The sequence below is a fragment of the Streptomyces sp. NPDC053432 genome (assembly GCF_055585365.1).
In genome coordinates, this window is sequence record NZ_JBVJKF010000004.1 from 57,672 (window position 1) to 166,236 (window position 108,565).

107 protein-coding genes (2 of these 107 only partly in view) are annotated in these 108,565 nt (G+C 72.6%); 59 read left to right on the top strand and 48 right to left on the bottom strand.

Annotation, left to right across the window (positions count from 1 at the left end):
• The 4 genes in view from ACZ6Y1_RS08525 to ACZ6Y1_RS08540 are tightly spaced (at most 54 nt apart) and all read left to right on the top strand, a layout consistent with a single transcriptional unit that may run on beyond the window.
• Window positions 1-701, top strand: the final stretch of a protein-coding gene (locus ACZ6Y1_RS08525; RefSeq protein WP_469624997.1) for a lasso peptide isopeptide bond-forming cyclase. It extends 1,156 nt beyond the left edge of the window; the window shows 701 of its 1,857 coding nt (coding positions 1,157-1,857); the start codon falls outside the window, past its left edge; the stop codon is at window positions 699-701.
• A 54-nt stretch (window positions 702-755) separates the two neighbouring features.
• Window positions 756-1,010 (top strand): lasso peptide biosynthesis PqqD family chaperone, encoded by a 255-nt coding sequence (locus ACZ6Y1_RS08530; RefSeq protein WP_469624999.1) that lies wholly within the window; start codon window positions 756-758, stop codon window positions 1,008-1,010.
• Window positions 1,007-1,441, top strand: a complete 435-nt coding sequence (locus ACZ6Y1_RS08535) for a lasso peptide biosynthesis B2 protein (RefSeq protein WP_469625001.1) — start codon at window positions 1,007-1,009, stop codon at window positions 1,439-1,441. The genes ACZ6Y1_RS08530 and ACZ6Y1_RS08535 overlap by 4 nt, the downstream gene beginning before the upstream one ends.
• Window positions 1,438-3,345 carry an ABC transporter ATP-binding protein gene (locus ACZ6Y1_RS08540; RefSeq protein WP_469625003.1) on the top strand — a complete coding sequence of 636 codons (1,908 nt, stop codon included), beginning with the start codon at window positions 1,438-1,440 and terminating at the stop codon, window positions 3,343-3,345. Before ACZ6Y1_RS08535 ends, ACZ6Y1_RS08540 begins: the two co-directional genes overlap by 4 nt.
• A gap of 95 nt (window positions 3,346-3,440) precedes the next feature.
• Here the strand turns inward: ACZ6Y1_RS08540 and ACZ6Y1_RS08545 are convergent, their stop codons facing one another.
• Entirely contained in the window at window positions 3,441-3,764 is a 324-nt protein-coding gene (locus tag ACZ6Y1_RS08545) for a putative quinol monooxygenase (RefSeq protein ID WP_469625006.1), read from the bottom strand.
• A gap of 135 nt (window positions 3,765-3,899) precedes the next feature.
• Here ACZ6Y1_RS08545 and ACZ6Y1_RS08550 point away from each other — a divergent pair, with 135 nt between their 5' ends.
• Window positions 3,900-4,877 (top strand): GlxA family transcriptional regulator, encoded by a 978-nt coding sequence (locus tag ACZ6Y1_RS08550; protein WP_469625009.1) that lies wholly within the window; start codon window positions 3,900-3,902, stop codon window positions 4,875-4,877.
• On the opposite strand, the gene ACZ6Y1_RS08555 is transcribed toward ACZ6Y1_RS08550, so the two are convergent.
• The 4 genes from ACZ6Y1_RS08555 to ACZ6Y1_RS08570 form a co-directional block, all read right to left on the bottom strand.
• Window positions 4,870-5,472, bottom strand: coding sequence for a hypothetical protein (locus ACZ6Y1_RS08555; protein ID WP_469625011.1), 603 nt, complete (start codon window positions 5,470-5,472; stop codon window positions 4,870-4,872). The two genes, ACZ6Y1_RS08550 and ACZ6Y1_RS08555, sit on opposite strands and share 8 nt — an antisense overlap.
• Window positions 5,469-6,719, bottom strand: a complete 1,251-nt coding sequence (locus tag ACZ6Y1_RS08560; RefSeq protein WP_469625014.1) for an MAB_1171c family putative transporter — start codon at window positions 6,717-6,719, stop codon at window positions 5,469-5,471. Before ACZ6Y1_RS08560 ends, ACZ6Y1_RS08555 begins: the two co-directional genes overlap by 4 nt.
• 49 nt (window positions 6,720-6,768) lie before the next feature.
• Complete coding sequence (locus tag ACZ6Y1_RS08565; RefSeq protein WP_469625713.1) at window positions 6,769-7,311, bottom strand: toxin; 543 nt, start codon at window positions 7,309-7,311, stop codon at window positions 6,769-6,771.
• 103 nt (window positions 7,312-7,414) lie between these two features.
• Complete coding sequence (locus tag ACZ6Y1_RS08570; protein ID WP_469625017.1) at window positions 7,415-7,858, bottom strand: hypothetical protein; 444 nt, start codon at window positions 7,856-7,858, stop codon at window positions 7,415-7,417.
• A 398-nt stretch (window positions 7,859-8,256) separates the two neighbouring features.
• Here ACZ6Y1_RS08570 and ACZ6Y1_RS08575 point away from each other — a divergent pair, with 398 nt between their 5' ends.
• On the top strand, window positions 8,257-8,460 hold the full coding sequence (locus tag ACZ6Y1_RS08575; RefSeq protein WP_469625019.1) for a hypothetical protein: 204 nt from the start codon (window positions 8,257-8,259) through the stop codon (window positions 8,458-8,460).
• Window positions 8,461-8,756: 296 nt separating this feature from the next.
• A complete protein-coding gene (locus ACZ6Y1_RS08580; RefSeq protein ID WP_469625021.1) occupies window positions 8,757-10,175 on the top strand; it encodes a DUF2252 domain-containing protein in 1,419 nt (472 codons plus the stop codon).
• 177 nt (window positions 10,176-10,352) lie between these two features.
• On the opposite strand, the gene ACZ6Y1_RS08585 is transcribed toward ACZ6Y1_RS08580, so the two are convergent.
• On the bottom strand, window positions 10,353-10,910 hold the full coding sequence (locus ACZ6Y1_RS08585; protein ID WP_469625022.1) for a hypothetical protein: 558 nt from the start codon (window positions 10,908-10,910) through the stop codon (window positions 10,353-10,355).
• A 140-nt stretch (window positions 10,911-11,050) separates the two neighbouring features.
• Window positions 11,051-11,674 (bottom strand): TetR/AcrR family transcriptional regulator, encoded by a 624-nt coding sequence (locus ACZ6Y1_RS08590; RefSeq protein WP_469625024.1) that lies wholly within the window; start codon window positions 11,672-11,674, stop codon window positions 11,051-11,053.
• A gap of 119 nt (window positions 11,675-11,793) precedes the next feature.
• Between ACZ6Y1_RS08590 and ACZ6Y1_RS08595 the strand changes: the two genes are divergently transcribed.
• Complete coding sequence (locus ACZ6Y1_RS08595; RefSeq protein WP_469625715.1) at window positions 11,794-12,732, top strand: alpha/beta fold hydrolase; 939 nt, start codon at window positions 11,794-11,796, stop codon at window positions 12,730-12,732.
• A gap of 6 nt (window positions 12,733-12,738) precedes the next feature.
• Here the strand turns inward: ACZ6Y1_RS08595 and ACZ6Y1_RS08600 are convergent, their stop codons facing one another.
• The gene (locus ACZ6Y1_RS08600; RefSeq protein ID WP_469625026.1) at window positions 12,739-13,662 is read right to left on the bottom strand and encodes a LysR family transcriptional regulator; all 924 of its coding nucleotides are present in this window, start codon (window positions 13,660-13,662) and stop codon (window positions 12,739-12,741) included.
• A gap of 71 nt (window positions 13,663-13,733) precedes the next feature.
• Between ACZ6Y1_RS08600 and ACZ6Y1_RS08605 the strand changes: the two genes are divergently transcribed.
• From ACZ6Y1_RS08605 to ACZ6Y1_RS08630, 6 genes are all read left to right on the top strand, one after another.
• A complete protein-coding gene (locus ACZ6Y1_RS08605) occupies window positions 13,734-14,366 on the top strand; it encodes a maleylpyruvate isomerase family mycothiol-dependent enzyme (protein WP_469625028.1) in 633 nt (210 codons plus the stop codon).
• A 14-nt stretch (window positions 14,367-14,380) separates the two neighbouring features.
• On the top strand, window positions 14,381-14,875 hold the full coding sequence (locus ACZ6Y1_RS08610) for an anthrone oxygenase family protein (protein ID WP_469625030.1): 495 nt from the start codon (window positions 14,381-14,383) through the stop codon (window positions 14,873-14,875).
• A gap of 90 nt (window positions 14,876-14,965) precedes the next feature.
• A complete protein-coding gene (locus tag ACZ6Y1_RS08615) occupies window positions 14,966-16,615 on the top strand; it encodes a sensor histidine kinase (protein ID WP_469625032.1) in 1,650 nt (549 codons plus the stop codon).
• On the top strand, window positions 16,612-17,289 hold the full coding sequence (locus ACZ6Y1_RS08620) for a response regulator (RefSeq protein ID WP_469625034.1): 678 nt from the start codon (window positions 16,612-16,614) through the stop codon (window positions 17,287-17,289). Before ACZ6Y1_RS08615 ends, ACZ6Y1_RS08620 begins: the two co-directional genes overlap by 4 nt.
• A gap of 427 nt (window positions 17,290-17,716) precedes the next feature.
• Window positions 17,717-18,541, top strand: a complete 825-nt coding sequence (locus ACZ6Y1_RS08625; RefSeq protein WP_469625037.1) for an ABC transporter ATP-binding protein — start codon at window positions 17,717-17,719, stop codon at window positions 18,539-18,541.
• A 43-nt stretch (window positions 18,542-18,584) separates the two neighbouring features.
• On the top strand, window positions 18,585-21,146 hold the full coding sequence (locus ACZ6Y1_RS08630) for an ABC transporter permease (protein ID WP_469625039.1): 2,562 nt from the start codon (window positions 18,585-18,587) through the stop codon (window positions 21,144-21,146).
• Window positions 21,147-21,247: 101 nt separating this feature from the next.
• Here ACZ6Y1_RS08630 and ACZ6Y1_RS08635 read toward each other — a convergent pair whose 3' ends face one another.
• Window positions 21,248-21,547 (bottom strand): hypothetical protein, encoded by a 300-nt coding sequence (locus ACZ6Y1_RS08635; protein ID WP_469625041.1) that lies wholly within the window; start codon window positions 21,545-21,547, stop codon window positions 21,248-21,250.
• Between the two features lie 142 nt (window positions 21,548-21,689).
• Here ACZ6Y1_RS08635 and ACZ6Y1_RS08640 point away from each other — a divergent pair, with 142 nt between their 5' ends.
• Window positions 21,690-22,430: a PP2C family protein-serine/threonine phosphatase gene (locus ACZ6Y1_RS08640; protein ID WP_469625717.1), complete on the top strand. Its 741-nt coding sequence runs from the start codon at window positions 21,690-21,692 to the stop codon at window positions 22,428-22,430.
• On the opposite strand, the gene ACZ6Y1_RS08645 is transcribed toward ACZ6Y1_RS08640, so the two are convergent.
• Both ACZ6Y1_RS08645 and ACZ6Y1_RS08650 read right to left on the bottom strand, forming a co-directional pair.
• Window positions 22,420-22,899 carry a hypothetical protein gene (locus tag ACZ6Y1_RS08645; RefSeq protein WP_469625043.1) on the bottom strand — a complete coding sequence of 160 codons (480 nt, stop codon included), beginning with the start codon at window positions 22,897-22,899 and terminating at the stop codon, window positions 22,420-22,422. The two genes, ACZ6Y1_RS08640 and ACZ6Y1_RS08645, sit on opposite strands and share 11 nt — an antisense overlap.
• Window positions 22,899-23,423: an RNA polymerase sigma factor gene (locus ACZ6Y1_RS08650; protein ID WP_469625045.1), complete on the bottom strand. Its 525-nt coding sequence runs from the start codon at window positions 23,421-23,423 to the stop codon at window positions 22,899-22,901. The genes ACZ6Y1_RS08645 and ACZ6Y1_RS08650 overlap by 1 nt, the downstream gene beginning before the upstream one ends.
• A 240-nt stretch (window positions 23,424-23,663) precedes the next feature.
• On the opposite strand from ACZ6Y1_RS08650, the gene ACZ6Y1_RS08655 reads away from it, so the two are divergent.
• The 4 genes from ACZ6Y1_RS08655 to pucL all read left to right on the top strand — a co-directional run bounded on the left by ACZ6Y1_RS08655 (window position 23,664) and on the right by pucL (window position 27,139).
• Window positions 23,664-23,867, top strand: a complete 204-nt coding sequence (locus tag ACZ6Y1_RS08655; RefSeq protein WP_376659720.1) for a cold-shock protein — start codon at window positions 23,664-23,666, stop codon at window positions 23,865-23,867.
• 194 nt (window positions 23,868-24,061) lie between these two features.
• On the top strand, window positions 24,062-24,430 hold the full coding sequence (locus ACZ6Y1_RS08660; protein ID WP_469625048.1) for a hypothetical protein: 369 nt from the start codon (window positions 24,062-24,064) through the stop codon (window positions 24,428-24,430).
• 198 nt (window positions 24,431-24,628) lie between these two features.
• Window positions 24,629-25,990 (top strand): aminotransferase class III-fold pyridoxal phosphate-dependent enzyme, encoded by a 1,362-nt coding sequence (locus ACZ6Y1_RS08665; protein WP_469625051.1) that lies wholly within the window; start codon window positions 24,629-24,631, stop codon window positions 25,988-25,990.
• A 231-nt stretch (window positions 25,991-26,221) separates the two neighbouring features.
• Window positions 26,222-27,139 (top strand): factor-independent urate hydroxylase, encoded by a 918-nt coding sequence (gene pucL / locus ACZ6Y1_RS08670; RefSeq protein ID WP_469625054.1) that lies wholly within the window; start codon window positions 26,222-26,224, stop codon window positions 27,137-27,139.
• 29 nt (window positions 27,140-27,168) lie between these two features.
• Here the strand turns inward: pucL and ACZ6Y1_RS08675 are convergent, their stop codons facing one another.
• On the bottom strand, window positions 27,169-27,663 hold the full coding sequence (locus ACZ6Y1_RS08675; RefSeq protein WP_469625056.1) for a histidine phosphatase family protein: 495 nt from the start codon (window positions 27,661-27,663) through the stop codon (window positions 27,169-27,171).
• Between the two features lie 218 nt (window positions 27,664-27,881).
• Here ACZ6Y1_RS08675 and ACZ6Y1_RS08680 point away from each other — a divergent pair, with 218 nt between their 5' ends.
• The 6 genes from ACZ6Y1_RS08680 (at window position 27,882) to ACZ6Y1_RS08705 (ending at window position 30,728) form a co-directional block, all read left to right on the top strand.
• Complete coding sequence (locus tag ACZ6Y1_RS08680; protein ID WP_469625058.1) at window positions 27,882-28,094, top strand: CbtB domain-containing protein; 213 nt, start codon at window positions 27,882-27,884, stop codon at window positions 28,092-28,094.
• Between the two features lie 44 nt (window positions 28,095-28,138).
• Window positions 28,139-28,900 carry a CbtA family protein gene (locus ACZ6Y1_RS08685; RefSeq protein ID WP_469625060.1) on the top strand — a complete coding sequence of 254 codons (762 nt, stop codon included), beginning with the start codon at window positions 28,139-28,141 and terminating at the stop codon, window positions 28,898-28,900.
• 32 nt (window positions 28,901-28,932) lie between these two features.
• A complete protein-coding gene (locus tag ACZ6Y1_RS08690; RefSeq protein ID WP_469625063.1) occupies window positions 28,933-29,196 on the top strand; it encodes a hypothetical protein in 264 nt (87 codons plus the stop codon).
• 245 nt (window positions 29,197-29,441) lie between these two features.
• The gene (locus ACZ6Y1_RS08695) at window positions 29,442-30,047 is read left to right on the top strand and encodes a class F sortase (RefSeq protein WP_469625065.1); all 606 of its coding nucleotides are present in this window, start codon (window positions 29,442-29,444) and stop codon (window positions 30,045-30,047) included.
• Window positions 30,048-30,125: 78 nt separating this feature from the next.
• Window positions 30,126-30,467: a hypothetical protein gene (locus ACZ6Y1_RS08700; RefSeq protein ID WP_469625068.1), complete on the top strand. Its 342-nt coding sequence runs from the start codon at window positions 30,126-30,128 to the stop codon at window positions 30,465-30,467.
• A gap of 66 nt (window positions 30,468-30,533) precedes the next feature.
• Complete coding sequence (locus ACZ6Y1_RS08705; protein ID WP_469625070.1) at window positions 30,534-30,728, top strand: hypothetical protein; 195 nt, start codon at window positions 30,534-30,536, stop codon at window positions 30,726-30,728.
• A 185-nt stretch (window positions 30,729-30,913) separates the two neighbouring features.
• Here the strand turns inward: ACZ6Y1_RS08705 and ACZ6Y1_RS08710 are convergent, their stop codons facing one another.
• Entirely contained in the window at window positions 30,914-31,318 is a 405-nt protein-coding gene (locus tag ACZ6Y1_RS08710; RefSeq protein WP_469625072.1) for a hypothetical protein, read from the bottom strand.
• Window positions 31,319-31,476: 158 nt separating this feature from the next.
• On the opposite strand from ACZ6Y1_RS08710, the gene ACZ6Y1_RS08715 reads away from it, so the two are divergent.
• The 4 genes from ACZ6Y1_RS08715 (at window position 31,477) to ACZ6Y1_RS08730 (ending at window position 36,773) form a co-directional block, all read left to right on the top strand.
• Complete coding sequence (locus ACZ6Y1_RS08715; RefSeq protein ID WP_469625074.1) at window positions 31,477-32,304, top strand: hypothetical protein; 828 nt, start codon at window positions 31,477-31,479, stop codon at window positions 32,302-32,304.
• Between the two features lie 81 nt (window positions 32,305-32,385).
• Complete coding sequence (locus ACZ6Y1_RS08720; RefSeq protein ID WP_469625076.1) at window positions 32,386-34,380, top strand: FUSC family protein; 1,995 nt, start codon at window positions 32,386-32,388, stop codon at window positions 34,378-34,380.
• Window positions 34,381-34,836: 456 nt separating this feature from the next.
• The gene (locus ACZ6Y1_RS08725) at window positions 34,837-35,526 is read left to right on the top strand and encodes a hypothetical protein (protein WP_469625077.1); all 690 of its coding nucleotides are present in this window, start codon (window positions 34,837-34,839) and stop codon (window positions 35,524-35,526) included.
• Window positions 35,523-36,773, top strand: a complete 1,251-nt coding sequence (locus tag ACZ6Y1_RS08730; protein ID WP_469625079.1) for a sensor histidine kinase — start codon at window positions 35,523-35,525, stop codon at window positions 36,771-36,773. The genes ACZ6Y1_RS08725 and ACZ6Y1_RS08730 overlap by 4 nt, the downstream gene beginning before the upstream one ends.
• A 79-nt stretch (window positions 36,774-36,852) precedes the next feature.
• On the opposite strand, the gene ACZ6Y1_RS08735 is transcribed toward ACZ6Y1_RS08730, so the two are convergent.
• Entirely contained in the window at window positions 36,853-38,967 is a 2,115-nt protein-coding gene (locus tag ACZ6Y1_RS08735) for a PhoX family protein (RefSeq protein WP_469625081.1), read from the bottom strand.
• Between the two features lie 294 nt (window positions 38,968-39,261).
• Here ACZ6Y1_RS08735 and ACZ6Y1_RS08740 point away from each other — a divergent pair, with 294 nt between their 5' ends.
• Window positions 39,262-41,202 (top strand): VWA domain-containing protein, encoded by a 1,941-nt coding sequence (locus tag ACZ6Y1_RS08740; RefSeq protein WP_469625083.1) that lies wholly within the window; start codon window positions 39,262-39,264, stop codon window positions 41,200-41,202.
• Between the two features lie 65 nt (window positions 41,203-41,267).
• Here ACZ6Y1_RS08740 and aspS read toward each other — a convergent pair whose 3' ends face one another.
• On the bottom strand, window positions 41,268-43,085 hold the full coding sequence (aspS, locus tag ACZ6Y1_RS08745) for an aspartate--tRNA ligase (protein ID WP_469625086.1): 1,818 nt from the start codon (window positions 43,083-43,085) through the stop codon (window positions 41,268-41,270).
• A 136-nt stretch (window positions 43,086-43,221) separates the two neighbouring features.
• On the opposite strand from aspS, the gene ACZ6Y1_RS08750 reads away from it, so the two are divergent.
• Both ACZ6Y1_RS08750 and ACZ6Y1_RS08755 read left to right on the top strand, forming a co-directional pair.
• Window positions 43,222-45,438: a SpoIIE family protein phosphatase gene (locus tag ACZ6Y1_RS08750; protein ID WP_469625719.1), complete on the top strand. Its 2,217-nt coding sequence runs from the start codon at window positions 43,222-43,224 to the stop codon at window positions 45,436-45,438.
• Window positions 45,439-45,505: 67 nt separating this feature from the next.
• On the top strand, window positions 45,506-46,573 hold the full coding sequence (locus tag ACZ6Y1_RS08755) for an AI-2E family transporter (protein WP_469625089.1): 1,068 nt from the start codon (window positions 45,506-45,508) through the stop codon (window positions 46,571-46,573).
• A gap of 7 nt (window positions 46,574-46,580) precedes the next feature.
• Here ACZ6Y1_RS08755 and ACZ6Y1_RS08760 read toward each other — a convergent pair whose 3' ends face one another.
• Entirely contained in the window at window positions 46,581-46,952 is a 372-nt protein-coding gene (locus ACZ6Y1_RS08760) for a hypothetical protein (protein ID WP_469625091.1), read from the bottom strand.
• Between the two features lie 94 nt (window positions 46,953-47,046).
• Entirely contained in the window at window positions 47,047-48,048 is a 1,002-nt protein-coding gene (locus ACZ6Y1_RS08765; RefSeq protein ID WP_469625093.1) for a pirin family protein, read from the bottom strand.
• A 166-nt stretch (window positions 48,049-48,214) separates the two neighbouring features.
• Between ACZ6Y1_RS08765 and ACZ6Y1_RS08770 the strand changes: the two genes are divergently transcribed.
• Window positions 48,215-48,649 carry a hypothetical protein gene (locus tag ACZ6Y1_RS08770; RefSeq protein ID WP_469625095.1) on the top strand — a complete coding sequence of 145 codons (435 nt, stop codon included), beginning with the start codon at window positions 48,215-48,217 and terminating at the stop codon, window positions 48,647-48,649.
• Between the two features lie 58 nt (window positions 48,650-48,707).
• Here the strand turns inward: ACZ6Y1_RS08770 and ACZ6Y1_RS08775 are convergent, their stop codons facing one another.
• The 5 genes from ACZ6Y1_RS08775 to ACZ6Y1_RS08795 form a co-directional block, all read right to left on the bottom strand.
• Entirely contained in the window at window positions 48,708-49,082 is a 375-nt protein-coding gene (locus tag ACZ6Y1_RS08775) for a hypothetical protein (protein WP_469625097.1), read from the bottom strand.
• 99 nt (window positions 49,083-49,181) lie between these two features.
• A complete protein-coding gene (locus ACZ6Y1_RS08780) occupies window positions 49,182-50,141 on the bottom strand; it encodes an ArsR/SmtB family transcription factor (protein WP_469625100.1) in 960 nt (319 codons plus the stop codon).
• Between the two features lie 59 nt (window positions 50,142-50,200).
• Window positions 50,201-50,659 carry an SseB family protein gene (locus tag ACZ6Y1_RS08785; RefSeq protein WP_376660314.1) on the bottom strand — a complete coding sequence of 153 codons (459 nt, stop codon included), beginning with the start codon at window positions 50,657-50,659 and terminating at the stop codon, window positions 50,201-50,203.
• Window positions 50,660-50,707: 48 nt separating this feature from the next.
• On the bottom strand, window positions 50,708-50,890 hold the full coding sequence (locus ACZ6Y1_RS08790; RefSeq protein WP_469625103.1) for a DUF397 domain-containing protein: 183 nt from the start codon (window positions 50,888-50,890) through the stop codon (window positions 50,708-50,710).
• A gap of 1 nt (window position 50,891) precedes the next feature.
• Window positions 50,892-51,749: a helix-turn-helix domain-containing protein gene (locus ACZ6Y1_RS08795; RefSeq protein ID WP_469625105.1), complete on the bottom strand. Its 858-nt coding sequence runs from the start codon at window positions 51,747-51,749 to the stop codon at window positions 50,892-50,894.
• Between the two features lie 125 nt (window positions 51,750-51,874).
• Here ACZ6Y1_RS08795 and ACZ6Y1_RS08800 point away from each other — a divergent pair, with 125 nt between their 5' ends.
• Together ACZ6Y1_RS08800 and ACZ6Y1_RS08805 are read left to right on the top strand one after the other, a co-directional pair.
• The gene (locus ACZ6Y1_RS08800; RefSeq protein WP_469625108.1) at window positions 51,875-52,081 is read left to right on the top strand and encodes a hypothetical protein; all 207 of its coding nucleotides are present in this window, start codon (window positions 51,875-51,877) and stop codon (window positions 52,079-52,081) included.
• Entirely contained in the window at window positions 52,078-52,503 is a 426-nt protein-coding gene (locus tag ACZ6Y1_RS08805; RefSeq protein WP_469625111.1) for an ATP-binding protein, read from the top strand. The genes ACZ6Y1_RS08800 and ACZ6Y1_RS08805 overlap by 4 nt, the downstream gene beginning before the upstream one ends.
• On the opposite strand, the gene ACZ6Y1_RS08810 is transcribed toward ACZ6Y1_RS08805, so the two are convergent.
• Window positions 52,455-52,841 carry a winged helix-turn-helix transcriptional regulator gene (locus tag ACZ6Y1_RS08810; protein ID WP_469625113.1) on the bottom strand — a complete coding sequence of 129 codons (387 nt, stop codon included), beginning with the start codon at window positions 52,839-52,841 and terminating at the stop codon, window positions 52,455-52,457. The two genes, ACZ6Y1_RS08805 and ACZ6Y1_RS08810, sit on opposite strands and share 49 nt — an antisense overlap.
• A gap of 100 nt (window positions 52,842-52,941) precedes the next feature.
• Here ACZ6Y1_RS08810 and ACZ6Y1_RS08815 point away from each other — a divergent pair, with 100 nt between their 5' ends.
• From ACZ6Y1_RS08815 to ACZ6Y1_RS08825, 3 genes are all read left to right on the top strand, one after another.
• Complete coding sequence (locus tag ACZ6Y1_RS08815; protein ID WP_469625114.1) at window positions 52,942-53,586, top strand: NADPH-dependent F420 reductase; 645 nt, start codon at window positions 52,942-52,944, stop codon at window positions 53,584-53,586.
• Window positions 53,587-53,804: 218 nt separating this feature from the next.
• Window positions 53,805-55,631 (top strand): acyl-CoA dehydrogenase, encoded by a 1,827-nt coding sequence (locus ACZ6Y1_RS08820; protein WP_469625721.1) that lies wholly within the window; start codon window positions 53,805-53,807, stop codon window positions 55,629-55,631.
• A 434-nt stretch (window positions 55,632-56,065) separates the two neighbouring features.
• Window positions 56,066-56,809: a hypothetical protein gene (locus tag ACZ6Y1_RS08825; protein ID WP_469625117.1), complete on the top strand. Its 744-nt coding sequence runs from the start codon at window positions 56,066-56,068 to the stop codon at window positions 56,807-56,809.
• A 115-nt stretch (window positions 56,810-56,924) separates the two neighbouring features.
• Here ACZ6Y1_RS08825 and ACZ6Y1_RS08830 read toward each other — a convergent pair whose 3' ends face one another.
• Complete coding sequence (locus ACZ6Y1_RS08830; protein WP_469625119.1) at window positions 56,925-58,274, bottom strand: RNA-guided endonuclease InsQ/TnpB family protein; 1,350 nt, start codon at window positions 58,272-58,274, stop codon at window positions 56,925-56,927.
• A 14-nt stretch (window positions 58,275-58,288) separates the two neighbouring features.
• Here ACZ6Y1_RS08830 and ACZ6Y1_RS08835 point away from each other — a divergent pair, with 14 nt between their 5' ends.
• Window positions 58,289-59,581 carry a M18 family aminopeptidase gene (locus tag ACZ6Y1_RS08835; RefSeq protein ID WP_469625121.1) on the top strand — a complete coding sequence of 431 codons (1,293 nt, stop codon included), beginning with the start codon at window positions 58,289-58,291 and terminating at the stop codon, window positions 59,579-59,581.
• A gap of 79 nt (window positions 59,582-59,660) precedes the next feature.
• Here the strand turns inward: ACZ6Y1_RS08835 and ACZ6Y1_RS08840 are convergent, their stop codons facing one another.
• Window positions 59,661-61,505: an NHL domain-containing thioredoxin family protein gene (locus tag ACZ6Y1_RS08840; protein ID WP_469625124.1), complete on the bottom strand. Its 1,845-nt coding sequence runs from the start codon at window positions 61,503-61,505 to the stop codon at window positions 59,661-59,663.
• A gap of 78 nt (window positions 61,506-61,583) precedes the next feature.
• Between ACZ6Y1_RS08840 and ACZ6Y1_RS08845 the strand changes: the two genes are divergently transcribed.
• A complete protein-coding gene (locus ACZ6Y1_RS08845; RefSeq protein WP_469625126.1) occupies window positions 61,584-62,249 on the top strand; it encodes an MSMEG_1061 family FMN-dependent PPOX-type flavoprotein in 666 nt (221 codons plus the stop codon).
• Here ACZ6Y1_RS08845 and ACZ6Y1_RS08850 read toward each other — a convergent pair.
• Together ACZ6Y1_RS08850 and ACZ6Y1_RS08855 are read right to left on the bottom strand one after the other, a co-directional pair.
• Complete coding sequence (locus ACZ6Y1_RS08850) at window positions 62,240-62,779, bottom strand: DUF4240 domain-containing protein (RefSeq protein ID WP_469625129.1); 540 nt, start codon at window positions 62,777-62,779, stop codon at window positions 62,240-62,242. The two genes, ACZ6Y1_RS08845 and ACZ6Y1_RS08850, sit on opposite strands and share 10 nt — an antisense overlap.
• A 28-nt stretch (window positions 62,780-62,807) precedes the next feature.
• Window positions 62,808-63,626, bottom strand: coding sequence for an ATP-grasp domain-containing protein (locus tag ACZ6Y1_RS08855; RefSeq protein ID WP_469625131.1), 819 nt, complete (start codon window positions 63,624-63,626; stop codon window positions 62,808-62,810).
• A gap of 32 nt (window positions 63,627-63,658) precedes the next feature.
• On the opposite strand from ACZ6Y1_RS08855, the gene ACZ6Y1_RS08860 reads away from it, so the two are divergent.
• The gene (locus ACZ6Y1_RS08860) at window positions 63,659-64,144 is read left to right on the top strand and encodes an LURP-one-related/scramblase family protein (protein ID WP_469625133.1); all 486 of its coding nucleotides are present in this window, start codon (window positions 63,659-63,661) and stop codon (window positions 64,142-64,144) included.
• Here ACZ6Y1_RS08860 and ACZ6Y1_RS08865 read toward each other — a convergent pair.
• Both ACZ6Y1_RS08865 and ACZ6Y1_RS08870 read right to left on the bottom strand, forming a co-directional pair.
• Window positions 64,051-65,469 carry a protein kinase domain-containing protein gene (locus ACZ6Y1_RS08865; RefSeq protein ID WP_469625135.1) on the bottom strand — a complete coding sequence of 473 codons (1,419 nt, stop codon included), beginning with the start codon at window positions 65,467-65,469 and terminating at the stop codon, window positions 64,051-64,053. The genes ACZ6Y1_RS08860 and ACZ6Y1_RS08865 overlap by 94 nt on opposite strands.
• 50 nt (window positions 65,470-65,519) lie before the next feature.
• Window positions 65,520-66,311, bottom strand: coding sequence for a carbon-nitrogen family hydrolase (locus ACZ6Y1_RS08870; RefSeq protein WP_469625137.1), 792 nt, complete (start codon window positions 66,309-66,311; stop codon window positions 65,520-65,522).
• 147 nt (window positions 66,312-66,458) lie between these two features.
• Between ACZ6Y1_RS08870 and ACZ6Y1_RS08875 the strand changes: the two genes are divergently transcribed.
• Window positions 66,459-67,289, top strand: coding sequence for a maleylpyruvate isomerase family mycothiol-dependent enzyme (locus ACZ6Y1_RS08875; RefSeq protein ID WP_469625139.1), 831 nt, complete (start codon window positions 66,459-66,461; stop codon window positions 67,287-67,289).
• 58 nt (window positions 67,290-67,347) lie between these two features.
• Here ACZ6Y1_RS08875 and ACZ6Y1_RS08880 read toward each other — a convergent pair whose 3' ends face one another.
• From ACZ6Y1_RS08880 to ACZ6Y1_RS08890, 3 genes are read right to left on the bottom strand one after another with little or no spacing between them, the layout of a single operon-like run.
• The gene (locus ACZ6Y1_RS08880) at window positions 67,348-68,334 is read right to left on the bottom strand and encodes an AraC-like ligand-binding domain-containing protein (RefSeq protein WP_469625141.1); all 987 of its coding nucleotides are present in this window, start codon (window positions 68,332-68,334) and stop codon (window positions 67,348-67,350) included.
• A gap of 17 nt (window positions 68,335-68,351) precedes the next feature.
• Window positions 68,352-69,743, bottom strand: coding sequence for an MFS transporter (locus tag ACZ6Y1_RS08885; RefSeq protein WP_469625724.1), 1,392 nt, complete (start codon window positions 69,741-69,743; stop codon window positions 68,352-68,354).
• A gap of 5 nt (window positions 69,744-69,748) precedes the next feature.
• Window positions 69,749-70,441, bottom strand: a complete 693-nt coding sequence (locus ACZ6Y1_RS08890) for a GntR family transcriptional regulator (RefSeq protein ID WP_469625143.1) — start codon at window positions 70,439-70,441, stop codon at window positions 69,749-69,751.
• Window positions 70,442-70,586: 145 nt separating this feature from the next.
• Here ACZ6Y1_RS08890 and ACZ6Y1_RS08895 point away from each other — a divergent pair, with 145 nt between their 5' ends.
• Window positions 70,587-71,762, top strand: a complete 1,176-nt coding sequence (locus ACZ6Y1_RS08895; RefSeq protein WP_469625145.1) for a DUF418 domain-containing protein — start codon at window positions 70,587-70,589, stop codon at window positions 71,760-71,762.
• On the opposite strand, the gene ACZ6Y1_RS08900 is transcribed toward ACZ6Y1_RS08895, so the two are convergent.
• Window positions 71,749-72,054 (bottom strand): hypothetical protein, encoded by a 306-nt coding sequence (locus ACZ6Y1_RS08900; protein WP_469625147.1) that lies wholly within the window; start codon window positions 72,052-72,054, stop codon window positions 71,749-71,751. The two genes, ACZ6Y1_RS08895 and ACZ6Y1_RS08900, sit on opposite strands and share 14 nt — an antisense overlap.
• Window positions 72,055-72,085: 31 nt before the next feature.
• A complete protein-coding gene (locus ACZ6Y1_RS08905; RefSeq protein WP_469625150.1) occupies window positions 72,086-73,975 on the bottom strand; it encodes a C1 family peptidase in 1,890 nt (629 codons plus the stop codon).
• A 119-nt stretch (window positions 73,976-74,094) separates the two neighbouring features.
• Here ACZ6Y1_RS08905 and ACZ6Y1_RS08910 point away from each other — a divergent pair, with 119 nt between their 5' ends.
• A complete protein-coding gene (locus ACZ6Y1_RS08910; protein WP_469625152.1) occupies window positions 74,095-74,622 on the top strand; it encodes a nucleotidyltransferase domain-containing protein in 528 nt (175 codons plus the stop codon).
• Between the two features lie 15 nt (window positions 74,623-74,637).
• Here the strand turns inward: ACZ6Y1_RS08910 and ACZ6Y1_RS08915 are convergent, their stop codons facing one another.
• Window positions 74,638-75,747 carry an FAD-dependent monooxygenase gene (locus ACZ6Y1_RS08915; RefSeq protein ID WP_469625155.1) on the bottom strand — a complete coding sequence of 370 codons (1,110 nt, stop codon included), beginning with the start codon at window positions 75,745-75,747 and terminating at the stop codon, window positions 74,638-74,640.
• Between the two features lie 186 nt (window positions 75,748-75,933).
• Between ACZ6Y1_RS08915 and ACZ6Y1_RS08920 the strand changes: the two genes are divergently transcribed.
• Window positions 75,934-76,971, top strand: a complete 1,038-nt coding sequence (locus tag ACZ6Y1_RS08920) for a TetR/AcrR family transcriptional regulator C-terminal domain-containing protein (RefSeq protein ID WP_469625157.1) — start codon at window positions 75,934-75,936, stop codon at window positions 76,969-76,971.
• A gap of 64 nt (window positions 76,972-77,035) precedes the next feature.
• Here ACZ6Y1_RS08920 and ACZ6Y1_RS08925 read toward each other — a convergent pair whose 3' ends face one another.
• From ACZ6Y1_RS08925 to pdhA (ACZ6Y1_RS08950), 6 genes are all read right to left on the bottom strand, one after another.
• On the bottom strand, window positions 77,036-79,804 hold the full coding sequence (locus ACZ6Y1_RS08925; RefSeq protein ID WP_469625159.1) for a PKD domain-containing protein: 2,769 nt from the start codon (window positions 79,802-79,804) through the stop codon (window positions 77,036-77,038).
• 169 nt (window positions 79,805-79,973) lie between these two features.
• Window positions 79,974-80,738 carry a hypothetical protein gene (locus ACZ6Y1_RS08930; RefSeq protein ID WP_469625162.1) on the bottom strand — a complete coding sequence of 255 codons (765 nt, stop codon included), beginning with the start codon at window positions 80,736-80,738 and terminating at the stop codon, window positions 79,974-79,976.
• 39 nt (window positions 80,739-80,777) lie between these two features.
• Window positions 80,778-81,716 (bottom strand): GNAT family N-acetyltransferase, encoded by a 939-nt coding sequence (locus tag ACZ6Y1_RS08935; RefSeq protein WP_469625164.1) that lies wholly within the window; start codon window positions 81,714-81,716, stop codon window positions 80,778-80,780.
• Window positions 81,717-81,834: 118 nt separating this feature from the next.
• Entirely contained in the window at window positions 81,835-83,253 is a 1,419-nt protein-coding gene (locus tag ACZ6Y1_RS08940) for a dihydrolipoamide acetyltransferase family protein (protein WP_469625166.1), read from the bottom strand.
• A gap of 12 nt (window positions 83,254-83,265) precedes the next feature.
• On the bottom strand, window positions 83,266-84,246 hold the full coding sequence (locus ACZ6Y1_RS08945) for an alpha-ketoacid dehydrogenase subunit beta (protein WP_376658996.1): 981 nt from the start codon (window positions 84,244-84,246) through the stop codon (window positions 83,266-83,268).
• Window positions 84,246-85,445, bottom strand: coding sequence for a pyruvate dehydrogenase (acetyl-transferring) E1 component subunit alpha (gene pdhA / locus ACZ6Y1_RS08950; RefSeq protein ID WP_469625170.1), 1,200 nt, complete (start codon window positions 85,443-85,445; stop codon window positions 84,246-84,248). The genes ACZ6Y1_RS08945 and pdhA (ACZ6Y1_RS08950) overlap by 1 nt, the downstream gene beginning before the upstream one ends.
• A 326-nt stretch (window positions 85,446-85,771) precedes the next feature.
• Here pdhA (ACZ6Y1_RS08950) and ACZ6Y1_RS08955 point away from each other — a divergent pair, with 326 nt between their 5' ends.
• Together ACZ6Y1_RS08955 and ACZ6Y1_RS08960 are read left to right on the top strand one after the other, a co-directional pair.
• Window positions 85,772-86,434, top strand: coding sequence for a response regulator (locus tag ACZ6Y1_RS08955; protein ID WP_384587384.1), 663 nt, complete (start codon window positions 85,772-85,774; stop codon window positions 86,432-86,434).
• An 83-nt stretch (window positions 86,435-86,517) separates the two neighbouring features.
• Window positions 86,518-86,934, top strand: coding sequence for a pyridoxamine 5'-phosphate oxidase family protein (locus ACZ6Y1_RS08960; RefSeq protein ID WP_469625172.1), 417 nt, complete (start codon window positions 86,518-86,520; stop codon window positions 86,932-86,934).
• A 38-nt stretch (window positions 86,935-86,972) separates the two neighbouring features.
• Here the strand turns inward: ACZ6Y1_RS08960 and ACZ6Y1_RS08965 are convergent, their stop codons facing one another.
• A complete protein-coding gene (locus ACZ6Y1_RS08965) occupies window positions 86,973-88,511 on the bottom strand; it encodes a protein kinase domain-containing protein (protein WP_469625175.1) in 1,539 nt (512 codons plus the stop codon).
• A gap of 240 nt (window positions 88,512-88,751) precedes the next feature.
• On the opposite strand from ACZ6Y1_RS08965, the gene ACZ6Y1_RS08970 reads away from it, so the two are divergent.
• The 9 genes from ACZ6Y1_RS08970 (at window position 88,752) to ACZ6Y1_RS09010 (ending at window position 99,666) form a co-directional block, all read left to right on the top strand.
• On the top strand, window positions 88,752-90,404 hold the full coding sequence (locus ACZ6Y1_RS08970) for a protein kinase domain-containing protein (RefSeq protein ID WP_469625177.1): 1,653 nt from the start codon (window positions 88,752-88,754) through the stop codon (window positions 90,402-90,404).
• A 145-nt stretch (window positions 90,405-90,549) separates the two neighbouring features.
• Window positions 90,550-91,023: a hypothetical protein gene (locus tag ACZ6Y1_RS08975; RefSeq protein WP_469625179.1), complete on the top strand. Its 474-nt coding sequence runs from the start codon at window positions 90,550-90,552 to the stop codon at window positions 91,021-91,023.
• Between the two features lie 73 nt (window positions 91,024-91,096).
• On the top strand, window positions 91,097-91,780 hold the full coding sequence (locus ACZ6Y1_RS08980; protein WP_469625183.1) for a PadR family transcriptional regulator: 684 nt from the start codon (window positions 91,097-91,099) through the stop codon (window positions 91,778-91,780).
• 25 nt (window positions 91,781-91,805) lie between these two features.
• The gene (locus ACZ6Y1_RS08985; protein WP_469625185.1) at window positions 91,806-92,552 is read left to right on the top strand and encodes an ABC transporter ATP-binding protein; all 747 of its coding nucleotides are present in this window, start codon (window positions 91,806-91,808) and stop codon (window positions 92,550-92,552) included.
• A gap of 101 nt (window positions 92,553-92,653) precedes the next feature.
• On the top strand, window positions 92,654-95,413 hold the full coding sequence (locus ACZ6Y1_RS08990; protein ID WP_469625726.1) for an ABC transporter permease: 2,760 nt from the start codon (window positions 92,654-92,656) through the stop codon (window positions 95,411-95,413).
• An 81-nt stretch (window positions 95,414-95,494) separates the two neighbouring features.
• The gene (locus tag ACZ6Y1_RS08995; RefSeq protein ID WP_469625728.1) at window positions 95,495-96,028 is read left to right on the top strand and encodes a bacterial proteasome activator family protein; all 534 of its coding nucleotides are present in this window, start codon (window positions 95,495-95,497) and stop codon (window positions 96,026-96,028) included.
• Window positions 96,029-96,362: 334 nt separating this feature from the next.
• The gene (locus ACZ6Y1_RS09000) at window positions 96,363-97,226 is read left to right on the top strand and encodes an NTP transferase domain-containing protein (RefSeq protein WP_469625188.1); all 864 of its coding nucleotides are present in this window, start codon (window positions 96,363-96,365) and stop codon (window positions 97,224-97,226) included.
• Entirely contained in the window at window positions 97,223-98,587 is a 1,365-nt protein-coding gene (locus tag ACZ6Y1_RS09005; protein ID WP_469625190.1) for a molybdopterin molybdotransferase MoeA, read from the top strand. The genes ACZ6Y1_RS09000 and ACZ6Y1_RS09005 overlap by 4 nt, the downstream gene beginning before the upstream one ends.
• Window positions 98,575-99,666, top strand: a complete 1,092-nt coding sequence (locus ACZ6Y1_RS09010; protein WP_469625192.1) for a potassium channel family protein — start codon at window positions 98,575-98,577, stop codon at window positions 99,664-99,666. Before ACZ6Y1_RS09005 ends, ACZ6Y1_RS09010 begins: the two co-directional genes overlap by 13 nt.
• 28 nt (window positions 99,667-99,694) lie before the next feature.
• Here ACZ6Y1_RS09010 and ACZ6Y1_RS09015 read toward each other — a convergent pair whose 3' ends face one another.
• Complete coding sequence (locus ACZ6Y1_RS09015; RefSeq protein ID WP_469625194.1) at window positions 99,695-100,123, bottom strand: nitroreductase/quinone reductase family protein; 429 nt, start codon at window positions 100,121-100,123, stop codon at window positions 99,695-99,697.
• A gap of 102 nt (window positions 100,124-100,225) precedes the next feature.
• On the opposite strand from ACZ6Y1_RS09015, the gene ACZ6Y1_RS09020 reads away from it, so the two are divergent.
• Window positions 100,226-101,203 (top strand): NAD(P)H-quinone oxidoreductase, encoded by a 978-nt coding sequence (locus tag ACZ6Y1_RS09020; protein ID WP_469625197.1) that lies wholly within the window; start codon window positions 100,226-100,228, stop codon window positions 101,201-101,203.
• Window positions 101,204-101,466: 263 nt separating this feature from the next.
• On the opposite strand, the gene ACZ6Y1_RS09025 is transcribed toward ACZ6Y1_RS09020, so the two are convergent.
• Genes ACZ6Y1_RS09025 through pdhA (ACZ6Y1_RS09035) form a run of 3 tightly spaced genes read right to left on the bottom strand, consistent with a single transcriptional unit; the run spans window position 101,467 to window position 104,974 of the window.
• Window positions 101,467-102,822 carry a dihydrolipoamide acetyltransferase family protein gene (locus ACZ6Y1_RS09025; RefSeq protein WP_469625198.1) on the bottom strand — a complete coding sequence of 452 codons (1,356 nt, stop codon included), beginning with the start codon at window positions 102,820-102,822 and terminating at the stop codon, window positions 101,467-101,469.
• Window positions 102,822-103,790: an alpha-ketoacid dehydrogenase subunit beta gene (locus ACZ6Y1_RS09030; RefSeq protein ID WP_469625730.1), complete on the bottom strand. Its 969-nt coding sequence runs from the start codon at window positions 103,788-103,790 to the stop codon at window positions 102,822-102,824. Before ACZ6Y1_RS09030 ends, ACZ6Y1_RS09025 begins: the two co-directional genes overlap by 1 nt.
• A 47-nt stretch (window positions 103,791-103,837) precedes the next feature.
• On the bottom strand, window positions 103,838-104,974 hold the full coding sequence (pdhA, locus tag ACZ6Y1_RS09035) for a pyruvate dehydrogenase (acetyl-transferring) E1 component subunit alpha (RefSeq protein WP_469625200.1): 1,137 nt from the start codon (window positions 104,972-104,974) through the stop codon (window positions 103,838-103,840).
• 194 nt (window positions 104,975-105,168) lie between these two features.
• On the opposite strand from pdhA (ACZ6Y1_RS09035), the gene ACZ6Y1_RS09040 reads away from it, so the two are divergent.
• Complete coding sequence (locus ACZ6Y1_RS09040) at window positions 105,169-105,702, top strand: Lrp/AsnC family transcriptional regulator (RefSeq protein ID WP_469625732.1); 534 nt, start codon at window positions 105,169-105,171, stop codon at window positions 105,700-105,702.
• A gap of 44 nt (window positions 105,703-105,746) precedes the next feature.
• Here ACZ6Y1_RS09040 and ACZ6Y1_RS09045 read toward each other — a convergent pair whose 3' ends face one another.
• Entirely contained in the window at window positions 105,747-106,334 is a 588-nt protein-coding gene (locus ACZ6Y1_RS09045) for a TetR/AcrR family transcriptional regulator (protein ID WP_469625202.1), read from the bottom strand.
• Window positions 106,331-107,863, bottom strand: coding sequence for a 3-hydroxyacyl-CoA dehydrogenase (locus ACZ6Y1_RS09050; RefSeq protein ID WP_469625204.1), 1,533 nt, complete (start codon window positions 107,861-107,863; stop codon window positions 106,331-106,333). Before ACZ6Y1_RS09050 ends, ACZ6Y1_RS09045 begins: the two co-directional genes overlap by 4 nt.
• A gap of 124 nt (window positions 107,864-107,987) precedes the next feature.
• Between ACZ6Y1_RS09050 and paaN the strand changes: the two genes are divergently transcribed.
• Window positions 107,988-108,565 carry the beginning of a phenylacetic acid degradation protein PaaN gene (paaN, locus tag ACZ6Y1_RS09055; RefSeq protein ID WP_469625206.1) on the top strand. Its footprint extends 1,114 nt past the window's final position, so only the first 578 of its 1,692 coding nucleotides appear in the window; it begins with the start codon at window positions 107,988-107,990; its stop codon lies beyond the right edge, outside the window.

A 108,565-nucleotide genomic window follows, 5' to 3' on the forward strand; every position in this document is an offset into this window, starting at 1 on the left:
GCACCACGGCACGCGCGCTGGCCGACTCACGGCCGTACGGGACGTGGCTGGGCGACGCCGGCCACCGGCTACGGGACCCCCTGCCCGAAACCGTCCGCACCAGCCTCGGCTGGGGCATGCCCCCTCGCCTGTTCGACTGGGTCACCCCGGACGCCGAGCGGATGGCCGTACGGGCGCTGCGCGAGGCCGCCCCGAACGCCGTCCCGCTCCACCCGGACCGTGGCCTGCACGCCGACCTGGACCAGATCCGCTCCTGCGCGCGCATCATCCGCCAGTGGGACCGGATGGCCGCCCGCGCCGGCGTGCCGATGGCGTCGCCGTTCCTCGACGACCGCGTCATCGAGGCATGCCTTGCCGTCCGCCCGAGCGAGCGCGTCACGCCCTGGCAGTACAAACCCCTCCTGACCGCCGCCATGCACGGGATCGTCCCCGACGAGTGCCTGCGGCGCACCAACAAGGCCGCCGCCTCCATGGACGCCTTCAACGGGCTGCGTGAACACCGCGCCGACCTGCTGAAGCTCTGGGAGGACTCGCGGCTGGAACAGCTGGGTCTGGTCGACGGGGAGGCTCTGCGCCGGCTCGCCCAGCGGCCGGCCACGCCCGAACTGCGCGAGGCGATCCTCTACTCGACCATCGCCGCCGAAGTATGGCTGCGCGGCCTCGGCAGAGCCACGGAGGCCACGGCCCGCACCGGTCCCTAGAACCGGCCCTTGGAACCGGCCCCTGCACTCCACCACGGGAAAGGTACGCACACCATGGCATTGCGGTTCGGCGCCAACGTCTCCACGGCGGACACCGACTACGGCACTGTCCTTCTGGACGAACGCGCCGGGGAGTACTGGGAGTTGAACCCCAGCGGCACCCTGGTGATCAAAGCGCTGATGGCGGGCGGTGATGAAGAGGACGCGATTGCCGCGCTCACCGCGGAGTTCGAGATCGACCTTGCCCAGGCGAGCCGGGACGTCAAGGCCCTCGTACAGCAGCTGCGGGCTGCGGGGCTGGCCGAATGACGACCCCCAGTGCCCTGGAGAGGCCCGTCGGAGTCCCCTTCGCGCGGCGCGTGGGCGCCCGGCTGGTCCTGCTCCCCGCCATCGTCCTCTCGCTCCTGCCGCCCCGGCGGATCCGTGCCGTGCTCGACATCGCACGCCGCGGCGCCGTGCCGGCCACCGCCGCGCAGGCCGAGAACGCCCGGGGTGCCATGTGCGCGGTCAGCCTGCGGTGCGCCGGCCCCCAGGGCTGCCTGCCCCGTTCCCTGGGGGCCGCGCTGCTGTGCCGTCTGTCGGGGACATGGCCGACCTGGTGCACGGGAGTCCGCGTGGTGCCGCCGTTCACCGCGCATGCCTGGATCGAGGTGGACGGCCGGCCCGTCGGCGAGGGCGTACCCGACGACTACTTCACCCGGCTCATCTCGGTCGCCCCCAGGAGCCGACCGGGCCGATGACCGACAGCGCCGTGGATCAGACGCAGGCGAGGGCGGGAAGCGACCGCTCCACCCGGGCCGCGGTCGCCGCCATGTACCGGCTGACCGCCGGACACCGGGCGTCCATCGGCGTCGCCACCGTGCTCACCCTGGTGGGCTCCGCTCTGGGCCTGGCCCAGCCGCTCGTCGCCAAGCAGGCTGTCGACGCGAGTGGCCGCGGGCAGGTGCTGTGGCCCCTCCTGCTGGCCCTCGCCGTACTGTTCGTCATCGAAGCGGCGACGGGCGCGGTGGGACGCTTCGTTCTGGAACGCATGGGCGAGGGCGTCGTACGTCAGCTGCGCCACGGCCTGGTCGCGCGGCTGCTCCGGCTGGAGATGAGGGAGTACGGGCGGCACCGCAGCGGTGACCTGATCTCCCGGGTCACCGCCGACACCACCCTGCTGAGGGAAGTGGTCTCCCAGGCACTGGTCGACCTCGTGACGGGAGCCATCGTCGCCGCGGGGGCGATCGCGCTGATGGTGTGGATCGACCCGCTGCTGCTCCTCCTGGTGGCCCTGACCGTGGCCCTCGCGGCGGTGATCGTCGCCTCCCTGCTCAAAGGCATCCGGAGCGCCTCCGAGCGCATGCAGGACTCGGTCGGTGCGATCGCCGCCGACCTGGAACGCGCGCTCGGCGCCCTGCCGATGGTCCGCGTCCACCGCGCCGAGGACCGCGAAGCGGCCCGCATCGGGCAACGCGTCGAAACGGCGTACAGCGCCGGCGTACGGACCGCGAAACTCGCCTCCGTCATGAGCCCGGCCGTCGAACTCGCCGTCCAGGGCTCGTTCCTCATCGTCCTCGTCATCGGCGGCCTGCGGGTGAGCGGACACGCCAACTCGCTCGGCGACCTGGTCGCGTTCTTGCTCTACGCCTCGTACCTGGTCCTGCCGCTCTCCTCGGTCTTCCGCGCGGTCGGCCTGATCCAGCGCGGCATGGGCGCCTACCAGCGCATCGACCACGCCCTCCATCTGCCGGTGGAGCCCGCAGAGCCGGACCTCGCACCGTCCCTCGAACAGCGGCAGGTGGAAACGGCCGCCGGCGCAGCCACCCGGAGCCGGCCACGCCCGCCGACCGCCGCCGTGAGGGAGCCCGGCCGCGTGAACAAGGAGGAGGGACAGGCGCCGGCGCTCGCCCTGCATGACGTCTGCTTCGGCTACGAAGCGGACCAGCCGGTGCTGCGCGGCATCTCCTTCACCGTCCCGCGCCGCAGTCAGACGGCCCTGGTCGGCCGGTCGGGCGCCGGCAAGAGCACGATCTTCGCCCTGGTCGCCAGGTTCTACGAACCCGATTCCGGAAGTCTGCTCTTCGACGACCTGCCCGCCACGGAACTGAGCCGCACCGCCTGCCGCGAGCGCATCGCCGTCGTCGACCAGGACACCCACGTCGTCCACGGGACCCTGCGGGACAACATCACCTATGCCGCGCCCCACGCCACCGACGCCGAGGTACGGCGCGTCGTCGAGCTCGCCCAACTGGACGCAGTCGCCCGGCGGCTGCCCGGCGGCCTGAGGGGAATGCTCGGCCCACGCGGCGGCACCCTCTCCGCCGGCGAACGCCAAAGGGTCGCCCTGGCCCGCGCCCTGCTCGCCCGACCGGCGCTCCTGCTGCTCGACGAACCCACCTCCCATCTCGACAGCATCAACGAAACCGCCCTTACCACCGTCATGAAGGACGCGGCACGGGAATGCGCCCTCCTGGTGATCGCACACCGCCTCTCCACGGTCCAACACGCGGACCAGATCATCGTCCTGGACAACGGCCGCACCACCGCGCGCGGACGTCACGAGGAATTGCTCACCAGTAGCCCCGCCTACCGGAAGCTCGCTGCCGGACAGATGCTCCATCCCGGGAAGGGCCCTGACGACCGTGCCCCAACGTGCCGGTAGGGGCGGCGAACAGCGGTCGACAGGACCTTGCCGAGGCGGCCGGTACGAGGCGGCTCCGGCCCTCCCCTCCTCGCCGGAAGGCCCGGGCCGGCCGGTCAGGAGAGCTTCGCGGCCAGAACCTCGACGGGCAGGATCTCGGGAGCCTCGGCGAGCAGCTTGGGGGCGTTCTCCATGAGCGCCGCCGCGATCCGGCCCTGGAGGTGGGCGGTGCGGTCCTCATCCGTGCCGAAGGTGTCGAAGATGCCGAAGGTGGTGGGGCCCAGGCGCAGCGCGAACCAGAGGGTCGTGCCGGCCTCCTCCCTGGCCAGGGCGAGGGCGCCGGTGAGCAGTTCCTCGATCTCGCGGACGTGGTCCGGCTTGGCCTCGATGCGGGCGAGCAGTCCGACGCGGGTGGTCTCGGGGACAACGGTGGTGGCCATGAAGCGCTCCTCGATAGGTGGTTGATGCGGCGCGGCCCTGTGGGGTGTCGCGCCGTCGTGCGATGTGATCACCGTATGAGCGGGCGGGGGGCCGCGGTCAGTGGCGGATCCGCCTGATGCTTTACCGTTTCCGACATGAGGATTTCCGTACTGGTCTTGGACGAACTCTTCGACTCCGGGCTGGCCACCGTCCTCGACGTCCTGCAGATGGCCAATGAGCTGCGGGAGGAACTGCCCCACCCCCCGCCGCGCTGGGAGCTCAGCCGCGTCGGCGGGCGGGGGGCCGTCCGTACGGCTTCCGGGCATGTCGTCGAGGCCCGGGCCACCGAGGACGTACCGCGGCCCGATCTCCTCGTCGTGCCCGGCGCCGGCCCCAAGCAGTCCTCGCCCCTGCTGGACTGGGTGGCCGCCCCGGAACGCGCACCCGAACGCGAGGCGCTCCGGCGGGCCCGGTCCGAGGGCGTTCCCCTGGCCGCGGCCTGCACGAGTACGTTCCTCCTCGCCGAGGCGGGGGTACTGGACGGGCTCGCCGCGACCACCAGCTGGTGGCTGGCCCCGGCCTTCCGGCAGGCGTACCCACAGGTCGAGCTGGACGAGGGGCACATGCTGGTCCATGCCGAGGGAGTGACCACGGCCGGAGCCGCCATGGCACACCTCGATCTCGCCCTCTCCGTGGTACGGCAGGCCAGCCCGGCCCTCGCGGACCTCACGGCCCGCTACCTGGTGGTCGACCACCGTCCCACCCAGGCCGGTTACGCCATCACGAGTCACCTCGCGCGCACCGATCCCACCGTCAGCGCCTTCGAGCGCTGGGTGCGCGCGCACATCGACCAGCCGTTGCGACTGGCCGACGCGGCGCGAGCGGTCGGGGCGAGCGAGCGGACCCTCCAGCGGGCCGTGGACAAGGTCCTGGGCGTCTCACCCCTGCGGTTCGCCCAGAGCATCCGGCTCGAACAGGCCACCCACCTGCTGCGCACCACGGACCTCCCCACCGAGACCGTCGCCCACCGCGTCGGTTACGAGAACGCCTCCACCCTCACCACCCTGCTGCGCCGGCGCCTGGGCACCACCCCCGGCCGGCTCCGGGGCGGAACCGACCGGGCCCTCAGGTGAAGAGGAACGCCGCCGTGGTGGCGGCGCCCAGGCCGGCGCCGGCCAGGGTCTGGGCGGGCGTGTGGTAGGTCAGGGCGACCCGGGACCAGCAGACGGCGGCCGTGAGCACGTAGGCCAGCAGCCACCACGGCGAGTGAACCGCGGCCAGCAGGGCCACCACCGCCGAGGCCACGGCGGCGTCCACCGAGATCTTCCAGACGGTGTTCACGGCGAGCAGCCCGATGGTCATCACCCACAGGCCGAGCATCGCGACCAGGATGTCCGTGGGTGCCCCACCGAGGAGCATGACCACGGAACCGGTGCCGATGGAGCCGAGGATGACGAAGAAGATGGGCGCGCGCTGGGTGCGGTCGACGACGTGGCGGTCTCCCCAGGTGCCCCGCTTGCGTTCCCATTCGATGTAGCCGGCCGGGACCAGTCCGGCGCACAGGGCGCCGAGCAGGCCCCACGGCAGGCCGGTCCAGTCGCCGGCCGCGGCCAGGCCGATGCCGAGCATGCCCACGAGCAGGACGTTGCGGGGCTGCAGGACGTCGGTGACGGCGCGGGCCACCTTGGCCGTGCGTGTGGGTGCGGGTGCGGGTGCGGTGTCGGTCATGCGGTGGGCTCCAGTGAGGACCTCAGGACGGCTCGGGTCCGCTGTTCCGGGATGGACTTGTAGGCGGCGGCCACCTGGACCAGCCAGGCGACCTCGCCGTCCTGGTCGGTGGCGTGCTTGGTCTCGAAGGCCGCGGCCTTCCCCGCGGGCGCGCCCTCGGCCTTGGCCACCAGGGCCGCCTTGATCCAGTGGGCGTCCGCGAGCGAACCGGTCCTCGCGGGGTCGGCGCCCTCGGCCGTGGCGGCCTCCTTGGCGGCGGTCAGCAGGCTGTCGGGTACGTAGTGGCGCAGCTTCTCGACCGCGTCGGCGATGTCGGCCGCCCAGCGGTCGACGCGCAGGTCCGCGGGGGTGTCGAAGCGCGTCATCTCCCGTACGAGGGAGGCCGGCGGGGCGAAGGGCTGGTCGGGGAAGGCGGTCATCAGCTCGCGCCACAGCGGGTGCAGGTTCGCCTGCGCCCGCCACAGCCGGGCCCGCCGCCAGCCCTTGCTGAAGGCGGGGATGGAGGCGCCGAGCGCGAAGAAGGCGAAAAGGACCACTTGGGCGGCCTCGGTGGCCTCGTCGAAGGTCAGCGCGAAGGCGTCACTGGGCCGGTCGACCACGCTGATCCACAGGAACAGGGTCCGGCTGAGGGTGTAGCCGACGCCGATGAACATCGCGAAGGTCATCATGCCGAGGCCCACCCGGAGGTGGAGCAGCCGCGCGTCGGCCGTGGCCAGGGCCCACTGGTAGGCGCAGACGGCGGACGCCGCGCCCAGGTAGAGGTAGAAGACGCTCATGTAGAGCGTGGCGCCCCACTCCCCGGCGTGTTCGGCCACGAACCGGTCCGCGGGGACCGAGCGGTCCACGACCGTGAAGAAGAGCCCGGTCAGGAGGACGAGGGTGACCACGGAGGCCTTGGCAGCCACCTGCTGGACGATGCGGGCGAAGCGGACGTGGCGGGGTATCGCCCCGCCCTCCGGAAAGTGGCCGTAGATGGCGACGATGTAACTGAGGATCGCCAGGATGGCGATGGTGGACGTGTAGTGCTTGATCAGCACCGCGAGGTCCACGACGGGGCTGTTGTTGAGGACGGTGCGGACCACCTGGGTCTTGGTCCACAGGGCGACGGCGAAGCCCGCGTAGCAGCCCCACAGGGCGCGGCGGCGCTTGTCCTCCTCGTCGCCCCAGAGTGCGGCCGGCATGCGCCACAGGGCGACGGCAGTCATCAGACCGGCGACGAGGTAGCCGGCGAGGTCGAGCGCGGTCACGTGAGTTCCTCGGGGTGCTCTGCGTACGGGTGTGGGGGGATCGGTGGTGCTACGAGCGGCGGAAAAAGCCGCGACGGCGGTGGGCGACGGGCCGGGAGAGGGAGTTGGCGAGCCGTCCGACCATGTCGTCGCTCGTCACGTCCCTGGCCATGCGCGGGATGAGGGAGGCGCCGAACTCCGCCACCCGCTCGTCGTGCGTGTCGTACTGGGCACGGGCCTGGACGGTGTCGGAGGAGAGCACCCGGTTGATCAGCGAGGTGTCGAACACCGGGAGCAACGCCCGCAGCTGGCCCGCGTCCAGGCTGGTGCCGTGGTCGAACCACTCGTGGCACAGCTCGTGCAGGATGACGTGCTGGGTCTGGTACGCGGTGGGGCGGCGCCGATAGAGGACGTAGCTGGTGGTGCCGGACTTCAGCCGCAGGCCGCAGGCCGCGTTGACGCGCGCCAGCCGTTCGGGCAGTTCCTGGAGGACGATGGTCCGGCCGCGGGCCGCCTCCATGTTCGCCACCAGGCCTTCGATCGTGAAGGGCGCCGGTATCGGAAGGTCAGCCAGGCCGGCTTCGCACTCTTTGCGCAGTTCACGCAGGGACATTGAGGCCTCTTGGTCGTCGTCACGCGTGTGTGACATGCGGTCGGCGAGTCTAGCCAACGCCGTTCGACGACAGGGAGGTGCGTGCGCGCCGGCCACCCCGAGGTCACGCGTCCTGCGCGCCCTCGGGCCGCTGCTCGGCCTTGGTGTCGGCGAGCAGGGAGAGCGCGAACTCCAGGAGTTCCGGGGGCAGTCCGTCGTCGCCGACACCCCGGCCCGCCACGCCGCTGATCTCCCCGGTGCGCCGCTTGGCGAGGAACCGGAGTCCGGCGACCACGTCGCCGACGACCTCGGACTCCTCCTTGAAGAAACGCCAGTCGACACCGAAGCCGAGCCCGAGGGCCTTGAGGATCTCTTCGGAGGGCTGGGTGACCTTCCCGGCCAGGATGTTGGAGAAGTAGCTGTGGGAGAGGGAGCCGCCCCGCTCCTTGACCAGCTCGGCGAAGGTCCGCCCGGACACCTTCTGCCCCGGGAAGGTCTTCTCCAGCATGTACTCGACCTTCTGCCGCAACGACTGCAGCTCGGGCGCGTGTTCTTCGCCGATGTCCATCCGCGTTACCTACGTTCGCATCGTGCACCGGCGCAAGTACCGGGCTTGCGTAAACACTCTACGTCACTGTTAACTGCAAAAAACACGGTCAGGGGACCACAGGGGAGTCCCCTGCCCGTGTTCCCTCCCGCGCTCCGATGCCGCCGGGCGTCGGCCAACAGGTGCAGCCCTTCGCGACGGGGGATGCGCGAAGGGCTGTACCGCTCAGTATGCCAGCCGGTCAGGGACCGCTGCACAGTGCACCCATGACGCCACGCCCCGCTCGCGGCGGCGGAGCCCCGCCCGGTGGTTTCACCCGGGTGCCGCGGGTTCGGGGCCGACGTGGTGCAGAGCGCCACCGCGCGTGTCAGCGTGTGGCGGGGGGGATCCGTACCCACCCCTCACGAGGAGTCGCCATCATGGGCGGAAAGCAGGACAAGCGTCAGCAGCCGGGCAGGAGCCGCGAGGCGCAGGGGCATCAGCGCCCCGGGGACCCCGCGCGGCCGCATCCCGGCCGGCAGTCCCGCGAGCAGGGTCAGGAGGAGCAGGGCCGGACGGAGCCCTCGCGCCGCCGTGAGGACGATCTGCTGCGCGAAGAGGACCTGCACGGCGAGTCGTTCTGACCGTCCGCACCCGTGACGGGCCCGGCCGGGGCGACCGCGCACCGGCCGGGCTCCGTCGTGCCGCGTCCGGGCCGGGCTCCGTGTGCCGCGTCGGCGGGGCGGGGGCGCGCCCGAGTCGCTGGGAGCACCGCCCCCGGATACGTTGGGAAGCGGAAGCGAGAGCCGTACCAGGCGTCGCGCGGGCGCGCGCCGCCCTTCTTGTCGGGGCGTCGGCGACGGCGGCGCCGTGGGCGACGGTCAGCGGGCGGCGGGCGACGTCGGCGACCGTGTTCGTGGAGCGTCCGGGAGGGTTCGCCATGACCGACAACCACCTTTCCGGCGACGAGACGCGCAACCTCACCCCGCAGGAGCGGGCCGACCGCGGCAGGGCCGCCCGGGCGCGCGTGCCCCGATCCAGCCATGCCGGGTTCGAGCCCGCGCCGGACCGCCCCGACCCGGTGGACATCATCGAGAAGCAGTCCGCGCGGCGCGTGCCGGAGCTGGTGCCGATCCGCTACGGCAGGATGAGCGAGTCGCCGTTCCGCTTCTACCGCGGGGCCGCCGCGATCATGGCCGCGGACCTCGCGAACACGCCGAGCAGCGGGCTCAGGGTCCAGTGCTGCGGCGACGCGCACATGCTGAACTTCCGGCTGCTGGCCTCACCGGAACGCCGCCTGATGTTCGACATCAACGACTTCGACGAGACGCTGCCCGGTCCGTGGGAGTGGGACGTCAAGCGGCTGTCGGCCAGCTTCGTCATCGCGGGCCGGGCGAACGGCTTCAGCGCCAAGGAGCGGGCCACGGTGGTACGGGCTGCCGTGGAGTCCTACCGGGAGCGCATGCGGGACTTCGCCGGGATGGGCAACCTGGAGGTCTGGTACACCAGCGACTCCGTCGAGTCGCTCACGGAGCGGTGGGGTCCGCTCGTGAGCGAGGGCCAGCGCGAGCGCTGGAGCCGTGCGCAGCAGCAGGCCTACGCGCACGACACCCTCCAGGTCTTCGACAAGCTCACGCAGGTCGTCGACGGAAAGCGCCGGATCACTCCCGACCCGCCGCTGCTGGTGCGGCTCCACGATCTGCTGGAGCCCGCCGAACGCGGTTCGATGGAGAAGGACATCAGCAGGCTGGTCGAGCACTACGGCAAGACCTTGCAGACGGACCGCAGATTCCTGCTGAAGAGCTACCGGATCGGCGACATCGCCCGCAAGGTCGTCGGCGTGGGCAGCGTGGGAACCCGCTGCTGGGTCATCCTGCTGCTCGGGAAGGACGACGGGGATCCGCTCCTGCTCCAGGCGAAGGAGGCCGACCAGTCGGTCCTGGCGCCCTACGCCGGCGCCAGCGCCTTCCGCACCCAGGGCGAGCGGGTCGTCGCAGGGCAGCGGCTCATGCAGGCCACCAGCGACATCTTCCTCGGCTGGGAGCGCGTCCAGGGCATCGACGGCAGGCGCCGGGACTTCTACGTACGCCAGTTGCGGGACTGGAAGGGCATCGCCGTAGCCGAGGACATGTCACCGAAGCGGATGGCGAACTTCGGCAGGCTGTGCGGCTCCACGCTGGCCCGCGCCCACGCCAGGTCCGGGGACCGCATCGCCATCGCCGCCTACCTGGGCGGCGGCGACGTCTTCGACCGGGCGATGGCGGACTTCGCCGAGCTGTACGCGGACCAGAACGAGAAGGACCACCAGGCGCTCCTCGACGCCGTCGCGGCGGGACGGGTCCGGGCCGAGGCGGCCTGAGCGCCGGGATCGGGCACTGCCGGACGAGGGGCCGCCGGCCCGGGCGCCGCCGGACGAGTGGCGCGCGGACCGGGCGCCGCCGGACGAGGCGCCACGCGGACCAGGTGCCACCCGGACCAGGCGCCGCGCCGACGAGGGCCACGCGGGCCAGGTGCTGCCGAATCGGGTCCCGCCGGGTCAGGTGTTGCTGTTGAGGAAGCCGATGACCACGGCGCCCCACCAGCAGGCCTGCGAGACGAGGGCGGTGACGCCTCCCCAGACGAGGAGCCCGGTCCCGGCCGTCCCGTGGGCGGCTTCGAGGCGGCGCGCGAGGAGGCCCGCCTGGAGGCCGTTGAGGGTGAGCGCGGCCACCAGGCCGAGCTTCGTCAGGGTCATGGGGGAGCCGATGTCGGGATGCAGCATCAGCCCGCTGAGGACGAGCCCGCCGAGGCCGGCCCAGATCGGCACGTGGAGCCGGGCGGTCGCGCCGACGACCTCGGCCAGCGTGCAGCGTCCCGTCGCCCAGAGCAGTCCGTAGTAGTCGGCGGACAGCACGGCGCCGAAGCCGACCACGAGCGAGGCCAGGTGTGCGAAGAGCGCGACCGTGTGCATCGACTCGTCCGCCTGCACGTGCAGGGAACACCACACGCCGCCCGCCAGCACGACCATCGCGACGAGCGCTCCCGCCGCCACCGTCCACCACGAGTCGAAGAGGCGGATCGGGTGGGGGGCGGGTCTGACTGCGGGGGACGACATCGAACTGACTCCGGTGGAAGGCGGGCGGCCTGGCTCCCGACGGCCGGAAGCTAGGTAAGGCTTACCTAAAGCTTCGCCGTCGTCAACGTGCGCCCACTCCTCAAGACCATGAATCGGGCCACAGTCCCCACCGGGGGCCGCTACCCGGCCGCCGGCGTCCCGCCCGCCCGGAAGATCCGGTCCAGGTGGTGTTCGAGCACCGCGACGGCGTTCTCCGGGCTCCGCTGGCCCACCAGGATGCTGGTGCCCATCGTCGCCGTCATCGCGAGCAGGCTGATCGCCTCGGTGCGCGCGTCGATGCCGGGATCGGCCAGGCCCGACGCCCTTGCCCCTTCCAGCAGGCCGGCCACGGCGTCCTCGGCGGCGTCGGGGCTGTCGATGAACGGCTGGGCGGCCAGCGCCCGGTCGGTGACCGACAGGAGGGAGTACGAGGTGTAGAGCAGGTGGAAGGTCCGGCCTTCCTCGTCGGTCGGGAGGGAGGCCAGCAGCAGCGCCTCGATCGTCGCCCGCGGGCCGGGGGCGGGGCCGATCGCCGCGAGGCGGGCGCCCACCCGGGCGGTGAAGCGGTCGGTCAGGTGCTGGAGTCCGTAGAAGAGCAGCTTCTCCTTGGTTTCGAAGTAGTACTGCACGAGCCGCAGCGACACACCGGCCTCGGCGGCCACGTCGCGCATGCCGACGGCGTGCAGGCCCTGCCGTCCGGCGACCCGGATGAGCGCCTCGGCGATCTGGGCGCGCCGTTCCTCGTGATCCACGCGCTTGGGCATGTTCCGGTGTCTCCGCCCGTCGGTGTCGGTGGTGGGGTTTTCATGGTACCGCCGTACCAACATCATGGTACGGTCGTATCACGATGGACCACGACGGACGGATCTTCCCGGAGGCGCCCATGCCCGAGACCACGACCCGCGTGCCGCGCCGCGACATCGGCCGGTACGTCAGCGACGAACTGCGCGAGCGCTACTTCGCCGCCTGCGACGCGCTCTTCGCGATGGGGGCGCCCATCCGCTCGGAGACGGACGTGGAGACCAGCTTCGGCACCACGCACGTCTACCGGTACGGACCCACGGACCCGGCGGCCGAATCCCGTACGCCGGTCGTCCTGATCCACGGTTCCGGCGGCTGCTCCGCGCAGTGGTACCCCAACACCCGCGCGCTCAGCGCCGATCGCCCCGTCTACGCCTTCGACACCCCGGGCGACCCCGGCCGCAGCGTCCAGCGCGAGCCCATGTGGCAGCCCGAGCGGGCCGCCCGGTGGATGGACGAGACCCTCGATGCCCTCGGCCTGGACCGGGTCCACCTCGTCGGCTCCTCCTACGGAGGCTGGCTGGTCATCAACCAGGCGCACCTGAGGCCCGGACGCCTCGCCTCGGTCACCGCCCTGGACCCGGGCGGCCTGGAGAAGGTGGGGCTGCGCTTCTTCGTCTGGATCTTCGCGAGCCTCTTCGCCACCTTCGCCCCGAAGGCCCTGCGTCCGGCCCTCGCCAAGTGGCTGGAGCAGCCGGTGCTGATCGTCCCGGAGCTGCGCCGGTGGATCAGGGCGGGGGTGCGGGCCTTCCGGATCAGGCGCCCGGCCCCGCTGCCGCTGTCCGACGCGGAACTGGGCTCCATCCGCACGCCGTTCTATCTGATCATGGGCAAGCGCAGCCTGCTGGTGCACCCGCAGCGGCAGTTGGAGCGGGTGCCGCGCGTGATCCCGGGGGCCCGCGCCGAGATCCTCTCCGCGACCGGCCACGGCCCGCAGATCGACCACCCCGACGTGGTCAACGCCCGGATGCTGGACTTCATGGAGGACGTCGACTCCCTCGGCCCGGCCTCCGCGGCGTAGCCGCCCTCAGAGACCGGCGGGCGGAGGGAAGCCTGCGCGCAGCAGGTCCAGGAAGGCCGCGGCCGCGGGGCCGGAGGGGCCGTCCGACCGCCAGGCGATGGCGGCCCGGGCGCGCAGCCGCGGCCCGGTGATCTCCAGAGTCCGCACCCCCAGGGCCGCCGCCGCACCGGCGGGGAGGGCCGGGACCACCGCCACCCCGAGGCCGCGCGCCGCGAGCTGGGCCAGAAACGGCGGAGCACTCGCCTGGAAGGCGATGAGGGGCCGGAACCCGGCCCCCGCGCAAGCCCGTTCGAGCACGCCGCGCATGCCCGTGCCGCGCGGCAGGCTGATCAGCTGACGGTCGCGAAGCTCGGCCAGGGCGATGTCCGTACGGTCCGCTGGAGCGAGGGCGGGGTCGTCCGGGGCGACAGCGGCGACGAGGGGTACGTCGACGACGACCTGCAGGGAGATCCCGGGCGGGCTCTCCTCGTCCGCCAGGCCGATCACGGCGATGTCGAGTTCCCCCCGGTGCAGGGCGGCGAGCATCCGCTCAGAGACGTCCTCGGTCAGGGCGATCTCCACCCCGGGGTGCTGCTCGTGGAACCCGGCCAGGACGGCCGTCACGTCGAAGCCGCTGCCCGCCGCGGCCGCGCCCGGGACGAGGCCGACGGCGACCCGGCCGCGCAGCAGCCCGGTGAACTCGTCCGCGGTCTGCCGTACCGCCTCGACGGCGGCGAGCGCGGCCCGCGCGTACGGCAGTACGGCCTCGCCCACCTCCGTCAGGGTCACCGCCCGGCCGGAGCGGTCGAGCAGCCGGTGCCCGAGCTCCCGCTCCAACTGCCGGACCTGGGCGCTCAGTCCGGGCTGCGCCAGGTGCAGACGGGCGGCGGCACGAGTGAAGTTGGCCTCCTCGGCGACCGTGATGAAGTACCGCAGCTGCCGGATGTCCATAACGGATCATGCTAGTTGCGAGACGCGCAGACTCTTGGACTTACCGCGGGCGGTCCAAGAGCCTTGGAACCATGGGGAACACGGAGATCAGGGCCGCGATCGCAGCCGAGCGCCGCGAGCTCGCCGCCGTACTCGACGGCCTGTCGGCCGAGCAGTGGGACGCACCCAGCCTGTGCGCGGGGTGGCGGGTCCGGGAGGTCGCGGCGCACATGACGACGGGGTTCCGCCACTCGCTCGCCCGGACGGCCCGGGAACTGGTCCGGGCCCGGGGCAGCCTCCACCGGATGACGGACCGGTGCGCGCGCGAGGACGCGTCCGCCTACACGACACGTGAGCTCTCCGCACTGCTCGCGGACAACGCGGACCACCCCTGGCGGCCCCCGGTCGGCGGGATCGCGGCGGCCCTGGGCCACGACGTGGTCCACGGCCTGGACATCACCGTCGCGCTGGGCCTGGACCGCCGGGTGCCCGAGGACCGCGTACGCATCCTCCTTGCGGGCGTGGGCGCCAGGTCCCTCGCCTTCTTCGGGGCCGACCTGAGCGGCATCGAGCTCCGCGCCACCGACCTCGACTGGACCTTCGGCGCCGGAACGCCCGTGTCGGGCGCCGCGCAGGACCTCCTCCTGCTCGCGTTCGGACGCCGGCTCCCACCGGGACACCTCCTGGGCGAACCGGCCGGCCGCTTCCTCCTCGCGCGGGCGTGAGGGCGGCCCGGCCCATGGCACCGACGAACACGCGCGTCCGGCTCCTCCACGGGCTCGCCCTGCTCGCCACCGGTCTTCTCGCCGGCGCGTTCGGATACGGCGCCGCGAATCTGGTCCCCACCTTCAACGCGGTACCGCTCGACATGCGGCTGTCGTTCCACGCCGAGCTGATGAAGACGAACGGCATCACCATGCAGACGGCGATGGCCGTGTCGACGCTGGGATCCCTCGCCCTTGCCGTCGTCACCCGGGGCCGCGCCCGGCTGATCGCCGGTGCGGCGGGTCTGCTGACCCTCGCGTCATTCCTGATCACCCGTTTCGGCAACGTGCCGGTCAACGGCCGGATCAAGGAATGGGCGCGCACCTCCGCGCCGCCGGCCGATCACGCGGAGGTCCTGCGGCGCTGGGAGCTCTTCAACGACCTGCGCACGCTCACCGCCCTCACCGCGTTCGTACTGCTCGCCGTTCTCGCCCTCGGCCGGCCGCCCGCCTCTCCCGGCAGGAGGTGACGGGCCTCTCCCTTTGGGCAGAGGCGGGCGTGCCGGAGATCCGCCTTGCGGTCCATGCCCTCGCGGATTACGGCGTAGATACTGGTCCGCGTGGTCCGTACCAGCCGTCTCCGACGTCCCCCCGGCCTCCTGCCCGCCGTCGTGGAGACCGCCGCGGTGGCCGGTGCGGGGCTCGGTGTGTACGTCGCGCTCGGCTACCTGGGGTTCCTTCCGCGGCCCGCCTTCCAGCTCCTGGTGCTCGCCGCCGGGACCGCCCTCTTCCCGCTGCGTCGCCGCTTCCCGGACGGCGTGCTGCCCGTGCTCGCCGCGCTCACCGGCCCGGTGCCCGCGCTCGGGCCGGTGACGGCGGCCGCCGCCTACGCCGGGGCGCGCGAGTCGGACCGGGCGCGGGAGCGGACGCGGCCGCTCGCGGCGGCCGCCGTGCTCGTCGTGGTGTCCGCGGCGGCGGCCGGGCCGCGGCTCGGGCCGGGTTCCGTGCCGTACGGGCTCGCGCTGGGGCTGGTCCTCGCCGCGACCGCGGTGGTCGTGCCCGGCCTGGCCGGCACCGTCCGGGGGCAGCAGCGGCGCCTGCTGCGCGCCCTGCGCGAGCGCGGGGACGCGGCGGAACGGGCCCGCCTGCTGGCCGACAGCGAAGCCCGCATCCACGAACGGTCCCGGATCGCCGCCGAGATGCACGACCTGGTGGGGCACCGCCTCAGCCTGATCTCCCTGTACGCGGGCGGCCTGGAGCTGTCCCTGGCCCGCGCCGAGCCCGGCCTGCGCGAGGAGGCGGTCCTCGTACGGCGCACCACCCGCGACGCGATGCGCGAGCTGCGCCAGGCGCTCGGCGTACTCGGGCCGCTCGGCCGGGACACCGGCCCCGACGCGCTCACCGACGCCACCGGCACCCGCGCCGACATCGAGACCCTGGTCACCGGGTCCGGCGACGCGGGCATCGCCGTGGAGCTCGACTGGACGGGGCCCGACCTCGACGCGCGCCCCGCCCGCGTCCGCCGGGCCGTGCACCGGGTGGTCCGCGAGGCCCTGACCAACGTGCACCGCTACGCGCCCTCGGCGCACGTCACCGTGGCCGTCGCGCACGACGAGGAGACCGTACGGGTCGCCGTCCGCAACGGCGCCCCGCCGGCCCCGGCCCCGCCCCTCGCGGAACGCGGCACCGGCCGCGGCCTGACCGGCCTGCGGGAGCGGGTCGAGCTGCTCGGCGGGAGCTTCGACGCCGGGCCGCTGCCCTCCGGCGGGTTCCAGGTGGAGGCCGTCGTACCGGCCGAGCCCGCTGACACCCCCGACCGGAACCCGCCGGAGGTCACCGGCCCGCCCGCCGGCACGTACGCCCCGGAAGACCCGCCCGGCCGGCGGACGGCCGAGGTGCTGGCGCTCGCCTGCGGACTGGCGGCCCTGTGCGTGCTGATGGTCCTCGGGATCGCCTTCGTGTACGCGGCCCAGCCGGACGGACGCCGCCACGGCCCCGCCCCGCTGCCCCGCGTGGGCGACACCTACGCAGAGGTGGGCGCGGCGGGAGTGAGCGACAACAAGGCGGTACGGGCCGCGGCCACCGGCCACGAGCCGCCGCGCCCGGCCGGTACGGCCGGCTGCGTCTACCCCTTCAACGGCGCCACCGAGACCCGCCCCGGCACCCTGACCGTCGCCCGCTACTGCTTCGACGCCTCGCAGCGCCTGATCGCCATCGACCGGTTCGACGTCCCGTCGGTCCGGGACGCCATGCCCTGGGAGACCCCGTGACCGAGCCCGCCCGTCCCATCCGCGTCCTGCTCGCCGACGACGAGACGATGATCCGGCACGGTGTCCGCCTGATCCTCCGGCACGCCGAGGACATCGACGTCGTCGCCGAGGCCGCCAACGGGCGGGAGGCCGTCGACCTGGCCGCCGTCCACCACCCCGACGTGGCGCTGGTCGACATCCGGATGCCGGTCCGCGACGGGCTGAGCACCATCGCACCCCTGCTCGCCCTCGATCCCGCCCCGCGCGTGGTGATGCTGACGACCTTCGGGGACGAGGAGAACGTCGTACGCGCCCTGCGGGAGGGCGCCGCGGGCTTCCTGCTGAAGGACGAGGGCCCGCAGGAACTGATCAGTGCCGTGCGGGCGGCGGCCGCGGGCGATGCCGTGCTCTCCCCCGGCGTCACCGGGGCCCTGATCACCCGGATGCTGCGGGGCCGCGACCCCGACGCCGAGGCCTCCGCCCTCGCGGACGAGCGGCTCGCCCGGCTGACCGCGCGGGAGCGGGAGGTCCTCACGATGCTCGGCGAGGGCCTGCCCAACCAGGACATCGCCGAACGGCTCGGCATCGGGATCGGCACGGTGAAGACGCACGTCAGGGCCGTCCTGGAGAAGACGGGTTCGGCGAGCCGGGTCCAGGCGGCCCTCCTCGCCCACCGCACGGGCCTGTCGCACTGACCTGTCGCGCCGGTCCGCGGGGGCGCCGTCCCCGAAACCGACCCCCGCACGCCCCTGCCGAAGCCCGGGGCCCCTTCCGGCGCCGATGCCGGGAACGCCCTTCCCCCGCCGATGCCCGCAGGTCCTTCCCGCCGCCGAAGCCCGCGGGCGTCACGCCCGGCACCACTGCCCGCAGGCGTACCTAGCGACCCCGGTACCCGCGCGTCACTCCCGGCACCACTGCCCGCGCGCGTCGCTCCCGGCGCGGAGGCCGGCGGGCGGATATGCCGGCGCCGAGATGCGGGGCGCCTTTCGGAAGGCGGAGGCCGTGCTGGTCCAGGTCGCCCGAAGGGGAGAGCCCGACCGGACACCGTCCTCCCTCCGGAAGAGCCCGACTCCCGCCCCCAGCACGATGTTTCCGCAGGTGAGGGGCGTGACGATGGACGTCATGTCACAGCTCCCCCAGCACTCGCAGCGCCCCGAACACCCGCAGCGCCCTGAGCACCCCCGACCCACCCCCTCCCTCCCCGAACCCGCCGCCCGGGTTGTCGGCCTGACGAAGGTGTACGGGAAGGGGGACACCCGGATCACCGCCCTGGACGGGGTCTCGGTCGACTTCCCCCGGGGCCGGTTCACGGCGGTCATGGGCCCCTCCGGGTCCGGCAAGTCCACCCTGATGCACTGCCTGGCAGGGCTGGACAGGGCCACCTCCGGTTCGGCGCGCATCGGCGGCACCGAGCTGTCCACCCTGACGGAGCGGCAGCTCACCGTCCTGCGGCGGGACAAGGTCGGCTTCGTGTTCCAGGGCTTCAACCTGCTGCCCACCCTCACCGCGCTGGAGAACATCACGCTGCCGCTGCGGATCGCCGGGCGCCGGCCCGACGCGCAGTGGCTGGAGGTGGTCGTCGCCACCGTCGGACTGGCGGGGCGGCTGGACCACCGGCCCGCCGAGCTGTCCGGCGGTCAGCAGCAGCGGGTCGCGGTGGCCCGCGCGCTCGTCTCCCGGCCCGACATCGTCTTCGCCGACGAGCCCACCGGGAACCTCGACTCGCGCTCCGGCGCCGAGATCCTCGGCTTCCTCCGGGACTCCGTACGGGAGCTGGGGCAGACGGTGGTGATGGTCACCCACGATCCGGCGGCCGCCGCGCACGCGGACCGGGTGGTGTTCCTCGCCGACGGCCGGGTCGTCGACGAACTGCACGGGCCCACCGCCGGCGCCGTGCTCGACCGGATGCTCCGCTTCGAGGCCCAGGGCCCGGACCGCGCGAGCTGACCCCCGCCCCCTCCGCCGCCGCCCGCACTACCGGAAGTCCCCCATGCTGCGAACAGCCCTGCGCAACGTCCTCGCGCACAAGGCCCGTCTGGCCATGACCGTCCTCGCGGTCTGCCTCGGTGTCGCCTTCGTCTCCGGCACCCTCGTCTTCGCGGACTCCTCCGCCGCCGCCCACCGCGCCGCCGCGTCCGCAAGCTTCGCGGACACCGCGGTCACCGTGACCCCGAAGTACCCCCCGGCCGGGTCCGCCGATGACCGACGTACGACCGGACTCGACGACGCCCTCGCGCGGAGACTGGCCGCGGTGCCGGGTGTGGCGGCGGTCCGCCCCTCCGTCGACGGCTCCGCCACCCTGGCCGCCGCCGACGGACGCCCGCTGCGGGCCGGGAAGGCCTGGGCGAACCTGGCGGCCGCCTATCTGCCGGGCGAGGACGGCGCGGACCGCCGCCATCCGCTGGTCGAGGGCCGCGCCCCGGCCGACGGGGACGAGCTCGCGGTGGACACCGGCACCGCCGCCGCCGGAAGGTTCCGCATCGGGGACACCGTCGGCCTGGCCACCGACGGCGCGGTCATGAAGAAGCGGCTCGTCGGCATCGTCCGCACCCATGACCCCCGGGTGACCGCGGGCGGCACCCTCGCCCTCTTCGACAGGGCCACCGCGCAGGCGCTGTTCGCGGCCCCCGGCCTCTACACCGGCATCGACCTGGCCGCCGCCGGCACCGGGCAGTCCGAACTCGCCGCCCGGGTCGGCGCCGTGCTCCCGCCGGACCGGGCCGAGGCCACCACCGCCGACGCCCTGGCCGCCCAGCAGACCGTCCTCGTCGACACGCTGACCCGCGGTTACACCAAGCTGCCGCTGGTCTTCGCCGGGGTCTCGCTCTTCATCGGCTCCTTCCTCATCGTCAACACCTTCACGATGCTCGTGACCCGGCGCACCCGTGAGATCGCGGTGCTGCGGGCGATCGGTGCCTCGCGCCGCCAGGTGGCCGGCTCGGTCCTGCTCGAAGCGTCCCTGATCGGCCTCGTCTCCTCGGCGGCCGGATTCCCGCTCGGCCTCGGCATCGCCTCCGCGCTGCCGCGGCTGCTGAGCACGGCGCAGCAGCCCCTGCCCGACGGTCCGCTGGTGATCGGCCCGCTCCCGGTCGCGGCCGCGCTCGCCGTCGGGGTCGGGGTCACGGTGCTCGCCGCGTGGCTGCCGTCCCGCCGGGCCGCGAAGGTCGCGCCCGTCGAGGCGATGCGCGGCGCCGGGCAGCCGCCCTCCGCCGCCCGGTCGCGGGTCCGTGGCGTCGCGGGGTTGGTGCTGCTCGCGCTCGGCGCCGGGCTGCTGGTGCCGGTCACCGGCGCGAAGGACGCCTCGGTGGAGAACCTGCAGGACGCGATGGTCGCCTGCGGTGTCCTCGTGGCCGCCCTGATCGTGCTGGCGCCACTGCTCGCCGGGCCGGTGATCAGGCTGACGGGCCGGCTGACCGGCCGCTCCGGAGTCGTCGGGCACCTCGCGCGGGAGAACGCGCTGCGCGACCCGCGGCGTACCGCGGCCACCGCCGCCACCCTGATGATCAGTACGGCGCTGGTGGCGGGCCTCGCCGTCATCGGGAGCTCGACCGGCCGGGCCCTGGACCGGCAGGCCGCCGACGGCCTCGGCGCCGATTACGTGATCAGCACCGGCAGCCCCACCACGGGCATCGACCCCGCCGCCGTGCGGCGGATCGGCGAGACCGCGGGCGTGCGGACCGCGGCGGCCGTCGCGGACTCGACCCTGTTCGCGGGCGGCCACGTGCGGGAGGTCTCCGGGGTCGACCCGGCCGGCCTGGACGCCGTCGTGAAGCTCGACTTCACCAGCGGCTCGGCGAGGGACCTCGGGCCGGGCCGGATCGCGGTCTCCAGCAGCGTCGCCAGGGAGCACGGGCTGACCGCGGGCGGGCGCCTCGACGCACGCATGGGCCGTGCGCAGGAGTTCCACCAGTACACCGTCGTCGGGGTCTACCGGGACAACCCGGTGGCCCGCGACGTGCTGGGCGCCCGCGCCGAGGTCCAGGAGAACGGCTTCCTGCCCGGCTTGGTCCAGCGGGTCCTCGTACGCACCGGCCCCGGCGGCGTCTCCGGGAAGACCGAGCGCGCGCTGCTCGCGGCCGTGGGGAGCCACCCGCTGCTGAAGGTCCAGGACCGTGAGGCCCTCGTCCACGAGGCGGCCGGCAGCCTCGGTGACCTGCTGACGCTGATGTACGGGCTGCTCGCCGTCGGCGTCGTGATCAGCGCCCTCGGCATCGTGAACACCCTGGCCATGTCCGTGGCCGAGCGCACCCGGGAGATCGGGGTGCTGCGCGCCATCGGGATGGACCGCGCCGGGATCCGCCGGATGATCCGGCTGGAGGCCCTGACCGTGGCGGGCTTCGGCACCCTGCTGGGCCTGGTGGCCGGAGTGTCCGGGGCCTGGGCGGTGGGCTCCCTGGCGGCGGGCGCGATGGACCGGTACACGCTCGTGGTGCCGTGGGGAACGCTGCTGCTCGTCTGCCTGGCCTCCCTCGCGGTCGGCGCGGTGGCGGCGCTCGTGCCCGCCCGCAGGGCGGCCGCGCTGGGGCCCCTGCGGGCCGTGGCGCAGGAATAGGGCCGCTCCCCGGGCACCCCCGGGGAACCGGGCGCCCCGGCGCCCCGGGCACTCGAACGAGTGAGTCCGGGGCGCCCGTACGGGCTGCTCAGGCCCGGCCCTCAGGACTGCAGGTAGCTGTAGCCCACCTCGTAGCGTTCGACCGTGATGATCCGCTGGCCCTCCCGGTGGGCGGATTCCGCGCGGAGGCGGGTGGCCCGGTCCTCGCTCGCCATCATGGTCTCCTCGTCCTCCCACAGGGTGAGCGACTTGGCCTTCCCGGAGGCCCGGTCGACGAGGTAAAAGGCGCCCCGGAAGCCCGGCGCGTCCCGGATCTGCTCGACGATCGCCTGCGAATTCGCCGCCAGATCCCCCTCCGCCGGAAGCGGTGATCCCTGGTAGGTGCTGAGCCTCGCGAACATCTCGGGCAGTCCTTCCTGAACGTGCTGCCCGTCTGGGCACGGCAGCTCCACGACCAGAGTGCTCTGGCGGGCCGCCCGGCGCATGCCGAGCGGACAATGGGAGACGGGGAACGTTCCCACCGAGGAGAGGCGGGACGCCGTGGTGTCGTACGTAGCCGTGACCGCCCTGAGCCACACCGGGCTGGTGCGCGATCACAACGAGGACAGCCTGGTCGTCGGTCCCTGGACGCTGTGCGGGACCGTGACCGAGAGCCCCCAGACCTTCCTGTTCCCGCTCGGCCGTCCGCTGGTCGTCGCGGTCGCCGACGGGCTCGGCGGGCAGCCGGCCGGCGAGGTGGCCAGCGCCCTCGTCGTACGGCAGCTCGCCTCGCTCGGCCCCTCCCTGGCGGGCGAGGAGAGCATCGGCGACGCGCTGAAGCTGTGCAACGGCATGGTGTACTCGGCCGCCGACGGCCGGCCCGAGCTGACCGCCATGGGCACCACCGTGGCCGGCGCGCTCGTCCTCGGGGAGTCGCTGCTGGCCTTCAACGTCGGGGACAGCCGGGTCTACCACGCGGACAAGGGCGGGCTGCGCCAGGTCAGCGTGGACGACAGCCCGCCGCCGGAGCCCGGGCGGCGCACCACCTCCCTCGTCACGCAGACGCTCGGCGGCAGCCGCGGCTACAGCTCCGTCACCCCCCACATGGCCGCCTTCCCCCTGACCGGGGACGACCGCTACCTGCTGTGCAGCGACGGGCTGACCGACCCGCTGCCCGACGAGGAGATCGACGGGCTGCTGCGGGTCCACGACGACGGCAAGGCCGCGTTCGAACTGTGGAAGGCGGCCATCGAGGCCGGGGGCCCCGACAACATCACCCTCGCGCTGGTCCGTGTCAACGCGTAGCGGGGTCCTGCCGGAGCTGGTCCTTGAAGCGTGTCAGCGCCCGTGCGCCCAGCGGGGCGAGCAGCGGCCGCAGGGCCCCGTCGAGGAGACCGGTGCCGGGCAGCCGCAGACCGCCGAAGAAGCCGAACCGGGTCCCCTCCCCCTCCGGTACGGCGGCCATGCCGCCGATCACGAAGCGGCTCTGCATCAGGCACCAGCCCGGCCGCAGGACCACGTCGAAGCGCGCCCGCATGCCGAGCGGGCTGCGGGCCCGCGCTTCGAGGTGCTCGCCGTCGGCCGCGGTCACGGTGAAGGAGCGGATGTCCGCGATCAGCATCGGCATCTGCCGCTCCAGGTCGGAGGCGAGGGCCCAGACCCGGTCGAAGGGCGCGTCGATCAGCTCCTCGGCGTGGCCCGTGCCGGGTGTGGTACGGGCGATCACGCGGAGCCTGCGTACGGGGTCGAGTTCGGCGACCGGCCAGGAGTCCATCAACGTCCCCACGCCTTCCGGAAGTTGCGGCGGGCCCGGAACAGCCGGGTCCGCACGGTCGGTTCGGGCACGCCGAGCAGCGCGCTGACGGAACGCTCGTCCAGCCCTTCGAGATCGCGCAGGACCAGTACGGCCCGGTGCGCCGGGGAGAGCCGCTCCAGTACGTCGTGCACGTCGGCGGCGAGCTGCGGATCGTCCCGCGCGGGGACGTCGTCGAGCGGGTCGGGGACGCTGCGGGCCGCGGTGCGGGCGATGCGCACGGCCTCCCGTACGGCGATCACCCGCGCCCAGCCGAACAGCGCTGCGGGCTCCCGCAGTTGGCCGAGGCTGCGGAAGATCACGATGAGTGCCTCCTGGGTGGCGTCCGGGCCGTCCTGGAGGGCGATCGGTCCGCAGAGTCGGCCGATGTACGGGGTCAGCAGGTCCAGCAGCTCCGAGGCGGCCATCCGGTCACCGCCCTGGGCGGCCCGCACGAGCGCGGCCACCTCGCCGGTGTCCCGCGCGGGACCGGAAGTGGGCCTCATCTGCTCCTCCTTGACGGTGTCTTTCGGAAGCAAGAGGGAGCGGACGGGGGCGGACATTCCCGTGACCTGCGTCACAGGCCGCACGGCATTATTAAGATTTTCACACACGGATTTTAATTACCAGAGGCCGCAATTTCCGACCCTCTATTTCCACGTCCGCGACGCCGCCCGTGCTAGTGTTCCGACATCCGCAATCGCGGCCGAAAATACTTTCCCTTTATCTCGCGAAGGAGAATTCATATGGCATCTGGCACCGTGAAGTGGTTCAACTCGGAAAAGGGCTTCGGCTTCATCGAGCAGGAAGGCGGCGGCGCCGACGTGTTCGCCCACTACTCGAACATCGCCGCGTCCGGCTTCCGCGAGCTTCAGGAAGGCCAGAAGGTCACCTTCGACGTCACGCAGGGCCAGAAGGGCCCGCAGGCCGAGAACATCGTCCCCGCCTGACGAGCGGACCGCGGACACGCGGGCATCGCGGACACGCGGGCATCGCCGACAGCGCGGACAGCGCGAGCGCCGCGGACACCGCGGACACTGTGGACACCGCGGACACGCGCACGGGCCGGGGCCCGCACTTTTCGGTGCGGACCCCGGCCCGTTCGCACTGCCCGCCGCCGCGAATGCCGCTAGAGTGCATGGGCATGTCGATCCCTGATGCGCTGCTCATCGATCTCGCCGCCATGGTCGAATCGGAGCAAACCAATCAGATGTCCCTGACCGTCGTGGTCCACGGCGCCGTCATCACCGGCCGGCTCGCTCCTGAGCGCGTATGGCGCCAGCGCGTCGCGGAAGTCCTGCGGGATTCCGATCAGCTGAGCCCGTTCTCCGAGATCTTCAGTGCGCCGGGCGCCTCCGGCGGCACCGGGTCGCCGCCCTCCCATCTGCACTTCCACGTGGCCCGCATCCTCCAGGGCACGCTGGGCATCCCCGAGACCGGCGGGATGTACCGGATCGCCATCGCCGACGTCGGCGCCTGGACCGTGGGGGATTTCCGCTACTCGGACCACTGACCCCCCACCTCCCGCCGACCCCATCGACCCGTCACATCGCGGACACGAAAATCCGCGATGTGACCACCCCATGGGAGACGTCCCTGGACGGCGGCCGCCACTCCGCGTGGGGAGCGCCCGGAAGGCGGCGGGGCCCGGGGCCGTCCCGCGGTGTGGACACCGCCCCGTGTCCACATCCTGGACGACTACCCTCGTTTTATGAACGCAGAAGCCGACGCCCTCTCAGCAGCACGAGACGCAGTCAAGGACGCCGACCGGAAGCACGTCTTCCACTCCTGGTCGGCGCAGGACCTCATCGACCCGCTCGCCGTGGCCGGGGCCGAGGGTTCCTACTTCTGGGACTACGACGGGAACCGCTACCTCGACTTCTCCAGCGCTCTCGTCTACACGAACATCGGCTACCAGCACCCCAAGGTCACCGCGGCGATCCAGGAGCAGGCGGCCAGGCTGTGCACCGTCGCGCCCGGCTTCGCCGTGGACGTGCGCTCCGAGGCGGCCCGGCTGATCGCCGAGCGCACCCCGGGTGAGCTCGACCGGATCTTCTTCACCAACGGCGGTGCCGAGGCCGTCGAGAACGCCGTCCGCATGGCCCGCCTGCACACCGGCCGGCCGAAGGTGATGTCCGCGTACCGCTCGTACCACGGCGCCACCTCCACGGCGATCAACCTGACCGGTGACGCCCGCCGCTTCGGCAACGACACCGCCACCGCCGGCGTCGTGCACTTCTGGGGCCCGTTCGCCTACCGCTCGCCCTTCTACGCGGCGAACGAGGCCGAGGAGTGCGAGCGCGCCCTGCGCCACCTGGAGGACACCATCGTCTTCGAGGGCCCGCAGTCCATCGCCGCGATCGTCCTGGAGACCGTCGCGGGCGCCCCCGGCGTGCTCGTCCACCCCGACGGCTACCTGGCGGGCGTGCGCGCGCTCTGCGACCGCTTCGGCATCCTGCTCGTCCTCGACGAGGTCATGGTCGGCTTCGGCCGCACCGGCAGGTGGTTCGCCGCCGACCACTGGGGCGTCGTCCCCGACCTGCTGTGCTTCGCCAAGGGCGTCAACAGCGGTTACGTGCCGCTCGGCGGCGTCGCCATCTCGCCCGCCGTCGCCGCGACCTTCGCCACGCGCCCCTACCCGGGCGGACTGACGTACTCCGGACACGTCCTGGCCTGCGCGGCCGCCGTCGCCACCCTCAACGTCATGGCCGAGGAGGGCGTCGTCGAGCAGTCCGCCCGCACCGGCACGGAGCTCCTCGGTCCGGGCCTGCGCGCGCTCGCCGAGCGGCACCCCTCGGTGGGCGAGGTCCGCGGGCTCGGCACCTTCTGGGCACTGGAACTCGTACGGGATCCGGCCACCCGCGAGCCGCTCGTCCCGTACAACGCCGCCGGGGCGGACAACGCGCCGATGGCCGCCTTCGGGGCCGCCTGCAAGAAGGGCGGGCTCTGGCCGCTGATCGCGGGCAACCGCATCCATGTCGCACCGCCCTGCAACATCTCGGCCGAGGACGTCGCGAAGGGGCTGGAGATCCTCGACGAGGCCCTCTCCGTGGCCGACGCGCACATGGCCTGACCTGCAGGAATGTTCGGTCGCCCAACCCGTGGGTGCCTGTCTTGGATGTTCCGCGCCATTACGAACAACGCGTGAACGTGCTGAAATCCGACACAGAGCACCTACGGACCGGGATGCACGTCAGTCCCGGGGCGGTCCTCCGGACCGAACGGCGGGGAGCGGGCCGACCGCTGGACGCCGGGCGTACGGGATCCAGTCAGCCGGACTCCGTGTACCCGAAGGAAGACAGCCATGAGCAAGCACGTCCTGGGCCAGAACCAGTACGGCAAGGCCGAGAACCGCATCGTCAAGGTCACCCGCAAGGGCAGCGACGGTTCCTGGGCCGAGATCCGCGACCTCAACGTGTCGGTGGCGCTGCGCGGTGAGTTCCGCGACGTGCACCTGACCGGCGACAACGCCAACTGCCTGCCGACCGACACCACCAAGAACACGGTGTACGCCTTCGGCAAGGAGCACGGCATCGAGTCGCCGGAGGCCTTCGGCATCCTGCTCGCCAAGCACTTCGTCTCCTCCCAGTCCCCGATCCGCGAGGCGCAGATCCGCATCGAGGAGTTCGCCTGGGACCGCATCCCGGTCCCGACCCGCAAGGAGCAGCACTCCTTCGTCCGCAAGGGCCAGGAGGTGCGCACCGCGCAGATCACCTACAGCGAGACCACGGGCCTGCAGGTCATCTCGGGTCTGAAGGACCTGACGGTGATGAACTCGACCAACTCCGAGTTCCACGGCTACATCAAGGACAAGTACACGACGCTGAAGGAAGCGTACGACCGCATCCTGGCGACCAAGGTCACCGCGCGCTGGGCCCACTCGGCGCTCGCCGCGGACGACACCGAGTACGACTGGGACCAGTCGTACAAGAAGGTCCGCCGCAACATGCTGGAAGCCTTCGCGGAGACCTACTCCTACTCGCTGCAGCAGACCCTGAACGCGATGGCCGAGCGCGTGCTCGACAACTGCCCCAAGGTCAACGAGGTTCGCCTCAACCTGCCCAACAAGCACCACTTCCTCGTCGACCTGGAGCCCTTCGGCCTCAAGAACGACAACGAGGTCTACTTCGCCGCGGACCGTCCGTACGGCCTGATCGAGGGCACCATCCACCGTGACGGCGTGCAGCCCGTGATCGCCACGTCCGACTGGATCGTCGCGTAACGCACGGCTCTTCGGGACGCCGTACGTCCTCAGTTCGGCCCGGACCGCGTCGCGGGGTCCGGGCCCTCCTGCTGTCCGAGGAGCAGGTTCCAGCGGCCCGCGCGGCCGGTGAGGGTGGTCACCGACTCCGGGCGTACGTCGAGCCGCCAGAAGGCCGCCGCCGGCAGGTCCAGCGCGTGCACCACGGCGGCCCGTACGACGGCCTGTTCCACCGTGAACCGGTGCGTGCCGGGGGCCAGGGCGGCCAGTTCCGCCCCGACGCGGGCGATCAGCGCGTCCACCGACTCCCCGCCCGGCGGCGCGTATCCGGGATCCGTCAGCCAGGCGTGCACGCCCGCCGGGTCCGCTGCGGCCACCTCGTCCAGGGTCCGCCCCGCCCACTCCCCCGCGTCCAGGCCCCGCAGTCCCGCGAGCTCTCCCTCGGTTTCCGCGTTCCCCGCGTTCGCCGCGTTCGCCGTGTTTCCGGTGTTTCCCTTGTTTGGGAACCGTCCTTGGCGGGCAGCCGTGTCGAGCGGGAGTCTCACGAGATGAACTCGTACCGATGGGGGGTTCATAAGGTGAGCGTAAGCGCGGTACGGTCTCGGACGACATAACTGCATGACGACGGTACGACGGAAGCACCGGTGAGAATCCGGCACGGTCGCGCCACTGTGATCCTCCCTCAGGGGAGGTGAGTCAGACCCGCCCCCGTCGTCGCGAGCACCACTGACCGGGACGCGTGTTCCCTCTGGAGGTTCCTGACATGGCCAACACCGCCGTGCCCACGACGGCTCCCGCCGTCGCCCCTATCTCGCTCTCCGCGCTCGCCCCCTGGGCGGCCTTCGTCGCCGTCCTCATGCTGGTCCTGCTGTACTTCGTCGGCGTCGAGCAGGGCGCCACCGCCGTCTTCCAGGGCGAGAACGTCCACGAGTGGCTGCACGACGGCCGCCACCTGCTCGGGTTCCCCTGCCACTGATCTCCCCCGCCTGGTCCTTCGCCTCAGCAAGGGGATCACCACACATGAATACCGTCTCACCCCGCGTCCTGCTGGTCCGGGGCATGCTGGCCGGTGCCCTCGCGGGCCTGGCCGCGTTCCTCGTCGCCTACCTGTTCGGTGAGTCCAAGGTCGACGCGGCCATCGCCATCGAGGAGGCCGGCCACCTCGCGGCCGGCCACGACCACGGCGCCGAGGAGGCCCCGGTCAGCCGGGCCCTCCAGGCGACGGCGGGCCTCGGAACCGGCGTGATCCTCTACGGGGTCGCGCTCGGCGGCATCGCCGCGCTCGTCTTCTGCCTCGCCCTGGGCCGGATCGGCCGCTTCGGCCCGCGGGCCACGGCCGCACTGGTCACCGCCGGTCTGTTCGTGACCGTCACCCTCGTCCCGTTCTTCAAGTACCCGGCCAACCCGCCGGCCGTCGGGGACCCCGGCACGGCCGCCCGGCGGACGGCCCTGTACCTGCTGATGATCGCCCTCAGCGCCCTGCTCGCGGCGGGCACGCTGATCCTCGGCCGGCGGCTCGCGCCGAAGCTCGGCAACTGGAACGCCTCGGTCGTCGCCGGCCTGGGCTTCGTCCTGCTCGTCGGAATCTCGTACGCCGTCCTGCCCGGCGTCAACGAGGTCCCGGCGGACTTCCCGGCTGCGCTGATCTGGGAGTTCCGCCTCGCGTCGCTGGCCATCCAGACCGCCCTGTGGACGACTTTCGGCCTCGCCTTCGGTTTTCTAGCCGAACGCGCCCTTGTGCCGTCCGCCGCACCCAAGGAGGCTTTGCAGCCGACGAGTTGACGCGAAGGCGATCCCGAGGGGGCCAGTAGTACATGCCGTACGTGCCGTACGTGCCGACGGCGGTCAGGGAATGGCGGGGATGGACGGGCGCCGGCCCGTTCTGGCTGAACTCGCTCCTGCTGCCGCTGGCCCCCTTCACCGCCATCACGCTGTTCGGCCAGATCGGCGTGATCGCCGCCCTCGCCGCGCTGGGCGGGCTGGTCCGGCACCTGTGGTCCGGCGACTACGGCCACCCGGCGATGCACCTCGCCGCCGCGGCCATGGGCACCGCGGCGGCTCTCACAGTGCTCGTGTGACTCCGTCCGGCGCCGGGCCTGCCCGCTCGGGAGGACCTCGCAGCATCTCACTCGTTCGGGTGCACGTCACCCATCTTCGGCGGCCGGCCCGTGGACCGGCCGCCATCTGCGAAGACGTACGAGTTCCGGGCGGCCCGAGCCGTGACGCACCGTCAGTCTGCGGTGTTTCACAGGGTGCGGATGGGCAGAGGAGGTGTCCACTGCTCACATGACCCGGCCGTCCGCGCCGGACAGGAAGGATCGCCATGCCCCGCGCCAAGTGGGTCGTCGCCGCACTGACGGTGACTCTGCTGTCCACCGGCATCGGGGTGTTGCAGAGTACCGAGGGCGCCCGGCCCTCCCCCTCGACCGCGACCACCGACGACTCGCTGCCCTCACGGGCCCTGGGCCTGTCCGGCCACCGCCGCCTCGTCCGGCAGCTGGAACACGCCGAGGAACACACCCCCGGCAAGGGGGCCCGGTCGCCGAGGACCGCTCCCGGGCCGCTGCGGGCCGTCCACGGCCCGCTCCGGGCCGCCCGGCCGCTGCGGCTGCGGATCCCCAGCCTGCGCGTCGATCTTCCCCTGACCGGCCCCGAGGGAGCGGTCTCCTGGGACTCCGGGAGCCCGGCGCCCGGCTCCGCCGGCACCGCCTCGGTCACCGGCGCCGGGCTCCGCCTCGGCGAACTGCGGCCCGGCCGGACCGTCGAGATCCCGCGCGCGGACGGCCGTACCGCCGTGTTCACCGTCGTACGGGTCTCCCCCGGCGAGGTGTCCGGAGCGGAGGACCCGGCGGGGCGCCCCCAACTGCGCCTGGTCGGCGGCGAGACCGCCGTACTGGCCCGGCTGACGGGGCAGCGCCGCACCCGCTAGGGGGGTCTTCGTACCCCGGTCGGGGGACGCTCGCGGCGCGGCCGGGTGCCGCCGCCGATGCCGGGGCACACCCCTCGCATGAGCGGGAGGCAATGCGCGCGTGCGGCACTGACCCGGGCCCTCACAGCGGCCTGCGTCGTGCTGCTGTGCGTGTTCGGAGCCGGTCCGGCCGCTGCGACGGCCGCCGAGTCGCGGCCCGCCTCCACCGCGCCCGCGGAACCCACCGAGGGGCCGTCCGACCCGGGCGCCGATCCCGAACTGCGCGCTGCGGTACGACTGGCCGAGCGCGGGATCCCCCGCGTACGGCTGAGGCCGCTGCCGGTGTTTCACGTGAAACAGCCCGGGGTCGCCGATGCGTGCGAGCCGATCGGAACGGTGCCGTCCACGGGGACGGCGCGGAGTGTGGTCCTGCGCTGCTGACCGGGCCGAGCCCGAGAGCAGATCCACACCCCCCACTTCGTACACCGCACACCGTGAGGTTCCGTCATGCCCGTCGACCCGTACGCCGCGCTGAACGCCATGCTCCGTGCCGAGGCCGCCCGTTTCGCCCCGCCGGTCCGGCCGGTCCGACCGGTCCAGCCCGTCCAGCCCGTCCAGCCCGTCGCCTTTGACCCTGAGCAGGAGACGAAGCAGGAGCGGGAGCGGCAGGGCACCGCCGCTCCGGCGGACCCGGCCGCGTAAGGCCCCGCAGGAATGAGGGAGCGCCGGTTCCCGTGCCCTCGGCAACGGAGGGTGGTCACGTGAGGTTCGACCACGGCACGGGAACCGGTGCCACTGTTCAGTCTGGGGTGCGCGGCCCGCGGGCCGCCTCGGGCGGAAGTACCGACCAGCCCGGGCCGAAAGTACCGCCGCGGACGGGACCTGTCTCAGGGCTCGTGGGTGTGGAACCGGTAGAACGCCGCCACGCCGACGCCGATACCGGCGAAGAGGCCCACCACCACGGCCTTGAGGATCGACTGGTCGGTGAGGCTGTGCAGGTATCCCACGGCGATACCGCCGAAGGCGCCGTACGCCACGGCACGGAGCTCCTGCATGACGCCCGGGCCCATCCGGCCGAGGCCGAACGCGATTCCGGCGAAGAGCGCGCCGCACAGAATGCCGTAGAACACGTTGGCCACCGTGACCGGGCCCTCCTGTCGCTCCATGTAGGCGGCCCAGAGTCCGTAGACGAGACCGAGAAGCAGGGGCCCGGCGTAGGCGAGCATGCCCAGGTGGGTCATGTCCGTCATCTGCCGGTGCTGCCGGTGGGCAGCGGGTGCCGCATGTGCCATGACGGGCTCCTCTCTCCCATCATCCAGGGCACACCCGGCACCCCGGACCGGCAAGTGGATCACCCGCGCGGGTCAGCCGCGCACGGCCGGCGAGGGCACGCCACCCGCCCGCAGCAGCACCGCTCGCGCTCGGGCCCGCGCCCGCTTTCCCTGGTGACGTGCGCACCATCCTGTCGGCGGTACTCATCGTGCTGATGACGCTGCTCGTGCCCGCGAGCGCCGTCGCGTACTGGGCCGACCGCGAGCTGGGCGACGCCGACCGCTACACCGCCGCGATGTCCCCGCTCGCCGAGGACCCCGCCGTGCGGAGCGTCGTCGTCACCCAGGCCGGCCGGGCCCTGTCCGGGCAGATCGACGCGGGTCCCTTCCAGAGCGGGGTGGACGCCCTGCTCGGCGAGGCCCTGCGCTCCTTCGCGGGCACCCCCGCCTACCGGACCGCCTGGGACGCCGCCAACCGGGCCGCGCACGCCGCCTTCCTCGAAGCGCTCACCACCGGCCACGGGGACGCCGTCACCATCGACCTCGCCCCCGTCATCGCTCAGGTGAAGGGAGAACTGGTCGACGACGGGGTGCCCTTCGCCGACCGGATCCCGGTGACCCACCTCTCCGTGAAGGTCATGGAGTACGACGACCTCGGCGACCTCCGGAAGGGGTTCCACATGCTCCAGATCGCGGGCGTCTGGCTCCCCGTGCTGACCCTCTTCCTGGCCGCCGCCGCCATCGCGGTCTCGATCCGGCGGCGCAGCGCGGTGATCGCCACGGGACTGGGGCTGGCGATCGGCGCCGGTCTGCTGTGGGTCGCCGTGGACCTGTGCCGCAGGCTCACCCTGGACGATCTGCCCGCCGACATCGACCGGGCTGCCGCCGGGGCCGTGTACGACGCCCTCACCGCGTTCCTGCGAACCACCGCCTGGGTGGTGCTGGCGGTCGGCGTCGTCACCGCGCTGGCGGCCTGGCTGTCGGGACGACGCCGTGGCACCCCATAAGCTCGGAAGGTACCCACGTACGTAGAACGACGCGTAAAACACCAGAAGAACCGATTCGCGAGCGGCGGCACGGAAACGGGAATGAGCACCGAACGCACCGAACACATAGCTGCGCGGCGGGGCCGGCACCATCCACTGGCCCCGCCCGACTGGCTCCTCTCGGGGCTGAAGCCGAGTTCCGCCCCGATCCCGTGGGCCGCCGTCGTACGGGCCGCGATCGCGCTGGCGGCCCCACTGGCGGTCGGTTTCGCGCTGGACGAGCCCGAGTACGGCGCGCTCGTCTCGATGGGCGCGCTCTCCGGAGTCATCAGCGACACCGCCGACGCCTACCGGATGCGGATCCTGAACATCGCCGTACCGCAGTTCTTCGGCGCCGTCGGCATCGCGCTGGGCACCCTGGTCTTCGGCCACGGCTGGGTGGCCGTCGGCGCCCTCACCTTCGTCGCCCTGGTCTCCGGGATGATCTCGTCCATCGGCACGGTCGCCTCCGCGTCCGGGCTGCTGCTCCTGCTGAACGCCGTCGTCGGCGCCGGACTGCCGATGCCCCGCCCCTGGTGGATCGCCCCGCTGCTGCTCGCCGCGGGCGGGCTGTTCGTCCTCGCCCTGACCCTGCTGGGCTGGCCGCTGCGCGGGCGGCAGCCGGAGCGGGCCGCTGTCGCCGCCACCTACCGGGCCCTGGCGGACGCCCTGGAGGCCGCCGGCGGGCCGGCCGCCGCCTTCGACGAGCGCCGCCGGCAGGTCACCCAGTCCCTGAACCAGGCCTACGACCTCGTGCTCGGCCGGCGGACCCGGGTGCACGGCCGCAGCCCCTCGCTGGTGCGCATGCTGGCCCAGCTCAACGTGGTGATCCCGCTGGTGGAGGCCGTGCCCGCCGCGCACCAGCGCCGCCGGCCGGTGCCCCCCGAGATCCCGGCCGCCGTACGGGAGCTGGCCACGGCCGTCGAGGAGGGCCGCACCGGAACCCCGGTGCTGGACCTGCCCGCGCCGGACACCCCGGCCGAGCGGGCCGTGGACGCCGCGCTGCGGCACGCGGCGGCCATCGTGTACCTGGCCGAGCCCGACATCCACAACGTGGACGACCGCCTCGGCCGGCCCGCCGCACTGCGGCTGCGGGCGTGGCGGGCGGTGCGCGGCATGATGATCTCCGGCGCCTCCTGGCGGTACGGCCTGCGCCTCGCACTGTGCATCGGCCTCGCGCAGTCGTTCGTCTCCCTCATCGCGGTGGAACGGTCCTACTGGGTCGCGCTGACCGTCACGTTCGTCCTCAAGCCCGACTTCGGTTCGGTGTTCTCACGGGCCGTGCTGCGCGCGCTGGGCACCGCCGGGGGGCTGGTGATCGCGGCCGCCGTGCTGTCGGAAGTGCCGCGCGGCTGGTGGGACGTGCCGGTGATGATGGTGCTGGCCGCCCTCATCCCCGCCTTCTCCGCCAAGGGGTACGCCTTCCAGACCGCGGCGATCACCCCGGTCATCCTGCTCCTGTCGGACCTTCTCAACCACCAGGGCTTCGACCTGATCCGGCCGCGGCTGATGGACAGCCTGATCGGCTGCGCCATCACCCTGGTCTTCGGCTACCTCCTGTGGCCCGAGAGCTGGCACACCCGGATCGGCGACCGGCTCGCGCGGACGGTGGACGACGCGGCCGGGTACGTGGAGCGGGCCTTCGCGCCGGTCGCGGACGACGCCGAGCTCCGGGCGGCCCGGCAGGCGCGGCTCCAGGCGCGGCGGCGGATCTACCGGGACCTGTCGGGGGTGCGCAGCGAGTTCCAGCGGGCGCTGACCGAACCCCCGCCGACGGGCACCCGTGCCACGGCGTGGTGGCCGCTGGTGGTGGCCGTCGAGCGGATCGTGGACGCGACGACCGCGGCGCGCGTGCGGGTGAACCACGGGGCGGTGCCGCCTGCGGCGGGCGAGGTCGAGTGGATCACCCGCCAGTTGCGCGAACTCGCGGAAAACGTCCGCAGGACCACGACCCCGTTCCACGTGGAGGTCCCGCTGGACCCGGACGAATCCAGCGTCCTGGCCCCGGTCCGCCAGGAGGTCGTGGCCGCCCGAGCCATCACCCGCCAGGACCCCTGACCCCACCCGGCCCGCGGCCCCCTGCCCCCGCGCGTGGCCGCCGCCCCGAGCCGGCCCGGTACCGCCGCCGCGCGAGGCCGCCGCCCGGCCCCGGCCCCCCTGCCACCGCGCGAGGCGCCACCCCGACCCGCCCCTGCCCGGAACCGACCGCTGCGCGGGGCCCGCACCGCGGGCCGGGCCCGTGGCGGCCGCTGCGCGGGGCCTGTCCCCTACCCGCCCTTCCGCCGTTCCCTGGGGCTCCGCCCCAGACCCCGCGCCTCAAACGCCGGCGGGGCTGGATTCGTCCGCGGCCCGGAGGGCAATCGCAGCCTCGCCGGCGTTTGAGGCGCCGCCGGAGGCAACCCAGCCCATCCGGCGTTTGGGGACCGGGCCGGGCGGGGCCCGGGGAGCGGGGGTGGGTCGCCCGAACAGACGCGGGGCCGGGCCGGAGGCCACAAGGCGGGGGAGCATCGAGGCATGCGCACCTCCCGCCTCCTGGCCACCGCCGCCCTCCTGGCGGCCACGGCGGGCTGCGCCGACGCCGAGGGGCTGCAGAGCTCCGGCGACCTCGGCACCGTGCACGCACCCCAGAGCCTGTGGAAGGAGTACCGCCCCGACCAGCCCGACCCCGCCCAGCAGCCCGGCACCGCCGCCGTCGTGCCGGGCACACCCAAGGTGACGGGGTCCCGCGACAAGGGGATGCGCGGCGTCGACGCCCTGGCGGTCGTACGGGCCGACATGAAGGCCGCCGTCACCCAGGACGGCGGCACCGGCCGCCTCGTCGACCCCCGCGCCCTCCAGCGGCTCGCGCTGTGCACACAGGCTGTGGACGACGACTGCCCCCTGCGCCCGGCCGTGCTGCACGATCTGACCGGCGACGGCCGCGAGGAGCTCATCACCGCCCTGGACCTCGACGGCCGCCTCAGCGAGCTCCGCGTCTACACCCTCCGCGGCGACGGCAGCATCGCCCGGATCCTCTCCCGCCGCGCGGTGCTGGAGGGCGTGGAGGTGGCCGCCGAGCACCTCGCGGTCCGCGAGCCGACCTCGAACCCCGCCTACGTCGCCGTCTCCGACTACGTGTGGGACCCCGCGTCCGGGACCATGAACCTGTCCCAGCTCACCCTCGACGACTGCCCCGGCGGAAACGGGGCCCGATGCGCGCCATGAGCAGCCTGCGCTGGCGGATCGCGCTGACCACCACGATGGTGTGCTGCATGGTCGCCGCCGCCCTCGGCATCCTCGTGCACAACGTGGTCGCCCGGCAGATCGTCGGCGAGGTCCGCAAGGAGGCGGACCGGGACCTCGACCACGCCCTCGGCCACTACGAGTACGGGACCGCCCACGGCGACGTGAAAGCCGTCCTGGACCCGGCCGATCTGCCCGGACCGCTGCGCGCGCTGGTCGCACGCGGCGACACCGGGAGCATGGTCGGCTCGTACCAGGGGAAGCCGGTGATGTGGGCCGCCGGCCCCGCCGACGACAAGGCCCTCGCGGTGTGGATCCCGTACGAGACCACCCGCAAGCGGCTGCGGGACATCGACACGGCGATCCTGGCCTCCGCCGTGGTCGCGGCCGGGGTCGTGGCGCTGGCCGGCCTGTTCCTCGCCAACAGGATCAGCCGGCGGCTCACGGCCACGGCCGCGGTGGCCCGCCGGATCAGCGCCGGCGACCTCGACGCACGCATGGACTTCCCCGCCGACAGCGACGATCCCCTGCAGAGGGGCTCACGCGACGAGGTACGGGACGTGGCGCACGCGCTCGACTCGATGGCCGGCTCGCTCCAGGAGCGGCTGGAGGCGGAGAAGCGGTTCACGGCGGACGTCGCGCACGAACTGCGCACCCCGCTCACCGGCTCACTCGCCGCGGCGGCGCTGCTGCCGGAGGGACGCCCCAAGGAGATGATCAACGACCGGCTCAAGGCCATGCACCTGCTGACCGAGGACCTGCTGGAGATCTCGCGGCTCGACTCGGGGGTCGAACGGGCCGATCTGAGCCGGATGGAACTCGGCCGGGCCGTGGAGCGGGCCGTCGCCGGGACCGGGCTGCCCGCCTCGGTGAGAGTGGTCCGCGACACGGAGGTGCTGACCGACCGGCGGCGCCTGGACCGGATCCTGGCGAACCTGCTGGCCAACGCCCACAAGCACGGCCGGCCTCCGGTGGAGGTGACGGTCGACGGGCCCGTCGTGGTGCTCCGCGACCACGGGCCGGGCTACCCCGCCGAGCTGATCGAGCACGGCCCGCAGCGCTTCCGCACCGGGGACCCGGGCCGCGGGCGCGGCCACGGGCTGGGTCTGACGATCGCGGCCGGACAGGCAGCGGTCCTGGAGATCGAGCTGAGCTTCGCCAACGCCCCGGACGGAGGCGCGATCACGACGCTCAGGCTTCCCGTGGGCCGCCTGCCCGGAGGGAGTTGAGGAGTGTTTCACGTGAAACATCCACACGGGAAGGGATGTTTCACGTGAAACAGTCAACTGTCGGACTTCAACGCGACGGTCAGAGACCGATGCTCTTGCCGTCCTTGCGCCAGACCGACACGACCGCCGGACGGACGATCTTGCCCGGGCCGTCGGGCCACACCGACTGCGGCTTCTCGACGGACGCGCCGTCGATCTCGCCCGGGTGCTGGACGGCGACCAGGACGCGCTTGTCCTGGACGATCGGGCCGCAGGTCTCGGCGCCGCGCGGAACGGTCAGGAACTGCTTCAGCTCACCGCGGCGCTCACCGGCGGTGGCGACGCCGAACAGGCCGTCGTGGGAGCCGAGCTGGTTGCCGTCGGTGGAGATCCACAGGTTGCCGTGCGGGTCGAAGGTCACGTTGTCCGGGCAGGAGATCGGGCTGACCTTGTCCTTCGGGAAGCCCGCGAAGTACGTGGCCGGGTCGTTCGGGTCACCGGCGACGAGGAAGAGGCGCCAGGCGAAGCCCTCGCCGGCCGGGTCGTCGAAGAACTCGGCGAGCTCCAGGATCTGGCCGTGCTTGTTCAGGTTGCGCGGGTTCGCCTCGTCCGCCCCGGGCTGACCGGCCTTGCCACGGTTCGAGTTGTTGGTCAGCACGACGTAGACGCGGCCGGTGCGCGGGGAGGGCTCGATGTCCTCGGGACGGTCCATCTTGGTGGCGCCCACCTTGTCACCGGCCTGGCGCGTGAAGGTGTACACCTCCTCGGCGGTCATGCCCTCGACGTGCGAGACGGCGCCGGTCGCGGTCGCGGTGGCGAGCTTGATCCACACGCCCGTGCCGTCGAACTCGCCGTCGCTGGGGAGCTTGCCGGAGCCGTCGATCTGGTCGGCCGGGGAGTCGCCGGTGAGCTTGGCGACGTAGAGGGTGCCCTCGTCGAGGAGCGTGAGGTTGTGCTCCTTCGCCGCGCGGCTGTTCCCCTTCTTCATCTGCTTGCTCGACACGAACTTGTAGAAGTAGTCGAAGCGCTCGTCGTCGCCCATGTAGACGACCGGACGGCCGTCCTCGGTCAGGCGGGGCTGCGCGCCCTCGTGCTTGAAGCGGCCCAACGCGGTGCGCTTGCGCGGGACGGAGTGCGGGTCGTACGGGTCCAGCTCGACCACCCAGCCGAAGCGGTTGACCTCGTTGGGCTCCTGCGCCACGTCGAAGCGCTTGTCGAACCGCTCCCACTTGCGCTCGGTCTCGCCGGTCGTGACGCCGTAGCGCTTCAGGCGGGCGGCCTGAACGGGGTCGGTGACCTTGCCGGCGTTGGCGAAGTACTGGTTGATGTTCTCCTCGCCGTGGAGGGTGGTGCCCCACGGGGTGGTGCCGCCGGAGCAGTTGTTCAGCGTGCCGAGGACCTTCGTGCCGGTCGGGTCGGCGGAGGTCTTGAGCAGGGCGCTGCCCGCGGCCGGGCCAGTCAGCTTGAACTCGCTGGTCGCGGTCAGGCGGCGGTTGAGCTCGTGGCGGCTGACGGAGGTCAGCTTGCCGCTGCGGTGGTCCTCCTGGACCACGACCACACCGAGGCCGTGGGCGGCCCAGGCGATCTCGACCTGCTCGCGGGTCGGGTTGGCCGGGTCGTAGCCCTTGAACATGAGGTTCTCGTCGGTGTACTCGTGGTTGGCCACGAGCAGCTGCTGGCGGGCGTACTTGTCGCCGAGCGGGAGAAGGCTCAGGAAGTCGTTGTTGTAGCCGAACTGGCCGGCCTGGGCGGCGGCGGTCTGCTTGTCGGCGTTGAAGCCCGGGGCGCCCTTGACGATCGGGTCGCCCCAGCGGATGACCACGTTCTGGTCGTGGCCCTCGGGGATGGTGACCTGGTCGGCGGTGTTCGGCGCGACGGGCGCGAAGCGCAGGCCGCGGGCGGCCTCGCCGGCACCGGTGCCGGCGGCGGTGGCCTCGCCGGCGGGGGTGGCCTCGCCGGCGGGGGTGGCGCTGGCGCTCTGGCCGGGGCCGGTGAGGGCGATGGCCGTGCCGCCGGCGGTGGCGACGGTGACGACGGCGGCCGTACGCAGCATCGAACGACGGGAGTAGGCCTTGGCGATGACGTCGCCGACGTACTCGTTGTCGCTGGTGTTGGGCACCTCGTGGAAGCATGCGTCGCCGCAGCGGTAGCGGCAGGTGAGGGCGGAACGGCCGCCCCCATGCGGGTTGCCGAGGAGCGGGAGAAGCTTGCGCACGAGTGTCCTCCGAGTAGCTGCGTGGGCGCCGACAACCTGTCGGGACGATCCAGCCGCGACGCTAGGCGCGGGTTGCGCCGAAGCGGCGGCGGAGGGATGAACGATGGGTGAACCCGGCACGTCGGAGCGGCAGTTCGGCGGAGGGCCGGGTGGGGTGATAAGGGCGCACGCCACGAAAGGTGCCCCTCCCGAAGATCGAGCTTGGCGGCCGATAACCTTACGTGTCCACTCTGGGCAGGGATCATCCGCGCAGCACGGACAAATGACGCACGCACTCCCGCGAAAGGCCTGGCCATGGGTATTCGGAGCTTGTTGCGCAAGGTGTTCGGACGGTCTGCGGAACCGGTTCCGGAGACTTCGGACGCCCCTTCGGCGGCTGTCCCGAACCAGGCGGAACGTAACCCGCTCGATGCGGCGGCCGAACTGGTTGCTGCGTCCTTCGACAACCCGTCCGTTCCGCCGCAGTCCGCTCCGCGGGACCGTGAGGCGGCCGCGCTGCTGACGGTGCCCGCGCCGACGGCCGACCCGACGGTCCCGGAGGCCCGCCGGTCCGGATCAGCCCCGGCGAAGCCGGCCCGCCCGGCAACTGCCGAGGCGCCGGAGGCGGAGCCGGTCGTGGCCGCAGCCGAACCGGCTGCCGCCGAGGCCGCAGCGCCCCAGGCGCAGGACGAGCCCGAGACCCCGGCGGAGCCGGCCACCGCGCCGGAGGAGCAGGCCGAGGCCCAGAACGACGCCCCGGCCGAGCCGGTGGCCGCCACCGAGGCGCCGGAGGCGGAGCCGGTCGTGGCCGAGGCCGAACCGGCCGCCGCCGAGACGCCGGAGGCGCAGGACCGCCCTGACGCCGCGGCGGAGCCGATCCAGGCGGCAGCCGAACCGGCTGCCGCAGCGCCGCAGGCGCAGGACGAGCCCGAGACCCCGGCGGAGCCGGTCACGGCCGAGGCGCCGGAGACGGAAGGCCAGGCTGACGCCCCGGCGGAGCCGCTCACCGCGCCGGAGGCGCAGGAGGAGCAGACCGAGCTCGAGGCCCAGGACGACGCCCCGGCCGAGCCGGTGGCCGCCTCCGAGACGCCGGAGGCGGAGCCGGTCGTGGCCGAGGCCGAGGCCGTGGCCGCTGAGACGCCGGAGGCGCAGGAGCAGGCCGAGCCCGCGGCCCAGGACGACGCCCCGGCGGAGCCGGTCCAGGCCGCAGCCGAACCGGCTGCTGCCGAGGCCGCAGCGCCGCAGGCGCAGGACCAGCCCGAGACCCCGGCGGAGCCGGCCACCGCGCCGGGGGCGCAGGAGGCGGAAGGCCAGGCTGACGCCCCGGCGGAGCCGCTCACCGCGCCGGAGGCGCAGGAGGAGCAGACCGAGCCCGAGGCCCAGGACGACGCCCCGGCCGAGCCGGTGGCCGCCACCGACGCGCCGCAGGCGCAGGAACCGGTCCAGGCCGCGGCCGAGCCGGTCGCCACCGAGGCGCCGGAGGCGGAGCCGGTCCGGGCCGGGGACGAGCCGGTCGACGTCGAGGCCGCCGCGCCGCAGGCGCGGGAAGCGGTCGGGGCCGAGCCCGTCGTGGGCGCTGCGGACGGGGCCGAGGAGGCGCCCGCGCACGCCCTCGCCGACGTCAAGCGCGTCGCGCCCGGCGTCGTGGCGGCGTACAAGGCCGTCGGGCAGGTGCTGCGCGCCAAGGGCAGGACCGGGGCGCGGGCCAAGGTGTACCTGGTGCTGGACCGCTCCGGGTCGATGCGCGGGTTCTACAAGGACGGCAGTGCGCAGCACCTCGCCGACCACGCCCTCGCACTCGCCGCGCACCTCGACGAGGCGGCGACCGTGCACACGGTCTTCTTCTCCACGGAGGTGGACGGCACCGCCGACCTGACCCTCGACTCCCACGACGCGTCCTGGGTCGAGGCCCGCCACGCCGAGCTCGGCCGGATGGGCCGCACCAGCTACCACGTGGCCGTGGAGGCCGTTCTGGAGCGGTACCAGAAGGACGGCGGCGAGGGCCCGGCCCTGGTCGTGTTCCAGACGGACGGCGCGCCCGACAACGTCCGCCCCGCCCGGCAGGCGATCACGGACGCCGCCACCACCGCCCCCGGCATCCACTGGCAGTTCGTCGCCTTCGGCGAGCACGACTCCAAGGCCTTCGACTTCCTGCGCAAGCTGGACGCCGAGAACGCCGGCTTCTTCCACGCCGGCCCGGCCCCCGCGGAGCTGACCTCCGCCGCCCTGGTCAAGGGTGTGCTCGAGCGCTTCTGATGGACGGACCGGCATGAGGAAGGGGCCCGGGATCTCGTCCCGGGCCCCTTCCTCGTCCACTGCTACTACCGTGCCGCGTCGGGGTGCACGGCCTCGGCGACCGGCTTCGCGTCGGCCGCCTTCGTCTCGACCGGCTTGCGCAGCGCGATGTTCAGCTCGCGCAGACGCGCCTCCTCCAGCACCGTCGGCGCGCCCATCATCAGGTCCTGGGCGTTGCCGTTCAGCGGGAAGGCGATGGTCTCGCGGATGTTCGGCTCGTCGGCCAGCAGCATCACGATGCGGTCCACGCCCGGGGCGATGCCACCGTGCGGCGGGGCGCCCAGGCGGAACGCGCGCAGCATGCCGGCGAACTCGCGCTCGACGGTCTCGGCCTCGTAACCGGCGATCTCGAAGGCCTTCAGCATGACCTCGGGCTCGTGGTTGCGGATGGCGCCGGAGGACAGCTCGATGCCGTTGCAGACGATGTCGTACTGCCAGGCCAGGATGTCGAGCGGGTCCTTCTCCTCCAGGTCCTTCATGCCGCCCTGCGGCATGGAGAACGGGTTGTGGGAGAAGTCGATCCGGCCCGTCTCCTCGTCCTTCTCGTACATCGGGAAGTCGACGATCCAGCAGAAGCGGAAGACGTTCTCCTCGAACTGGCCCGCACGCTTGGCCGCCTCGACGCGGACGCCGGACATGATCTTGGAGACCTCGTCGAACTCGCCCGCGCCGAAGAACACGGCGTGGCCGGGGGCCAGGCCCAGGCGCTCGGTGAGGACCTTGACGTTCTCCTCGGTGAGGAACTTCGCGATGGGCCCGGTGAGGGTGCCGTCCTCGCCGACGCGGACCCAGGCCAGGCCCTTCGCGCCGAGGGAAACCGCGTAGTCGCCGAGGCCGTCGAAGAACTTGCGCGGCTGCGCGGCGGTGTCCGGGACGGGCAGGGCGCGCACGTGCTTGCCGGCGAACGCCTTGAACTCCGAGCCCTCGAAGACGTCGGTGATGTCGACGAGCTCCAGCTTGGCGCGCAGGTCGGGCTTGTCGTTGCCGTACTTCAGCATCGACTCGCGGAACGGGATCCGCGGGAAGGGGGAGGTGACCTCGCGGCCATTGCCGAACTCGGTGAAGAGCTCGGTCATCAGGCGCTCGATCGGCTGGAAGACGTCCTCCTGCTCGACGAAGGACATCTCGACGTCGAGCTGGTAGAACTCGCCCGGCGAGCGGTCGGCGCGGGCGTCCTCGTCGCGGAAGCAGGGCGCGATCTGGAAGTACCGGTCGAAGCCGGAGATCATCAGCAGCTGCTTGAACTGCTGCGGGGCCTGCGGCAGGGCGTAGAACTTGCCCGGGTTCAGGCGGGACGGGACGACGAAGTCACGGGCGCCCTCGGGGGAGGTCGCGGTGAGGATCGGGGTCGCCATCTCGTTGAAGCCGAGGGCCACCATCTTCGAGCGGATCGCGGCGATGACCGCCGAGCGCAGCATGATGTTGCGGTGCATGCGCTCGCGGCGCAGGTCGAGGAAGCGGTACTCCAGGCGCCGCTCCTCGTTCACACCGTCGTCGGTGTTGATGGTGAAGGGCAGCGGGGCGGCCGCGCCGAGCACCTCGACCTCGGCGGCCTCGATCTCGATCTCGCCGGTCGGCAGGTCGGGGTTGATGTTCTCGGTGCCGCGCGAGACGACCTTGCCGTCGACCCGGACCACGGTCTCCTTGGAGAGCTTGTCCAGGACCGCGGCGGCGGCGGTGCCGGGACGGGCGACGAGCTGCGTGATGCCGTAGTGGTCGCGCAGATCGATGAAGAGGATGCCGCCCAGGTCTCGACGATTGTGCAGCCAGCCGCTCAGCCGGACGTCGGTGCCGACGTCAGAGGCTCGGAGCTCGCCGCACGTGTGGGACCTGTACCGATGCATCAGTCATCCAGTTCTTCGCGATACCAGGGTGGATTCAACCCTCCCAAGGTTACCGTCCGGGACGCGGCCGGGTCGGGCACGCCCGGTGGACCCGGAGAACAGGCACGTCAGGCGTATGACCTGTAAAGATGACCGGGTGCGCACCGAGGACGTCCTGGCCGCCATCGCAACGGGCCTCTGGCGATGGGACAACGCCTCCGGGACGGTCTCCCTGGACAGCGAGGCCGCCCGGCTCCTCGGTCTGCCCGCGGAGCCGACGGAGCTCGCCGAGGTCGCCGTACGCTCCCGCTTCCACCCGGTGGACTGGAACGAGATCAACGGCATCGTCAACCTGGCCGTCGCCGAAGGCACCCTCGCCGAGGCCCGGCTGCGGATCATGGACGAGGACGGCCGGGTGCTGCGCACCGTACGCAGCCGCTCCAAACCCCTGGAGAACCGGACGGCCGACGGCCGCGTCGACTACGAGCTGATCGGCACCATCCAGGAGATCGCCGAGCCGCAGCCGGGAACCACCGCCGCGCACACCCCGATCACCGGCGACTGGCGGCGTTCCCGCGAGGCCTTCCTGCTGGACGCGGGACGGGCGCTGGCCGAGGCCCGGTCCACGGCGGAGGTGCTGCGGGTCGCCGCCTCGCTGTCCATGCCCGGCTTCAGCCCGGACGGCCTGGCCGTCTTCGGCGTGGCCGGGGAACGGCTGTCGGTCATCGGCCACCACGGGCACGGCCCGGGCGACGAGGGCCCCTTCTCGGACATGCGGCTGGACACGGCCTACCCGGCCGCGGACGTCGTCCGCACCGGCCGGGCGATCTACCTGCCCTCCCCCGAGGACTACAAGCGGCGCTTTCCGGCCACCTGGCCGCTCGCCCAGCGCTTCGGCCGGACCTCCTGGGCCTTCCTGCCGCTCATCGTGGCCGGGCGCACCATGGGCGCCTGGATGGCCGCCTTCAAGCACCCGGTGTCCTTCTCCCCCGACGAGCGCTCCGTCCTGACGACCGTGGCCCGGATGCTGGCCCAGGCGCTCCAGCGCGCAGGGGTGGCCGAATCCGAGCGGGAGCTCACCACCGGTCTGCAGCGGTCGATGATGCCCCAGCTCGGCCCGGAGATCCCCGGTATGCGGATCGCCGCGCGCTACGTCCCCACGGGCGGCGGGCTCCAGGTCGGCGGCGACTGGTACGACATGATCCCGCTGCCGTCGGGACGGTTCGCCCTGGTCATCGGCGACGTCCAGGGCCACGACGTACGGGCGGCCGGGCTGATGGGCCAGCTGCGGATCGCGGTGCGCGCGTACGCCTCGGAGGGCCACCGCCCCGACGCGGTGCTCTCGCGCGCCTCCCGCTTCCTCGCCGGGCTCTGCTCCTCGCAGGAGTCCGACCCGTACGACTCCGACGGGGACTCCGGGCTGGACTCCGATATGCAGAGCCCGCGCTTCGCGACCTGCCTGTACGCGGAATGCGACCCGCGGACCGGGGTGCTGGAGGTGGCCCGCGCCGGCCATCCCGACCCGGTGGTCCGGATGGCGGACGGCACCGTCCTGATGCGGCCCACCGCGGGTGGTCTCCCCCTCGGGATCGTCCCCGACACGGACTACCCCACGACCCGCTTCACCCTGGAGCCCGGCGAGACGATGATGCTCTGCACCGACGGGCTCATCGAGACCGGCGGGCACGACCTCGACACCGGCTGGGCGCGGCTGCGCGCGATCCTGGAGTCCGAGAGCCCGGTCCCCGGGGGCCCGGACGACGGCCATCCGGACGACGGCCACCTGGGCGACAGCCACCTCGAAAGGCTCGCCGACCTGCTGGTCCAGGCCGTGCACGGGCCCTCCTCGCACCACACCACGGGCCCGCTGGCCGACCGCCGCGAGGACGACATAGCCGTGGTGCTGCTGTGCCGCGAGGGAGAGAGCCGCGGCTGCGGGACCCTGTCGGCGCACCCCGCCCGCCCGGCCCGCCGCACCATGCTGACCGTGGCCCAGGCCGAGCCGGAACGGATCGCGGGCGCCCGGCAGCAGATCCGGGAGCTGCTGCACGACTGGGCCGACGAGGAGCAGCTGGACTCGGCGGTGCTGATGGTCTCCGAGATGGTGACGAACGTGCTCGTGCACACCGACGGTGACGCGCTGCTGGTCGCGGAGGCCGTCGGCGAGCCGGGCGAACGCCGGCTGCGCGTGGAGGTCGCGGACCCCAGCGACGAGCTCCCCCACAAACGGCACCCGGGCGAGATGGCCTCCAGCGGGCGCGGGGTGCTGCTGATGGAGATGCTCGCCGACAGCTGGGGCGTGGATCCGCGGGGCGAGGGCAAGACGATCTGGTTCGAGCTGTACGAACAGTCGAAGCGGCCCGGCCCCGACTGATCACGGGCCCCCGGCCGCCGCTGAGCCGTTCACCCGAAATGATCATCCGAAGTGCTTGGATGACGGGGTGCCGAACTCCCTCCTCCCCGAGCCCGTGCGGCGGCTGGCCGCCTGGTGCGCCGTCGTCCTGCTCGTCACGGCCGTGCTGGCCGTCGTCGTGTGGCTGTGCACCGTCTTCCGGACGGTCGTCACGCCCGTGCTGCTCGCCGTGCTCGGCACGGCCCTGCTGGGGCCGATGCACCGGCGGCTGGTCCGCGCGGGGGTGAACCGCTCCCTCGCCGCGGCCCTCACCTGCCTCGCCGTGGTCGCGGTCGTCGGCGGAGCCTCGTACGTCGTCGTCCTCGCGGTCGTGGAGACCGGCGACCAGATCGTCGACGCGCTGCGGCGGGCCGGCGAGAGCCTCGCGGAGCACTTCGGGGCGGTCGGGACCTCGCTGGAGGACCTCGCGAAGAACTCGAAGGACCTGCTGGCGAAGTTCGGCGGCACGGCGGCCTCGGGCGTGGTCACCGGGATCAGCGCGGTCGGCACGATGATCGCGACGACCCTGCTGTCCCTCGTGCTGATCTTCTTCTTCCTCCGCGACTCCGACCGCGCCGCGGGCACCCTGCGCTCGCTCGTCCCGCGCCGCTCGGGCGACCTCGTGGAGGCCATCGGGCGGCGCGCGTTCGGGGCCGTCGAGGGCTTCATGCGGGGGACCACCGTCGTGGCCCTGGTCGACGGCGTGCTGATCGGCGCGGGGCTGCTCGTGCTCGGCGTACCGGGTGCGGTGGGGCTGGCCGCACTGGTCTTCGTGACCGCCTACATCCCCTACCTCGGCGCCTTCCTCTCCGGCGCCGTCGCGGTCCTCGTCGCCCTGGCAGACCGGGGCTGGGTCACCGGCCTGTGGGTGCTCGCGCTCGTGCTGCTGGTCCAGATGGTCGAGGGGTACGTTCTCCAGCCTCTGGTGCAGAGCCGCACGGTGCAGATGCATCCGGCGGTGGTCATGCTGGCCATCACGGCCGGGGCGAGCGCCGCCGGGATCCTGGGCATGCTGCTGGCGGTACCGCTGACGGCGGCCGCCTTCGGGGTGGTCTCGGAACTCCGGGCCCGGTATGGCGAGGAGGCACCCGGCCCGGCGCCGGTGGAACCGGCCTAGGTCACGCCTAGGCCGGGCCCGGGTAGTAGCTGAGGACCACCAGGATCGCCGTGCACTCCGCGAGGAGCTGGGCGCCCAGCGCCCAGCGGCGGACCTCCGCCCGGGAGGCGGCCAGGGCGACGAGGAAGGCCACGCCCGCGGCGCCCGCGCTCCCCAGGAACAGCCACCAGGGCAGCCCCCGGGTGCACTCCACCCCGTAGGTCACGCAGCCCGACACCCGCACGGACGACAGGAGCAGCACGACCGCCCCGACGAAGAGCACGGGGAAGAGCGCCGCGGACACACCGGCCCAGAGGCGGGTGCGGTCCTTGGCTCCCGCGGCAGCGGAAGCCGGGGCCGGGGCCGGGGGGATCGCGGAGGGGGAGGGGGCGTTGTCCATGCCCCGATCCAACGCGGTTCCCCGGCCCGGCACAGGCGCCCGGCTACTCACCTGCGGGCGCGCGGGTACTCAGACCGGGGTACTGCCCGCGGTGTCAGCTCTCCTCGGACTCGGCCTCACCCGTACCGCGGTGGCCGAGGCCCGTGCGCGCGGTGGTCGGGATGCGGCCGAGGCGGCCGGCCTGGAAGTCGTCGAAGGCCTGCTGGAGCTCGTGCTTGCTGTTCATCACGAACGGCCCGTAGTGCGCCATCGGCTCCCGGATCGGACGCCCGCCGAGGAGGACGACCTCCAGGGCCGGGGCGTTGGAGTCCTGCGACTCGTCCGCCCGCACCGTGATCGAGCCGCCCTCGCCGAAGACGGCCGTCTGCCCGGTGTGGATGGGCCGCCGGTCCTCGCCGACCGAGCCGCGCCCGGCCAGGACGTACACGAGGCCGTTGAAGTCCTCGCGCCACGGAAGGGTGATCTGCGCGCCCGGGCTGACGGTCGCGTGGATCATCGTGATCGGGGTGTGGGTGATGCCCGGGCCCTGGTGGCCGTCGAGCTCACCGGCGATCACGCGGAGCAGGGAGCCGCCGTCGGGGGTGGTCAGCAGCTGGACCTGGCCGCCGCCGATGTCCTGGTAGCGCGGGGGCATCATCTTGTCGGCGGCCGGGAGGTTGACCCACAGCTGCAGACCGTGGAACAGCCCGCCGGACACGACCAGGGCTTCCGGCGGGGCCTCGATGTGCAGCAGGCCCGAACCGGCGGTCATCCACTGGGTGTCACCGCCGTTGATGACTCCGCCGCCGCCGTTGGTGTCCTGGTGGACGAACGTTCCGTCGATCAGGTACGTGACGGTCTCGAAGCCGCGGTGCGGGTGCCAGGGGGTGCCCTTGGGCTCGCCCGGCGCGTACTCCACCTCGCCCATCTGGTCCATCATGATGAACGGGTCGAGGTACCGGTAGTTGATCCCCGCGAACGCGCGGCGCACCGGGAATCCCTCGCCCTCGAACCCACTGGGGGCGTCGACGACGGCCAGCACCTTGCGCGCGAGGGCGGCCTGCGGCTCGGCCACTCGCGGAAGGGTCAACGGGTTCTCAACAGTCACTGCGGGCATGGTCAGGACCTCCTTCTGCGTCGAGTTTAGTTGAAACTCGAACTTTCTGCCACACCCCCTCGGAACAGAGGACACCGCGCGTCCATTCCCGGGGCAACCCGGGCCCCCGGGCGGGCGTCTCCTTGATCGATTCGTACGGATCCACGCGCACGTCAGGAGCCCGACCGTGACCACCCCGACCGGCGACGCAGCCGCCACCGCGCAGCCCGAAGCGGAGGAGGCGGAACCGGAGCCGGGCACCGCGCCCGGGGCGCTGGGCTGGGCCGGCGCCATCACGGCCGCGGCGGTGGGCGGCGGATACGCCGCCTCGCGCTGGGCCTCCAGCGGCTATCCCCTCGAACCGCTCCCCGGCTCGCCGTGGCCCTACCTCGCCGTCTGGGGCACCCTCTGCCTGGCCGCCGGCCTGCTGCTGCGCTGGGCGACGCGGCTGCGGCCCCTGGAGGGCAGCGGCTACGCCCTCTTCACCGTCGCCCTCGCGGGCATCCGCCTCTCCCTGGCGCACCGCCCGGACCTCGCCCCGCTGTGGACGTACGGCGGCGCCGCCCTGGCACTGGCCGCACTGGCCGTCGCTCTGCGGCGGCTGCGAGGGCGAAGGGCCTGAACGCACGGGAGCGGGCCGGGGGAGATTCCCCCGGCCCGCTCCGTGATCACTGCGGCCGTTACGGCGTGACCACCACCGAGTTGATCGGCGTGAGGTTCCGCCAGACGTACGCGTCCTGACCCAGCGTTTCGCAGGTGCCGGTGCCGTTCCAGCCAGTACAGAGCTTGAACTTCCAGCCCTGGGTCTGGTTGTTGAGCACCCAGTGACCGTTGTTCTGATTGCTGAGGTTGTACGTGCCCGCCTTCGTGTACCACGCCGAAATGGTGAGCGAGTCCCATCCCTCGGTGTAGATGCAGGCGTACCCCGACGGGCAGCCGTCGACCGTGTGGTCGGAAGCCTGTGCCGGGCCTGCCGCCAGAACCCCCGTACCCAGCGCCATCACCCCCGCGGCCGCCACGGTCCCGAGCTTCGTGCGTAACGACGTACGAGACATCGCACTCTCCCCTGATCGGTAGGAGCGGGATTCCCCCGCACCGCCGATACTCCGGGGCCGAGGTCGCGACCGCGATGGTTTCGGGCGTCGCCGAAACGTTCAGCCGCCGCTGCGCAGCAGGTCCACGCCGAGGCCCGTCGCCGAGTGGAGCACCGCCTTGCCGTCCCGGCGCGTGGTGATCAGGCCCGCCGCACGCAGCGTGCGGGTGTGCTCGGAGACCGACGGGAGACTGATGTCGAGGTCCCGGGCGAGCTCACTGGTCGTGCGCTGCTGGACCAGCAGCTGCAGCACCGCCGCCCGCGTGCGGCCCAGCAGCGCGTCCAGGGCGCCGTCCGCCGCGCTCGGCCCGGCCAGCGGGAGCGGGGTCAGCGCCGGGTACATCAGCAGCCGCGCGCCGTCCGGGCCGTCCGGGCCCTCGGCGAGCAGCGGCCGCCCCGTCCAGAACGGCGAGGGCATCAGCAGCAGGCCGCGGCCGCCGAGGGCGCACTCGAAGTCCGGCTCCACCGGGACCTCGAAGGCCGTGCCCGTCCAGCCGGCCCGCGGATGCGTGCTCGCCAGGCACGCCTTGATGCCGTGGGCGGCCAGCAGCCGGGTCCGCCAGGCCACGTCCGCCTGGAAGGACTGCCGGATGCTCGGCCAGTGCGGGGCGATCACCAGCTCGTACACGGAGCGCAGCGCACCGTCGAGCTGCGCCCAGGCCTCGCGGTCCTCGGCCCACAGCGCGCGCAGCCAGGTGGGGGAGCCGGGGGCCCGGGCGGCTGTCCGGGCCAGCTGCTCACCGGTGAGCGACCCGGCGGCGTCCCGTACGGCGGCCAGCCCCTGTTCCAGCGTGTGCGAGAAGGGCTCGACGAACTGCAGGTTGTCGCCGTCGGGCCGCAAGAGGTCCAGCAGCGGCCGCACCCGGCCCGGTAACTCCCGGGAGACGTGACCGCGCCAGCGGCCGAAAACCGCCTGCTCGTCCCGCCGCTGCCAGGCGACGACCGCCATGCCGAGCTCGACGAGCGGAAGCGGCTCGCGCGCGAAGGTGACGTTGAGCAGGTCCTCGGTCGTGAAGTGCACCCTCAGCAACGCGCCCGCCCCCCGTCGTCAGCGTTCAGCCGCCTGCGCGGCGATGGCGTCTAGCCATACATGCGGCGCATCGCGAAGTCGACCATCTGCTCGACCGCCTTCGCGTCGAAGACCATCCGGTGGTCGCCCTCCATGTCGAGGACGAAGCCGTAGCCGGTGGGCAGCAGGTCGATGACCTCGGCGCCGGTGATCACGAAGTACTTGGACTCCTTGCCGGCGTACCGGCGCAGCTCTTTGAGCGTGGTGAACATCGGGATCACCGGCTGCTGCGTGTTGTGCAGCGCGAGGAATCCCGGGGTGTCGCCGCGCGGGCAGTACACCTTCGAGGAGGCGAAGATCTGCTGGAAGTCCTCGGCGGACAGCGACCCGGTCGTGAAGGCGCGCACCGCGTCCCCGAGGGAGGGCGGCGAGGGCTCGGGGTACAGCGGCGCCTGCTGCTGCGCGTAGCCCTGCTGGGGCTGCCCGTACTGCTGCTGCCCCGCGCTCACGTTCTGGTCGTAGCCGTACATGGACCGAAGCCTACCGAGGCCGGGGGCGGCGGAGCCGCCGAGTTCCGGTCAGTGGGCCTTGAGGGTGGCGACGAAGGGTCCCCACGCCGCCGCCGAGACCACCAGGGTCGGCCCTGTCCGTCGCTTCGAGTCCCGGACGGGCACCCAACCGGCGACGCCGTCGGCCACTTCGACGCAGGTACCACCGTCGCTGTTGGTGTAGCTGCTCGTGCGCCAACGAGCGGCGCTCAAGTCAATGTCGCTGCTTGCCATTTCGGTAGTCCTCTGCGGCCGCCTCCATCATGGCGAGGGACGCCTCCGGCGGTAGCGCGGCGGCCCTCAGCAGATCGTACGACCTTCGATAGCGCTTCACGAGAGCCGGATCGTCGATGGTGACGCCGCTGTGCAGCGACTCCGTATAGACCAGGGGCGGCGCCTCGGCGAAGGTCATGATGATGGTCGTGCCTGCCGACATGAATGGGTGTGCCCCTGCGTTCCACGGGACGATCTGTGGAACGATCCGATTGCGGTGGACCAGGGCGGTTACGTGGTCGAGCTGTTCCGCCATCCGGTCGGGTGGGACGACCGGCAGCCGTAGCAGCGACTCATGCAGGATGACCCAGTACTCCGGCGTCCCGTGGTCGCCCTCGAAGAGGTCAGCCCGCGCCATCCGGGCGTTGACCTTCACATCGGTCTCCTCCCGGGCCTCCAGCGGCCGTTCGGCCCGAGCCAGGGCGCGTGCGTACGCAGCCGTCTGCAACAGGCCCGGAAAGGCGCTCGGGCACCATTCCTCAATGGTCTCGGCAACCTTCTCCGCGTCCAAGACCTTCTCGGCGTACCTGGCGAGGCCAACGCTCCGTGCCTTCCGTACGTCCTCACAACGCCGCTCGAAGAACCCATCGGTGTCCAGTACCCGGTCGACGTGGCGCGCCAGATCCAGTGGCATGCGCCGCTGACCGAGTTCGATCTCGCTCAGATAACTGGCCCCGTAGAAGCTGCCCTCCACGGCCTGCTGGAGCGTGAGGCCCGCCGCCTCCCGTCGCCACCGCAGCTCCTTGCCGTAAAAGGCCGGCACGCTCGCCGAACCGTCAATGTCCTTACGCGCGGCCACGATCGCCCGCCTTCCACACCTCGCACTGTGGACTCGAAACCCTTCCCACGCTACGCCGACCCCCGTCAGCCTGTGAGCAGTTCGTCACACTCCGCACCCACAGGAACGGCAGACAGGAAGACGCCATGAGCGAGCACGACCGCGACCACGAGGCCCAGGCGGCCCTCACCGCACTCCGCACCGCACTGGCCGCACACGACATCTCCCTCCCGTCCCTCGACCTCCACCTCCTCTCCTACGCCGGCCGCTACGCCACCCCACCCCTCATCACCCTCGGCAACTGCAACGCCGCCACCGCGCAGCGACTGGCCGCCGCCCTGGCCACGCAGTGAACGCGCTCACGATCCACCTCCTCGCCACCCCCGGCGCGGTCCCCCTCGCCCGGCACGCCGTGCGCGAGCACCTGGGGGCCGCCGCATCCCCCGACGCGGAGCTCTGCGTCAGCGAGCTGCTGAGCAACGTGATCACCCACCTGGGAGCCGGCACGCCCGTCACCCTGCGCGTCACCGGAAGGGCAACCCGTACGCGGGTCGAGCTCACCGACCCCGACGCGCGGGCGCAGCCGGTACCCCGCCGGGCCGGGGACGGGGACGAGTCCGGCCGGGGGCTGGTGCTGCTCGACGCCGTCGCCGCCCGATGGGGCGTCCACCCCGGGCCGGGGGCCGGGAAGACTGTCTGGGCCGAACTGCCGGCGGCGGCCCCGGCTCAGGGCGACTCGTACCGGTCCTGCGCGTCGAGCACGTCGTCCGCGTAACGCGCGGCCCAGGCCCCCATGGCCCGCATCGGGGTGAGCAGGGCCGTACCGGCCTCGGTCAGGGCGTAGTCGACGCGCGGCGGGGACTCGGCGTACGGGCGGCGTTCGACCAGACCGTTGTACTGCAGCCGCCGCAACGCCTCGTTCAGGACCTTCGGGCTGATCCCCCCGATCCGCGCGACCAGCGCCCGCGGCCGCATCGGGCCCGTCGCGCCGAGCGTGAAGACCACGACGCTGTCCCAGCGGTTCGCCAGCACCTCGAAGGCGACGCGCGCCCGGCAGTCGGCCGTGTACGTGAGCTCCGGCAGGCCCGCGGCCGGATCGGGCAGCTTGTCCATGCCGCCATCCTGCCCTGGGCGATGGACACCGGACGGTGTGCGTCGGCGTTCGTAGCGTCGGGCCGTCAACGGATGAACCGAAGCGGAAGAGGTGGGCACGATGCGGATCGGCGTACTGGGTACGGGCGGCATGGCGGCGGCCCTGGGCGGCGCCTGGGTGCGGGCCGGGCACGAGGTGTTCATCGGCGGGCGGAACGTAACCGCCGCCGAGGCCCTCGCACGGCGGATCGGGGCGGCCGGGCACGGGACCTCCGCGTCGGCGGCTGAGTACGGGGAGGTGGCGCTGCTGGCCGTACCGGCCGGGACGGCTCCGGCGCTGGCCCGTCAGCACGCGGCGGCGCTGGCCGGGCGGACGGTCCTGGACTGCACGAACCCCCTGGCCCCCGGGCCGGGCGGGGTGATGCTGACGACCGGCGCGGGGGAGAGCGTGGCGGGCCGGATCCAGGCGGCGGCGCCGGGCGCGCACGTGGTGAAGGCGTTCAACCTGGCCCATGTGAGCGTGTGGGACCTGCCCGCCGACGCCTTCGGCGGCACCCCCGCGGCGGTGCCGTTCTGCGCCGACGACGCGGAGTCGGCCGAGCGCGTGGCGCGCCTGATCACCGGGATGGGCTGGAGCCCGATGCCGGCCGGCGGGCTGGACCGGGCGGGGTACGTGGAGGCCACGGCGGCGTTCGCGATCGGCGTGTGGTGGGCGGGCGGCTCGCCGCGCCTGGCCTTCCCCGAGCCCGCGGGCCCCGCCGCCTGAGCCGACCCGTCGGCCGCCCGGGCACCGCGGCCATCGCGGGCCGGGCAGGCCGGGCAGGCCGGGCAGGCCGGGCAGGCAGCACGGGCCGCCCCGCCAGTTGACACCCGTCACACTCGCGCGCCAGGGGTTGCGCCTTATTACCGGTGGGTAGCATCATGACGTTACCGATTGGTATGTACGAGGAACCTGTCTCCCCGAGCCTTAACGGAGCCGTCGCCATGGGGCACTACAAGTCGAATCTCCGCGACATCGAGTTCAACCTCTTCGAGGTGCTCGGCCGCGACAAGCTGTACGGCACCGGTCCGTTCGAGGAGATGGACTCCGAGACCGCCAAGGACGTCCTGTCCGAGATAGCCCGCCTCGCCGAGAACGAGCTCGCCGAGTCCTTCGCGGACGCCGACCGCAACCCGCCCGTCTTCGACCCGGAGACGAACACGGCGCCGGTCCCGGCCTCCTTCAAGAAGAGCTACAAGGCCTTCATGGACTCCGAGTACTGGCGCATGGGCATCCCGGAGGAGATCGGCGGCACCGTCTCCCCGCGTTCCCTCGTCTGGGCCTATGCGGAGCTGCTGCTCGGCTCGAACCCGGCCATCTGGATGTACTCCTCCGGCCCGGCCTTCGCCGGTGTCCTGCACGAGGAGGGCAACGAGGCGCAGAAGAAGATCGCGCAGATCGCGGTCGAGAAGCGCTGGGGCTCCACGATGGTCCTGACCGAGCCGGACGCCGGCTCGGACGTCGGCGCCGGCCGCACCAAGGCCGTGCAGCAGGAGGACGGCTCCTGGCACATCGAGGGCGTGAAGCGCTTCATCACGTCCGGTGAGCACGACATGGAGGAGAACATCCTCCACTACGTCCTCGCGCGCCCCGAGGGCCACGGCCCGGGCACCAAGGGCCTGTCGCTCTTCCTCGTCCCGAAGTTCCACTTCGACTGGGAGACCGGCGAGCTGGGCGAGCGCAACGGCGTCTACGCGACGAACGTCGAGCACAAGATGGGCCTCAAGGCCTCCAACACGTGCGAGATGACCTTCGGCGACAAGCACCCCGCCAAGGGCTGGCTGATCGGCGACAAGCACGACGGCATCCGCCAGATGTTCATGATCATCGAGTTCGCCCGCATGATGGTCGGCACGAAGGCCATCGCGACGCTCTCGACGGGCTACCTGAACGCCCTGGAGTACGCCAAGGAGCGCGTGCAGGGTCCGGACCTGGCCAACTTCATGGACAAGACGGCCCCCAAGGTCACCATCACGCACCACCCCGACGTGCGCCGCTCGCTGATGACGCAGAAGGCGTACGCGGAGGGCATGCGCGCGCTGGTGCTGTACACGGCCGCCGTCCAGGACGACATCCAGGTCAAGCAGGCCGCGGGCGAGGACACCACCGCGCTGGTCGGCCTCAACGACCTGCTCCTGCCGATCGTGAAGGGCTACGGCTCGGAGAAGTCCTACGAGCAGCTCGCCCAGTCCCTGCAGACCTTCGGTGGCTCCGGCTACCTGCAGGAGTACCCGATCGAGCAGTACATCCGCGACGCCAAGATCGACACCCTCTACGAGGGCACCACCGCGATCCAGGGCCAGGACTTCTTCTTCCGCAAGATCGTCCGTGACCAGGGCGCCTCGCTGAACGTCCTCTCCGAGACGATCAAGAAGTTCCTGGCGGAGGCAGTCGGCGGCGAGGAGCTCGCTCCGGCGCGCGACGCGCTGGCCAAGGCCGCCGTGGACCTGGAGGCCATCGTCGGCCAGATGATCGTCGACCTCACCGCCACCGGCGAGGACGTCAAGAACATCTACAAGGTCGGCCAGAACACCACCCGCCTGCTGATGGCCTCGGGTGACGTGGTCGTCGGCTACCTGCTGCTCAAGGGCGCCGCCGTGGCCGCCGAGAAGCTGGCCACCGCCTCCGCGAAGGACGTCCCGTTCTACACCGGCAAGATCGCCGCCGCGAAGTTCTTCGCGTCCCAGATCCTGCCCGGCGTCTCCGTCCAGCGCGCGCTGGCCGAGGCCGTCGACAACACGCTGATGGACCTGGACGAGGCCGCCTTCTAGGCTGCGCCGCCGCTGGGCTGCGCCGCCGCTGGGCTGCGCCGCCCCCAGGTCACACGTACCCGGTACGGGTGCGAGCGGCCGGGCCCTCCGCACGGAGGCCCGGCCGCCGCCCGTCCGGCGGCAGCAGGCACCCGCGTGCCGCGCCGCGCCCGCATCCGGAGGGGACGGGCGGGGCGGGCTCCGGGTCGCCGACCGCTGCCGGGGCGAAATCAGCCCCGCCGGCGCTTGAGGCGCGGGGTCCGGGGCGGCGCCCCGAGGGGCCCGGGCACCGGCGGGTGCGGGCACCGGTCGTGCGACCCGGTGCCCGCACCCCGGCCCGTGCCCGCCCCGCCCCGCCCCCGGCCAAGGCCAAGGCCGCAGCGCACCGGCGCACCGCATAGGCCCTGTCCTGCGGTTTTTCTCCGTTGTCGGCCGTTCATGGGACGCTCGTACGCATGAGTCCACAGGATCACCACGGCAGCAGGGGGTACTCCGTCCCCACCGGGCGCCCGTACGCCCTCAAGGAGCTGCAGGCGAGCCTGGGCAGCCTCGGCGACCACCTGCGCGAGCTGTACGACGGCGCCCACCCCGCCGAGTACGAGGCCATCGCCGACGCCCTCTACGTGGCCTTCCAGACCGCCGCCGGCCTCGCCCCCGCCAAGAGCTACACCGGCTGCCCCGAGCACCCCAACGGCGCCCTCGACCCCGAGGCACCCGAGGGCTGGGGCCGCTGCCTGATCTGCAACGACCGCCGCCGCCTCGGACAGCGGCAGCGCCTGAACGGCACCCGCCAGGCCGCCCACGCCCCCGCCCCCGGCGAGCAGCGGCGCCTCGGCTACCCCGTGCCCGACGGCCCGTACACCCTCCAGGTGCTGCGCCAGTACCTGCGCACCGTCGAGGACCAGCGCTTCCACCTGGGCCTGTCCTCCCCCTCCGACGAGTTCGTGCGCATCGCGGACGACCTCCACCGCGCCTTCATCGTCGCCCGCGAACTCTCCCGCCCCCGCAACGCCTCGGGCTGCTCCGAGCACCCGGGAGCACCCATCGACCCGGACGCGCCCCCCGGCGAGGCCTGTATCTTCTGCGCCGGACGCAAGAGGCGCGCGCAGCGCTCCCCGCAGACCCCCGAGATGCTCCCGCGCATCCGCCGGGGCGAGCGCAGACAGCTGCAGCGCCGCTTCGAGCGTCCGCCGGGCTGAGCTGCGCCGGGCCCGCAGACCACACACCCGCGGATCCCTGCCTATCGGCTGTCCACTGCGGTCCGGCCATGGCGATCAATCCCGTTAAGGTGAACCACTTGGCTTCCTCCTCTCCCTATGAGGAGGGGGTTCCCACCCTCGCGGGTGGGATTTCCTGCTTCAGCACGGACCGCCCCGGCCGAGAGGAGGACTCCCGATGAGGTCTTACACCCGCTCCACAGGCAGAAACCGCCAGCCCGGCGGCCAAGAGATTGATCGCCGCGTTCTCGTCCCTGTCGTGAGTCGTCCCGCAGTTCTCACACGTCCACTCTCGGATGCTCAGAGACATCCCGTCGACTGTGACGCCGCAGGCAGAGCAGAGGCGTGTGCTGGGGAACCAACGGCCGACGGCGATCAGCTCGCGGCCGTACCAGGACGTCTTGTACTCCAGCATGCGCCGCAGCTCGCGCCAGGCCGCGTCCGTGATGGCGCGGGCCAGTTTGCGGTTCTTCATCATGTTGCGGACGGTCAGATCCTCGATCACGAGCGTTTGGTTTTCGCGCACGAGTCGAGTCGTCAGTTTGTGCAGGTGATCCCGTCGCCGGTCGGCGATCCGCGCGTGGATCCTGGCAATCCGGGCCCGGGCCTTGGCCCGGTTCTTGCTGCCCTTCTCCTTCCGGGACAGCGCCCGCTGGGCGCGCGCCAGGCGCTCCCGGTCCTTCCGTTCGTGCTTCGGGTTGGCGATCTTCTCCCCAGTGGAGAGGACAACCAGGGCCGTCAGCCCGGCGTCAATGCCCACCGCGTCCGCCGTGGCCGGCATCGGGGAGGGGATGTCCTCACACAGCAGGGACACGAACCAGCGCCCGGCACTGTCGCGGGACACAGTGACCGTGGTCGGTTTCACACCGGTGGGCAGCGGACGGGACCACACGATGGCCAGCGGCTCGGCCATCTTCGCCAGGGTCAGTCGGCCGCCTTTGTAGCCGAACGCGCTTCGTGTGTACTCGGCCGATGCCCGCGACTTCCGTCTCGACTTGAAGCGCGGATACTGCGAGCGCTTCCCCCAGAACCCCACGAACGCCGACTGCAAGTGTCTCAGCGCCTGCTGGAGCGGGACCGAGGACACCTCTGCGAGGTAGGCCAACTCCTCGGTCTTCTTCCAGCCGGTGAGCATCGTCGACGTCTGCCCATAACCCACCCGCTCCTGATTCGTCGACCAGGCCTCACCGCGGGCAGCGAGAGCCAGGTTGTAGACCTTCCGCACACACCCGAACGTCCGCGACAGCTCAGCCGCCTGCGCATCGGTCGGATAGAAGCGGTACTTGAACGCCCGCTTCACACAAGAAGTCCCCACGCCCCGGACGGTAGGGGCGGTCGAGATCCGAACACAAGCACAGGTCACTGCATCACGCGGCGGCATCACGCCGCCGCGCGGCTCCAAGCCATGGATGCGTTTCCTCCCCCGGCGGAAGCCGGCGATATCCACGCAAGGAGATTGGGATGAGCTCTCCCGCCCGCTTCGACCGCGGCCACACCGACGACCTGATGACCTTCCTGACGGCCAGTCCGTCGCCGTACCACGCCGTGGCCAATGCGGCCGAGCGGCTGGAGAAGGCAGGCTTCAGGCAGTTGTCGGAAACGGACGCCTGGGATGCCGGGTCCGGGGGCAAGTTCGTGCTCCGCGGCGGCGCGCTCATCGCCTGGTACGTCCCGGAGGGCGCGGACGCACACACCCCGTTCCGCATCATCGGCGCCCACACCGACTCCCCCAACCTGCGGGTCAAGCCGCTGCCGGACACGGGCTCCCAGGGCTGGCGGCAGGTCGCCGTCGAGATCTACGGCGGCACGCTGCTCAACACCTGGCTCGACCGGGACCTCGGCCTCGCCGGGCGGCTCACCCTGCACGACGGCACCGAACGCCTGGTCAACATCGACCGCGCGCTGCTGCGCGTCCCCCAACTCGCCGTGCACCTGGACCGGTCGGTGAACACCGACGGGCTCAAGCTCGACAAGCAGCGCCACATGCAGCCGATCTGGGGCCTCGGCGACGTCCGGGAAGGCGACCTGATCTCCTTCCTGGAGGAGGAAGAGGGCCTGGAGCAGGGCTCGGTGGCCGGCTGGGACCTGATGGTCCACTCCATCGAGCCGCCCTCCTACCTGGGCCGCGACCGCGAGCTGCTGGCCGGTCCGCGGATGGACAACCTGCTCTCCGTACACGCGGGCGTAGCGGCCCTGGCCGCGGTCGCCACGGCCGGCAAGCTAGACCACATCCCGGTCCTCGCCGCCTTCGACCACGAGGAGAACGGCTCCCAGTCGGACACCGGCGCGGACGGCCCGCTCCTCGGCAACGTGCTGGAACGTTCAGTCTTCGCACGCGGAGGCTCCTACGAGGACAAGGCCCGCGCCTTCGCCGGCACCATCTGCCTCTCCTCGGACACGGGCCACGCGGTCCACCCCAACTACGGTGAGCGGCACGACCCTTCGCACCACCCGCGCGCCAACGGCGGCCCCATCCTCAAGGTCAACGTGAACCAGCGCTACGCGACGGACGGCAGCGGCCGCGCGGTGTTCGCGAGCGCCTGCGAGCGGGCCGGAGTGCCGTGGCAGACCTTCGTCTCCAACAACTCGATGCCGTGCGGCACGACGATCGGCCCCATCACGGCCGCCCGCCACGGCATCCAGACCGTGGACATCGGCGTCGCGATCCTCTCGATGCACAGCGCCCGCGAACTGTGCGGCGCGGACGACCCGTACCTCCTGGCGAACGCCCTGGTGGCCTTCCTGGAGGCCTGACACCTCTGCCGGCGCACACGAAGACCCAGCCCCGAACTCCTCGTCCGGGGCGGGGTCTTCGCTTGCGCTCCTCCTGCTCCTACTGGTCGTCCATGCCCGCCAGTACCAGCGCCAGCCGGGCGGTCCCCTCGGCGGAGACCGTGACCGGGACGCCCCAGTCCTGCTGGTGGACGTGGCAGGCCGGGTACTCGTTGTCCGGGTCGTCGTCGCAGGACGCGGCCATCGCCGAGACGTGCAGGACGCCCTCGGCGACGTCCGGGTTCAGGGCGAGCTCCCGGAAGAGGTCGGTCCCGGGTCCCTCGCCGGCCGCCAGGAGTTCCGGCGGGGTCGAGGAGACCAGCAGGCGGGTCGACGGGCCGTAGCGGGTGTCCAGCTTCTGGCCGGTCGGGGCCTGGAAGACCACGTCGAGGCGGAGCGTGCCGGGGGCGACCTCGGTGGCGGCCCGCTGGGTGCGGTGGGCGACCGCGTCGACCCGTACGGCCTCCTCGGGGAGGCGGAGCCGGGTGAGCCGGTGCCGGGCGGACTCCACGACCACGATGTCGTCCCCGACGAGCACGGCGTCGCTGGGCTCGCGCAGGTCGGTGGCGAGGGTGGAGACCTCGCCGGTGGCGGGGTCGTAGCGGCGCAGGGCGTGGTTGTACGTGTCGCACACCGCGACCGAGCCGTCGGGCAGGGCCGTCACGCCGAGCGGGTGCTGGAGCAGGGCCTGGGCGGCGTCGCCGTCGCGGTGGCCGAAGTCGAACAGGCCGGTGCCGACGGCGGACTTGATGACGTAGCCGTCGCCCTCGCCGGCCGGCTCCACGTAGCGCAGGGCGCTGGTCTCGGAGTCGGCGATCCACAGCCGGTCCCCGGCGGCCGCGAGCCCGGACGGCTGCGCGAACCAGGCCTCGGCGGCGGGCCCGTCGTGCAGCCCCTCGTTGGTGGTGCCGGCGGCGACCTCGACGGTGCCCTCCGCCGGGTCCCAGGTCCACAGCTGGTGCACGCCCGCCATGGCGATCCACACCTTGCCCCGCCACCAGGCCACGTCCCACGGCGAGGACAGGTCCACCTCCAGGGCCGGCCCGGAGGTCGGGGACCCCTGCCACCACTGGCGCCCGGTGCCGGCGACGGTCTCGACGGCCCCGCTCTCCAGGTCCAGGACGCGCAGCGCGTGGTTGACGGTGTCGGCGACGACGACCCGCCCGTCGGGCAGGAGCGCAAGGCCCTGGGGCTCGCTGAAGGAGTCCCCGCCGAACCCGCGCTCGCCGCTGCCGATCCGCCGTACGACGCTCTCGCCGTCCGCGGCCAGCTCGACGAGCTGGTGCCGCGTCGAGTCCGAGACCAGGAAGGTGCCGCCGGGCAGGAGCAGCGCCTTGCCGGGGAAGCGCAGGTCGGTCGCGACGGGCTCGGGCGCCACGTACGGCCCGTCGCCGCGCCGCAGCGTCCCCTTGGCCTCGTGCTCGGCCTCCAGCTCCTCGACGAGCCGCGCGATGGCGTGCGCGTGCCCCTCGCCGGCGTGCTGGGCGACGATGTACCCCTCGGGGTCGATCACGACGAGCGTGGGCCAGGCGCGTACGGCGTACTGCTTCCAGGTGGCGAGCTCGGGGTCGTCCAGCACCGGGTGGTGCACCTCGTACCGCTCGACGGCGTCGACGACGGCGGCGTGCTCGGCCTCGTGCACGAACTTCGGCGAGTGCACGCCGATGATGACGAGGGTGTCGCGGTGCTTCTCCTCCAGCTCGCGCAGCTCGTCCAGGACGTGCAGGCAGTTGATGCAGCAGAACGTCCAAAAATCGATGATCACACACTTGCCTCGCAGGTCGGCGAGGGTGAGGTCCTTCCCTCCGGTGTTCAGCCAGCCGCCCTTGCCGATCAGCTCGGGGGCACGGAGACGGGCACGGCGGGGCGCGGGCGCGGGGGTGGGCGCCGGGGCGGCATCGTTCATGCTTCAAGCTTGCCATCCCGGTGTGAACGCCGGATAACCCGAGTACGACGGTGATCACGTCCGATAGCGTGCGTTCACGTGACAGCCACCACACCGCCGAGCAGGCGCATATTCGACGTCCTGAACGCCACCGCCGTCCAGAGCATTCCGCAGTTGGGCGAGCTGTACGAGGAGCCCAGCGAGCTGGTCCGGCGCAAGACCGTGGACCGGATCCGGGACGTGGCCCGTACGGTCATCGAGCGGTCCTCGCTGGTGTTCCTCGCCAGCGCCGGTGCCGACGGGAGCTGCGACGTGACCCCGCGGGGCGGACCGGCCGGGTTCGTGACCGTGCTGGACGAGTTCACCCTGGCCATCCCCGACGCCACCGGCAACAAGCGCATCGACAGCATCCGCAACATCGTGGAGACGGGGCGCGCGGGGGCGATCTTCATCGTCCCCGGCCGGACCAGCACCCTGCGCGTGAACGGCCGGGCCTGCGTCTCCGCCGACCCGGAGCTGCTGGAGCGGCTCACGCCCGTGGGCAAGCCGCCGCGCAGCGCGATCGTCCTGGGGGTCGAGGAGGTCTACCAGCACTGCCCGAAGGCGTTCCTGCGCAGCAATGCCTGGAAGCCCGAGCAGTGGGTGGCCCAGGACACCGTCCCCAGCTCCGCCGAGGTCACGCAGTCCCACCTCGACATGCCGGACGTGACCATCGAGGACATCCTGCAGAGCGAGCGCGAGTCGCTCCTCTACCGCTACGAGTAGTCGAAGAGCTTGCTGAGGCGGGGCAGGCGGGCGGTGGTCTCCTCCGTGTCGTCGAAGTCGAAGTCCCAGGACGGGTCCAGGGCCGGGTAGCTGATCGTGAAGGAGTCCGCGGGCAGTTCGCGGCCGGTGGCGGACTCGTAGGCGCTCCAGGCGATCGACAGGGCGTCCTCGTCCCACAGTTCCAGGCCTTCCGCCGCCGCCTCGCGGACCGCGGGGTGGCCGGCCAGCGAGTCCGGGTCGGCCAGGGCCGCCTCGAAGGCCGCCTGGCCCTGCGTGAGGAGCCAGCCGCGGAAGTAGTCGAACCCGTCGTCCGAGCAGCCGCCGTTGATGACGTAGGCCGCGGCCCACAGCGGCGCGCTGTAGGACTCGGAGAGGAGGTCCCACAGCACCTGCTGGGCCTCGGCTATCTCCGCCTCCGGGAACGCGGCGAGCAGCTCCGCGGCGCGCGCCGCCACCACATCCGGCTCCGGCTCCGCCTCCGCCCGCGCGCGGGCCGATTCGATCAGCTTCCAGAACGTCTGCTTGTCCATGGGAAAAGCCTGGCAGGCGGGTCTGACATCAGGGCGTGGTGGAGCCGAGGAAGGAGTGCAGGGATCCGGTGAGCGCCGCCACGAAGGCGTCCTGGACGTCGGGGGCGACGAGGTCCAGGGAGAGGTACGGGTTGAGGTCCTCCAGCTCGACGAGCAGCAGTTCGCCCGACGGGGCGCGGCAGGCGTCCACGCGCTGGATGCCGTGGGCGAGGGTGTTCCACTCGACGAAGGCCCGCGCGAAGTCCAGGTCCGCGGGGGTGGGCTCGTAGGGGACGAGTTCCCAGCGGCGGTCCGGGTCGGGGGCGTACAGGGCGTACTGGAAGGCGTCGTCGACGAAGTAGAAGGACACCTCGTAGGCGAAGTCGACGCGGGGCTGGATGAGGACCGATCCGGCGGGGCCCTGCGGGTCCCCGGTGAAGGTGAGGCCGATGGAGTCCGCGCCCTGCTTGGGCTTGACCGCGTAGACCGGGACCTGCGGCAGCTCGGACAGCCTGGCCGGGTCGTCGATCGTCGGGATGACCGGGTAGCCGGCGGCGGTGAGGTCGAGGAGGTACTCCTTGCCCGCCATGTCGGCGCGGCCGGTGAGCGGGTTGTAGACGCGGGTGCCGGCGGCGAGCGCGGCGGCGCGGAAGGAGTCGTAGGCCTGCTGGTGGTACAGGACCGGGCCGCTGTTGCGGACGATCACCGCGTCGAAGCCGAGGGGCGCGAGGGCCTGCGCGTCGGCCGGGTGGCACAGGGCGAGTTCGAAGCCGGCGGCCCGGAGGCGGGAGGTGAGGAATATGTCCTCGTCGCAGTAGCGGCGGCCGCGCGCCGGGTACGCCAGGTCGGTCACGTAGAGGAGAGGCATGCCCGCAACTTATCGCGGGCACTGATCAGCGCATGAAATACCTCGTACGGGACAAAATGCTGGCCATCGGGGACGACTACTGGATCGAGGACGAGGACGGGCGCCACGCGTTCCTCGTCGACGGAAAGGCGCTGCGGTTCCGGGACACGCTGGAGCTGAAGGACCCGGACGGCCTGATCCTGATCACCTTGCGGGAGAAGCTGCTCGGCTTCCGCGACACGATGACCCTGGAACGGGACGGGCGACGGCTCGCACGGATCCGGCGCAAACGGTGGTCGTTGCTGCGGGGCCACTTCCTGGTGACCCTGATCGAGGGCACGGAACTCGACGTCAGCGGGCGGATCCTGGAGCGCGAGTTCAAGATCGAGTACGAGGGGGAGCTGCTCGCGCTGGTCTCGCGGCAGTGGTACCGGATCCGGGAGACCTACGCGGTGGACGTGGTCCGGGAGGACGCGGACGCGGCGCTGCTGGTGGCGGTGGCGGTGTGCGTGATCCGCATGGCGGAGGCGGAACGGTAGGGGGCCGACAGCCCGTGTTCCTCGTTGTACCGCGCGATGTCTCCCTGCTGCCCGGCGGCACTGAGCGCCGTGGACCCGAAGAGGAGGTTGACGGCCAGCACTATCCCGGAAGCGACCCTGTACCGGTTGCCGGGCCGGGAGCCGTTCCGCTCGATCAGGGTGGGCAGCGCGCCGAGCGCCCCGATCCCGGCGAAGCCCGCACCCACGTACGCCTTCCAGAGGGTGTCCGCTTCCGCGCTGAGGTAGAACCCTAAACAGACCACGGGCAGCACGGCGCAGATGCCCAGCCGAACACCGTGGCGCACGCGTTCCCGTGCGGGCAGCGGCGGCGCCGCCCGGACGGGTGGCCGGGCCGGGCCCGGCAGGTGGCGGGTCGGCGCGGGCTGCGGTGGCTGCGGCGGCTGCGTCGGCTGTGGCTGCGGCGCCTGGTCGGACGTCCCAGGGGCCTGAGGCCGTGCGGCGGCGGCCCCGGCCGCCGCCCGCAGGGCAGTGCGCATCGCCGCCGCGTTCGGGTAGCGGTCCTCCGGGCGCTTCGCCAGCGCGCGGGCCAGGAGGGCCTCCAGCCCCGGCAGGCCCGGGAGCCCGCAGGAGGCCAGTGTCGGCGGCGGGTCGTTCACGTGCCGTACGGCGATCGCGAACACGTCCGCCCCGCCGAAGGGGGGCCGTCCCGTCAGCATCTCGAAGAGCAGCACGCCGACGGCGTAGAGGTCCGACCGCCCGTCGAGGGGCAGGCCCCTCGCCTGTTCCGGGGACATGTAGTGTGCCGTTCCGACCATCATCCCGGTGCCCGTCAGCGCGGTCCCGGCACCGGCCGCGGCGATCGCCCGGACGATCCCGAAGTCCGCGACCTTCGTGATGCCGCCCTCGGCCAGCAGCACGTTCGACGGTTTGATGTCGCGGTGTACGAGATTCCGCTCGTGGCTGGCTCCCAGCGCGTTCAGGACCTGGTCCGCCACGTCCAGCGCGGCCGGCACCGGGAGCGCGCCGCCCGTGCGGAGCCGGTCCGCGAGGGAGGGCCCCGTCACCAGCTCCATCACGAAGTACGGCACCGGCGGCCCGTCGGGGCGCGGTTCCTCGCCGGTGTCGTGCACGGTCACCACGTTCGGGTTCGCGAGTTTGGCCATCGCCTGGGCCTCCCGCCGGAACCGCTCCGGGAGGCCCGGCTCGACGGCGAGCCCGGGCAGCATCGTCTTGATCGCCACCGGTCGCGCGAGCTTCAGGTCGTAGGCCTTGTAGACCTGCGCCATTCCGCCTTCGCCGAGTGACCCGTCGATGCGGTACCGGCCGCCGGCCAGGGTCTCGCCCTGCGTGAACACGTCCCCCATGCGAGAGATCGTAGGAGCAACCCGGCACCGCCATAAGGCCGCTGGGGAATCTAGCGCGGCGCCCGCAGCCCCAGCATGCGGTCCTTCAGGGCCGGGAACTGCTCGCGGGTCTCCTCGACCTTGGCCGGGTCGAGGTCCACGGTGAGGACGTCCTCGCCGGGGCCCGCCTCGGCCAGGACCTCGCCCCACGGGTCCACGACCAGGCTGTGCCCGGCCTGCTCGACGCCCGCGTGGGTGCCGGCCAGGCCGCAGGCCAGGACGTACGACTGGTCCTCGACGGCGCGCGCCCGGTTGAGCAGCGTCCAGTGGGTCCTGCGGCGCGCGGGCCAGCCGGCCGCGACGACCATCGTGGTCGCTCCGGCGTCGACGAGGCCGCGGAACAGCTCCGGGAAGCGCAGGTCGTAGCAGGTGGCGATGCCGAGGGTCTGTTCCGGCAGCCGCACCGTGGTGAGGGAGTCGCCCGGGGTCATCATCACCGCCTCGCCCTGGTCGAAGCCGAACCGGTGGATCTTGCGGTAGGTGGCGGCCAGCTCGCCCTCCGGGGAGACCACGAGGGCGGTGTTGTGGAGCGAGCCGTCGCCGGCGCGCTCCACGACCGACCCCGCGTGCAGCCAGACCCCCGCGTCGCGGGCGGCCTTGGACATGACCTCGAAGGTGGGGCCGTCGAGGGGTTCGGCCTCGGTCTCGAAGAGTTCGTACGCGAACGCGCCGACCGTCCACAGTTCGGGCAGGACGACAAGATCGGAACCGGACTGTTCCCGTACGAGATCGGCCACTCGGGCACGTCGGGAAGACACCGACTCGCCCTCGTTCACTGCGATTTGGATCAGCGAGGCGCGCACATTACCACCGTCCTGGCGTTCAAGCCGTCAACTCGGGCCTACGATCGTCACACGAAAGCACTGCCGGGGTGCTCACAGGCAGCGTAGTTTTGGATGGCGAGCCACTGCTTCCGAACGCGCCACTGAACAGCACCGCGAGGGGTCCCGTTGACCGTCCATCCGCATCCCAGCCTCCAGCCCTATGCCGAAGCGTGGACGCACTCCATCGAGGCGATATCCGAGCTGGTCCTCCCGCTGACGGAGGGCGAGTGGAACCGTGCGACGCCGTGCCCGGGCTGGTCGGTCCGTGACGTCGTGTCACACATCATCGGCATCGAATGCGAGCAGCTCGGGGACCCGAGGCCGATCCACACCGTCGCACGGGACCTGCGGCACGTCGTGGACGAGTTCAGCCGGTACATGGAGGTGCAGGTCGACGTACGCCGTCACCACACCGCCCCGGAGATGACCTCGGAGCTGGAGTACACCGTCATCCGCCGCGCGCGCCAGCTGCGCAACGAGAAGCGGGATCCGGACACGATGGTGCGCGGTCCGCTGGGGGACCAGGTGACGCTGGAGCACGCGCTGCGGCTGCGCGCGTTCGACGTGTGGATCCACGAGCAGGACCTGCGGGCGGCGCTGGGCGTGCCGGGGAACTGGGACTCGCCGGGCGCGTACGTGGCCCGGGACATCCTCCTCGCGGGCCTGCCGAAGGTGGTCGCGAAGCTGGCGGGGGCGCCGGCGCACTCCGCGGTGGTCATCGACGTCCACGGCCCGCTGGAGTTCATGCGGACGGTGCGGGTGGACGCGGAGGGCCGCGGGACCCTCGACAAGTCCCCGTCGCTGGGGCCGGCGGTCACGCTCGCCATGGACTGGGAGACGTACGTCCGCCTCGCGGCGGGCCGCGTGCGGCCGCGGGCGGTCGCGGACCGGGTGAAGGTGGAGGGCGACCCGGACCTGGCGGAGGCGATCCTGGCGAACTTCGCCGTGACGCCGTGACGCCGACGCCTTGACGCCCTGACGCCGGCGCCGTGACTCCGTAACGCCGTAGGGATGCTCAGCGCGCGGCGGCGGCCCGGGCGGCCGCCGCCCGGCGGAACTCCCCCGGTGTGACCCCGTACGCCTCCCGGAACGCACGGCCGAAGGACGCCGCGTTCGGGAAGCACCAGCGGGCGGCGAGTTCGTGGACCGGGCGGGTCGCCAGCTCGGGGCGGGCCAGGTCGGTGCGGCAGCGGGCCAGGCGGCGGCGACGGACGGACGCCGCCACGGTCTCCCCGTCCTCCGCGCGGAACAGCGCGTGCAGACCCCGTAGGGAGATGCTGTGCGCGGCGGCGATCATGGCGGGGGTGAGCCGCGGGTCCCCGAGGTGGCGGTCGATGAAGGCGTCGATCCGTTCGCGCAGGGCGCGGGCGCGGGTCTCGGCGGGGAGCTCCCCGTAGGCGTCGAGGCGGTGCGCGAAGCACGCGGCGGCCAGGTCGGCCGCCGCCGCGCCCAGGTCGCTCAGCTCCGGCGGCGTGCAGGCGGAGGCGTGCCGGGCGAGCGAGGCGACGAACCGGGCCAGGACCGCCGCCGTGCCGCTGTCCGCGCCGATCCGCCGGCCGAGGAGCCGGTCGACCCGGCCGGGCCGCAGCGGCAGCACGTCCTTCGGCAGGTGGACGATGATCGAGCGGCTCGGGCCGTGCCCGGGGTGGGCGATGGTCTCCTGGGGCCGCGAGGTGTCCCAGAGGATCATGTCGCCGACGCCGAACTCCTCGTCGCCGCCGTGGTGGGACATCCACCACCGGCCCCCGGTGATCAGGGCCAGCTGGTACTGCTCCGGGTCTCCGCGCCGGATCAGGGCGGGCGTGCGGCGTGAGCGCAGGGGCGAGTGCGAGAACGTCGACAGCCGCGTCGCGCCGAGGGCGAGCGTCGACGCCTCCGCGTGGAAGTCGGCGTGGCGCTCGCTGACGATGGCGGTCGGGAGCAGCGCGGAGGCGACGACGTCGCTGAACCACTCGAACCGCTCCGCCACCGGCACCGCGGCGGCGGAGGCCCTGGTCCACATCCGGCATCCCCCTCGGCCTACGGGGACCCCTTCGCCGAGGTCTCCGGAACAGGACACGCGCGCGGGATCGGTTCCGGTTGCGGGTGGGGCCCGGATCCCTGGGGGGCCTGGGGGGCCGAAGGCGCGGGGATCGTGACGCGGGGCCGGGCCGTCTCCCGGACTGTCTCCCGGGCCGTCTCCCGGGCCAGGGCCCGGCCGCGCAGCCGCAGGATCTGGGTGATGCCCAGCGCCTGCAGCACGAACACCGTCGAGAAGGCGATGCGGTAGTCGTCCCCGGTGGCGTCGAGCAGGATCCCCACCGCCAGCAGCGTCGTCATGGAGCCGATGAAACCGCCCATGTTGGTGATTCCGGAGGCCGTGCCCTGACGCTCCGGCGGATTGGCCGGGCGTGCGAAGTCGAAGCCGATCATCGAGGCCGGCCCGCATCCCCCCAGCACCAGGCACAGCGTGACCAGCAGCCACATCGGCGCCCGGTCCCCCGGGTAGGCCAGGACCGAACCCCACAGCAGCGCGGTCACCCCGACGGTGCCCAGCGCGAGCGGGAGCCGCGAGGACTGGCGGCGGCCGATGATCTGGCCGTAGACCAGCCCCAGTGCCATGTTCGAGGCGACGACCAGCGTCAACAGCCCGCCGGCGGTGGTCCGCGACAGACCCTGCGCCGCCACCAGGAACGGCATGCCCCACAGCAGCAGGAACACCATCGCCGGGAACTGGGTCGTGAAGTGCACCCACAGCCCGAGCCGGGTGCCGGGTTCGCTCCAGGACTCCTTGATCTGGCGGCGTACGAAGCCGCCCCCGGCCCGCGCCGCGACCGCGGGCGGCTCGTGCCCCTCGGGGTTGTCCCGCAGGAACAGCACCAACGGCACCAGGACCACCAGCCCCGCCGCCGCGCTCCCCGCGAAGGCAGCCGTCCAGCCGACCCCGTGCAGGACGGGCGCGAGGACGAGGGTGGAGACGAGGTTGCCCGCCATGCCGACCAGTCCCGCGAGCTGCGCCATCAGCGGACCGCGCCGGGCCGGGAACCAGCGGGTGCCGAGCCGCAGCACGGAGATGAAGGTCAACGCGTCGCCGCAGCCCAGCAGCGCGCGGGCGGCGAGCGCCATCCCGTACGAGGGCGAGAGCGCGAAGCCGAGCTGCCCGGCGGTGAAGAGCGCCACGCCCAGCGTCAGCACCTTCTTGGTGCCGAGCCGGTCCACCATCAGGCCGACGGGGACCTGCATGCCCGCGTAGACGAGCAGCTGGAGGAGGGAGAACGTGGCGAGGGCGGAGGCGCTCACGTGGAAGCGGTCCACCGCTTCGAGGCCGGCCACGCCCAGGCTGGTACGGAAGATCACCGCGACGAAGTAGACGGCGACGCCGATGCACCAGACGGCGACGGCCCTGCCCCCGCCCGGCGGGTCCTCGGGCAGCGCGCTCACCGGCCCTGCCCCCGCACCAGCGCCTCGACCCGCCCGATGTGCCCGCGCACGGCCGCCGCGGCCGTGTCCGCGTCCCCGGCGCGCAGCGCGTCGAGGATCTCGGTGTGCTCGGCGAGCGTCCGCTCCACCCGCTCGGGGTGGGCGTGCAGCACGGCGACGCCCATCCGCAGCTGCCGGTCGCGGAGCTGGTCGTAGAGCCGGCCCAGGATCTGGTTGCCGGTGGCGGCCACGATCTCGGCGTGGAAGGCGCGGTCGGTGGCCGTCATCGCGGGGAGGTCGCCCGCGGCGGCGTACCGGCCCTGCTCCTCGATCAGCCCGGCGAGCCGGTCCAGCAGGCCGGGCGGCGCCGGGACGGCCCTGCGTACGGTGAACTCCTCGATCAGCAGCCGGGTTTCGAGGACGTCGTTGATCTCCTGCGCGGAGACGGGCAGGACCAGCGCGCCCTTCTTCGGGTACAGCTTCAGCAGCCCCTCGGTCTCCAGGCGCAGCAGCGCCTCGCGCACAGGGGTGCGGGACACCCCCACGGCCTCGGCGACTTCGCCCTCGGTGAGGAGGGTGCCGCCTTCGTAGCGGCGGTCGAGCACGCCCCGCTTGACGTGCCGGTAGACGCGTTCGGCGGCGGTCGCGGGAACGGTGGCGGTCGCGGGAACGGTGGCGGTGGCGGCACTCGTGACCGTGGCGGCTGGCATGCGCACAGCATAGATACAACAGGGGTGCAAGCCCGGCGCCGTCCAGGATGCGAACTCCGCCCGCCCGGCGCTGCATCGAAGGGTGTACGGAGGCTTCGTCCACCGGCAGGACGTACCGGGGCTCCCCCGCCGGGAACCTGAAGTCATGGCCGACACACTCCTCGCCGGCGCGGACCGCACGACGGCCGCCCGGCTGCCGCTCCTCGACGTCCTGCGCGGCGCCGCCGTCCTCGGCACGCTCATGACCAACGTCTGGATCTTCGCCTCTCCCGGCTCGGAGTGGAGCGTCCTCCAGGGCGGGCTCACCTCGCCCGACCCGGTCGCCGACCCCTCCGCCGCCACCGTCGCGGAGAGCGTCTTCCGCTTCCTGGCCGACGGCAAGTTCCTGTCGCTGCTCACGATCCTGTTCGGGGTGGGCCTGGCCATCCAGTACGACTCCGCCGCCCGGCGCGGCGAGCCCTGGCCGGGGCGGTACCCGCGCCGGGCCGCCTTCCTCTTCCTGGAGGGCACAGTCCACTTCCTGCTCGTCTTCGCCTGGGACGTCCTGATGGGGTACGCCGTCACCGCGCTCCTCGTCGCCTGGCTCCTGGCCCGCTCGGAGCGCGTGCGGCGGGCCGCCCTGTGGACGGCCGCCGGGGTGCACCTGACGCTGGTCGGGCTGGTGACGCTGGGGTCCCTGGCCGAGCCGGACGACCGCCCGCAGGCCCCCGGCCCCGAGGCCGTGCGGCTCTACGCCCACGGCGGCTGGGCCGACCAGATCGGCTTCCGGCTCGACCACTTCGCCGCCCTGCGGATCGAGCCCGTCTTCTCCTTCGGGCTGCTCGTCTCCCTCTTCCTCATCGGGGTGCGGCTGCACCGCGCCGGCGCGTTCAACCCGGCCGCCGCCGGGCGGGCGATCCGCGTCCGGATGGCCGCCTGGGGGCTGGGCCTGGGGCTGCCGCTGGGCGCGGCCGCGGCCCTCGGCGGCCAGGACTTCTTCGTGCTGGGCCGCTACGGCATCGCACCGCTGATCGCGGTGGGGTACATCGGCCTTGTCGGCACCGCCCTCGACCGTTTCGCGGTGCCCGGCGCCAAGGCGCTCGGCTCCGTCGGGCGCACCGCCCTGTCCTGCTACGTCGCCCAGAACCTGCTCTGCATGCTGCTCTGCTACGGCATCGGCCTGGGCCTGGCCGAACGCCTCGGCGGCAGCGGCCCCTGGTGGGTGATGGGCCTGTGGGCGGCGGTGTCCCTCGCGCTGGCCGCCGGGTCGGGGCTGTGGCTGCGCCGCTTCGAGCGGGGCCCGCTGGAATCCGTACAGGGGTGGGCGCTCAGGAGGCGGTGACCTCCACCTCCAGTACGAACTCGTCGTACGGGGCCTCCTGCGGGTACGGCGGCCGGACCTGCGCGAAGCGGATCCGGGCCCGCCCGCCCGGGCAGCGGCCGCGGACCAGGTACGTCCGCTCCAGCGCGGCCCCCGGCAGGGCCCGCGCCGGGGCGGGCCCTGCTTCGGTCACCGAGACGGCGTCCTCGTCGCCGGTGACCTGCCAGATCCACACGTACCCGCGCGCCCCGCGCCCGGCGAGCCTCAGCTCGTACGACTCGCCGACGGCGAGGGCCACCTCGCGTACCTCCACCCGCTCGACCTCCCGGCTCCGGCCCAGGGCCTCAGACGGGGCCGATCACCGGCCCCTCGTGCCAGCCCGCGCCGTCGCGCCACCAGTGCTGGAGGGTGCGGTCGGTGCGCAGCACGATCACCTCCAGGTTGAACCCGAAGCTGCCCTGGAGCATCCCGGTGACCGAGGCGACGTCGTGCCCGAAGACGGCGCTGCGGGTCCAGGCGGACCCGGAGGCGTTCCCCCGCCACCAGTGCTCGACTCGCCCGCCGGCGACGGCCACGCACAGCTCGTAGTTCCCGGCGGTGTCCTCGTCGGCGGCCCCGTACTGGGCCTCGATCAGGCAGGGCGCGGAGACGGCCCCCGATCCGAACACTTCGCCGGCCCGCCAGGCGAAGCCGTTCGGGTCGTCGCGCCACCACAGCTGCATCCGGCCGTCGGTGCGGGCGGCGACCAGGTCGAGGTGGCGGCTGCGGGTCTGGACGAGCGCGGGGCCGTAGTGGGCGATGCCGGAGGCGAAGCGGCCGCCGTCGTTCCATGTCCACGGGGCGCCGTTGATCCGCCACCAGTGGCCCAGGCGGCCGTCGGCGGTCCGGACGACCACCTCGAAGTTGCCCGGCTTGCCGTAGTCGCTCTGGATGAAGGCGGGGGTGGACCCGATCGCCGCGTCGCCCGGCCCGAAGGCGCCGCCGTCGCGCCAGACGCGGGCGGACTGCTCGTAGTACCAGTGGCGCAGCCGGCCGCCCGTGGTGACGTGCAGGGACTCCATGTTGCGGTTGTAGGTGGTGCCGGTGAAGGCGGGCTGGCCGGAGGCGTCGTTCGCGAAGACGCCCCCGCGGGCCCAGAGGAAGGGGGAGTCGCCGTCGCGCCACCAGTGCTGGAGGCGGTTGTCGGTCGTCGTCCCGAGCAGCTCGAAGTTGCGGTGGGCGCGGCCGTTGCCGCTCTCGTAGACGTTGCCGGAGTGCAGACGGCGCTTGGTCCAGGGGTCGATGTTGGTGCCGCGCAGGCCGCATTTGGCCCAGTGATCGATGTTGACCTCGCCGTAGGCGATCCGGCCGTAGCCGCCGACGTGGTAGCCGGTCCCCCAGGAGTTCTTGAACAGCCAGCAGCCGGCCGCGTCGTCGTAGCCGACGATCAGCACGCAGTGCCCGCCGGCCAGGTGGTCGCTGGTGCGGTGGTACACCCCCGCCCCCAGCGCGAAGAAGTCGTCGTACACGTCGAAGCAGGCGGTGAGGGGGCCGACCGTGTCCAGCCAGACCTTCTGCTGCTCGACGTCCCCGAGGCGTACGTAGTCGGTGATCCGGACGGTCCGGCCCGAGCGGTCCCAGCTGGGCGTGTACTCGGCCCGCCAGGCGTCGCGGCGGGAGGCGGGCAGGCCGTCCGGCGGGACGCTGTACGGCCAGCAGTCCGGGTCGGCGAGCCCTCCGTTGTCCCTGACCCAGTCGAGCGCGGTCTCGGGATTGGAGCCCTGGCCACAGCTGAACCGCAGTCCGTCGTGGATGTCGCCCTCGGAGCGCTCGGCCCATACGCCGTGCTCGATGCGGGCCATCGACTCCACGAGGCCGGCCGCGCCGAAGGCCCAGCAGGAGCCGCAGGGGTTCTGGTCCTTGACCTTGGTGATCCACGGCCACCCCCAGCGGCTGCGCCAGTCGACGGCGGCGGGGCGGGCGGCGGCCGCCGTCGGGGCCCCGCCCGCGATCAGCCCGTGGGCGGCGCGGCGCCGGGTGAGGTGCGCGTTGCCGCTCGCGTGCCCGATCAGCCCCCGCAGATCGACCTCCCCCGCCTCCTCGGCGGTCGTCAGGTTCGCCCCCGGCTCCAGGCCGAGCGAAGGCCGCGGTACGGGCTCCTCGTCGGCCAGGTGCTCCGAGACCGACCACCGTGCCCCGCGCGCCGCGAGCCGCGCCCGCAGCTCCCCCGCCGTCTGGACGTGCTCCTCCGGCATGGCGCCCCCCACTGCAACCGTTCGAATGCCAGACCCGGGAGCGTCTCCCCGGGCGCGGGGAGCGTCAAGGGGGTCCGTACGGTCGCGCGGGGGCACGCGGGGGCACGTACGGTTCCGGTATGAACGGGGTACGCGAACAACGCCAGTTGGCCATGATCGAGCAGGTGCTGTCCCTCGGCGTGGAGGTCTGGCTGCGGGGCGGCTGGGCGATGGACTTCTGGCTCGGGGAGATCACGCGGCCCCACGAGGACGTGGACTGGTTCGCCTGGTCGCGGGACGCGGACCGGCTGACGGAACTCCTCACGGCACGCGGGTACGAGGTCCTGCGCACGGACGGCCAGCAGCTGGACCTCCTACGCGAGGGCGAGGAGCTGAGCTTCGCCCTCGTCGCCCGCGACACGGGCGGCCGCGTGGTGGTGGCGGGCGGCCCGTGGGCGGGGACGGCCTGGCCGGAGGGCATGCTCTCCGGCGAACCGGGCCGGCTGCACGGCATCACCTGCCCGGTGGTCTCACCCGAGGCGCAGATCGAGATCAAGCGCATGATGCCGGTCTGGGTCCCGGAACTCCGCAGACGCCCGAAGGACACCGAGGACGTGACCCGCCTGGAGGCCGCCCTGGCCGCGGCGGCGGCCCGCCCACGGCCCTGACCCGGGCCAGCGGCGTCAGGCGTCCAGGGAGATGCCGTTCTTGGCCCGGTCGACGGATTCCTCCGGGGCCGGGCCGCCCGGGTTCTCCGTGGCCAGGGCCTGGTTGGCGGTGACGAACGGGCGCATCCGGTGCTCGTACGCGGCGTACGCGGCGCGGTGGTCGTCCGGTGCCTGGGCGAGGCAGTCGGCCAGCACGTGCGCGCCCACCAGGGCCAGGCTGGTGCCCTGCCCCGAGAGCGGGGACGGGCAGTAGCCGGCGTCCCCGAGGAGGGTCACCCGGCCCTTCGACCACCGGTCCATGCGGATCTGGGCCATGGCGTCGCAGTAGAAGTCGGGGGCCTCGCGCGCGGCCCCGGCCAGCCGGGCGCCTTCCCAGCGCAGGGCCTCCAGCTTGCCGGCGACGAGCCGACGCAGGGCTCCCGGCTCGCGCGAAGCGTCGCCGAGCGGGCCGGACTCGAAGCCGAAGGCGACCCTGAGCTCGGTGTTGTCGCGCACGGGCATGATGCCGAAGCCCGCGTCGCCGTCGCGCAGCCACATCTGCCAGTCGTCCAGGCCCAGGAAGTTGTCCGCGGTGAACACCGAGAGGTAGCTGCCCAGGTGGTGCGTGAACGGCTCCTCGGGGCCGAAGGCGAGCCGCCGCACCGTGGAGTGGAGCCCGTCCGCCCCGACGACGAGGTCGAAGGTGCGGGAGGGGTGGCGGGCGAAGTCGACGCGCACGCCCGTCCCGTGCTCCTCCAGCGCGGTGACCGTGTCGCCGAAGAGGTACTCGACGTCCGCGCGGGTGTGCTCGTACACCATCCGCACCAGGTCCTCGCGCAGCAGCTCGATGTCCTCGCCGTCGAGCCGGCCGCTGCTGAAGGTGGCCTCGGTGGAGCGGTGGAGCTCGTTGCCCTCCGGGTCGAGGACCGACATGCCGCGCATCCGGGTCCGGACGGCCCTCGCCCGCTCCAGCAGGGCCATCCGGTCCACGACGTCGAGCGCGACGCCCCGGATGTCCACGGCCTGTCCGCCGGGGCGGGGGCCCTCGGCGCGTTCGACGACGGTGGGACGGAAGCCGCGGCGGTGCAGCCAGTGGGCGAGGACGGGACCGGCGATTCCGCCACCTGAGATGAGTACGGTCTGCATGGCATTCCCCTTCGGCGATCGGCGCTGCGTTTGCTGTTCGTACGGTGTACGCACAACTGACCGTACGGTGCACGCAGACCCCTCTCAACTGGCCGAATGCCGGTGCTGTACTAGCTCAGTCGGGGCATGGGGGCGGATCCTCGCTGGTACCCTCTGCACTAGTACAGGACAGGAAGGCGGGAGCGTGTGACGAAGGCCACACGGGACGGGGGCGGGGACGCCGGAGTCCCGCCGTACCTGCGCATCGTCGCCGAGATCCGCCGGCGCATCGCCGAGGGCGAGCTCGGCCCCGGCGACCCGGTCCCCTCCACCCGGCAGATCGCCCGTACCTGGGGGGTCGCGCTCGCCACCGCCACCAAGGCGCTGACCACCCTCCGCCTGGAGGGGCTCGTCGAGACCCGCCCCCGGACCGGCACGGTGGTCGCCGAAACCGCCGTCGCGCCCGCCGCCGCGCCCCGCAGGCGTCCGTCCCCGGCCCCCGGCACCGCTCCCGCTCCCGCCACCGCCGCGGACCCCGAGCGGGAGCTGAGCCTCGACCGGATCGTGCGCACCGCCATCGGGATCGCCGACGCCGAAGGGCTGCCCGCGCTCTCCATGCGCGGGATCGCGGCGCGGCTCGGGGTCGCGCCGATGTCGACGTACCGGTACGTGCCGAGCAAGGAGGACCTGGTCCTGCTCATGGCCGACGCGGCGTTCGGCGAGGAGTCCTACCCCGCCGACGCCCCCGCGGACTGGCGCTCCCGCATCGAACTGAGCGGCCGGACCCTGTGGCGCCTGTACCGCAGGCACCCGTGGCTCGCCCAACTCGGATCCCTCACCCGCCCGTTGCTCGTGCCGAACCTGATGGTCCACGGCGAGTGGGTGCTCGGCGCCCTCGACGGCCACGGCCTCGCCGCCGAGACGGTGTTCGACATCCACGTCCTGCTCTACAGCCACGTACAGGGCCTGGCGGTGCACCTGGAGTCGGAGGCGCAGGCGGAGGCCGCGACGGGCCAGTCGGAGGAGCAGTGGATGGACAGCCGCGCGGGCGCGCTCGGCGAGCTGGTGACGTCCGGCCGCTTCCCGGCCTTCGCCAAGGTCGTCGGCTCCTTCGAGGACGGCTACGACCTGCGGCTGGACCACCTCTTCGAGTTCGGCCTGCGGGCCCTCCTGGACGGCCTGACCCCCGTGATCGAGGGCGGGGGCGCCACCTTCCGCGGGCCAGCGGAACGGCGGGACCAGTAGGAGAAGCCGTGAGCCCCGGCCCCCGCGTGGTGCGCGGGGGCCGGGGCTCATGCACGGTCCGGCGTCAGCCCTGGGTGAAGTAGCCGAGCAGGTCGGTGATCACGTGGTTGGCGCCGCCCCAGCTGTTGAAGACGCTGACCTTGCCGTCGCCGACCGGGGTCATGACGTGGTTCGGGATGGTCAGGCCGGGGATGGTGTTGAGGCTGCTCGCGTCCGGACGGGCCGAGCCGTAGCCGTACGCGGTCAGGTAGCCGGGACCGGTGGTGTCGGTCGCCGTCAGGTTCAGCACCGCGCCGATCGCCCCCGCCGGGACACCGGACACCGTGGTGGTCGCGCCAGGGGCGAGCTTGCCGGTGGTACGGGTGTCGGCGAGGCGCTTGGGCGCGACCGGGGTGAAGAGGGCCTTGCCGTCGGCGCCGTAGTAGCCCACCACGTCCAGGATCAGGTGTGTTGAACCGGCGTTGTTGTACAGGTTGATCCACCCGTCCGGACCGACCGGGATGATGGCCTGGTTGGACTTGTCCTTGCCCGGCTCCGGGTTGAGGTGCGAAATCCCCTTCGAGGCGCCCGAGCCCGCCGAGCTCGGGTAGGCGGCCACATACGAGTCGGCAGTCGCCCCCGTGCTCGTGAGGTTCACCGCGACGGCCTTGGCGCCCGCCGGAATGCCGTTCACTCCCGCGACCCTCACCTGCCGCGCCGTACCACCGAACACCGGCGCACCTGTACGGGTGTCCGCGAGGCGGGTGGGGGCGACCGGACTGAACTTCTCGCCCGCGTTCGGCTGGTAGTAGCCCATGAAGTCCACGATCACGTGGGCCTGGCCTGCGTTGAGCCGCATGAACACCCAGCCGATGTCGTTGGCCGGGACGGTGACCGTGTTCGACGTGGTGCCGCCCTTGCGGACGTTGACATTCGACGTCGCCGGACGGTCCTCGCGGGTCGGCGACAGACTCAGGTGAGTGTCCTGCGTGGCCTCGGTGAGGGTCACGTTGAGGACCACCGAGGACATGCCGGCCGCGGTCAGGTCACCCGTCTTGAGGCCCAGCGGCATTTGGACCACAGTGGGTTCGCCGCCCTTGAGGGGGCCGCCCCAGGTGCGGGTGTCCTGCAGACGGAGGGGCGTGACGGCCACGTAGCCGGAGCGGGCGTACTCCACCCGCACGGTCTGGCTGGTCGTGACGGTGCCGCCCTTGGTGTCGGTGAGCTTGACCGTCACCTTGTAGTCGCCCGGCTTCTCGTAGATGTGCTGGGCGCTGGTCGTGGCCCCCATGTTCTGGAACCAGCCTTCGCCGAAGTCCACCTCCATGTTTTCCACCGGCCACGGAGTCACCAACGCCGAGGCATCGAAGACGTAGGTCAGCGGGGCGACGCGCTCCTCCGTGTTGCCCGCGGGCGGCAGCAGCTGCGTAGCAGTGAAGGCCGCCGTGCCCGGGCCGGCCGGGGTCACCTTGACCGGCTTCTCGGTCGAGACCTTCACACCGGCGGGGTTGACGGCCGTCACCTTGACGACGTAGTCGCCCGGCTTGGTGTAGGCGTGCTTGGCGGAACCCGTGTCGCCCTCGCCGCGCGGCGCGTCGACCGGAGCCGACCCGTCACCGAAGTCGACCTGGTAGCCGATGGTCGTAGGCCAGCGGCTGTCGGAGACGGCCTGCACCGCCACCTCGGTCCCGACCGGCGCGTGGGCGTCGAGGACGGTCAGCGAGACACCGGTCAGGTGGTCCTGGAACTCGTAGGCGCCTCGGTCGAGGTGTCCGCCGTTCTTCCCGGTGTTGGGAACGAGCGGGTCGTCCACGACCGGGTTCCCGTGGAAGTCCGTGAGCAGTACTCCCGGCGCGGTCGCATCAGCGGAGTCGATGCGGGGGGAGCCTTCCCCCGGAGCGGTCTCCGCGGCCGACGGAGTCAGGGTGTCGTGCGCGCCCTGGCCGGTCGCGGTCCGGAAGGCCGGCAGGTCCTTGTACGTGACGCCGGACCAGTTGTAGGGCACCTGAGGGGCGTCGGCGGACAGGCCGGCGATCAGGTTGTAGTCGGCCAGGGTCCCCGTCGACGCGCTCTGCGACACCAGGATGGCGTTCCGCGGATCGGTCGACGTGCATTCGGCGGGGCGGCCACCTGTAATGAACACGTTGTTGAACAAGCCGGAGGCGGTCGACCCGCCGCTGACCGAGACGGTCGCCCCGCAGTAGCCGTAAAGATCGTTGTTGGTGATGACGGTGCCAGGCGCGTCCACCGAGGTGACCGCGCGCCCGGACACCCCCAGGATCCCGTTGCGGCTGAGCACGGTGTTCCGTGAACCGCCGTCGATCAGGACGCCCTTCAAAGAGCTTCGGCTGACCCGTACGTCCCTGCTTCCCTCACCGACCATGAGGGAGTCGAGGCGGCCGTTCCTGATGGTGAGCCGGTTCAGCTCGATGTCCGAGGAGCCCTTGATCCGGACGCCGAGATTGGTGGTCACCCCCTGGAACACCAGGTGGGAGGCGCCGCTGACGGTCAGCCCCTTCCCGAAGGACACCAGCGCGGTGTCCGACGGATGGTCGGGCACGAAGCTGATCGGCTTGCCCGGCTCGCCGGAGCGGTCGACGGTGACGGCCTCGGCGTACGTCGTGCCCGGCTTGATCCGCACGGTCTGGCCCGGCACCGCGACCTTGGCGGCCGCCGAGACCGTGCAGTAGGGGACGGCCTGCGTACCGGCTCCGGTGTCGGAGCAGTTCGAACCGTCCTGGTTGTTCACGTAGAGGTTGAGCGGGGTCTCGGCGGCGGCCGCAGTACCGGCCGGAGCGCCGAGAAGAGTGACGAGACCCGCGGTCAGCAGGGCCGTCGCACGAGTGGGACGCACCAGGAGGGTTTCCTTCGCGAAGAGAAGACATGGAGTCACGAAGAATGCTGCGGCGCCGCACGACTGGTAGACGTTCCCCCAGCGACAGTCGGGCGCACGCGACCCCCCGCGTACTTGCGATCATCATCCACCGTCCGAAAGTCGATGTCACCCCCATTGACCTCCGGCGCTAGGGCAACTCCGGCCGCACCGCCTCCCAGGCGTCCACCGCCCCCGCCAGCGGATCGCCCTCCGCCAGGTGCGGACGTACGAGGACCAGCCACGGGATCAGGAACTTGATGCGCCGCAGGTGCAGGATCTCCTCGGCCGGAAGGTCCCGCCAGATCCGGCCCCGCGCGGCGGCCTCGGCCGGGGGCAGGTCGATCAGCGCCAGCAGCTCCCGGCACAGCGCCGCCGGGTCGCCCCCGCGCCCCGGGCCGAAGGTACGGATCAGGTAGCCGCGTACGTAGGCCACCTCGGGCGCCCTGACCAGGTCGCCCGTCCCCTCTGCCCGGGCGCAGCGGTCCACCGCGGCCAGCGCCACCCGGCCCCAGCGCAGCCGGACCGCGTCCGCCAGCCCCTCGTCCTGCATGCGCGAGCCGGCCATGACGCGCAGGGCCCGCGGCGCGGGCTCGTCGAGCAGCGGCGGGTCGGTGGCCAGCCAGGCCTCCAGATCGGCGAGCGCGTGCCCGTCCGGCGGTACGGAGGTCAGCACCTGCCCGCGACTGAGCAGCGCGACCACGGCGCCCGTGAGGTGGACCTTCGCGGTGTGCCCGGCGTCGAAGGAGCCGACGGCCCGCCCGTACCGCTCGATCCGGCGCAGCCAGAGCCGGAGCTCCCCCACCGCGTAGACCTGCCCGGCCCGCGCGACACCGCCGACGCAGCGGACGACGCACACCCCGCCCGTGACGTCGGCCTCCTCGACGGAGTACACCTGCAGTTCGGCGAATGGCACCCCGACCCCCCCTTCCGGTCGGAGGCTACCGGGCGTGCCTCAAACCCCGGAGGGCTCCTCCAGGACCAGGCGGATCTCCGTGACCTCGTACCCCGCGCGGTCGAAAGCGGCGGCCATCGGGGCGTTGACCGTGTCGGTGGTCGCGGTGATCCGCTCGGCGCCCTCGGAGGCGTGGAAGCGGGTGATCTCGGCCAGGATCTCGTCGATCAGACCCTGGCCGCGCTGCTCCGGTACGACGCCCAGGTAGCCGACGTTGCGGTGGTACGGGGTCGCCGACGGGATCGCCATTCCGGCGAGGCGGCCGTCCGGGAGGTCGGCCAGGCGCCACCAGGAGCGCTCACCGGGGCAGTCGAGGTAGAACTCGACGTCCTCGCGGGCCAGCTGCTCGGCGTCCATCGACCGCAGCTCGGCCTGCGTGTGGAGGTCGAGGCTGCCGGAGGACAGCCGCACGAAGGCGTCCAGGAACTCCTCGTCGGTGCCCTCCCGGAAGACGAGCCGGCCGGTGGGCTCGGGGACGCCCGCGCCGGGGGTCCACTCGTAGCGCAGCCGCTCGATCTCGCTCGTCAGGCCGGCCCGGTACGCGGCCCGCGTGCGCCAGGCGACCGCCGCGGCCAGCTCCGGGTCGGTGCGCCAGTCGCGGGGCAGCGACATGTTCCAGACCGGCATGTTCCCGAAGGCGGCGTGGCCGGCGGTGAGCAGTCCGGTGGCGACGGCGGCCGGGTCGGCCACCGAGGAGCGGACCTGGAGGCAGTCGAGGGCGATGGGGCGCTCGCTGTCGGCGCGGCCCCACCACAGGGCGCGGGCGAGGACCTCGCCGTCCTCGTCCTCGGCGAACCAGGTCCACTCGGCGCGGAACCGGTTCTCGGCGAGCTCCTCACGGATCTTCTCGGGGGTCAGGGCGGTGACGGGGCCGTCGGCCGGGTAGGCGAGGGCGCGGTCGATGTCTGCGGGGTCTGCGGTGGCAGCGCGGAAGAGCATCGGGCGATGATCACACGGTCGTACCGCCCTGCCCAGCGATTTCCGTCCGCCGCGCAGTGCGCCGACGGCCGGCCTCCGCGGGGGAGACCGGCCGTCGGCCGCATGCCGTGCGTGCCGCTTACGCCCAGGTGATCAGGCGGCGCGGGTGTTCCAGGACCGCCGCGATGTCGGCGAGGAACTTGGAGCCGAGCTCGCCGTCGATGAGACGGTGGTCGAACGACAGCGCCAGCGTGGTGACCTGGCGGGGCTTGACCTTGCCCTTGTGGACCCAGGGCTGGAGCTTGATCGCACCGACCGCGAGGATCGCGGACTCGCCCGGGTTCAGGATGGGCGTACCGGTGTCGACGCCGAAGACGCCGACGTTGGTGATGGTGATGGTGCCGTTCTGCATGTCGGCCGGGGAGGTCTTGCCTTCGCGGGCCGTGGCGACCAGCGAGGACAGGGACTCCGAGAGCTCGCCGAGCGTCTTGGCGTGCGCGTCCTTGATGTTCGGGACGATCAGCCCGCGCGGGGTGGCCGCCGCGATGCCCAGGTTGACGTAGTGCTTGAGCACGATCTCCTGGGCCGCCTCGTCCCAGGACGCGTTGACGTCCGGGTTGCGGCGGATGGCCACGAGGACGGCCTTGGCGATCAGGAGCAGCGGGTTGATCCGCAGCCCCGCGAGGTCCGGGTCGTCCTTGAGTTCCTGGACGAGCTTCATCGTGCGGGTCACGTCGAGGGTGATGAACTCGGTGACGTGCGGCGCGGTGAAGGCGGAGCCGACCATGGCCTGGGCGGTGACCTTGCGGACGCCCTTGACCGGGATACGGGTCTCCCGCGCCGACGGTTCGACCGCGGGCGCCGCGGCCGGGGCGGCCTGGGCCTCCTGGACCGGGGCCTGCACCGCGGCCGGGGCCGCCTGCGGGGCGATGGCCGCGGCGGCCGCCGCGTGGACGTCCTCGCGGGTCACGACCCCGCCGTCGCCGGTGGGGACGACGGCGGCCAGGTCGATGCCGAGGTCCTTGGCGAGCTTGCGCACGGGCGGCTTGGCCAGCGGACGCTCACCGGCCGGCTGCGCCGGGACCGCGGGGAGCACCGGCGCGGCCGGAGCAGCGGCGGGAGCGGCCGACGGGGCCGTGCCGTTCCGCGCGGGCGCACCCGCCACCGCCTTGCGCGGGCGGCGCTTGGTGGAGGCGGTGGAGACGCCGTAGCCGACCAGGACGGGCTGGCGCGCCTCGGCGGCCGGCTCCTCCGCGGCGGGCTCGGCGGCGGCCGGAGCGGCCACCGCGGCCGGGGCCTCGGCGGCGGCGTCGCCGCCCTCCGTCCGCACCGAGATGATCACCTGGCCGACGTCGACGGTGACGCCCTCCTCGAAGAGGAGCGCGTGCACGACGCCGTCGAAGGGGATCGGCAGCTCGACGGCCGCCTTCGCCGTCTCGACCTCGCAGACGACCTGCCCGTCGGTGACGGTGTCACCCGGCTGGACGTACCACTTGAGGATCTCGGCCTCGGTGAGGCCCTCGCCCACGTCGGGCATCTTGAATTCGCGGATGGTCATGAACGTGGCTCCTCAGTACGCCAGCGAGCGGTCGACGGCGTCGAGCACCCTGTCCAGGCCCGGCAGGTACTCGTCCTCCAGGCGGGCCGGCGGGTACGGGGCGTGGAAACCGCCCACGCGCAGCACCGGCGCCTCCAGGTGGTAGAAGCACCGCTCCGTGATGCGGGCGGCGATCTCCGAGCCCACGCCCAGGAACACCGGGGCCTCGTGGACGACGACCAGCCGGCGGGTCTTCTCGACCGACGCCTGGATCCCGTCGAAGTCCACCGGGGACATCGAGCGCAGGTCCACGACCTCGACGGACTTGCCCTCCTCGGCCGCGGCGGCCGCCGCCTCCAGGCAGACCTTCACCATCGGGCCGTAGGCCGCCAGGGTGACGTCCGAGCCCTCGCGCGCCACCCGCGCCTTGTGCAGCTCGTACGGGATGGCCTCGGTGTCGACCTCGCCCTTGTCCCAGTAGCGGCGCTTCGGTTCGAAGAAGATCACCGGGTCGTCGCTGAGGATCGCCTGCTGGAGCATCCAGTACGCGTCCGAGGCGTTCGACGGGGAGACCACCTTGAGGCCCGGCACGTGCGCGAAGAGCGCCTCCGGGGACTCGCTGTGGTGCTCGACCGCGCCGATGCCTCCCGCGTAGGGGATGCGCACGACGACCGGCATCTTGATCTTGCCGAGGGCACGAGCGTGCATCTTCGCGAGCTGCGTGACGATCTGGTCGTACGCGGGGAAGACGAACCCGTCGAACTGGATCTCCACGACCGGCCGGTAGCCGCGCAGGGCCAGGCCGATCGCGGTGCCGACGATGCCCGACTCGGCGAGCGGGGTGTCGATGACCCGCTCCTCGCCGAAGTCCTTCTGCAGACCGTCGGTGATGCGGAAGACACCGCCCAGCTTGCCGACGTCCTCGCCCATGATCAGGACCTTCGGGTCCTGCTCCAGGGCCTTGCGCAGCGACTCGTTGAGCGCCTTAGCGATCGACATCTTCTCGACAGCCATCAGTGACCCTCCTCGAAGGACGCGAGGTAGGCGGCGAACTGGGCGCGCTCCTCGTCGACGAGCGCGTGCCCGTCCGCGTAGACGTTCTCGAAGATCGCCATGGTGTCGGGGTCGGGCATGGCGCGCACGACCTCGCGCACGCGCTTGCCCAGGGCCTCGCTCTCCGTCTCCAGTTCCTCGAAGAACGCCTCGTCGGCGCCCCCGGTGGCCAGCAGGTGGGCCTTCAGGCGCAGGATCGGGTCCTTGGCCTCCCAGGCCACCGTCTCCTCGTCCCGCCGGTACTTCGTCGGGTCGTCGGAGGTGGTGTGCGCGCCCATGCGGTACGTGAACGCCTCGACCAGGGTCGGGCCCTCTCCGCGGCGGGCCCGCTCCAGCGCCCAGCGGGTGACCGCGAGGCAGGCGAGCACGTCGTTGCCGTCGACGCGGACGCCCGGGAAGCCGAAGCCCTGGGCGCGCTGGTAGAGCGGTACGCGCATCTGGCGCTCGGTGGGCTCGGAGATCGCCCACTGGTTGTTCTGGCAGAAGAACACCACGGGCGAGTTGTAGACGGCGGAGAAGTTGAAGGCCTCCATCACGTCGCCCTGGCTGGAGGCGCCGTCGCCGAAGTAGGCGATGACCGCGGAGTCCGCGCCGTCCTTGGCCACACCCATCGCGTAACCGGTCGCGTGCAGCGTCTGCGAGCCGATGACGATCGTGTACAGGTGGAAGTTGTTGGTGTTGGGGTCCCAGCCGCCGTGGTTCACACCGCGGAACATGCCGAGGAGGTTCGTCGGGTCGACCCCGCGGCACCAGGCCACGCCGTGCTCGCGGTAGGTCGGGAAGACGTAGTCGTCGCCGCGGAGCGCCCGGCCGGAGCCGATCTGCGCGGCCTCCTGGCCGAGGAGCGAGGCCCACAGGCCCAGTTCGCCCTGACGCTGGAGTGCGGTCGCCTCACCGTCGAAACGGCGGGTGAGCACCATGTCGCGGTACAGCCCGCGCAGGTCCTCGGTGGTGATGTCGGCGACGAAGGGGGCGAACTCGGCGTTCTCCGCGCTGTCGACGCGGTTCCCTTCGGGCGTCAGCAGCTGTACGAGCTGAGGTTCAGCGTCCTGCGTCTGCGCGGTGGCAGCGGCGGGCTTCGCGGCGCTTGCCGCGCCTGCCGCCCGCTTGGTGCCGCTGCTGCGTCGCGGCTTGCGCGCGGCAGTGCTCTCCACGGTCACTTGGTGCTCCTCCGTCGGTCCGGCACCCGGGTTCTCCGGGGTCCAGTGCGGCTCACCTGGATCCGTACCAGCGCACGGGGTGGGTGCGCGTCATGTACGGGATCAAGGCGTGACAGGTGCCCCGGCGAGTGCCCTGCGCAATGCACGTTACCCAGTGCGCCGCATAACTGCGAAACCCCGTTTGACCTGCGTTTTTGCTTGGATTTCCAAGTAAATCCGCAGAGGCGGGAACAACCACTGGTCACAGCCTTGCAGGGGCCGGGAACAACGGCACGTTATCCCGGGTAACTCCGGCAGGGAAGGGGTGAGTGTGTGAAACTGACTTCGTGCGCGAAGACGGAAAAATCAAGGTATTCCTCCTGGACGACCACGAAGTGGTACGTCGGGGTGTCCATGAGCTCTTGTCGGTCGAAGAGGACATCGAGATCGTCGGCGAGGCCGGCACGGCGGCGGACGCCCTGGTCCGCATCCCGGCCACCCGTCCGGACGTGGCCGTGCTCGACGTGCGCCTGCCCGACGGCAGCGGCGTGGAGGTGTGCCGCGAGGTGCGCTCCCAGAACGAGGACATCAAATGCCTGATGCTGACCTCGTTCGCCGACGACGAGGCGCTGTTCGACGCGATCATGGCCGGAGCCTCGGGTTACGTCCTCAAGGCGATCCGCGGCAACGAGCTGCTCAGCGCCGTCCGCGACGTGGCGGCGGGCAAGTCCCTGCTGGACCCGGTGGCCACCGCCCGGGTGCTGGAGCGGCTGCGTGACGGCAAGAACGGCAAGGGCGACGACCGCCTGGCCAACCTCACCGAGCAGGAGCGGAAGATCCTCGACCTGATCGGCGAGGGCCTGACCAACCGCGTCATCGGCGAGCGGCTGCACCTGGCCGAGAAGACGATCAAGAACTACGTCTCCAGCCTGCTCTCCAAGCTGGGCATGGAGCGCCGCTCCCAGGCCGCGGCCTACGTGGCCCGCCTCCAGGCCGAGAAGCGGAACTGAACCCTCGCGTTCGGGACCAACGTCCCCGGTCATGGGGGCGGCCTCCTCTTCCCGGCACGCTGTCGGTACCCGAGAGTGGGGGCATGTCACCGGAGGAACTCCACGCCATCGAACTGCTGCGCCAGGTGCCTTACGGCCGGGTCGCCACGAGCATGCGCGCGCTGCCCTTCCTCGCCCTCGCCCGCCACATCGTGGTGGACGGCGAGGTCGTCCTGAGAATGCACGCCGGCTTCGGTCATCACCAGGCCTGCAACGGCAGTGTGGTCGCCTACGGGGCGGACAACTTCAATTCCCGCGACCCCGGGCTGTGGTCGGTGCAGTTCACCGGAACGGCCCGGATCGTCGAGCCGACCACGGCCGAACTGGAACTTTTCGGCCCGGGTCCGCATTTCGTGGACGGTGAGGTCTTCGACCCCGTCTACATGCGCGTCGAACCCCAGTTCGTGACCGTGCACTCGCTCGCCGGAAATCCGGACCGCGAATACCAGCACGCCCTCTGACGCGCCGGTATCCCGCGCTCCCGGCAACCCGCTCTCCGCTATTGCGGCTCGTTCACCGTGCCCGGGCCGGCGCCCTCGCTCTTCGACGCCGTGGGCGTCGGGGAGGAAGTGCTCTTGGACGCCGTGGGCGTCGGCGACGTGCTCTTGGACTCCGTGGGCGTCGGCGAGGCGGATGCCGACGGGCTGGCCGACGGGGTGCTGCTCTGGGTCCGGGTGCGGGTCGGGGCGGCCGTGGGCTCGTTGAACGAGGGCGTGTTGTCCGGAGTCTGCTGCGTGGACGTGTTCGCCGACGCCCCGGGGGTGTTCTGCTGGCCGCCGGGGGAGCTCTGCTGGGTGACCTGGGGCTTCCCGCCGCCCTTGTGGGTCACGTTGGTGACGGCGTAGGCCACACCGCCCGCGACCGCGATGACCGCGAGCACCGCGAAGAGCCACATCTTCCAGCGGCCGCCGCCGCGGTCGTCGTAGCCGTCGTAGCCCCGGCCCGACACGCCCGGACCGCCGCCCGGGAAGGCGGAGCCGTCGTCCGGGTTCAGCCCCGGCACCATCGGCTGCTGGAACTGCGAGGTCATGGCGTTCGCGCCGTAGGCGGGCTGGCCACCCGTACCGCCCACGGGCATGGCCGTGGTCTGGGAGGCGCCGCGCCCGTGCGGCAGGGCCATGGTGACCGGGCCGGTGTTCCAGGTCCCGGTGCCCGGACCCTGGTCGTGCAGCATCTGGAGCGCGTACTGGACCAGCCCGCGCATCTCCTCGGCGCTCTGGAACCGGTCGTCCGGGTCCTTGGCGAGGGAGCGCATCACCAGGCCGTCGAGCTCCGGCGGGATGCTCTGGCCCTCCGGCAGCTGCGAGGGCGGCACCGGGGCGTCCTGCACGTGCTGGTAGACCACCGACAGCGGGGTCTCGCCGGTGAAGGGGGGCCGCAGCGCGAGGAGTTCGTACAGCAGGCAGCCGGTCGCGTACAGGTCGGAGCGGTGGTCCACGGCCTTGCCGAGGGCCTGTTCCGGCGACAGGTACTGCGGGGTGCCCATGACCATGCCGGTCTGGGTCATCGTCGACTGTGCGCCGTGCAGGGCGCGGGCGATGCCGAAGTCCATCACCTTGACCGCGCCCGCGTCCGTGATGATCACGTTCGCCGGCTTGATGTCACGGTGCACGATGCCGTGCTGGTGCGAGTACGCGAGCGCCTCCAGCACGCCCGAGACGATGATGAGCGCCTGCTCGGGGCCCGGGGCCTCGGCGCTGAGCAGCAGGTCGCGGATGGTGCGGCCCTCGACCAGCTCCATCACGATGTACGGGACGGTGTTCGGGCCGACCCGGTCCTCGCCCGAGTCGTACACGGCGACGACGGCGTGGTGGTTGAGTCCGGCGACGGACTGCGCCTCACGCGTGAAGCGGGCCTTGGACACGGGGTCCTCGGCCAGGTCGGCGCGGAGCAGCTTGACGGCGACGGTGCGGCCCAGGCGTACGTCCTCGGCGGCGAACACCTCGGCCATGCCGCCGCGGCCCAGCCGGTGTGTCAGCCGGTAACGGCCGTCTCCCACCAGTCCGCCGGCGCCCCAGTGCTCAGGACCATCGGTCATCCCGGCGCCGTTTCCCTCGGGTTCGGGTGCCATCAGTCCTCGCCGTCGTCTCTCTTGGCCGCTGCTGGGCGGTAGTCCTCTTCTTTGGTGCTCCGATGAACGCTACAGCCTCGGACCCGGTCACCGTTCGGACAAGTCGTCCTGTGGCAGGCCGGTCACAGAACGGGCCACTGGCTTGACTGGGGCTTGCCCTCCGGCAGACTGGGCCCGACATACGCAGCTCGAGGGGAAGCAACAGTCATGAGCCAGGACGGCACTCAGGGCCGGTACGCAGGCGGTTCCCTGGCCCGTGGCCGTTACCAGCTACGGGATTTGCTCGGCGAGGGCGGCATGGCCGCGGTGTACCTCGCGTACGACACGGCGCTCGACCGCCAGGTGGCCATCAAGACCCTGCACACGGAGCTGGGACGCGAGCAGTCGTTCCGCGAACGGTTCCGCCGCGAGGCCCAGGCTGTAGCGAAACTGTCGCACACCAACATCGTCTCGGTCTTCGACACGGGTGAGGACGAGTTCGAGGGCTCGCTCATGCCGTACATCGTCATGGAGTACGTGGAGGGGCAGCCGCTCGGCTCCGTGCTCCAGGCGGACATCGCGCAGTACGGGGCGATGCCGGCGGACAAGGCGCTGAAGGTGACGGCCGACGTGCTGGCCGCCCTGGAGACCAGCCACGACATGGGGCTCGTCCACCGCGACATCAAGCCCGGCAACGTCATGATGACCAAGCGCGGCGTGGTCAAGGTCATGGACTTCGGCATCGCCCGGGCCATGCAGTCCGGGGTCACCTCGATGACGCAGACCGGCATGGTCGTCGGCACCCCGCAGTACCTGTCGCCCGAGCAGGCGCTGGGCCGCGCGGTCGACGCCCGCTCCGACCTGTACTCGGTCGGCATCATGCTGTTCCAGCTGCTGACCGGGCGGATCCCGTTCGACGCCGACTCGCCGCTGGCCATCGCGTACGCGCACGTGCAGGAGGAGCCGGTCGCCCCGTCCTCCATCAACCGCTCGGTGACCCCGGCGATGGACGCGCTGGTGGCGCGCGCGCTGAAGAAGAACCCGAACGAGCGCTTCCCCACGGCCGCGGCCATGGCGGACGAGATCGCCCGGGTGCTGTCCGCCGGACAGACCGGGGCTCCGGTCATCGTCCAGGGCCTCGGCCCCACGAACAGCGGGGCGGGCGTCGGCTCGGCCGTGTTCCCGCCGCTGGACTCCGGCTTCCCGCCCTCGCCGCAGTCCGTGCAGCAGCCGTACCAGGCGCCGCAGACGGCCTCCCCGTACGGTCCGCCGACGCCGGCTCCGCAGCCGCAGGCGCAGGGGGGCTACGCGTACCCGCACACGCCCCCGCCGCAGCAGTACGCGGCGCCCACCCCGCCGCCGTACACGATCTCGCCCGCTGGCTCGCCGTCGGGCTCGGACGGCGGCGCGGGCGGCAGCGGCGGCAAGAAGAACATGCCGGTGGTCGCGGGCGCGATCGCGGTGGCCCTGCTCGCGATCGGCGGCCTGATCGCGGCGATCGTCTGGGACGGCGACGACGACAAGGACGCCAAGAACGTCGCGTCGCCGGGCGGCGCCAGCGCCCCCGCGACCGCTCCCGCCGCCAAGCCCAGCACCAAGGGCCCGGACCGCACGCGCACGATCGACCCGAAGCTGTGCAAGGAGCCGGTGAAGCACTACAGCCAGGCGGGCAAGTACTCGGCACCCGACCTGCGGTACAAGGACATGCTGTCCGTGAAGGCCTGCATCCAGGCCTCGGGCGGCAAGTACGAGATCGTCAACAAGGACGAGGCCGTGTACGGCAAGGACCAGGTGATCGACCAGTCCCCGCGCCCCGGCGACCCGATCGACAAGGAAGGCACGACCTACACGCTGACCGTGTCGACCGGCACCCCGGAGTAGCCCTCCGGCAGCGGGCACTGCTCCACCCCGGCATCCCGGGCACCCCGATGGGGCGCCCGGGATGCCGCTTTTGCCCCGCTGTGCAAATCTGGGCGCAGCGCGCATCGCCGCGTGATCCACAGGCTCGGGACGGGAGGGGCACCCCGTGAACCAAGGCTTCCGCCCGGCCCGCTGGCTGGCCTGCGCCGCGCTGGCCGCCGCCGCGCTCGCGCCCACCGCCTCCGCGTACGCCCGGCCCCTGTGCACGGCCCCGCGCACGGCCCCCGCCACCGAGCCCGCCCCGGCCGACGAGCCCCTCGAAGAGCTGGCCGGCTCCGTGGCCGGAGCCGGGCGGGAGCGGCCCGGGAGACCGGCGGCCGAGCCCGCCGACCCGGAGCTGACGGTGGCCTCCCGCCCGCTGCCGGCCCGCCCGCGCGTCGAACCCCCGGCGCAGCGGCCGCCACGGCCGTCACCGCCGCCCGCCGAGCCGACCCCGCCCCCGGCGGCCAGGGCACTGGGCACCGAGCCGAACGAGCGGGCCGCCGATCTGGCCGCGCACATACTGCCCCTCGGCACCGGGTTCGCCCTGATGGGACTGGGGTTGGGCTACCTCGGAGTGCGGCTGCGGCGCAGCGCCTGAAAGGTCCGGGGCAGGTCCGGGCGCATCCCGCGGTGGTTGCCCTGCGTGAACATACTCGGTATACATACCGAGTATGTCGATCCGCCACGGCCTGCTCGCCCTGCTCGAACGGGGCCCCAGGTACGGTTCCCAGCTGCGCACCGAGTTCGAATCACGCACCGGCTCCACCTGGCCGCTCAACGTCGGGCAGGTGTACACCACCCTCGCCCGCCTGGAGCGGGACGGCCTCGTCGCGCCCGGCGGTGAGGACTCCGCCGGGCACACCCTCTACGCCATCACCGACACGGGCCGCACCGAACTGCGCGAGTGGTACGAGCGCCCCGTCGACCGCGCCAACCCGCCCCGGGACGAGCTGTCCATCAAGCTCGCCATGGCCGTGGGCGCCCCCGGGGTGGACATCCGCGCCGTCATCCAGTCCCAGCGGCACGCCACCATCAGGGCGATGCAGGACTACACCCGGCTCAAGGCCACCGCACTCGCCGCGATCGAGAGCGGACAGTCCCGCGAACGCGACGACGTCGCCTGGCTGCTCGTCCTGGAACAGCTGATCTTCCAGACCGAGGCCGAGGCCCGCTGGCTGGACCACTGCGAATCCCGGCTGGTCCGGCTCTCCCTGCCGTCCGACCGGAGAGCCGCCGAGCCCGGACCTCACCGGGCCGAACCACCCCATGCCGACGAGGACCCCGGGGCCGCGGCCCCGGCCCCCTCCCCGGCACCGACCGCACGGCCCCGCACCGCCCGCACGCGGCGGGGCTGAACCACCGCTCCAGGGGGGACCCTCCATGTCCGAACAGCACCAGCCCCGGCAACCCGTACTCCAGTTGGACCGGCTCGTACGCACCCACGGCAGCGGCACCACCGAGGTGCACGCGCTGCGCGGCATCGACCTGTCCGTGTACCCGGGCGAACTCGTCGCCGTCATGGGCCCGTCCGGCTCGGGGAAGTCGACGCTGCTCACCCTGGCGGGCGGCCTCGACACCCCGACCAGCGGCCGCGTGATCGTCGAGGGCACCGACATCACCACCGCGAGCCGCAGGCAGCTGGCCGCACTGCGCCGCCGCAGCATCGGCTACGTCTTCCAGGACTACAACCTCATCCCCGCGCTCACCGCCGCGGAGAACGTGGCCCTGCCCCGCGAACTCGACGGCGTCTCCGCCCGCAGGGCCCGCGTCTCCGCGCTCGCCGCGCTGGAGGAGATGGGCCTCGGCTCACTCGCCGACCGCTTCCCCGACGAGATGTCCGGCGGCCAGCAGCAGCGCGTGGCCATCGCCCGCGCCCTGGTCGGCGACCGACGCCTCGTCCTCGCCGACGAACCCACCGGCGCCCTCGACTCCGAGACCGGCGAGTCCGTCCTCGCCCTGCTGCGCTCCCGCTGCGACGCGGGCGCGGCCGGGATCCTCGTCACGCACGAGCCGCGGTTCGCCGCCTGGGCCGACCGCGTGGTCTTCCTGCGCGACGGCAGCGTGATCGACGAGACCCTGCGCAGCGGGGCCGACTCCCTGCTCTCCGGGCGGGCGGCCGCCCAGTGACCTCCTCGCTCCAAGGCTGGTACCACTCCTGGGTCGCGGCGCTGCGCATCGCCCGCCGCGATGCCTGGCGCGCCAAGGGCCGCAGCTCCCTCGTCCTCGCGATGCTCGCCCTGCCGATCATCGGGGTGAGCGCCGCCGACTTCACGCTGCGCAGCGCCCAGCTCACCCCCGGACAGCACGCCACCCGCCTGATCGGCGCCGCCGACGCCCGGGTGAGCGGCTCCAACCTGGGCGTGCCCATCTACCAGAAGCCCGACGGCTCCAGCTACGCGCCGGTCGGCGGCTTCAAGGACTACACCGCCGGGCCCAGACCCAAGGAGGACCAGCCGGATCCGGTGGCCTCCGCGCTCCCGGCCGGCGTCCAGGCCGTCAAGGACTCCACCGCCTACGCCAAGGTCCGCACCACCCACGGCCTGCTCGACACCCACCTGCGCGAACTCGACACGAGCAGCCCGCTGACGGCCGGCCTGATCACGGTCGACCGCGGCCGGCTGCCGGAGGCCGCGGGCGAGGTGGCGGCCACCACCTCCTTCCTGCGCAACTCCGGCCTCTACGTCGGCTCCTCGGTGACCCCGCGCGGCGCGACCTCCTCGTACAGGATCGTCGGCGCCTACGAGCTGCCCGACGAGCTGAACTCCGACGAGCTCATGGCCCCGGCCGGGACCCTCCTCGCCCCGCTCGACAAGGCCCTGCAGGCCGCCGGCGCACCCGGCGTACGGCCCCAGGACTCCTACCTGGTGAAGGTCGGCGGCGAAGGTTTCACGTGGAACATGGTCAAGGCGGCCAACGCCAAGGGGCTGCTCGTCATGTCCCGCGCCGTGTTCCTCGACCCGCCGGCCGACTCCGACGTGCCCCTCTACCAGCAGCAACCGAAGGCGGAGCTCGGCTCCGGCGTCAGCGTCTCCTCCACCGAGAAGGCCATCCTGGCCACCATCGTCGGCCTGGCCATGCTGGAGATCTGCCTGCTCGCCGGACCGGCCTTCGCGGTCGGCGCCCGACGCTCCCGCCGCCAGCTGGGCCTCGTCGGCGCCAACGGCGGCGACCGCAGGCACATCCGCTCCATCGTGCTCTCCGGCGGCCTGGTCATCGGCGCCGTGGCCGCCGTCACCGGCACCGCCATCGGCCTCGCGCTCACCGTCGCGCTGCGGCCGGTGCTGGAGGAGTACATCGGCAGCCGCTTCGGCGGCTTCGACCTGCGCCCCCTGGAACTGGCCGGTATCGCCCTCCTGGCCGTGGTGACCGGGCTGCTGGCCGCGATCGTCCCGGCCGTCACCGCCTCCCGGCAGACCGTGCTGGCCTCGCTGACCGGCCGCCGCGGGGTCCGCCGCGCCAACCGGGTGCTGCCGGTCATCGGCCTGGTCGCCGTCGCAGGCGGCGCCGCGATCGCCCTGTACGGCACCGCCTCGGAGATGGGACCGACCGTGGTCGCAGGCGGCAGCGCGCTGGCCGAGCTCGGCGTCGTCGCCCTCACCCCCGTCCTGGTCGGCCTGTTCGGCCGGCTCGGGCGGTGGCTGCCGCTGTCGCCGCGGCTCGCGCTGCGTGACGCCGTGCGCAACCGGGGGCGTACGGCACCCGCCGTGGCCGCCGTGCTGGCCGCCGTCGCCGGAACCGTCGCGGTGGCCACGTACCAGCACAGCCAGGACATCCAGCACCGGCACGAGTACGTGGCCGAACTCCCCGGCAGCACCGGTCTGTTGCAGACCACGGAGAACAGCGCCCACAAGGAGGTGCCCGCCCTGCGCGAGGCCCTCGCGAAGCAACTCCCGCTGACACACCGCGCGGACGTCGACCGCCTGGTCGTCGGCAGGCCGGGCTGCGACTCGTACTCTTCGGAACCGGGCTGCGGCCGGGTCCAGATCATCGCGCCCAAGGAACAGCGCTGCCCGCTCTTCGATTCACCGAACGGGCCCGCCTCCTTCACCCAGGAGCAGGCCAAGGAGCTGCGCCGGGACTGGCGTTGCGCGGAGAACCGGCACGGCGCGCAGTACGAGATCGTCGTCGCCGACGAGAAGCTGCTCTCCGTGCTCGCCGTGACCGATCCGGGGTCGGTGGCCGCCCTCAAGGCCGGCCAGGCCGTGTCCTTCGACAAGCGCAACGTCAAGGACGGCAAGCTCGTGCTGCGGGTCATCACCGACCCGCAGGCCGCCGACGGCATCGGCAAGCCCGGCGAGGACCCGCCGGGCGTGGACAAGGTCCTCCCCGTCCACCAGGCGCCCGACAACGCCGAGGGCTGGGGCATCGAAGTGGTCCTGCCGGCGGCGGCCGTGAAGGCCACCGGGCTGTCCACCGCACCGTTCGGCTCCTACTTCAGCCTCGACGGGCCGGCGAGCAGCGAACAGAAGCAGAAGATCGCCGGGGAGATCGACCGGATGGGCGTGGACGCCTCCGTGCGCATCGAAGCGGGCTACCAGGGCGACGACAGCCTCACCCTGCTCGCCCTCACCGTCTTCGCCGGCCTGGTCACCATCGGCGCGGCCGGCATCGCCACCGGGCTCGCCCAGGCCGACGCCGAGGCCGACCTGAAGACCCTGGCGGCGGTGGGCGCGGCACCGCGGGTCCGGCGCACGCTCAGCGGCTTCCAGTGCGGGGTGGTCGCCCTGATGGGCGTGGTCCTGGGCTCGGCGGCCGGAATCCTGCCCGCGGTCGGACTGCGGCTCACCGAGGAACGCCAGCTCCAGCGCCTCTACCAGTACGGGGTCGACAGGGGCTACGCATCGGGGGGCGAAGTGCCGTACGTGCCGATCGCGGTGCCGTGGGAGACCCTTGGCGGGCTGCTGGTCCTGGTCCCGCTGGGTGCGGCGCTGCTGGCCGCGTTGGTCACCCGTTCCAGCGGCGCACTGGCCCGCAGGGCGGCCGGCTGATCTCGTGCCCCCGTACAGGGTGGATCACGCTCGTACGGGGGCACACGTCTGCTGACGAAGGTGTGCGAGAGAATGAACGGCATGGAGATGCCGAGGAGTGAACGGTCGCAGGACAGCCCCCCGCACGTCATGATCGTGGGACAGGACGGGATGGCGGTCGGCGGCGCCGATGACGAGTCGCGCGAGGTCCCCGTGACGGAGATGGTCGAACAGCCCGCCAAGGTAATGCGGATCGGCAGCATGATCAAGCAACTCCTGGAAGAGGTACGCGCAGCGCCTCTGGACGAGGCGAGCCGGGTCCGGCTCAAGGACATCCATGCCGCCTCGGTGAAGGAGCTGGAGGACGGCCTGGCCCCCGAACTCGTGGAGGAACTGGAGCGCCTGTCCCTCCCGTTCACCAACGAGGCCATTCCCTCGGAGGCGGAACTGCGCATCGCTCAGGCGCAGTTGGTGGGATGGCTGGAGGGCCTCTTCCACGGCATCCAGACGGCCCTGTTCGCGCAGCAGATGGCGGCGCGGGCCCAACTGGAACAGATGCGCCGGGCGCTCCCGCCGGGGGCCCCGACGGACGACGAAGACGGCCACGGCCCGATCCGCTCGGGGCCGTACCTGTAGCCCACGACGGCCACCCGGACGAAGGCGGGGCCGAAGCTCCCCGGAGCAACGGCACCCGCCTTCACCCAGTCGGCCTCAGCACCACCACTACCCGGCCCCGCCGGTAACTGAGTCACGGGGTCCGGGCCAAGCCGGCCCCGCCGGTAATCGAGGCACAGGGTCCGGCCAATCCAGCCCCGCCGGCGATTGAGGCGCGGGGTCCGGGACGGAGCCCCGATCCTTGAGCCGCACCACACCCAGCCCCGCCGGCCAGGGCGCGGCCCCCGGAGCCACACGTAAGCGGCGCGTAAATCGGTTTCCCCGCCGGAAACACGGGCGTCGCATACTCAGGGGCATGAGTTACGACGCGATCGTCCTGGCAGGCGGCGCCGCGCAGCGACTCGGCGGGGCCGACAAGCCCACGCTGAGCGTCGGCGGCCGCACCCTCCTCGACCGCGTTCTCGACGCCTGCAAGGACGCCCGCACCACCGTCGTCGTCGGCGGCCGCCGGTCGACCACGCGCCCGGTGCGCTGGGCCCGCGAGGAACCGCCGGGCGGCGGGCCGGTGGCCGCACTGGACGCCGGGCTCCGCCAGACCACCGCCGAGCTGGTCCTCGTACTCTCCGCGGACCTGCCGTTCCTGGACGCCGGCACCGTACGGGCGCTCCTCGACGGGGTCGGGGCCGCCGAGGGGGCCCTGCTGCGGGATCCCGGCGGCCGCGACCAGCCCCTGGTCGCCGCCTACCGGGCCGAGCCCCTGCGCCGCGAGATCGCCCTGCTCGCCACCGAGCACGGCCGCCTGACGGGGCTCCCATTGCGCGGCCTCACCGCCGAACTGGACCTCACCCGCCTCACGGCGCCGCAGCCGCTCGCCTCCTTCGACTGCGACACCTGGGAGGATCTCGCCGCCGCCCGGGCCCGGATCAGGGAGCATGGAACCGTGCTGGACCAATGGATCACCGCCGTCAAGGACGAGCTGGGCATCGACCTCGCCGTCGACACCAAGACCCTGCTCGACCTCGCCCGTGACGCCGCGCACGGCGTCGCCCGGCCCGCCGCTCCCCTGACCACCTTCCTCGTCGGTTACGCGGCCGCCCGGGCCGAAGCCACCGGCGCCGACCCCGCCCAGGCCGTCGCCGAGGCCTCCCGCAAGGCCGCCGACCTGGCGCTGCGCTGGGCCGCCGAGGCGCAGGCCGACGAACAGAACGGCTCCGGATGACCCCCACCGACGCCGACGCCGACCACGCCCTCGAACAGGCACTGGCCCTGGTCAGCCGCAGCAACCCCGGCAGCGGCCCCGGCCACGGCTCCGGCCAGGGCCACGGCCCGCACAGCGGCTCCGGCGCCTCCGCGGCCCCCGGCGGCTCCCGCCACCGCGCCACCCCCTGGCCGGCGGCCCGGGAGGCCGCCGTACGCGCCGGGACCGGGGCCCGGGGCCGGAACCACCGGGTCCCCCTCGCGGACGCCCTCGGGGAGGTGCTGGCCGCGCCGCTGGACGCCCTGACCGACCTGCCGTCCTTCGACACCTCCGCCATGGACGGCTGGGCCGTCGCCGGACCCGGTCCCTGGACCGTCCGCGGCGGCGCCGACGTCCTCGCCGGCACCGAACTGCCCGTGCCCCTCGCGGACGGCGAGGCCGTACGGATCGCCACCGGCGCCCGGATCCCCGCCGACACCACCGCCGTCATCCGCAGCGAGCACAGCCGCGAGTCCGGCGGCCAGCTCTTCGCCGAGCGGACCGTCGTCACCGGCCAGGACATCCGCCCGCGCGGTCAGGAGTGCCGCTCGGGCGACCTGCTGTTGCCCGTCGGCTCGCTGGTCACCCCCGCCGTGCTCGGGCTGGCCGCGGCCGCGGGCTACGACGAGCTGACCACCCGGCCCCGCCCCCGCGTGGAGATCCTCGTCCTCGGCGACGAGCTGCTCACCGAGGGCCTTCCGCACGACGGCCTGATCCGCGACGCGCTGAGCCCCATGCTCGGCCCCTGGCTCTCCCGGGTCGGCGCCGAAGTCGTGTCCTCCCGGCGGCTCGGCGACGACCCCGCCGGGGTCGAGGCCCTGCTGGAGGCCGTCACCACCTCCACGGCGGACCTCATCGTGACCACCGGCGGCACCGCCTCCGGGCCCGTGGACCACGTCCACCCCGTGCTGGAGCGGGCCGGCGCCGAACTCCTCGTCGACGGGGTCGCCGTACGGCCGGGCCACCCGATGCTGCTGGCCCGCATCGGCGACCGGGCCGACGGACGGCACCTGGTCGGGCTGCCCGGGAACCCCCTCGCCGCCGTCTCCGGGCTGCTGACCCTCGCCGAACCGCTGCTGCGGGCCCTCGCTGGCCGCCGCCGGCGCCCCCGCTACGCGGCGACGGTCGAGGGCGACGTACCGGGCCACCCGTTCGACACCCGGCTCGTCCCCGTCATGCTGGGCGACGACCACGCCGTGCCGCTGCGCTACCACGGCCCCGCGATGCTGCGCGGTGTGGCCGCCGCCGACGCGCTGGCCGTCGTACCGCCGAGGGGCGCGCGGTCCGGGCAGGAGCTGGAGATCCTGGACCTGCCCTGGGCAGCCGGGGGATGTTTCACGTGAAACTTCACGGCCACGACGCCATGGCGCGTGGCGCGGACGAGAAACTCGCCGCCCAGCGCATCAGGATGCCCAGACGCACCGTCGAAAAACCCCTGCGGCAGGTCTCCAAACGCCTGTTGATGGCCCTGTTCGTGATGGCCCTGACGGTCCTGATCGTGTGGCTGGACCGCGACGGCTACCACGACAACGCCAACGAGACGGTCGACTTCCTCGACTGCGTCTACTACGCCACTGTCACCCTGTCGACGACCGGATACGGCGACATTGTCCCGTACAGCGACAGCGCACGGTTGATCAACATCCTGCTGATCACCCCGCTGCGCGTCCTGTTCCTGATCATCCTGGTCGGCACCACCCTGGAAGTCCTCACGGAGCGGACGAGGGAAGAGTGGCGGCTGAACCGCTGGAGGAAGAACTTGCGTGACCACACGGTCGTCGTCGGCTTCGGCACCAAGGGCCGCTCCGCCCTGCAGACGCTGCTGGCCACCGGGCTCCCCAAGGACCACGTCGTCATCGTCGACCCCAGTGCCAAGGTGATCGACACGGCCAACGCAGAGGGGTTCACGGGCGTGGTCGGCGACGCCACCCGCTCCGACGTCCTGCTGCGCGCCGAACTGCAGAAGGCCCGCCAGATCATCATCGCCACCCAGCGGGACGACACCGCCGTACTGGTCACGCTGACGGCCCGGCAGCTCAACCGGGGTGCGAAGATCGTCGCCGCGGTCCGCGAGGAGGAGAACGCCCCGCTGCTGCGCCAGTCCGGCGCCGACGCCGTCATCACGAGCGCAAGCGCGGCCGGCCGGCTGCTGGGCCTGTCGGTGCTCAGCCCCAGCGCCGGCACCGTGATGGAGGACCTCATCCAGCAGGGCAGCGGCCTCGACCTCATCGAACGGCCGGTGAAGAAGTCCGAGGTGGGCATGTCGGTACGGGAGACCCCCGACCTGGTCGTCAGCGTGCTGCGCGGGCACCGGCTCCTGCCCTACGACGATCCGCACGCGAGCCCGCTCCAGCTGACGGACCGTCTCATCACCATCGTCCGCGCGAGCGCGCACGGCCCCGCCCTGGGCCCGGCCGAGTAGCACCGCGCCCAGGGCGGGCGGCAGTTCGCTACGCGGCGCCGTCCGTACGGGTCAGCGTGATGACCGGAACGAGACGGCCGGAACGCTCCTGGAAGCCCGCCAGGAACGGAGTCCGCTCCACCTGGAGCGCCCAGAGCCGCTCCCGCTCGCAGCCGTCGGTCTCCACTGCCGTCACCCCGTAGGCCTCGCTGCCGACCTCGACGTGGGCGGAGGGGTCGGCGAGCAGGTTGTAGTACCAGCCCGGCCGGTTCGCACGGCCGCCGTTCGCGGCGAACACCACCAGCCGCTCCCCGTCGCGCAGATAGGCCATCGGCATCGTGCGCCGCTCACCACTGCGGGCGCCGGTGGTGGTGAGGAGCAGCAGCGGGAGTGCCGCGAAGTCCCCGCCCACCTTTCCCCCGGTGGCTCGGAACTCGTCGATCACCAGCTGATTGCGCTGTAACCGTTCATCGGACATATCGGCTTGCCTCCAAGGAAGTTGACGGTTCCCCTGTGCCCAGCGCCACCCAGCATCCCAGGTGCTTGGGCGCCGCGGGCGGTGTCGCGTAGCCTCCGGGCCATGCATGCGATCACCATCGAGCAGCCCGGCGGCCCCGAGGCCCTCGTCTGGACCGACGTACCCGATCCGGTGGCGGGCGAGGGCCAGGTCCTCGTCGAGGTCGCGGCGAGCGCCGTGAACCGCGCCGACCTCCTGCAACGGCAGGGCTTCTACGATCCCCCGCCCGGCTCCTCCCCCTACCCCGGCCTGGAGTGCTCCGGCCGGATCGCCGCGATCGGCCCGGGGGTCCCCGGCTGGGCCGTCGGCGACGAGGTCTGCGCCCTGCTGGCGGGCGGCGGGTACGCGCAGAAGGTCGCCGTCCCCGCGGGCCAGCTGCTGCCGGTCCCGGCGGGCCTGGACCTGGTGACGGCGGCCGCGCTGCCCGAGACGGTCTGCACCGTGTGGTCCAACGTGTTCATGGTGGCCGCGCTGCGCCCCGGCGAGACCCTCCTGGTCCACGGCGGATCCAGCGGCATCGGGACGACGGCCATCCAGCTCGGCAAGGCGGTCGGCGCGCGCGTGGCGGTGACGGCCGGCAGCAAGGAGAAGCTGGAACGCTGCGCGGAACTGGGCGCGGACATCCTGATCGACTACCGCGAGCAGGACTTCGTGGAGGAGATCAAGGCGGCGACCGGCGGCGCCGGGGCGGACGTGATCCTGGACATCATGGGTGCGAAGTACCTGGAACGGAACGTGGCGGCGCTGGCCGTGAACGGCCGCCTCGCGGTGATCGGGCTCCAGGGCGGCCTGAAGGCCGAACTGAACCTCGGCGCCCTGCTCGCCAAGCGCGCCGCGATCACCGCCACCTCCCTGCGGGCCCGCCCGCTGGAGGAGAAGGCGGCGATCGTCGCGGCCGTCCGCGAACACGTCTGGCCCCTGGTGGCGGCGGGCCGGGTCCGCCCGGTGATCCACGAGACGTTCCCCATGCCTCAGGCGGCCGAGGCCCACCGCGTCCTGGAATCCAGCACCCACGTGGGCAAACTGCTGCTCACCACCTGACCCAGGACGCATGCACGCCGGCGAGCCTCGACTCGCCGGCTCCTCCAGCCCGTCCGGCGCTTGAGGACCGGGGCCCGAAGCGAAGCCCCAGCTCCTCCACCCGTCCGGCGCTTGAGGACCGGGCCCGGGCGAAGCCCCAGCTCCTCCAGCCCGTCCGGCGCTTGAGGACCGGGGGCCGGGGCGGAGCCCCGGGGAACGGAGGAAGGGCGGGGCGGGGAGCAGCTCCGCGCAGCGGCACCCACCCGCACCCACCCCAACCCCCGCTACAGCGAACGCAACAGCACCGCCGGCGACTCCACACAGTCGGCGACATACCGCAGGAACCCACCCGCCGTACCCCCGTCGCACACCCGGTGGTCGAACGTCAGCGACAGCTGCACGACCTGCCGGACCGCCAGCTCCCCGCGGTGCACCCACGGCTTCGCCATGATCCGGCCCACGCCGAGCATCGCCGCCTCGGGGTGGTTGATGATCGGCGTCGAGCCGTCGACCCCGAACACCCCGTAGTTGTTCAGCGTGAACGTCCCGCCGGTGAGGTCCGCCGGGGACAGCTTCCCGCCCCGAGCCAGCTCCGTCAGCCGCGCGAACTCCGCCGACAGTGCCTCCGGGTTCATCGCGTGCGCGTCCCGGACCACCGGGACCATCAGCCCCCGGTCCGTCTGCGCGGCGAAGCCCAGGTTCACCGACGGCAGCCGGACGATCTCGTTCGCCGCCAGGTCCACCGTGGAGTTCAGCTCCGGGTACTTCGCGAGCGCGGCCGTGCAGATCCGGGCCAGCAGCGCCAGCACCGAGATCTTGGGCCCGCCCACCGCGTTCATCGCGGCCCGCGCCGCCATCAGCTCGGTGGCGTCCGCGTCGACCCAGCACGTGGCGTCCGGAATCTCCCGCCGGCTGCGCGACAGCTTCTCCGCGACCGCCCCGCGTACGCCCTTCAGCGGCACCCGCTCGCCCTGCGCCCCCGTGGGAGCGACCACGGGAGCGACCGCGGCGGCGGCCGGGGCCGCGGGAGCCCGCAGGGCCGCCAGCGCGGCCTCCACGTCCGCCCGCATGATCAGCCCGTCCGGGCCCGACCCCGTGAGCCCCCGCAGATCGATCCCGCCGTCCCGCGCGAGCTTGCGCACCAGCGGCGAGATCACCGGAACGGGCCCGGCCGGAGCGGCCGGAGCAGCCGGAGCGACCGGAGCCACCGGCACGGCGGGAGCCACCGGCACGGCCGGGGCGACCGGCGCCGACACCGCGGCGGTGACGGGTCGCACCCGTCGCCGACGCGCCGGACGCGAGTCGTCCGAGCCGTAACCGATCAGCGGCCGGGGCGCGTTCCCCGAGGCCGGGGACTCCGCCGCGGGGGCGGCCGAGTCGACCGGCACGGTCTGCGCCCCCACCGCCACGGTGATCAGCGGTGCCCCGACGGGGAGTTCCGTGCCCTCCTCCCCGAAACGGGCGGTGACGACACCGCCGTAGGGGCACGGAACCTCCACCATCGCCTTGGCCGTCTCGACCTCGACCACGGGCTGGTCGATCGCGACGACATCGCCCACCGCGACCAGCCAGCGCACGATCTCGGCCTCGGTCAGGCCCTCCCCGAGATCGGGAAGCTTGAACTCCATTACCTGCGCCATCAGTTCTCCCACTGCAGGCGGGCCACGGTGTCCAGGATCCGGTCCACACCGGGCAGGTGGTGCTTCTCCAGCATCGGCGGCGGGTACGGGATGTCGAAGCCCGTCACGCGCAGCACCGGCGCCTCCAGGTGGTGGAAGCAGCGCTCCGTGACGCGGGCGGCGATCTCCGCGCCCGGTCCGCCGAAGCCGCTGGCCTCGTGGACCACCACGGCGCGCCCGGTCCGGCGCACGGACTCCACCACCGTCTCCTCGTCGAAGGGCACGAGGGAGCGCAGGTCCACGACCTCCAGGTCCCAGCCCTCCTCGCGCGCCGCCTCGGCCGCCTCCAGGCACACCGGCAGCGAAGGCCCGTACGTGATCAGCGTGGCGCTCGTGCCCGTGCGGCGCACCAGCGCCTTCCCGATGCCCGGGACGGCCGTCGGCGCCTGCGGGGACCAGTCGGCCTTGGACCAGTACAGCCGCTTCGGCTCCAGGAAGACCACCGGGTCGTCGCTCGCGATCGAGGCGCGCAGCAGCCCGTACGCGTCCTCGACGGTCGCCGGGGTCACCACGTGCAGGCCGGGCGTGGCCACGTAGTACGCCTCGGAGGAGTCGCAGTGGTGCTCCACGCCGCCGATGCCGCCGCCGTAGGGCACGCGGATGGTGATCGGCAGCGGCATGGCGCCGCGCGTGCGGTTGCGCATCTTCGCGACGTGCGAGATCAGCTGCTCGAAGGCCGGGTACGCGAACGCGTCGAACTGCATCTCCACGACCGGCCGCAGCCCGTACATGGCCATGCCGACGGCCGCGCCCAGGATTCCCGCCTCCGCGAGGGGGGTGTCCGTGCAGCGGTCCTCGCCGAACTCCTTGGCGAGCCCGTCGGTGATCCGGAAGACCCCGCCGAGCGTGCCGACGTCCTCGCCCATGACGTGGACCGTCGGGTCCTCGGCCATCGCGTCGCGCATGGCCCGGGTCAGGGCCTGGGCCATGGTCGCGGGCTTGGCGCCCGACTTCGCGGACTTCGCCGCCACCGTCGTCACTCCTGGTCCCCGGCTTCGAGCTCGGCACGCAGCATGGCCGCCTGCTCGCGCAGCAGGCCGGTCTGCTCCGCGTAGACGTTTTCGAACAGGTCCATCGGGTTGAGCACGGGGTCCGCGTTCATGCCCTCGCGCAGGGCCGCCGCCATCGTCTCGGCGTCGTCGCGCGCCTGCCGCACGCCCTCCTCGTCGAGGATCCCGCGGGCGGTCAGCTCGCGCTCCAGCAGCTCGATCGGGTCGTGCGCCTTCCAGGCCTCGACCTCGGCGTCTCCGCGGTAGCGGGTCGCGTCGTCGGCGTTCGTGTGCGCCTCCATCCGGTAGGTGACGGCCTCGATCAGCGTCGGACCGCCGCCGGACCGGGCACGCCGGACGGCTTCGGTGAGCACCTCGTGCACGGCGGCGATGTCGTTGCCGTCGACCAGCCGGCCGGGCATGCCGTACCCGACGGCCTTGTGGGCCAGCGTCGGGGCGGCGCTCTGCTTGGCGAGCGGGACGGATATCGCGAAGCCGTTGTTCTGCACGAGGAAGACGACGGGGGCCTGCCAGACGGCGGCGAAGTTCAGCGCCTCGTGGAAGTCGCCCTCGCTGGTGCCGCCGTCGCCGACCATGGCCAGGGCGACGACGTCGTCCCCGCGCAGCCGGGCCGCGTGGGCCAGGCCCACGGCGTGCGGCAGCTGGGTGGCGAGGGGGGTGGAGAGCGGGGCTATGCGGTGCTCACGGGGGTCGTAGCCGGTGTGCCAGTCGCCGCGCAGCAGAGTCAGCGCCTGCACCGGGTCCAGGCCGCGCGCCACGGCCGCCAGGGTGTCGCGGTAGCTGGGGAAGAGCCAGTCCTGCTCCTCCAGCACCATCGCGGCCGCGATCTCGCAGGCCTCCTGCCCGACGGTCGACGGGTACACGGCGAGCCGTCCCTGCTTGGTCAGCGCCGTGGCCTGCGCGTTGTAGCGGCGGCCGCGCACCAGCTCCGAGTAGCAGCGGCGCATCAGCGCGGGGTCCAGCCGCTCGGCCGCCGACGTGCCGAGGACCCGGTAGGGCTCGGCGTCGGGCAGCAGCGGAGCGGCGTCCGTACGGGGCCTCCAGGCGGGCGGCGGGGTGGGACGGTGGGACGCACCGGCACCGGGCAGCTCTTGGACCGTCATGGCGGCGTACACCTCCTCGTGGGAAGCGGGCAGGGCGACGGCTCGGGTGTGAGGCGCCTCACCTACCGATTGTTCGGTTGTCCGCGCAATTTGGCTACAGGCGGCTCCAGGCTGTGGACAAACGGGCGCCGGGGCTCTGGGATGGATGCAGGACGTCCAGGAGAGGGAGGCATCGGGCAATGCCGCATGAACAAATGGCCGGAGCGGGTCCCACGCCGGCCGCAGCGGGAGGCACCCCGGCAGCGCCCCGGCCACTGGATCCGATCGACAGATCGATCATCAGACTGCTCCAGGCGGACGGCCGCACGTCCATACGGTCGGTGGCGGAACAGGTGCACGTCTCGCGCGCCAACGCCTACGCCCGCATCAACCGGCTCATCGACGACGGCGTGATCCGCGGGTTCACGGCCCGCGTCAACCACGAAAGGGCAGGCCAGGGCGCCTCGGCCTACATCACTCTGAAGATCGTCCAGAACTCCTGGCGCACGGTCCGCGAAAAGCTCCGCGAGCTCCCGGGCGCCGCCCACATCGCCCTGGTCAGCGGCGACTTCGACGTCCTCCTGCTGGTCCACACCCCGGACAACCGGACCCTGCGCGAACTGGTCCTGACCCGCCTCCAGGCCATCCCGGAGGTCCTCTCGACCCGCACCCTCCTGGTCTTCGAGGAAACGGACCTCCTGGACCCCGGCCCGGGCCAGCCGATGCCCCCGGCGATCTCGGAGGACTAGCCCGTCCGGGCGGCGTTTCCCGTCCGGAGGGCCGCCCGGGCCGCTCAGCGGGCCGTGCGCAGCCCGTCGAAGGCCATGTGGACCACCGCGTCCGCGAGCTGGGTGTGGCTCGTGCCCGGGTGCGGGCGGTACCACTCGACCAGGGAGTTCACCATGCCGAAGAGCAGCCGGGTGGCGAGCCGGATGTCCACGTCCGCCCGCAGGTCGCCTTCGGCCGCGGCGGCCTTGAGGAGGTCCGCCACCTGGTGGTCGAACTCGCGGCGGCGCTCCAGCGCCCAGCGCTCGGTGCGGGTGTTGCCGCGCACGCGCAGCAGCAGCGTCACGTACGGCAGCTCCGAGACCAGCACCTCGACCGTGCGGCGCGTGACGTACTCGACGCGCTCGACCGCGCGGCCGCGGTCGGCGCCCGGCTCCTCCAGGATCGCGAAGAGGCCGTCGAGGGCGCGGCTGACGGCGCGGCGCAGCAGCTCCTCCTTGCCCGAGACGTGGTGGTAGATCGAGGACTTCGAGATGCCGGCCGCCTTGGACAGGTGCTCCATCGAGGTGCCGTCGTAGCCCCGCTCGTTGAAGACCTGGACGGCGACGGACAGCAGGGTCTCGGGCGTGTAGGTGTCCCGCTTGGCCGTGGTCACTGCGTCTCCCCCGTGTCGCCCGCCGTGTCGTCGTCCCCGTCCGCCTCGTAGCCCAGCTTGAACAGGGCGAGCGAGGGCGCGTACCGGCCGCCGGGACAGCGCTCGTCCAGGTGGTGCAGCAGGTCGTACGCCCAGTCCCGGCCGAGCCGGTCGTGCCATTCGGAGGGGCCCAGGGGGTAGTTGACCCCCAGCCGCATCGCCGTGTCGATGTCCTCGGCGGAGGCGACCCCGCGCGCGACGGCGTCGGCCGTCAGGTCGATCAGCATCGCGACGGTCCGGGCGACGATCATGCCGGGCACGTCGCCGATGACGGAGACCTGCTTGCCGAGCTTCTGGAAGAGGCCGACCGCCTCGGCGAGGGTGCGCTCGCTCGTGTCGGTGCTGGCGGAGAGCGCGATCCGGGTGGCGCCGCGGTAGTCGAGGGCGAGGTCGAAGTAGACGACGTCCGAGAACTCCACGGAGGTCTTGCCGTCGGCGAGTACGAGCTGGCCGTCGCCGGGCAGCTGGATGTACGGGCCCCCGTGCTCGGTGGAGTCGACCGCGATCCCGGCCTCCGCCATCAGCTCGGTCAGCTCCGCCGCGGGGCCGAGGTCGCCGACGACGGTGACCTTCTCCGGGGCCTCCTCCGGGCCGGCCGTGTGCGGGCCGGGCACCTGCGCGTCGGGGCCGTAGGGGTACCAGCCGTGCCCCGACTTGCGGCCGAGGCGGCCCGACTGGACCAGCCGGCGCTGCGAGAGGGACGGGGTGAACTTGGGGCTGCGGAAGAAGGACTCCCACACCGAGCGGGTCACGGCCTCGTTGACGTCCTGGCCGATCAGGTCGGTCAGCTGGAACGGGCCCATCTTGAAGCCGCCGCTCTCGCGGAGCACGGCGTCGATGGTGGCCGGGTCGGCGCCCTGCTCCTCGTGGACCGCGAAGGCCTCCGCGTAGAAGGGGCGGGCGATCCGGTTGACGATGAATCCGGGGGTGTCGGCGCAGCGGACCGGGGTCTTCCCCCAGCCGAGGACCGTGCGGTACGCGCGCTCGGCCGCGGCCGGGTCGGTCGCGAAGCCGCTGACGACCTCGACGAGCGGGAGCAGCGGGGCCGGGTTGAAGAAGTGCAGGCCGAGGAAGCGGCCGGGGTGAGCGAGCCCGGCGGCGAGCTCGGTGACGGAGAGGGAGGAGGTGTTGGTCGCCAGCAGCGCGTCCGGCGAAACCACCTCTTCGAGGGCTTTGAACAGCGCGTTCTTGACGGCGACGTTCTCGACGATCGCCTCGATGACGAGGGCGGCGTCGGCGAGGTCCGCGAGGGAGCCCGCGGAATCGATCCGGCCGGCCGCGTCCTCGGCCTCGGCGCGGTCGAGGCGGCCCTTGGCGGCCATGCGCTCGACGCGGTCCCGCACCATGGAGACGCCGTCGGCGGAGAGCGCGGCGTCGATGTCGTGGATCAGCACGCGGTGACCTGCGAGAAGGGCGACCTGGGCGATGCCCTGCCCCATGGTTCCCGCGCCGATGACCGCCACTGTGCGGGACCGCTCGATTGCTGTCATGTCCTGATCCTCCCGCACCGACTTATCCACAGGTCCGCCGGGCCCTCTTGTCCCGACCGATCGTTCGGTTACTCTAACTCCAGTCTGCTCACCTTCGCCCGGCTCAACGAGGAGTTGGTCCCTGATGGCCGCCGAGCTCACCGTCCCCCAGCTGTCCGCGCTCTCCGACCGGCACCGGCCCACCCTGGACCAGGCCCTGTCCGCGATCCGCAGCCGTGCCTACTGGTCCCCGCACCCCGAGCACCCCAAGGCGTACGGCGAGACCGCCCCCGCCGACGGGCTCGCCGCGTTCCAGGCCCTGAGCGGCACCCGGTTCGAGCTGGACCAGCCCGGCACCGACGGCTGGACCGGCGGCGAGGTGTCCCCGTACGGCCCGGAGCTCGGCGTGGAGTACCCGCACGCGGACATCGACGTACTGCTGCCCGCGATGAAGGCCGGCATGGGCGCCTGGCGCGACGCGGGCCCCGAGGCGCGCGCCCTGGTCTGCATCGAGATCCTCTCGCGCATCTCCGCCCGCACCCACGAGTTCGCGCACGCGGTCATGCACACCAGCGGCCAGGCCTTCATGATGGCCTTCCAGGCGGGCGGCCCCCACGCGCAGGACCGCGGCCTGGAGGCGGTGGCCTACGCGTACGAGGAGCAGACGCGGGTCCCCGCGCAGGCCGACTGGTCCAAGCCGCAGGGCAAGAAGGAGCCGCTGGA

What these genes read in the sequence shown, in the direction of transcription:
- ACZ6Y1_RS08570 (WP_469625017.1), bottom strand. Translation starts at nt 7,858, where the DNA reads ATGGACATCGGCGAAGAACACGCGCCCGAGCTGCAGTCGTTGCGGCAG.
- ACZ6Y1_RS08800 (WP_469625108.1), top strand. Translation starts at nt 51,875, where the DNA reads ATGAGCGAGCACGACCGCGACCACGAGGCCCAGGCGGCCCTCACCGCA.
- ACZ6Y1_RS09040 (WP_469625732.1), top strand. Translation starts at nt 105,169, where the DNA reads ATGGCCGGAGCGGGTCCCACGCCGGCCGCAGCGGGAGGCACCCCGGCA.
- ACZ6Y1_RS08650 (WP_469625045.1), bottom strand. Translation starts at nt 23,423, where the DNA reads ATGAGGCCCACTTCCGGTCCCGCGCGGGACACCGGCGAGGTGGCCGCG.
- ACZ6Y1_RS08775 (WP_469625097.1), bottom strand. Translation starts at nt 49,082, where the DNA reads ATGTCTCGTACGTCGTTACGCACGAAGCTCGGGACCGTGGCGGCCGCG.
- ACZ6Y1_RS08945 (WP_376658996.1), bottom strand. Translation starts at nt 84,246, where the DNA reads ATGGCTGTCGAGAAGATGTCGATCGCTAAGGCGCTCAACGAGTCGCTG.
- ACZ6Y1_RS08610 (WP_469625030.1), top strand. Translation starts at nt 14,381, where the DNA reads ATGGCACCGACGAACACGCGCGTCCGGCTCCTCCACGGGCTCGCCCTG.
- aspS (WP_469625086.1), bottom strand. Translation starts at nt 43,085, where the DNA reads ATGCATCGGTACAGGTCCCACACGTGCGGCGAGCTCCGAGCCTCTGAC.
- ACZ6Y1_RS08840 (WP_469625124.1), bottom strand. Translation starts at nt 61,505, where the DNA reads ATGAACGATGCCGCCCCGGCGCCCACCCCCGCGCCCGCGCCCCGCCGT.
- ACZ6Y1_RS08865 (WP_469625135.1), bottom strand. Translation starts at nt 65,469, where the DNA reads ATGGGGGACGTGTTCACGCAGGGCGAGACCCTGGCCGGCGGCCGGTAC.
- ACZ6Y1_RS08590 (WP_469625024.1), bottom strand. Translation starts at nt 11,674, where the DNA reads ATGCCCAAGCGCGTGGATCACGAGGAACGGCGCGCCCAGATCGCCGAG.
- ACZ6Y1_RS08605 (WP_469625028.1), top strand. Translation starts at nt 13,734, where the DNA reads ATGGGGAACACGGAGATCAGGGCCGCGATCGCAGCCGAGCGCCGCGAG.
- ACZ6Y1_RS08785 (WP_376660314.1), bottom strand. Translation starts at nt 50,659, where the DNA reads ATGTACGGCTACGACCAGAACGTGAGCGCGGGGCAGCAGCAGTACGGG.
- ACZ6Y1_RS08815 (WP_469625114.1), top strand. Translation starts at nt 52,942, where the DNA reads ATGCGGATCGGCGTACTGGGTACGGGCGGCATGGCGGCGGCCCTGGGC.
- pdhA (WP_469625200.1), bottom strand. Translation starts at nt 104,974, where the DNA reads ATGACGGTCCAAGAGCTGCCCGGTGCCGGTGCGTCCCACCGTCCCACC.
- ACZ6Y1_RS09000 (WP_469625188.1), top strand. Translation starts at nt 96,363, where the DNA reads ATGAGTTACGACGCGATCGTCCTGGCAGGCGGCGCCGCGCAGCGACTC.
- ACZ6Y1_RS08655 (WP_376659720.1), top strand. Translation starts at nt 23,664, where the DNA reads ATGGCATCTGGCACCGTGAAGTGGTTCAACTCGGAAAAGGGCTTCGGC.
- ACZ6Y1_RS08705 (WP_469625070.1), top strand. Translation starts at nt 30,534, where the DNA reads ATGCCCGTCGACCCGTACGCCGCGCTGAACGCCATGCTCCGTGCCGAG.
- ACZ6Y1_RS08575 (WP_469625019.1), top strand. Translation starts at nt 8,257, where the DNA reads ATGGGCGGAAAGCAGGACAAGCGTCAGCAGCCGGGCAGGAGCCGCGAG.
- ACZ6Y1_RS08685 (WP_469625060.1), top strand. Translation starts at nt 28,139, where the DNA reads ATGAATACCGTCTCACCCCGCGTCCTGCTGGTCCGGGGCATGCTGGCC.
- ACZ6Y1_RS08985 (WP_469625185.1), top strand. Translation starts at nt 91,806, where the DNA reads ATGTCCGAACAGCACCAGCCCCGGCAACCCGTACTCCAGTTGGACCGG.
- ACZ6Y1_RS09030 (WP_469625730.1), bottom strand. Translation starts at nt 103,790, where the DNA reads ATGGCCCAGGCCCTGACCCGGGCCATGCGCGACGCGATGGCCGAGGAC.
- ACZ6Y1_RS08880 (WP_469625141.1), bottom strand. Translation starts at nt 68,334, where the DNA reads ATGTGGACCAGGGCCTCCGCCGCCGCGGTGCCGGTGGCGGAGCGGTTC.
- ACZ6Y1_RS08910 (WP_469625152.1), top strand. Translation starts at nt 74,095, where the DNA reads ATGAACGGGGTACGCGAACAACGCCAGTTGGCCATGATCGAGCAGGTG.
- ACZ6Y1_RS08980 (WP_469625183.1), top strand. Translation starts at nt 91,097, where the DNA reads ATGTCGATCCGCCACGGCCTGCTCGCCCTGCTCGAACGGGGCCCCAGG.
- ACZ6Y1_RS08850 (WP_469625129.1), bottom strand. Translation starts at nt 62,779, where the DNA reads ATGGACAAGCAGACGTTCTGGAAGCTGATCGAATCGGCCCGCGCGCGG.
- ACZ6Y1_RS08940 (WP_469625166.1), bottom strand. Translation starts at nt 83,253, where the DNA reads ATGACCATCCGCGAATTCAAGATGCCCGACGTGGGCGAGGGCCTCACC.
- ACZ6Y1_RS08965 (WP_469625175.1), bottom strand. Translation starts at nt 88,511, where the DNA reads ATGACCGATGGTCCTGAGCACTGGGGCGCCGGCGGACTGGTGGGAGAC.
- ACZ6Y1_RS09020 (WP_469625197.1), top strand. Translation starts at nt 100,226, where the DNA reads ATGCATGCGATCACCATCGAGCAGCCCGGCGGCCCCGAGGCCCTCGTC.
- ACZ6Y1_RS08665 (WP_469625051.1), top strand. Translation starts at nt 24,629, where the DNA reads ATGAACGCAGAAGCCGACGCCCTCTCAGCAGCACGAGACGCAGTCAAG.
- ACZ6Y1_RS08545 (WP_469625006.1), bottom strand. Translation starts at nt 3,764, where the DNA reads ATGGCCACCACCGTTGTCCCCGAGACCACCCGCGTCGGACTGCTCGCC.
- ACZ6Y1_RS08860 (WP_469625133.1), top strand. Translation starts at nt 63,659, where the DNA reads ATGAAATACCTCGTACGGGACAAAATGCTGGCCATCGGGGACGACTAC.
- ACZ6Y1_RS08960 (WP_469625172.1), top strand. Translation starts at nt 86,518, where the DNA reads ATGTCACCGGAGGAACTCCACGCCATCGAACTGCTGCGCCAGGTGCCT.
- ACZ6Y1_RS09010 (WP_469625192.1), top strand. Translation starts at nt 98,575, where the DNA reads ATGTTTCACGTGAAACTTCACGGCCACGACGCCATGGCGCGTGGCGCG.
- ACZ6Y1_RS08635 (WP_469625041.1), bottom strand. Translation starts at nt 21,547, where the DNA reads ATGTTCGCGAGGCTCAGCACCTACCAGGGATCACCGCTTCCGGCGGAG.
- ACZ6Y1_RS08645 (WP_469625043.1), bottom strand. Translation starts at nt 22,899, where the DNA reads ATGGACTCCTGGCCGGTCGCCGAACTCGACCCCGTACGCAGGCTCCGC.
- ACZ6Y1_RS08690 (WP_469625063.1), top strand. Translation starts at nt 28,933, where the DNA reads ATGCCGTACGTGCCGTACGTGCCGACGGCGGTCAGGGAATGGCGGGGA.
- ACZ6Y1_RS08730 (WP_469625079.1), top strand. Translation starts at nt 35,523, where the DNA reads ATGAGCAGCCTGCGCTGGCGGATCGCGCTGACCACCACGATGGTGTGC.
- ACZ6Y1_RS08895 (WP_469625145.1), top strand. Translation starts at nt 70,587, where the DNA reads ATGGCCGACACACTCCTCGCCGGCGCGGACCGCACGACGGCCGCCCGG.
- ACZ6Y1_RS08535 (WP_469625001.1), top strand. Translation starts at nt 1,007, where the DNA reads ATGACGACCCCCAGTGCCCTGGAGAGGCCCGTCGGAGTCCCCTTCGCG.
- ACZ6Y1_RS08915 (WP_469625155.1), bottom strand. Translation starts at nt 75,747, where the DNA reads ATGCAGACCGTACTCATCTCAGGTGGCGGAATCGCCGGTCCCGTCCTC.
- ACZ6Y1_RS09025 (WP_469625198.1), bottom strand. Translation starts at nt 102,822, where the DNA reads ATGGCGCAGGTAATGGAGTTCAAGCTTCCCGATCTCGGGGAGGGCCTG.
- ACZ6Y1_RS08595 (WP_469625715.1), top strand. Translation starts at nt 11,794, where the DNA reads ATGCCCGAGACCACGACCCGCGTGCCGCGCCGCGACATCGGCCGGTAC.
- ACZ6Y1_RS08740 (WP_469625083.1), top strand. Translation starts at nt 39,262, where the DNA reads ATGGGTATTCGGAGCTTGTTGCGCAAGGTGTTCGGACGGTCTGCGGAA.
- ACZ6Y1_RS08530 (WP_469624999.1), top strand. Translation starts at nt 756, where the DNA reads ATGGCATTGCGGTTCGGCGCCAACGTCTCCACGGCGGACACCGACTAC.
- pucL (WP_469625054.1), top strand. Translation starts at nt 26,222, where the DNA reads ATGAGCAAGCACGTCCTGGGCCAGAACCAGTACGGCAAGGCCGAGAAC.
- ACZ6Y1_RS09005 (WP_469625190.1), top strand. Translation starts at nt 97,223, where the DNA reads ATGACCCCCACCGACGCCGACGCCGACCACGCCCTCGAACAGGCACTG.
- ACZ6Y1_RS08555 (WP_469625011.1), bottom strand. Translation starts at nt 5,472, where the DNA reads ATGACCGACACCGCACCCGCACCCGCACCCACACGCACGGCCAAGGTG.
- ACZ6Y1_RS08820 (WP_469625721.1), top strand. Translation starts at nt 53,805, where the DNA reads ATGGGGCACTACAAGTCGAATCTCCGCGACATCGAGTTCAACCTCTTC.
- ACZ6Y1_RS08810 (WP_469625113.1), bottom strand. Translation starts at nt 52,841, where the DNA reads ATGGACAAGCTGCCCGATCCGGCCGCGGGCCTGCCGGAGCTCACGTAC.
- ACZ6Y1_RS08550 (WP_469625009.1), top strand. Translation starts at nt 3,900, where the DNA reads ATGAGGATTTCCGTACTGGTCTTGGACGAACTCTTCGACTCCGGGCTG.
- ACZ6Y1_RS08760 (WP_469625091.1), bottom strand. Translation starts at nt 46,952, where the DNA reads ATGGACAACGCCCCCTCCCCCTCCGCGATCCCCCCGGCCCCGGCCCCG.
- ACZ6Y1_RS08710 (WP_469625072.1), bottom strand. Translation starts at nt 31,318, where the DNA reads ATGGCACATGCGGCACCCGCTGCCCACCGGCAGCACCGGCAGATGACG.
- ACZ6Y1_RS08995 (WP_469625728.1), top strand. Translation starts at nt 95,495, where the DNA reads ATGGAGATGCCGAGGAGTGAACGGTCGCAGGACAGCCCCCCGCACGTC.
- ACZ6Y1_RS08700 (WP_469625068.1), top strand. Translation starts at nt 30,126, where the DNA reads ATGAGCGGGAGGCAATGCGCGCGTGCGGCACTGACCCGGGCCCTCACA.
- ACZ6Y1_RS08835 (WP_469625121.1), top strand. Translation starts at nt 58,289, where the DNA reads ATGAGCTCTCCCGCCCGCTTCGACCGCGGCCACACCGACGACCTGATG.
- ACZ6Y1_RS08565 (WP_469625713.1), bottom strand. Translation starts at nt 7,311, where the DNA reads ATGTCCCTGCGTGAACTGCGCAAAGAGTGCGAAGCCGGCCTGGCTGAC.
- ACZ6Y1_RS08600 (WP_469625026.1), bottom strand. Translation starts at nt 13,662, where the DNA reads ATGGACATCCGGCAGCTGCGGTACTTCATCACGGTCGCCGAGGAGGCC.
- ACZ6Y1_RS08890 (WP_469625143.1), bottom strand. Translation starts at nt 70,441, where the DNA reads ATGCCAGCCGCCACGGTCACGAGTGCCGCCACCGCCACCGTTCCCGCG.
- ACZ6Y1_RS08765 (WP_469625093.1), bottom strand. Translation starts at nt 48,048, where the DNA reads ATGCCCGCAGTGACTGTTGAGAACCCGTTGACCCTTCCGCGAGTGGCC.
- ACZ6Y1_RS08630 (WP_469625039.1), top strand. Translation starts at nt 18,585, where the DNA reads ATGCTGCGAACAGCCCTGCGCAACGTCCTCGCGCACAAGGCCCGTCTG.
- ACZ6Y1_RS08720 (WP_469625076.1), top strand. Translation starts at nt 32,386, where the DNA reads ATGAGCACCGAACGCACCGAACACATAGCTGCGCGGCGGGGCCGGCAC.
- ACZ6Y1_RS08540 (WP_469625003.1), top strand. Translation starts at nt 1,438, where the DNA reads ATGACCGACAGCGCCGTGGATCAGACGCAGGCGAGGGCGGGAAGCGAC.
- ACZ6Y1_RS08855 (WP_469625131.1), bottom strand. Translation starts at nt 63,626, where the DNA reads ATGCCTCTCCTCTACGTGACCGACCTGGCGTACCCGGCGCGCGGCCGC.
- ACZ6Y1_RS08935 (WP_469625164.1), bottom strand. Translation starts at nt 81,716, where the DNA reads ATGCTCTTCCGCGCTGCCACCGCAGACCCCGCAGACATCGACCGCGCC.
- ACZ6Y1_RS08695 (WP_469625065.1), top strand. Translation starts at nt 29,442, where the DNA reads ATGCCCCGCGCCAAGTGGGTCGTCGCCGCACTGACGGTGACTCTGCTG.
- ACZ6Y1_RS08625 (WP_469625037.1), top strand. Translation starts at nt 17,717, where the DNA reads ATGTCACAGCTCCCCCAGCACTCGCAGCGCCCCGAACACCCGCAGCGC.
- ACZ6Y1_RS08725 (WP_469625077.1), top strand. Translation starts at nt 34,837, where the DNA reads ATGCGCACCTCCCGCCTCCTGGCCACCGCCGCCCTCCTGGCGGCCACG.
- ACZ6Y1_RS08825 (WP_469625117.1), top strand. Translation starts at nt 56,066, where the DNA reads ATGAGTCCACAGGATCACCACGGCAGCAGGGGGTACTCCGTCCCCACC.
- ACZ6Y1_RS08905 (WP_469625150.1), bottom strand. Translation starts at nt 73,975, where the DNA reads ATGCCGGAGGAGCACGTCCAGACGGCGGGGGAGCTGCGGGCGCGGCTC.
- ACZ6Y1_RS08680 (WP_469625058.1), top strand. Translation starts at nt 27,882, where the DNA reads ATGGCCAACACCGCCGTGCCCACGACGGCTCCCGCCGTCGCCCCTATC.
- ACZ6Y1_RS08990 (WP_469625726.1), top strand. Translation starts at nt 92,654, where the DNA reads ATGCTCGCCCTGCCGATCATCGGGGTGAGCGCCGCCGACTTCACGCTG.
- ACZ6Y1_RS09050 (WP_469625204.1), bottom strand. Translation starts at nt 107,863, where the DNA reads ATGACAGCAATCGAGCGGTCCCGCACAGTGGCGGTCATCGGCGCGGGA.
- ACZ6Y1_RS08970 (WP_469625177.1), top strand. Translation starts at nt 88,752, where the DNA reads ATGAGCCAGGACGGCACTCAGGGCCGGTACGCAGGCGGTTCCCTGGCC.
- ACZ6Y1_RS08580 (WP_469625021.1), top strand. Translation starts at nt 8,757, where the DNA reads ATGACCGACAACCACCTTTCCGGCGACGAGACGCGCAACCTCACCCCG.
- ACZ6Y1_RS08585 (WP_469625022.1), bottom strand. Translation starts at nt 10,910, where the DNA reads ATGTCGTCCCCCGCAGTCAGACCCGCCCCCCACCCGATCCGCCTCTTC.
- ACZ6Y1_RS09015 (WP_469625194.1), bottom strand. Translation starts at nt 100,123, where the DNA reads ATGTCCGATGAACGGTTACAGCGCAATCAGCTGGTGATCGACGAGTTC.
- ACZ6Y1_RS08660 (WP_469625048.1), top strand. Translation starts at nt 24,062, where the DNA reads ATGTCGATCCCTGATGCGCTGCTCATCGATCTCGCCGCCATGGTCGAA.